Below are 103,117 nucleotides of genomic sequence, written 5' to 3'. Positions count from 1 at the left end.
GACCGGTTGGGTCTACCTCGACTCTGCTGACCTCAACTTCTCGAACCGCCCGGTGCGGACCCGCATGCCGGGTGGTGTGGCAGGGGCACGGCCAGATGGCCGTCCCCTATGCCGATGGAAAAGCCCCAAGTAACCAAAGGCTCTTGCCCCTTTCGTTCGGCCCTTCGCCTAGGCTCAGGGTGCCCTCGTTCCGGTCCTGCTCCGTGGGCCCGCCGCCATCGGCCATCCATGGCCGGGGGCGGCTAACCCGGTATCCATGCCGGGTTGCCCACTGCGCAGAACCTCCACTCGGCCTCTCGAGGGGGCGTGCACCGCAAAAGCCAAAGCGAGGCGGCCTACCGGCCGGCCTGTTTTCTCAACGCCTGCGCGTATTGATCGTTCCCTCGCTCTGCGTGGGAATGCCGCCGGGGACGCTCCGCGTTCCGTTGTCGACACACGACTCGAGCCCTGCGCAGGGGCGGGGCGTTTTTAAGAGCAGGTGTTCAGCTCATCGAACAGCATCCACCAGCGTGGATTCATCAATCTGACTAATAGAGGTCACCCCGGTCAAGGTCATGGCGACGCGCATTTCCTTGGCGAAGATATCCAGCATATTCTCCACCCCGCGTTGACCATCGGCGGCCAGTGCATAAGCCATGGAACGCCCCAGCAATACGCCTTTTGCGCCCAGCGCCAACATCCGTACGACATCAAGCCCCGAGCGGATTCCCGAGTCGACCAGCACCGTCAAATCATTACCGATGGCTTGCATGATGGGCGGCAATGCCTTGGTGGTGGAGAGCACGCCGTCCAGCTGTCTCCCGCCGTGGTTCGACACGACAATGCCATCCGCGCCAAAGCTGACCGCGTCTCTGGCATCCTGAGGATCGAGAATGCCTTTGATGATCATCGGGCCTTTCCAGAACTCACGAATCCACTCCAGATCGCTCCAGCTGATCGAAGGGTCGAAGTTGTTGGCCAACCAGCCCATGTAGTCTTCGAGGGTTACGGCTTTGCCAAGGTACTTCGAGATATTGCCCAGATCGTGTGGACGCCCCATGACGCCGACGTTGAATGCCCAGTCGGGTTTGGTCATGGCCTGAAGCATTCGCCGCGATGATGCAAAAGGGCCTGACATGCCCGAGTGTGCGTCCCTGTATCGGGCGCCGGGCGTGGGCATGTCCACGGTAAACACCAGGTTTTTCACACCGGCGGCCTTCGCCCGCTCCAGTGCATTTTTCATGAAGCCTCTGTCCTTCAACACATACAGCTGAAACCAGATGGACTGTTGGCTTTGTGCCGAGACCTCTTCGATCGAGCATACCGAAACCGTTGATAGGCACAGTGGAATGCCTTTGTTTTCCGCCGCTTTAACCGCCTGCACTTCACCACGGCGGGCGAACATGCCCGTCAGGCCGACCGGGGCCAATATGATCGGCATTGAAAGCGGTTGGTCGAAGAGGGTGGTTTCAAGGCTCAGGGTTTCGACGTTTTTCAGAATGCGCTGACGCAGGCTGATGCCCGTCAGATCAGCGCTATTGGCCCTCAGCGTGTGCTCTGCATAAGCCCCGCCATCAATGTAATCAAACAAAAAACGCGGGAGTTTGCGACGTGCTGCCTCGCGATAGTCAGATGCGGATGAAATGATCATGGTGCCTCGGTCTGGTGAGTGGCGGGGCGATGGTTGCGTCGAGCGTCGGGTCAGATTAACGAAAACGCCCCGCATTGCGGGGCGTTTTTTTGCCCGTGCTGTCAGTTGGTATCCAGATCCACGTTCTTGGTCTCACGCAAACAGATCATCCCGACGACCAGGCTCACCCCGGTAATCAGCACCGGGTACCACAGCCCGTAGAAGATGTCCCCGGTGTACACCACCAAGGCAAACGACACTGTCGGCAGGAAACCACCGAACCAACCGTTACCAATGTGGTAAGGCAGGGACATCGAGGTGTAGCGGATGCGGGTCGGGAACAGTTCGACCATCAATGCTGCCAGCGGGCCGTAGCACATGGCGGAAATGATGATCAGCGCGACGATCAGCGCCACGATCATCGGTTTGTTGATCAACTGAGTGTCGGCTTTTGACGGATACCCAGCCAGGGTCACGGCGCCACGCAAGGCCGCCTCATCGAAACCATCGAGTTTCACTTCCCCGACGCTCACCTGCACGGCACTGCCGGCCGGTGCAGCTTCGCTGATGTAAGGCAGGCCCTGTTTCACCAGGAAGGTTTTGACCTTGTCGCAAGGGCTGTCAAATTTCGCCTTGCCCACTGGGTCGAACTGGAAGGTGCAGGTGGCCGGGTCAGCCAGCACGGTGATCGGTGCCTGACGGCTGGCCAGGTCGATGGCCGGGTTGGCGTAGTGGGCGATGGACTTGAAGATCGGGAAGTACAGTGCAGTCGCCAGCAGCAGGCCGATCATCAGTACCGGTTTGCGCCCGACTTTATCCGACAGCCAGCCGAAGAAAATAAAGAACGGTGCACCGATGATCACGCTGACGATCAACAGACTGTTGGCGAGCGCCGGGTCCATTTTCAGGAACTGAGTGAGGAAGAACAGCACGTAGAACTGCGCGGCGTAGAAGGTCACGGCTTGCCCGGCGTTGATGCTGAACAGGGCAATCAGGACGACTTTAAGGTTTTCCCATTTGCCGAAGGAATCGCGCAGTGGCGACTTGCAGAGCTTGCCTTCTTCTTTCATTTTCACGAACGCTGGCGACTCGTGCAGGCTCATGCGAATCCAGGTCGAGATGCCCAGCAAAATGATCGAAAACAGGAACGGAATCCGCCAGCCCCAGACTTCGAACTGGTCACCGGTGAAGTAACGGCAACCGAGCACCACCAGCAGCGACAGCAGCAAGCCGAGGGTCGCGGTGGACTGAATCCAGCTGGTGTGGAAGCCGCGTTTACCCATCGGCGCGTGTTCCGCGACATAGGTCGCAGCGCCGCCGTATTCACCGCCCAGGGCCAGGCCCTGAAGCATGCGCAGCAGCACGAGGATGATCGGCGCGGCAATGCCGATGCTCGAGTAGGTCGGCAGCAGCCCGACGCAGAAGGTCGCCAGGCCCATGAGGATGATGGTCGCAAGGAACGTGTATTTACGCCCGATCATGTCCCCCAACCGGCCGAACACCAAGGCGCCGAACGGCCGCACGATGAAGCCGGCAGCGAAGGCCATCAGCGCAAAGATGAACGCCGTGGTGTCGTTGACCCCGGCGAAAAACTGTTTGCTGATCACCGCCGCGAGGGCGCCATAGAGGAAAAAGTCGTACCACTCGAAGACCGTCCCGAGCGACGAGGCGAAGATGACTTTTTGGGTTTCCTTGCTGGTGCCCGCGCTGCGCACGGCTTCCAGAGGCTGAACATGTTCTGACATATCGGTATCCCTCACAGTGATTGTTTTTTTTGTTCCACTGTCGGCGCCGGCCTTATGGGCTGGCGTCGCTACTGTCGATGTATCGGGTGTACTGGCTCCCTGTAGGAGCTGGCGCAGCCTGCGATCTTTTGATCTTGATCTTCCAGCGCCTTCAAAGACGCCAAAAGATCGCAGGCTGCGCCAGCTCCTACCGGTGTGATTCAGGCGTTGGTGGTCAGTTCCTTCTGCGCGGCGATGCTCCTTGTGTTGGGGTTAAGGATCAACTGTGCTGCCTTTTCGGCAATCATCAGCGTAGGCGAACAGGTGTTGCCCGAGGTGATGCGCGGCATGATCGAGGCGTCGGCGATGCGCAGGCCTGGGATGCCGTGAACGCGCAGCTCGGCATCGACCACCGCGTCCGCGTCGTTGCCCATGCGGCAGGTGCCGACCGGATGGAAGATGGTGGTGCCGATGCGGGCGGCGGCTTCGTGCAGTTGTTCTTCACTCTGCAAGCTGTCGCCGGGCAAGTACTCCACCGGTTTGAATGCTTGCAGGGCCGGTGCCGCGACGATGCGCCGGGTGAGGCGAATGGCATCCGCTGCCACCCGCAAGTCCTCCGGATGGCTCAAGTAATTGGGCTGAATCAGTGGTGCTTCCTGCGGATCGGTGGAGCGAATCTCGACGCGGCCACGGCTTTGCGGGCGCAGATCGCACACCGACGCCGTGAAGGCCGGGAAGGCATGCAATGGCTCACCAAAACGCTCCAGCGACAGCGGCTGAACGTGATACTCGAGATTCGCCGATGTCTGCTCCGGTCCCGAACGGGCGAAGGCTCCGAGTTGGCTCGGCGCCATGGACAACGGACCGCTGCGGTCATACAGGTAACGCAGGCCCATGCCCATCTTGCCCCACAGGCTGCCGGCAATCTGGTTAAGGGTGCGGGCGTTTTCCAGTTTATAGATCAGGCGCAGTTGCAGGTGATCCTGCAGATTGGCGCCCACGCCGGGCAGTTCATGGGCAACGCCGATCCCCAATCGTTGCAGCAGCGGGCGAGGGCCGATCCCGGAACGTTGCAGGATGCTTGGTGAGCCGACGGATCCGGCGCACAGCACGATTTCCTTGCGCGCCTTGAAGGTTTTCGCCTGCCCCTGCCAACGCGCGTTGACCGCTGACGCACGGCCGTTTTCCAGCAGCACGCGGTCGACTTCGACGTTGGTCAGCACGGTGAGATTGGGGCGGTTGCGGATCGGTTTGAGAAACGCTTTGGCAGCGTTCCAGCGAATACCGGCCTTCTGGTTGACCTGGAAGTAGCCGCAGCCTTCGTTGTCGCCCTGGTTGAAGTCATCAATGCTGGCGATGCCGCTTTGCTCGGCGGCGCTGCGGAAGGCATCGAGAATCGGCCACGACAGCCGCTGACGTTCGATCCGCCATTCCCCGGCGGCACCGTGAAATTCGGAGTCGCCGGCAAAATGGTTTTCGCTCTTTTTGAACAACGGCAGCACGTCGTTCCAGCTCCAGCCGGGATTGCCCTGGGCCGCCCAGCCGTCGTAGTCGCCGGCTTGGCCGCGCATGTAGATCATGCCGTTGATCGAGGAACAGCCACCGAGCACCTTGCCACGCGGGTAACTCAAGGCGCGACCTTGCAGGCCGGGTTGCGCTTCGGTCTTGAAGCACCAGTCGGTGCGCGGGTTGCCGATGCAGAACAGGTAACCCACGGGGATGTGAATCCACGCATAGTTATCGCGGCCGCCGGCTTCGAGCAGCAACACCCGATTCTGTGGGTCGGCCGACAACCGATTGGCCAACAAACAACCGGCTGGGCCGGCCCCGACCACGATGTAGTCGTATTCATCCAGGGAAGTCTGCATCCGTGACCTCATGTTGTTGTTCTTGTTGTCGGTCATCCTAGTTGTTAGCTTTCGTCAAAAGAATGTTAGTTTTTGCGCAGCCGCTGTGCGTTTTTAAACAGCCCTACCTCAAGGATGGTTCATGTTCGACTGGAATGACCTGCGGTTTTTTCTCGAGTTGCAGCGCAGCGGGCGTTTGCTCACCGCTGCCCGCCGTTTGAACACTACCCACGCCACCGTGGCCCGGCACATCGAGGCCATCGAAAAGAGCCTCGGCACCGCGTTGTTTGTTCAGCATGCGCAGGGTTATGAGCTGACCCCGGCCGGCGAAGCGTTGCTCAAACATGCCGAAGCCATGGAAAACGTCGCGTTGCTGGCGCAGGAAGAAATCACTCAGTCCACGGCGCCGCTGGGCAAGATCCGAGTCGGCGTGACTGAAGGGTTGGGCATCATGTTCCTCGCCAGCCGCATGAACGGGCTGTTCGAACGTTATCCGGGGCTGGAAGTGGAACTGGTGGCGGTGCCGCGCTTTGTCAGCATTCTCAATCGCGAGGCCGAGATCAGCATCCACCTGGAACGCCCGGCCGCCGACATGCTGGTCACCCGCAAACTGACTGACTATCGATTGGCGCTGTACGCCAGCCAGGAGTATCTGGATCGTTCGCCACCGCTGCGCAGCCGCGAAGACCTCGGTCGCCACGCTTGGATTGGCTATGTCGATGACTTGCTGTTCAGCCAGGAGTTGATGTTCCTCAATAGCTTCTGTCGCAATCCGCAGGTGGTGTTTCACAGCACCAGCGTCATCGCCCAGCAACAGGCCGCGCGTTCCGGGTTGGGGATCGCCGTGCTGCCTTGTTACATGGCCAGCGCCGATCCCGGCCTGGTCCCGTTGCTGCCGGATGAGAGCATTCAGCGCAGCTATTGGATCAGCACGCGGCGCGAGCTGCACAAATCCGTGCGGTTGCGGGTGTTGTGGGATTACGTGGTGCAGCTTTGTGAGAGCGAGCAGGATTTATTGCTGGGCCCCAATCCCCTGTAGGAGCAGAGCTTGCTCGCGATGGCGTCAGGTCTGACACACCGCGTTTTCGTTCATCACGAGCAAGCTTTGCTCCTACAGGGGGGCGTGTTTCAAGGGAGGATTTCGAATGCGGTACTGGCCAGGCGCTCCCCATTCACCAGTACGTGTACGGCGTGTTTGCCCACGTAGTGTTTGCGGGTGGTGAGTTCCTTGATCTGCTGGCTACGGGCAATGGTCTCGGTCGCCTTGCCGGGAAGCGTCAGCACCTTGAGCTTGAACACCTTCGCCGACGTGCTGCCGTTGGCTTTTACGTAATCGATGGCGTAGTCGATCACCAGTCGCTGACTGTCCTGGACCGTGGATTTCACGGCGAAGGACAGGGTGATTTTTTCACCCAGGCGAATCACCGCCGGTTCCACCTTCACATCAATGATCTCGACCTCAGGCTTGCGGCCCGCGCCAATGATCGCCAGCGCGCGTTGATTGCCCTGTTTGATCAGGCTGCGCAGGGCGTGTTTGGCGATCCATGCGGTGTGTTTGTTGTCCAGCGACCAGCCTTCGATCAGGCCCAGCACCCACTCGGGATGATCCTTGGTGATGTCGTTGAGGTGGTTGGCCACGGACTTGCGCACGTAGAGGCTGTTATCGGCCTTGAGGTTATCGAGGATCGCCGCCGCGAATGTTGGGTCAGCCTGAATCTGTTCCAGTCGAAACGACCACGGCAGGCGCGGTCGGCTGCCTTCGCTTGCCAGGCGGCGGACGTGTTCGTTTTCGTCCAGGGACCACTCGTGCATGACCGCCAGTGAGCGTTCGATGTCGCTGCGCAGGAAATGGCGGATTGCGAACTCCGAGGAGCCGAAGGTGGTGAAGTACTTGAGGGCGTCCATGGACTGTTCGAAGGCATGCGCGCCGTACGTCGCGACGTAATGAGGTAATGAAATGCTGACGAAGCCGCTGTTCAAGCGCGGAGCGAGGGCGCGCAGCACCTCCAGCGTTTCTTCATAGCTCAACGGCAGGACCGCGTGCAGGCACTCGCTGACCCGGGCCATGCGCTGCATGATCGATAACTCGGCAAGCCCGTCGTTGGTCAGCTTCAGGAAGGCCTTGGCGTTGAACGCGGGGTAGACCGCGGTCATCTCGGTGGCGATGTGTTTGAGGCGTTCGGCGTTGAAGATTTCTTTTAGGGCGGGGGGTTGGTCAGCCATAGTGAGTTCCTTGGAAATTCTGGTTTGCCTGAAATACCGCGTTATCGTTCTTCGCGAGCAAGCCCGCTCCCACACTTGATCTCAGTCGTACACACATTCTGTGTTCACTAAAGAACTAATGTGGGAGCGGGCTTGCCCGCGATGAGGCCCTAACAGTCGCCTCAACGCTTACCTGATTCTTCTTCCAACTGATCCGCCTCAAACAACCTCGCCAGTTCTGCCCGGGCTTCCTGCGCCGTCTGCAATACCTTCGTCGCATCGTCATAAATCGCATGCTGGGCTTCCAGCACCTGCTCGTCGTGATGCTTGAAGCGTTTGATCCGCGCATCGGCCTGGGCCTGGGTCAGCCCCAGGCCGACCAGGGTGCGCCGGCTCATTTCCAGACTCGAATAATAGGTTTCGCGAATGGCCTCGGCGCCAAGGTCCACCAAGCGATGCACATGCTGACGGTTACGCGCCCGGGCAATGATTTTGATGTGCGGGTAGAGTTTGTGCACCAACTCGGCGGTCTTGATGTTGGTGTCCGGGTCGTCGGTGGCGATGACAAAGTATTCCGCTTGCTCGACCTTGGCCGCGCTGAGGATCTCCGGGCGCATCGGGTCGCCGTAGAACACCGGCACACCGCCGAAGCTGCGCGACAGTTCGATGGTTTCCACCGAGGTGTCGAGGGCGACGAACTTGATGTTTTGCGCGCGCAAAATCCGCGCAACGATCTGCCCCATACGGCCCATGCCGGCGATCACCACGCGCGGCGTGTCGGTATGGATCTCGCGGAATTTCTCCGGCACAACCACCGGTTGAACCTTGGGGCTGACCAGTCGTGCGCACACCAGCAACAGCAGCGGCGTCACCGCCATGGACAAGGTGATGGTCAGCACCAGCAAGTCGTACAGGCGCGGCTCGAACAGTCCCTGGTCGCGGCCGATCTTGAACACTACAAACGCAAATTCACCACCGGCCGCCAGCACGATGCCGAGGCGAATGGCACTGACCTTGCCCAAGCCACCGGCCAGCCGACCGACAGCAAACAGCAGCGGCAATTTGATTGCGATCAGCAATAAGGTCAGACCCAGCACCGTGATCGGCGCACTCAGTAGCAGACTCAAATTGGCGCCCATGCCGACACTGATGAAAAACAGCCCCAGCAGCAATCCCTTGAACGGTTCGATTTGCGCTTCCAGTTCGTGGCGGTATTCGGAGTCCGCCAGCAGCAACCCGGCAAGAAACGCCCCCAGCGCCATGGACACGCCGACCAGGTCCATCAGCCACGCCGTACCGATCACCACCAGCAACGCGGTGGCGGTGGAGACTTCCGGCAAACCGGTCTTGGCCACCACCCGGAACACTGGGCGCAGCAGATACCGTCCACCAATCACCACCACCGCGATGCTGCCCAGCACGCGCAAGCCGTGATTGAGGCCTTCGCCAGCGCTGCTGGTGTGATCGCCGCCCGCCAGCAACGGCACCATGGCGATCAACGGGATAGCGGCGATGTCCTGGAACAGCAGAATCGCGAACGCCAACCGTCCGTGGGGGCTGGTCAGTTCCTTGCGCTCGGCCAGGCTTTGCAAACCGAACGCCGTGGACGACAGCGCCAGGCCCAAGCCCAGCACGATCGCGCTGTTCAACGGTTGGCCGAACACGAACAACGCCAGTACACCAATCACCGACCCGGTCAGCAGCACCTGCGCCAGGCCGACGCCGAACACCGATTTGCGCATCACCCACAAACGTCGCGGCGACAGCTCAAGACCAATGATGAACAGCAGCAACACCACCCCGAGTTCGGAAATGTGGCTGACGCTTTGCGGATTGCCGATCAAGCCCAGCACCGACGGGCCGATGATCACGCCGGCAAACAGATAACCCAGCACCGCCCCCAGTTGCAGACGCTTGGCCAAGGGAACGGTGAGCACCGCTGCGAACAGAAACACGACAGCGGCTTGCAACAGGTTGCCTTCATGGGGCATGGCTTACTCCAGAACTCGGTACGGCGGGGGCGACAAGAATAAAGGGTGATGCTTCATGCGTCAGCCATGACATACAACGATGTTGCCTGACCCACCGCTATCGCGAGCAAGCTCGCGATAGCTGCCTTGCAGTCGACATAGATTTAGTTACATGTCGCATCAATTGGTTACATTCATAGGATAAGCTGATCAATCTGTCCCGTTCCCGAGTGCGCGCCATGGCCATCCACTTCGACCTTAACGACTTGCAAGCCTTTCGCGCCGTGGTGGAGCAGGGCAGCTTTCGCAAGGCGGCTGACACGGTGCGTATTTCCCAACCGGCGCTGAGCCGGCGCATTGAAAAGCTCGAAGACGCCCTCGGTGTGAGGTTGTTCGAGCGCACCACTCGCAAGGTCAGCCTGACCCAGGCCGGACGCGGTTTTATGCCGAGCGTCGAGCGTCTGTTGGACGACCTGGACGTGGCGCTATTGGGCATCAGCGAAGTCGCCTCGACTCGCCTCGGCCACGTCACCGTCGCCTGCGTACCTTCAGCGGCTTATTACTTCATGCCGCGAGTGATCGCCCACTACCACCGGCAGTTTCCACGGATCAAGGTCAAGGTCCTCGACTCCAGCGCCCACGAAGTGCTGAGTGCGGTGGTCAACGGCGAGGCGGATTTCGGCCTGAGTTTCATGGGCACCCTGGAGGCGGAAGTAGAGTTCGAGCCGCTGGTACAGGAAGGTTATGTGGTGGCGTGCCGGCGCGATCATCCGTTGGCCGGGCGCAGTAGCGTGACGTGGGATGAGTTTTATCAGCAGGACTACATCTCGCTGGATAAGACGTCGGGCAATCGCTTTCTGCTGGATCAGGCGCTCACGGGCATCGTGCCGCAGCGGTCGAGCATCTGCGAAACCCGGCATGTGACGACGATGATCGGTTTGGTCGAAGCGGGGTTGGGCGTGGCAGCGGTGCCCTTGATGGCGATGCCGGCGGCGGATCACCCGATCCTGACACGGGTGCCGCTGACCGATCCGCAGGTAATGCGCAGTGTCGGTTTGATCAAGCGCCGGGGTCGCACATTGACCCCGGCGGCGTTGGAACTGGAACGGCTGGTGGTGGAAATGAAAGTCCAGGTCAGCGACTGACCGAGTCCAGCCCGGTGGCTTTGACATCCGGCTGAGCGGCGGTGGAGGCCAGGTAATCCAGCAATGCCTTGGCTTGCGCCGGGTGTTGCGCACCGACCGGGATGCCGGCGGCGAAACGCGTGACCGACTGCACCGACTCTGGAATCTTCGCCACGAAACTCACGCCCGGCACCGGCAGCAACTCGCTGACCTGCTGAAAACCCAGTTGATAGTCTCCGGTGGCAACCACCGAGCCCACCGGGATTTTCGGGACCATCGTCGACTTGGGCTTGAGCTGGTCTTCGATGCCCAGCCGTTTGAACAATTGTTCCTCGATGTACACCCCACTGGCGCTGTCGGAATAGGCCACGGACTTTGCGTCGAGCAAGGTCTTTTTCAGGCCGTCGACAGAGCTGATGTCCGGTTTCGGCGCGCCTTCACGTACCACCAGACCGATCCGCGAGTCAGCCAGCTCTACCCGTGAGGCGGGATCGACTTTGCCTTGCTTGATCAGGTCATCGAGGGCGTAGCCGACCATGATCACCACGTCGGCTTTTTCACCGCGAGCCAGGCGATTGGGGATCGCTTCCGGCGCCTTGCCCATCGAAGGGCCGAGGGCTGTGTCCAGTGTGTTGCCCGTGGAGGCGGCGAATTTCGGGCCGAGGATTTTATAGGCGGCGGTGAAACCGCCGGAGGTCATCACGCGGATCTCTTCGGCCTGGGCGACGGTGCTCAGACCCAGGCTGACCAGCAAAGTCAGGGCCGCAAAATTGAATAGCTTTTTCATGGTCATGTGCTCTCAAAGGGTTCGGGACATCGCCGGTTGCAAGCGACCGGTCGAACGGCGATAGAGATACAGCGTCGCGCACAACGCACAGAACGCGGCAAAACTCATCCAGTAGCCGGGCGCAGCCTTGTCGCCGGTGTACTGGATTAGGAAGGTCGATATCGCCGGCGTAAAACCACCGAACACCGCCGTGGCCAGGCTGTAAGCCAGGGAGAACCCGGCGACCCGCACTTCGATCGGCATGATTTCCGTCAGCGCTGCAATCATCGCGCCGTTGTACAACCCGTAAATGAATGACAACCACAGCAGCACCAACAGCATGTTGATGAAGCTCGGCGCCTGCACCAGATACGTCAGCGCCGGATACGCCGTGGCCAAGGTCAGCAGGGCCATGGCAATCAGCACCGGGCGACGGCCGATGCGATCCGACAGTGCACCGCCAATCGGCAGCCAGAAGAAGTTCGAAACGCCCACCAGCAAAGTCACCAGCAGCGCATCAGATGTACTCAGGTGCAGCACGGTTTTGCCAAAGGTCGGTGCGTAAACGGTGATCAGGTAAAACGCGGTGGTGGTCAGGGCGACCATCATCATCCCGGCGAACACGATCACCCAGTTCTGCGCCAACGTGCGGAACACATCGCCCATGCTCGGACGGTGTTTGCGGGCGGCGAATTCTTCGGTTTCCTCAAGGTTGCGACGCAGGAAAAAAATGAACGGCACGATCATGCAGCCAACGAAAAACGGAATCCGCCAGCCCCAGTCGGCAATCATCGCCGGCGCCATCCATTGGTTCAGGCCATAGCCCAACGCTGCCGCGACAATGATCGCCACTTGCTGGCTGGCCGACTGCCAACTGGTGAAGAAGCCTTTGTTGCCGGGCGTGGCGATTTCCGAGAGATACACCGAGACGCCACCCATTTCTGCGCCGGCCGAGAAGCCTTGCAACAAGCGGCCGATCAAGACGATGGCCGGGGCGAACAGCCCGATGGTTTCGTAACCGGGCACCAGCACAATCAAAATCGTGCCGCTGGCCATGATCGACAGGGTGACGATCAACCCTTTGCGCCGGCCCACATCATCGATGTAGGCACCCAGCACCACGGCGCCCAACGGTCGCATCAGGAAGCCTGCGCCGAACACCGCGAAGGTCATCATCAGCGAGGCGAACTCGCTGCTGGCCGGGAAGAACACGGCAGCAATCTGCGTGGCGTAAAAGCCGAAAAGGAAGAAGTCGAATTGTTCGAGGAAGTTGCCCGAGGTGACCCGGAAAATCGCACTGGCCCGGGAGCGACCGGAAGTCGCGGGCCGTTGGGTTGATGCTGTCATAGACGTGTACTCCACCGCTTTTATGACGTGCACCGCCTGGACGCGGCGCACGGTTCTTATTGGGGCGGATAGTGGAGCAGGGTGATCGATAAGTTAATTGCATTGTTGGCATGCATTGATGTTTGAAACGGATCAATGTAGCCCGTAAGGAATGATTCGCTGCATGTGCAGTCGGAGTCTGGTACCGCGACATCACAGGAGGATCACCCCATGAACAGCAAATCCCTCATCGCCGCCTTGGCCATTGCCGCCGGCGTTGCCGGTATCAGTCCCATTGTTCAAGCCGATGACCCACCGCAAAAAACCGTCCAGCCGGGGGTTAACAATTCCCGCCAACTGGTGATGGGTGATCGTGCCCCCGACGTTTACCAGCGCAGTGAAAAAGCCCTGACCAACTGGAAGCAGAAAGGCCTGAAAGCCCCGAAAAGCCAGGCGCAGTGGGTGCAGATCAATGACAAGTACATGATGGTGATGATTACCAACGGGACGATTGTGGATATCACGCCAGTGGAGCGTTAAACCGTCGAAGGGCTATTCGCTGTGAGCGCGTACGGGGCTTTCAGTGCCCAACCGATACTGATTATTCCCACTGCGCTTCGCCTCATACATCGCCAGATCCGCAATATGGATCAACCGGTCCATGCTCGGCGCATGGTCCGGGAACACCGCGACCCCCAGGCTGGTGCCGATGTGTCGTTGATCATTACCGATGGTCACCGGTGGCGACAGTTCGACGAAGATTTTCTGGCAGATGCTGCGGGCTTCGTCTTGCAGGCTGTTGCCCTGGGGCAGGCCTTGAAGGATGACCACGAATTCGTCGCCACCGATCCGGGCGACGGTATCGGTTGAACGCAGGATTTTCTTCAGGCGGGTGGCGGTGGTGATCAGTACCCGGTCGCCGGCGGCATGGCCGTAATGGTCGTTGATTGCCTTGAAGCCGTTGAGGTCGACAAACACCAGCGCAACCCTCGTGGCGCTGATGCGCGCCTGTTCCAGCGCCTCGGACAGACGCTCCTCGAGCACCAGACGATTGGGCAGACCGGTCAGCGGGTCGAAGTGGGCCAAGTGTTGCAGGTAGCTGGCGGAGGCTTTTTCCTCGGTGATATCGCGTACCACGCCCATCATCTTGATCGTTGCATCGTGGTCGTTCTTGACCACATTGCCGGTTTCCCGAAGCCAGCGGATCGTGCCGTCGGGCCAGACCACCCGATATTCCTCGTCATGGTTGTCGCCGGTTTCCAGGCAACGCAATTCCCCGGCCCGGACCTTGGCCCGGTCGTCCGGGTGAACACATGAGCAAAACAGTGCGTAGGAGGGCGTTACTTCGTCGATCTTGAAGCCAAACATGCCGTAGATCGCGTCCGACCAGTAGAGCTTGTCGGTGTCGACATCCCAGTCCCACGTGCCGATACGGGCGAAGTACTGGCTGCGCTTGAAGCGTTCGGCGTCACCGTCCTGACGGATGTTTTGTCCGTCAGTCAGGCTGGTGATCAGCACGCGATACTCGGCCAGCTGCTTTTGCAGCGAGCGTTCGCGGCAGATCAACGCGACGATCAGAGCAAGCATCAGTGAACCGATGGTTGCGCTGGTCCAGACGAAATTCATTCAGGGGTTGCCATCATGGCGTATTGATCCGTGGGGTTAGGTGTTGCATATCTTAGTTCACGGTCAATGCCAGAAACAGATCGAATCGGTTGCCAATTGGGCGCATTTCTGGGAAAACGGCGCCCATTACGCCTATTTGATAATTGCATTGACTTGACCACCCGATTGCATTCGCACTGACCACAAATAGCTGAGGAGTTATCTCATCGCACTGAGCCTTTTAGAGAGTGCTTTTCTACTCTGCCTATTTTCCCGATATAGACGGAAAAATGATCTGTACCCGCAGTCCCAAGCCATTTGCTCCGATATCGAGTAACACTTGAGCTCCGTGTTGCTCTGCAATCGCTTTAACAATTGAAAGCCCCAGACCGCTACCAGAGCCGCTTTGATTGTTGCCTCGATAGAATCGCTCAAGCACCCGCTCACGCTCCGACGCATTTATTCCTGGGCCGTTGTCGCACACCTCAAGCACGACCCCTTGGTCGGTATCGCGCACTGCCAAGTCAATCTTTGCGTGGGCCCCCGCGTAACGAATGGCGTTGTCGATCAGGTTATTGAGCAGGATACGCAGCGTTTCAGGATCCCCCGAAATGCTGGATGCGGCATGCTCGCTCAGCCCCAGATCGATGCCTGAGGCTTCAGCCCTGCGAACCTGATCAGTGATCACCGACTTGCATAGAGTGGACAGTTCGATGTTCTGCATGACTGGCGACTGCACATCAGGCTCCAGGCGCGCCAAGGTCAATAGCTGTTGTGTCAAGTGAGTAAGGCGCGTGACACCCGCCTGTACCTCAGACAGCGATACCTGTCGGTCTTCTTCCTGAGTGGCCCGCTGTGCCAACTCCACTTGAATGCTGAGTGCTGCCACTGGGGTGCGTAGCTCGTGCGCTGCATCAGCGATGAAGTATTTTTGCATGGTGAAAGCGTTTGCCAGCCGTTCCAGCAAATCGTTGAGGGCATCGACCAGAGGTTTGACTTCTCCAGGCAACTCTTTCGAAGCGATAGGCTGCAGGCTATTCACGTTGCGCTCCGACAGTTCTGTCGCCACTGTTCGCAGTGGTTTTAGCCCGTAGCTGATACCAAACCACAAGAACAGAGCTAACAAGGGAATCATTGATACCACTGGCCACAATAGGTGCACGGCTAAACCCGCGAGCTTTTCCCAACGCCTATTTTGAGCTTGAGCCACCCGGAAAACCTTATCACCGCGCTGGCTCACGAACGTGTGCCAAGTTTGATCCCCGACCTGAACATCACTCAGTCCAGTTTGCTGCGGTGGAGGGAGTAAGAGCGCGGAGTCGGTCGTAAAGTTCAAAACCCCTGCGCTCCAAACCTGAAGCAGCACTTCGTCAGCATTATCATCACGCAATGCACTGGGTTTATTGCCTGTATCCGTCAGTACAACACGCTCACCAGGATCCACATTGATGTGTTCTGCGAGGTAACGCATTTGGTCGTTGAGCAGATCATCCAGTTCAAGGACAGCCCCCCAATAGGTGCCGATACTTGCCAGCAGTCCAGCCAGAAAAGTGGCTGGTAGCAGCCATAACAGTAGACGCCGACGGAGCGAACTCATGCGTCCTCTCCAATGTGATATCCGACACCTCGAACAGTACGGATGACCTCGGCCCCGAGTTTTTTGCGAAGATTATGGATGTGAACTTCCACGGCATTGCTGCCCACTTCATCTCCCCAACCGTACAGGCGATCCTCTAACTGCTCGCGGGATATCACCGCATCCGGCTCCTTCATCAGCTCGTGCAGCAACGCATATTCTTTGGCCGACAGGCTGACAGGCTCGTTGCGTAACCACAGCAGGTGTCGTACCGGATCAAGTCGCAACGGGCCACCCCGAAGCTCCGTCTGCACACGCCCGGATTGACGGCGGCTGACGGCGCGAATGCGTGCAACCAATTCCTCGATGGCAAACGGTTTAACCAGGTAATCGTCAGCACCATGATCAAGGCCAGCAATCCGATCTGGTAGCGAGTCGCGGGCGGTGATTATGATTACCGGTAAGCTCTCATCGTGTTGACGCAGAACCGTGAGCACCTCCATGCCATCCTGGCGCGGAAGTCCCAGGTCGAGTAGAAGCAACGCATATGGGTTGGTTTCCAAAGCGAGGACGGCAGCCTTGCCGTCCGTGACCCAATCCACTGTGTACCCTCCCTGGCGCAGCCCTTTTTGCAAGCCGCTGCCGATCATCGGGTCATCTTCTGCAAGTAATATTCGCATAGCCTGATCCCTCTTCTCACATCAGTCAGCGCTTCACTGGAGTACCACACAGTGTGCCGAAGTCTTGACTCCGCGCATATCGCGCCCATGTCATAGATGATTCTGACCCCACTCGGCCTATCAGCATTCTTAACTCAACCCCGCGACCCCTTGGGCCTACAAGGACGATAAGACTGCCAGCGTCAACCTTAAGGTGGACTTAAGGAAGCAACCACTATGGTGCGTATCACTCGCACCGTGATCACAACGTGGTGCTTCCTAGTCTCCTGAACGGGTCTCCCCATGGAAGAGCTCAATCGCACTCTGTTCTTGGCTATCAACGCCAGCGTGCACTCCTCGGCGGAAATGCGCCTATTTGCGACTTTTCTGGCGCAGTGGCTCATCACCGGGGTACCGCTATTGCTGATCGGATTGTGGCTGCGAGGTACACGCCAATACCGAGCTGCTGCGGTAACTGCCACGCTGAGCATCGTGTTCGCGCTTGGGTGCAATCTGCTGATCAGTAGCCTTTGGTTCCATCCGCGTCCCTTCATGCTGGGGTTGGGACAAAACTTCCTGGAGCACGCCCCGGAGTCCTCTTTCCCCAGCGATCACGCCACTGTGATGTTCACGTTAGCCATGGCTCTGATGCTGGTATCGCTGCGCAAACTTGGCGTGCTGATTTTGCTACTGGGTACATTAGTCGGCTGGGCACGTATCTATTTAGGCGTGCATTTTCCATTCGATATTGCCGGGTCATTGCTGGTCTCTTTGATAAGCGCGTGGTTGGTACCACAGGTGCTGAGTTGGAGACATCTTGGCGAGCATTTGCTCGACGTTCTTGAGGGCCTATACCAACGAGTTTTTCCACCAGCCGCTCGCCGCAACACTCATCAATAGGGGGAGAGGCAATGCTTGATTCGCGAGTTTCTGTGTACTCCGCCACTTTGGTCTCAAAGAAAATGCGAATGCATAAACTTTGTTTTATCACGGTGGTAATGCTGCTCACCGGCTGTGCGAGTTATCAACCACAACCACTGGCGCCCCTGAAAATGATGGCTGCCTATGAAGAGCGGACACTGACTAACCCAGAGCTTCAGCGCTTTATCACTGCACACCGCCCCAACACTACCCCTCTCTGGAGTCTGAACACCTTAACTCTGGCCGCTTACTACTACAGTCCTGAGCTGGACGCGGTGCGCGCCATGTTTGCCAGCGGTGAGGCGGCGACAGAAACGGCTAATCAACGACCCAATCCGTCCTTGTCGGTGCCACTGCAGTACGCAGATCAGCCGATAAAGCCGTGGACGTATGGATTGGCCCTCGACATTCCGATTGAGACTGCCGGTAAGCGTGGGTATCGAGTGGCGCAAGCGCAACAGCTCTCAGACGCTGCCCGTTTGAATATCGGTCAAATCGCCTGGCAGATCAGAAGTCGTCTTCGCAGCGCGTTGCTCGACTTTTACGCCGCCAGCCAGCACCACGCGATTATCGAGCGCCAGGTCGACATCCAGCAGAACATAGTGACCATGCTGGAGAAGCAACTTTCGTTGGGGTCGGCCTCGACGTTCGAATTGAGCCAGGAGCAGATCATCCTGGAGCGTGATCGTAGCAACTTGGCGAATAGCGAAAAACTGATGCTGGACGCCAAAGCATTGATTGCTCAGACCATTGGGATTCCTCTCAGGTCTCTTGAGCCCATCAAGATAGATCTGAGCGATTTCGAGAGCCTGACTCCGCAGATCCCTGATAACACCGCCCGCCGTCAAACCATTCTGAATCGCACTGACATCCTGGGCGCCCTGGCCGAGTACGAAGCGAGCCAAGCCGCTCTCCAACTGGAAGTTGCACGGCAATATCCGAACCTGTCACTCGGGCTCGGGTACTCGTTCGACCAAGGGGTGAACAAGTACAGCGTTACACCGGCAGGCATCACGCTCCCCCTATTCAACCGTAATGAAGGGCCTATCGCGGAAGCCGAAGCGCACCGCAAGGAAGCTGCCATCCACGTCGAAGCACTTCAAGACCAAGCGATCAATCAGACAGACAGCGCTCTACAGCACTATCGCCTGGCTACGCAAAACCTGGCGCTCATCGACACCCAGGGGGCGACTCGAACAGCCGCCTTTCAATCTGACCAACGCTCCTTTGATTTAGGCGCGATAGACCGACTGGGGCTATCGCGGTCACGCCGTGCCGTGAATGTCGATGCAATGACCCACGTTGATGCAGTGGTTCAAGTTCAGCAAGCCATCAGTCAACTTGAAAATGCCATTCAGCAACCGCTCGATGGAATCTCACTGCAAGCCCAGTCAACAGAGGCTGTCATTCGAAAATGAACACACCCTTTCGTAGCAAAACCTCGCGGATCGCCCTGGCGGTGATAGCCGCTGCCGGGTTAGGCGCTTTAGGTTTCTTCTCTTATCAAGCCATGCAGGTTGCACCTGTAACTGCGGTAGCGCCCCCTACACGGGTCACAACCGAAGGAGGTTTAACCATCGTCACGCTGGATGAAACGACCCAGACAATCAGTGGTATCCAGAGTGAGCCGATAACTGCATCCAAGAATCAAGTGGAACATCTTGCTTACGGCAGTGTGCTTGATGTGCAGGGGCTTAATGATCTGAGCACTCGTTACTCTATGGCTCAAGCAGACTCAGAGGCGGCACAGTCTGCCGCTTCGGCCTCGGGTCAAGAATATGAGCGCAACCTCGCGCTGTACAAAGCTAACCAGAGCGTGTCCTTGAAGGTGCTGCAAGCCTCGCAAGTCACATGGAATACAGACAAGACCAAGCTACAAGCAACGAGTGCCAACATTCAGTCGGTACGCAATAGTGCGCTCCAACAGTTTGGTGCGCCATTGGCCGGCGTGATCGGAGCGCAAGACGCTCCGCTATTGCGCAGACTGTTGAACCGCGAGGACATGCTTTTGCGCGTTGTCCTCCCCCTCGGTGTTGATTTGGCCGCTCCAGAACTGATTGCGGTAGAGTCCAGCGAACATCGTCGGGAAACGGCTCACCTCATTTCAGTCTCGCCCCAAGTCGACCCTTCGACTGAAGGCCGTGCATACCTTTACCGAGCGGCGGCGACCCTTCCAGTCGGTAGCAAAGTGGTTGCCTATTTGCCATTACCCACGCCAACCAGCACCAGTCTCGTCATACCTGAGGCCGCCATCCTATGGTTTGGTGGGCAGCCGTGGGCGTATGTGCAAATTGCAAACGACCGGTTTACCCGCCGTCCTGTCGCAGACCAAACCCCCTACAACAATGGGTACCTGGTCAGCACCGGGTTTGAGTCCGGTGATCGTGTCGTGGTGCATGGTGCGCAACTGCTGTTATCCGAAGAGCAGCGTCCGCCAATCACCGCATCGGCTTGCAAAGACCCCGAATGTGACGACTAACCAGACGGCAGCGAATACATCATGTTGAATTCAATTATCCGATTCGCTGTGCGCTTCCGAGGGGTCGTTATCGCCCTCGCTTGTCTGCTGGCAGGTTATGGCATCTACACTCTGACTCAGGCCCGGCAAGATGTTTTCCCCGAGTTCGCTCCACCGTTAGCGGTGATTCAAACCGAAGCTCCCGGGTTATCGTCCGAGCAGGTTGAAATGTTGGTCACCCAGCCGGTCGAAAACGCAATGGGTGGCACCCTGGGGCTGGCGAGCATGCGATCCAAATCGTTACCAGGGCTGTCCATGGTGACGCTGACCTTCAAGGATGGAGCTGACATATACCGAGCCAGACAACTGGCTGCGGAGCGACTCAGTACGCTCACCGGTATTCTCCCGCACGGCGTCAAAACGCCCGCGCTATTGCCATTAACGTCATCGACCAGCATCACTCTTGTCGCGGGTATTACCTCCGACACCCGCTCGCTGATGGAGATGCGCACACTCGCGGAGTGGACGATAAAACCGCAATTGTTGCGCGTGCCCGGCGTGGCGGACGTGATCGTATTCGGTGGCGATCTAAAACAGTTTCAGATTCAGGCGGATCCCAAAAAGCTGGTGCAATACGGATTCTCTCTTCAAGACGTGTTGAGCGCTGCCCAGCGCGCACGGGGGTTAGAGGCGCGGGCTTTCTGGAAACCGCTAACCAGCGCATCGTCTTGAATACCGAGGGTCAGACCGTAACACCCGAGCAGTTGGCTCAAACGGTGCTCAACTACCAGAGTGGTGTCGCCGTACGCTTGGGCGATGTCGCCACGGTGGCCTATGGGCCTGCTCCCGCAGTCGGCGCTGCGGCAATCGAGGGTAAGCCGGCGGTGTCGCTGATGGTGGAAAGCCAATACGGCGCCGACATGATGAGCGTTTCCAGTCATGTGGAAAGCGCCCTGGACAGTTTGAAACCTGCGCTCGAAGCAGAACAGGTGAGCCTGCATCCAGACATCTTCCGCCCAGCCAGGTTTATCGAAACCGCGATTGGTCACTTGCAAACGGCACTGTTATTGGGAGGCGTGTTAGTTGTCCTGGTGCTGTTTCTGTTCTTGCTCAATATTCGCACTGCGATCATCTCCGCTACGGCGATTCCGCTTTCCTTGTTAACGGCGGTGATCGTGCTCCATCACTTCGGTGTGAGCCTCAACACCATGACCTTGGGCGGCCTGGCCATTGCCTTGGGAGAGGTCGTGGACGATGCGGTGGTCGATGTGGAGAACATCTTCCGTCGGCTGCGCCAAAATCAAGCGCTGAAGAACCCCATATCACCGGCCCTGGTTGTATTGCGCGCCTCATTCGAAGTCCGTAGTGCGGTGGTATATGCCACCTTGGTTGTTGCATTGATTTTCCTGCCCGTTCTGGCACTGTCAGGGATAGCAGGGAAACTCTTCGCGCCCTTGGGGCTCGCCTATATCCTAGCGATTCTGGCATCCCTGGTGGTGGCTCTGACGGTTACTCCCGCGCTGGCATTTATGTTGTTGACCGCCAAGCCGCTTGAAGCGGAAGAACCCAAGTTGGTGCAGCGCCTGAAGGCTCGTTATCTGAAGTTACTCGCCAGTATCGAGTCGCACTCTCGATCAATAGTCTGGATGATCGTCATTCTCTGCACGGTGGCGATCACCGCGCTGCCGTTTTTTGGCGGTAACTTCATACCAGAATTGAAGGAGGGGCATTACCTCATCCATATGGCGTTGGCCCCAGGCTCCTCTTTGACCGAATCCATGCGTGTGGGCGACCGTGTAGCGCAGGAGCTGAGTACAGTCCCCGGCGTGCGACTGGTATCGCAGCGCGCAGGGCGAGCCAGTGAAGTGGTCGACCCGACCGGCGTCCACGTCAGTGAGTTCGAAGTGGATTTGAATACATTATCTGCCACTGAGGAAACCCTGGCCGTGGCGCGTATTCAACAAGTGCTGGCCAGCTTCCCGGGCCTGACGACGTCGGTGAACACCTTCCTGACTGAGCGGGTGGACGAAAGCATCTCCGGCGTCACCGCGCCGGTCGTTATCAATATCTTTGGCCCTGACCTGGATGTGCTGGACAGCAAAGCCCAGGAAATCGCCCAGGTGATAGGTCGAATCCCTGGCACCATCGGCCTGAGAGTCGAGTCCGCCCAGCATGTGCCGCAATTGACCATCAGGCTGCGGCCTGAGCAATTGACACATTGGGGGTTCGAGCCGGTTGATGTGATGGACGCGATTCAAGTGGCTTACGACGGAGTGACCGCCAGCCAAATCTATCAGGGGAATCAGACTTATGACGTCACCGTCTCGTTGACTCCCACGGCCCATCACAGCATCGCGACTGTCGGTTCACTGCTGCTACGTAACAGAGCCGGAACAACGGTGCCTCTCGATCAACTAGCCCTGATCACTCAAACCACCAGCCGTTACCAAATCATGCACAGCGGTGGTCAACGTCTACAAACAGTCTCGACCGCAGTACATGGCCGGGCGGTGAGTGACTTCGTTCAGGAGGCTCAACGGTTAATTAACAAGGAGGTCACCCTACCCAAGGGAACCTACGTCTTGTTTGCTGGAGAAGAACAAGCACGTGTGCAATCACAACAAGACTTACTGGTTTACACAGCGGTTGCCATCATTGGGATCATGCTGCTTTTGTTCCTCGCCCTCAAAAGCATGCGTGCGTTGGTCTTAGTCCTCGTGAACCTGCCTTTCGCCCTGGTAGGTGGCGTATTGACGGTGTTGGTGTGCGGTGGAAATTTGTCATTGGGATCGCTTGTCGGGTTTGTCACCCTGTTTGGTATCACGCTGCGAAACTCCATCATGCTCATCTCGCACTACTCACATCTGGTGAATGAAGAAGGTATGACATGGGGGTCGGATGCGGCTCGAAGGGGTGCCGCCGAGCGACTGGTACCGATCCTGATGACGGCCGTGGTGACCGCTTTGGGACTGCTACCTCTGGCGCTCGCCAGTGGCGCTGCTGGCAATGAAATCGAAGGGCCTATGGCTATAGTTATCCTGGGTGGCTTAGTGACCTCGACAGCACTCAATCTATTGGTGCTACCAACCTTGGCTTTGCACTTTGGACGCTTTGAAAAGCGCACCGAGGAGTTTCCCACTGCCGTGGCACCTGCTTCATAACGGTTGTGCGACCTCTCGGGAAGGGCCGCACTTTGATCGCTTCATCACCGGTACTCTATAGGCAGCCCACGAATGATGACGTCCCTGGTCTCATCGGTCATCGAGTTCCTGACGGCGCATCCGCATGTCGCCTATCTGGCGGTGTTTCTTCTGGCGCTTTCCGAGTCAGTCCCGATTATCGGCGCCGTTGTTCCAGGCACAGCCGTGATCCTCGCGCTCAGTGCCCTGGTGCCAAGCGGCGTATTATTGCTCTGGCCGTTGCTGGTCGCCGCCACGTTAGGTGCCATCGCGGGTGATGGTCTTTCGTTCTGGCTCGGGCATCGATACCACCGCGAGATTCTTGGTTTCTGGCCATTGAACCGCCACCCTGAACTGATTCAGCACAGCGAGGCCTTTTTCGAGCGTCACGGCGCCAAGAGTGTGTTTCTCGCGCGCTTCGTACCGGGCGTCCGCGCCTTCATCCCGCTCCTCGCCGGCATGATGGGAATGGCGGTCAGTCGGTTCTATGCCGTCAATGTTGTCTCGGCGCTCGCTTGGGCTCCGTCGCATATCCTGCCCGGTGTGCTCGTCGGCGCAACGTTCAGCTTTCTCGGTGCGGCTGCAAAGCCGCTCGCGATCCTGCTGGTCGTACTAGTCGCGACGGGCTGGGCGGGCCTGCATCTCGTGCGCTGGACGTTGCGTCGAGGCATCCCCTACCTCATCGTCGCAGTGGAGCGGCTGCGGAGCTGGGCCGGCACCCACGACACTTGGCTGAGCCGCAGTCTCACCCGCTTGCTCGATCCTTCACGGCCCGAAGCGTGGCCTCTCACACTGTCGGCCGTGCTTCTCGTCGGTGCCGCCTGGCTTTTCTTCGGTGTTCTTGAAGACGTCGTCAGCGGTGACCCGTTGCTGCTCGCAGACAGCGCGATATACCGCGCCCTCCAGGATCTTCGCACAACGCCAGGCAATGCGGTGATGATCGCCATCACAGAGCTTGGCGACACCAAGGTCGTGGTGGCGGTAACGATTGTTGTCTTGCTGTGGCTCATGTGGAAGCGCGCCTGGCGTACAGCTGTCTATTGGCTGGTGGCGATCGCCGGCGCTTCGGCGCTCAACACGGTCATAAAAGTTGCGCTGCATCGAGCTCGACCCGGCGAGCTTCTCTACTCCGGGTGGAGCGCGTTTTCCTTCCCCAGCGGCCATAGCACGGTCAATGTGGTGCTATACGGTTTCCTCGCCTTCCTCATCGCGCGTGAGATCCGCCCGGCATGGCGTCTCGCGGTCGCTCTTGGCGCAGCAAGCCTGATATTTCTGATTGCATTCTCGCGCCTCTACCTCGGTGCGCATTGGCTTTCCGATGTGCTCGGGGGACTGGCATTCGGGTCGGCGTGGCTAGCGCTGCTCGGACTGGCCTACCTGGGGCGCCAAGCCGGACGCATTGAACCAAAGGGCCTACTCGCCGCCGGATGTTCAGCGCTGATTCTCGCCGGAGGACTCAATATCTATCGTAGCCATGCGACCGACAGCGACCGCTACGCCGTCAAGGTGGGGACGCCGACCATGGCCGCCACCGATTGGTGGGCGTCGGGTTGGCAGCAACTGCCGGCGCGGCGTATTGATCTGACTGGCGAGACGAATGAACCACTGACGTTCCAGTGGGCCGGTGATCTGAAGGACTTGCAAGATGTCCTGCAGAACAACGGGTGGCGCGACTCGGCGGACTGGACACCGTTGAATGCCCTGAACTGGCTTACCGTCCAAACCGATCCTGCAGGCCTTCCGGTTATTCCACTTTTCGCCAGTGGTCGCCTCCCCAGTATGACGCTCGTTCGACCGAATAGTGATGGCGCACTTACCAGCTCGCGCCTCGTGCTTCGAGTGTGGGTCGTCGATTTCGAGCTCACGAACGGGCGTACTTCACCGCTGTGGATGGGTTCAGTTGTGGAGGAGCGTTTCTATCATCCCCTATCCCTCGTCACGTTAACGTCGACACAGCCCGATGTGAATGCACCACGAAGCACGCTAGCTACTGCTTTTGACGATGGGCGGCAGCTATCTCGAACCGAAGGAACGGCAGATGGGGATTGGGATGGAAAAGTCCTGTTAGCTCGCCAGGGTAAGACACAGAAATACTCAGAACTTCAGATCAGCCACTTGCGAGGCCAGAATCATGCTCTCCGCAGCCATTTTTTACACATTTTTGTTTTTGGCACTGGTTGTTGTCCCTGCAGGTTTGATTCTTATTGTGCTGCTCTTTCTGGATCGCCGGCGTCAACTCTGGCAACCCATGGCAGCAATTATTAGCTCTATTGGCGCAAAGTTGGCACAAAGGCCTGTTATTGCTGGTCTTCGGCAGCGCTTCCCTGGCACTGCCGTGTTCCTGGAGCACCGCCTCAATCCGCAGAGTCCTTGGGGCCTGCGGGCAACAACTGCCGGCCTTGGCATGCTTCTAGGTTTGTGGGTCTTCCTTAGCGTGTTGCAGGAAATCGTGGCAAATGACCCCCTTGTGATTCTCGACATCCACGGTCCCGCTCTTCCGCTCAACAGGAATGACTTGGCTCATGCTCGCTCTCACAGAGCTGGGAAGCACTACGGTGTTATCCCTGCTGTGTTCCGGCCTTGCCTTGCTTGCTCTTGCGCGAGATCAGCCGCGACTCGCAGCCACCTTCATGCTCGCTCTCGCCGGCTCGGGCCTCATCTCGACCATTCTGAAAGCGCTCTTCAGCTACGCGCGGCCAATGGATGCCATTGTCCGAGTGCATGAGCCGGGCTTCCCCTCAGGGCATATGCTCTCGGGCACTGTCGTGTATGGGTTGCTCGCCGCGCTGCTGTTGAGCAGCCAAGTACGTCGCGGTGCACGAGCGCTTGGTATCACGCTGCTGCTCCTGGTCATCGTAGGTATTGGTCTTTCTCGCCTCTATCTTGGCGTGCACTGGCCTTCCGATCTCCTTGGCAGCCTCGGTTTGGCGCTCATCCTTCTCGCATCACTACTGTTTTTCCTCCATTACAACCATTCTATTCGGTGGGTCGACACACTTCACGTGCCCCTCAGCGCCAACGCCCTTTCTATGGGTGGCAAAAGTGTCCTAATTCTTGCAGTGGGGGCCACAGTCCTACTCATGAGTCAGACCGAAACCATCCCGAATAAGCCTCATTCAGCCACGCATTTGCTTGACATCCACGCGCTGCGAACCTTTTTTCCACCCGAACTTCCTCGTTGGTCGGAGGACTTGGTCGGAGGAAAAATGGAGCCTATTTCTCTTGTCTTTGTCGGGGATGAGGAAGAGCTCTTGAATGCCTTTACGCGCGCCGGATGGGCGCGTGCCGATTCACCAACCCCACTGCGGGTGGTCAAGGAAGGCCTCGCTGCGCTTCGAAACCTTCCCGATCCAACCGGTCCAGCTACGCCGGCCTTTTTTTCGGACCGCCCACAAGACCTCACATTTGAGAAACCGGATACAGGTTCCCCAAGCATACAACGGCGGCATCACACCCGCCTGTGGCAGACGTCATATTGCCTTGCGCCTAGTTGTCGTCCTGTGTGGGTAGCAACCGCCAGCTTTGACATGGGTATAGAAATCTCGCCGAGCCTCCATCTCCCGACGCACCACATTGACCCCGCTATCGATCATGAGCGCGCGCTCATCGTGACCGATCTCACGCGTGTTGGGGCAAAGCAGGAAGGAAGCGTTCACGTGGCACAGCCGCTACGAGGAATGAATGCTGCGGGAGACCCATTCTGGACGGATGGTCGTGCGATTGTGCTGTCCATGGCCTGTCGTCAATTCCGATGATCGTCTTACCTACCTCCTACCTCGACCAGTGCTTTAGCTTGTTGTACGTAAATGCAATGAAAAGTACCGCTTTATACTCAACGAAAGTAAACCCACCACACACCTGCAACAACAGCGAGCCAGATCAAAACGATGAGCACCGCCGCCACTTTACTCACTGGGCGCTTCACATGGCTTTCCTCCCACTCGCTAGCCTTTAGCTGGCACTCCTCAAGCACAAGCGGTGGCATCAATCGGATAGCGAGCAGAATGCCGAGCGGCAGAATGATTACGTCGTCCAAATAGCCCAATACCGGGATGAAATCTGGAATGAGGTCGATTGGACTCAGTGCGTAAGCCACCACAAAAACTGAGATCCACTTGGGCAGCCATGGGGTTTGTGGATGCTGATAACAAAACCACAGAACCATGGTTTGTCGCTTGAGATTTTTAGCCCAGCGACGTAGGTGTTCAAGGATGCCTTTCATTCGGTGCTCTTGCTTATGGTAGGGAGTGCGGGTCGATTTCTGACGGATCAATCTGTATGCGTGCGGTGTGTCAATTTTGCGGCCGCTGGAAAACTACACAACATCGGGAAGCTGCAAGGTGAAACGGCTGCCGCCATTCGGGTTGGGCTCATGTCGAATTCCCCATCCAAGGTGATCTACAACACGTTTGACGATTGATAAGCCCAAACCCGAACCACCCGTGAAATCATCATCGCCTCGAACAAACCGATCAAAGAGGCGGGCTTGTACCGCATCGGGTAAACCCGTACCGCTGTCCTCCACAACAATTTGAGATGAGTTCAAGTAAATGGTGATGATGCCTTGCTCCGTGTGCTGACAAGCATTACGTAGCAGATTGCTGACCGCGATAGTGACCAGCTCAGGAATGGCTCGTACCGAAACCTCCTCAGTGCAGAAGAGGTTGAGTGTCAGGGCCTTTCCACGGAGCAGTGGCTGGCAACGCTCCAGCTCACGTTCAATCAGGGGACGCAGGTTGATCAAGACGAGGTCGGTAATTTCCGGCACTCGGGCCAGTTGCAGCAGGGCCCCGACCTGCTGCGCGGTTTCTGCGGCATTACGTCGAATACGTTCGGTCATGACCAGAAGGTCCGGGCGATCCTGCAAACGGCTGGTGAGCACTTCCGCTGCGCCGAGCATGATCGTCAGAGGGGTACGAAGCTCGTGGCTGACGTCGGCAGTGAACCAGCGTTCGCGCTGCAAGGCATAGCTCAACTGGTTGGTTCGATCATCGATAGCCCTCGCCAGTACACCAAGCTCGTCAGTGGCATCGAGGCCGGGAAGCCTGCCTGTCGTATGCTTGTCCTGAACCGAAGAAGCCAGCTTGGTCAGCGGCAGGATCACCCGGTTTGCGCTGACTCTACCAATCAAGATGGCTAATCCAATGCCCCCCAGGAACGCAATGCCCAAGGTAATGTAGGAGGAGGATTCGATTGACTCAAAGTCACTTTGGTCATCCACCACGGCATAGCGCTCACCATTGGCCTCACCGATCAGAACGTGCAGTCCCCGTCCGTTCAACTTCATTTCGTGAGTGCCAAGCCCTAACGTTTGCAGAGGTTGCGGAATCAGCGGACCTTTGAAAAAGCTGAGATCGAGGGTTTGTGACTGCACCACATGAAAAGAATCTGCGGCCCAAAGATCGGCTGCGCGCACGAGTCGGTTATCGATAAGCTCCTTCTCGATCTTCGCGACGACAAAGAAAGCGGAGCCCGTGAAAAAGCCAACGATGATGACTGCCAGCAACACATAGGCAGCGACCATGCGACCGCGTAACGAGTCACTTTGAAACATTGTGGTCGACCAGTCGATAACCTACCCCTGACACGGTGAAAAGCATTGGCGGGGATTGAGGGAAGGATTTGTCTATTGCCTGCCGTAGGGCGTGGATATGGCTTCGTAAGGCATCGCTGAGTGGCGGATCGTCTTTCCAGAGTTCTTGTTCAAGCTCCTCACGGGTTACCAGACTTGGGGCTGCACGCAACAGTGCCACCAACATCTTGTAACCGAACGGCGTCAGCTCGACCCGCTGTCCTGCTCGGCGCGCTTCAAAGGTTCCGGGGTCAAATTCCAGATCACCAAAACGCAGCACCTGATCGGTTCTTAGTGTACTTGCTCGCCTCACCAACGCATGAAGCCGCGCTTCCAGTTCAATCAGCGAATAGGGCTTGACCAGGTAGTCATCGGCTCCCGCCTGTAATCCTTTCACCTTGTCATGAACCGTGTCTCGTGCCGTGAGCATCAGCACTGGCGTATTGCATTGCTGCTCTTCACGTAACCGTCGGCACACTTCCAACCCATCCAGACCTGGCAGCATGCCATCCAGCACGATCACGTCGAAACGCTGCTCAGCCACCCGAGCCAGTCCACCCTGTCCCGTGCGGGCATTGTCGAGTTCGTGTCCGAGGGGCTCGAAATACTCGTAGAGGTTGGCCACGATGTCCGAGTTGTCTTCAATAATCAAAATTCGCATGGTTTGGCTCAAATAACCTCATTCATACATGGAAATCGGTGAGCCGATGCGGCCGCCACTTGAGCGAAAGCAGCGCCCGTAGCGACAACCTTTTTGCATGACCCGCTCGGGTCGCCATCGAGGACTACTTGGCAGAAGCTTCTTTGCTGCACTTAGGTTCCATGGTGAAGGTATGGGAAACATCCACCAACCCCAGATTTTCTAAGGTACGCCGCCCAATAAGCACGGGATAATTCATCTTGCCTCGATCCTTCAAGGAAAACTGCTCGTTATAAATCTGGTCGCCAATGCATATTGTCATTTGCACCACAGGTCGGTGCTCGGCACCACCGGCCCCCCGGACTTTCACATTACGCTCAACCTTACGCTCGAACGGAGCAGTGACCAGCTTTCCCGTGTTGCTGTCTTTCACTTCAACATTGAAGCGAACCCACTTTTCACCGTCTTTCCGGAAAGGCTCGATGTCCTTGGCATCCAGTGAGGAAGTCAATGCCCCTGTGTCGAGCTTGACCTTCACCGAAATGTTTTCGGGCATCAACACACCTTCCTCAACCCAGCCAAAGACCTTCGATGGGCTTTTATTCGCGGAGAATGCGGGCTGTATCAGTAATAGTCCAAGAACGGATGCTGCGAGCCATTTTGCTATTGAACGTGCCATATGAAGCTCCTCCAGGATTCGAAGCATCAGTCTGCATAAAGTACCGTCAAGAACCCGTTAACACGCACTTCTTGATTGCCAGTGACCAAACCAACGACTTCTTCACGGTCCGTCGGGCAAGCTTTCGAGTTAATCAGCCACGCTTTGGATGGGGTCTAGCATTATGTCGTTGTCTTTCACTGGGTTGAATTGGCGCAGCAAAAAAGTGCTTTTGGCCGCGCTCGCCATCGTGCTTTGTATAACAGGAGCCTACTTTCTATTCAGAACGCCTCGACTGCCCAATCTTGCTCACAGTACGTCCTTGGAAATTACCAATCTAAAATCGGCATGGGCCAGTGGAGAAGTTATTGTCCTGATTCGCCACGCGGAGCGCTGCGATCAATCGAGTGCTCCCTGCCTGAATGCCCCAGATGGCATTACCACAAGGGGTAAGGACGTTGCAGTGGAGTTGGGCGAGCAATATCAAAAGCTCGGTCTTGATAAGACAGATATTTTTACCAGCCCCCTGACGAGGACCAAGCAGACAGCCACCTTTATGTTTAACCATGAAATTGAAGATCAGGAGTGGCTTGCGTCCTGCAGAGGTATCATGCTGCAAAAGTCGGTTGAAACTAAGCGTAAAGGACACAACCTGATCCTGGTTACGCACAGCAGTTGCATTCGGCAAATCGAAAAAAATTTGAATGTGCATGCACCTGAAAAACCACCCTATACCTCTTCGCTATTCATGTTATTTGGCGAGAATGATAAAAAACCACATGCGCTTGGTTTTGTGAATACACAAGACTTTAGCGCTGACTTTATGAGTCGGAAATAGTCATGGCAGTCCTGGACCTCAAGATACCGTTGGCTGGCTCAACGTCAGAGTCCTGAACTCCTCAAGTCGATGCAATTAACCAGCCTATCGGGCAAACGAACACACGAGTGCAAGCAATGAATGACGAGCTTCAGGTAATCGATATCCAGGTGGGCGACGGCAAAGCCGCCGTCAAAGGCGCGCTGATCACCACGCAGTACCGTGGCTGGCTGGAAGACGGCACTGAATTCGATTCTTCCTACAGCCGTGGTAAACCTTTTCAGTGCGTAATCGGCACTGGTCGGGTGATCAAAGGTTGGGATCAGGGGATTACGGGGATGCAGGTCGGCGGCAAGCGCAAGCTGGTGGTACCAGCGCATTTGGCCTATGGCGAGCGGACTATGGGTGCGATTAGGCCGAATTCGAACCTGATCTTTGAGATTGAATTGCTGGAAGTGCTGACCCGCGACGATTAACCGCTATGACTGAAAGGTCTCCCGGTAGGCATAGAGGCCCGGTGTTCCACCGGTCATCACGAACAGCACGTTGTCCCCGGAACGGTAGCGTCCTTGCCTGAGATCGGCCAACAGCCCGGCAAACGCTTTGCCGGAGTACACAGGGTCGATCAACAGGCCTTCGGCGCGAGCCATCAGGCGCACTGCTTCCTGCATGGCTGGCGTCGGCAGACCGTAACCGTCGCCCAACTGACTGCCGTCGATGGCGATCTCTTCAGCCTGCACAATGGCGCTACTGCCCAACAGCGCCAACGCGTCCTGGGTCAATTGCCGGGTTCTGGCCGCTGAAGTGTCTCGATCGGATAAAACCGAATAGGACTTGAGGATCGAGGTGCCTCGGCCCAGCAACTGGAAACCCGCCGCGAGCCCGGCGTGGGTGCCGGCGCTGCCGTTGGGCACCACGACTTGATTGAAGGTGAGGCCGAGTTCCGCCTCCTGCTGCGCGATCTCCGCCGCGCAGCGCGCATAACCGAGACTGCCCAGAGGCGTTGAGCCTCCGGTGGGAATCACCAGCACATTGCGCCCCGAATCCCGAAGTTGCGCGGCCCGTTTCTCGGCTTCGGAGAGTGAATCGCTGCCCCCTGCAAGCACCTGTAGCTGTGCTCCGAACAGCTGGTCGAGCAGAACGTTACCGTTGAGTTCGTAATCCACATCGTTTTTGGGGACCGCGCGGGTCAGGATCAGTTCGCAGGCAAGGCCCAGGCGAGCACACACCGCGGCGGTCAGGCGCGCATGGTTGGACTGAATGCCGCCCACGGTGATCACCGTGTCGACTCCGCCCGCCAGCGCTGCGCCGAAATGGAATTCGAGTTTGCGCAGTTTGTTACCGCCACCGCCAATCAGCATATGATCGTCGCGCTTGAGAAACAGGCCGATTCCCTGCGACTTCAAGCCCAGCAGTTGTTCGAGGCGTTCGGCGCGCTGAATGGGCGTGGGGCCTTGCAGAAGGTCTGCCCGCGCAAAAGAACTCAGTGACGTGTCCAGTAGGGTTTGCATCGATGGAGCCTCGTTGTTCACGTTTATTAAAGTGACTCTATGGAGAAAAACCCTCGTGATAAACGCATTGCCGGTTATTACTCCTTTAACCTGATGTACTTAATCAAGCGTTCCGTTTCCTCCCTTCACAAGGCATGGTCATGAGCAAACTCAGGCAAATGGAAGTTTTCGTCGCCGTGGTCGAGGCGGGCAGCTTCGCCGATGCGGCCAGTGACGTCGGGATGTCGGCGGTCATGGTTGGACGGCATATCCAGAGCCTGGAGAAAACCCTCAACACCCAGCTCATTCAACGCACCACCCGACGGCAATCCATCACTGGGGAAGGGCGGTTGTTTTATGAAGAAGCCAAGCGGGCACTGGAGCAGGTGAAGTACGCGTTCAGCCGGGTGGAGGCGTCGAACCCGGAGCCCAGTGGCCTGTTGCGAATCACCGCACCGATGACCCTCGGCGTGGCATTGGTCGGTCCTCTGGTGTCGGAGTTCATGCAGTGTTATCCGCAGATCCAGGTCGAGCTGATTCTGAGCAACGAAGTGGTGGACCTGTACGAGACGTCATTCGATCTGGCGTTCAGGATTTCCGAACTGATCGGCGTGAACCTGCTGGCCAAGCCATTGCCGCCTTATCGAATGGTGATCTGCGCATCGCCCCGGTATCTGGAAAAATGGCAGGAACCTCAGTCCCCCGAAGACCTGCACCGACACAGAATCCTCTCCCACACGTCCTGGAACAACCGTTTTGCCTGGCCGTTGAAAAGCGGCGCCAGCGAGGTTCCTTGGCCCGAAGGGGCGGTGCTGAAAAGCAATGACGGCCAAGTGCTGCTGCAGGCGGCCGTGGCCGGAGAGGGTATTTTGATGCAGCCTGATTTTCTGGTGTCGGCCGCGTTGGCCAAAGGTGAACTCGTGCGGATCCTGGACGCCTACGCGCCGCCGCCCAAGCCGGTACAGATGGTGTATCCACGCTCGCGAAAATCACTGCCCAAATTGAAAGCCTTTATCAATTTTGTTGCGCAGCGACTGTGTGCGACACCCATCAACTGTGGGAGCGAGCTTGCTCGCGATGAACGATGACGCGGTCGCTGAAAAGCGGTATGCGGCCGTTGAGGGAAGGGCGGTAATGCCAGGTCAGGCGATCCAAAGCAGGCTTTATCGTCAGGATCTCCTTCAACGTAGCGCTGGCAATGCTTAGGGCCAATGTCTGTCCCGGGCATTGATGCCGCCCAGCCCCAAAGGTGAAGCTACGCCGGTCCGGACGATCAAGAAAAAAGACGTCGGGATGGTCATTGACCTGTGGATCGCGATTGGCCGAAGCCAGCAGCACCAGAATCAAGTCGCCCGAATTGAGGCTTACCCCGTCGATTACACACGGCGCAGCGACAAACCGGCGGGTGTTCTGCACCGACGGATCGAAGCGCTGAACTTCAGCGATCAAGTCATCAACGCGTGTCGATTCGCTGTGCAACGAGGGGTTTCGAATCAACGCCAACAGCGCATTGCCGATCAGCCCGGCGGTGGCTTCATAGGTCTGGGAAAACAGCCCGATCAGGTTGGCGATCAACGTTTCAGAGTCGCCAGAGGTTGCCGCGAAGCGCTGGCGGATCCCGGCGAGCAGGGTGCTCTGATTGCCCCGGTCATCCAGTAGCTCAACGAAGTAGCCGCTCAAGTGTTCCGCCGCAACGTGCGCTGCATCCCGTTGCGCCTGATCGCCGAGGGGCGACAGGCACGCGACGAAGTCCCCGGTCAGCTCGCTGATAGTCCGGCCCTGAGCCGGAGAGAACCCCAGCAATGCAGCCACCACGCACACCGGCCCGCGGAACATCGCCTTGTGCAACCCATCGGCGCCCGGAGTGATCAGACGCGCGCCGACCAGCGCATTGACTTCAGCGACATCAATCAACGCCAGCTCCGGTTGAACCGCCGACCTCGGGCAACGCTGCCGTTCGCCCTCATTCATCCGCATCAACTGACCAAAGACCTTGCCGGCCATCCCGCCAACAATCGCCTTGGGCACCGGTTCGTGGGACGGCCGGACATGACAGTCAGGATGCGCCAGCACGGCCGCAACGGCTCGGGCGCTACTCGCCACCCACACTTTCAGTCCTTGGTGAAAAACCAGCCCGCCCTCCAAGCGCAGTTGCGCGTAATAGGGATAAGGATTGGCATGAGTCGCAGCGATAATTGGGTCCATGGGTCGCAGCCTTGTTCGTGGTTGGAAAAGTGTTGCTACTATCTCCAGTCCGAAAGGGCCTTGATTCGTCCGGGAGCGAAATATGAACGTAGAACAGCACGACATCGGCGTTTCTCTGGTGGCTGCGGCGATCGCGGAACCGGCCCGGACGAAAATCCTCTGTTCGCTGATGGACGGCCACGCCCGGACCAGCACCGAGCTGGCAGCGATTGCCGAGGTCAGCGCCTCCACCGCCAGCGCGCACTTGGCCAAACTCAAGGAATTGGCGCTGGTGCGGCTGCACGTGCAGGGCCGGCATCGTTATTACAGCCTGACGGACAAGCGCGTCGCCCAGGCGCTGGAAGCGTTGATGGTGATCGGCCAGAACGCTGCGCCGACCTTCAATTCGCGTACCCCGGATCGCCTGCAATTCGCCCGCACTTGCTACGACCACATGGCCGGCACGTTGGCTGTGCTGCTGCATGACCGGATGATCGAAGCGGGGTGGTTGCTGGAAACCGATGAACAGGTCTATCAGCTGAGCGACAGCGGTGAGGCGTTGTTTGAAGGGTTGGGTATCGAGGTCAAGGACCTGAGTACGTTGCGCCGCCGCTTCGCCTGCCCATGCCTGGACTGGAGCATGCGCCGGCCGCATCTGGGCGGTTCGTTGGGGGCGGCGTTGTTGCAAACGGCGATCAAGCGCAAATGGGTAACTCAGGACCTGGACAGCCGCGCGCTGGCGTTGACGGCGACGGGGCGAAAGGAACTCAGCAGCCGGTTTGCCGTTGAACTGCCGGTTCAGGTATCGACAGCACAACCCGCGTCCACCGAGACCAGACGGCGCGCGATCGCCAGTTCTGCGCCTTAGCGACTGGCCGAGGCCATCAGCACGCCGAAACCGGCGAAGGTCACGCCCGAGACTTTCGCCGCCAGCCAGGAACCCTTCGGGCTGGATAACCAGCCTTTGGCGGCATTGGCGAGCAAGGCATAGCTGCCATGCACCAGAATCACCAGCACGCCGTAGGAGGCGACCAGCTTGAAAAACTGGGTGGAGAAGTGCGCTGAAGTGTCGATGAATTGCGGGAACACCGCCAGAAAGAAAAACACGGCCTTGGGGTTCAAAAACTGGATCGAAGCCGCTTCAAGGAAGCGGTAGCCCGGGCTTGAGGGGCGCGTTTCAAGCAGTGTGTTGAAACCAGCCGAGCGCCAGCTTCTGTAACCCAGGTACAACAAATAGGCGGCCCCTGCGGATTTCAACGCGGTAAAGGCGTTGGCGGAGGTGCTGAGGATCAGGCCGACACTGGTGGCGCTGATGGCGGCGACGATAAACGCACCCGACGCGATCCCCAGAATGCCCGGCACGGCCCCCGTCCAGCCGTGGCGCACCGCGTTGGACAGGGTCAGCACAACGCCAGGCCCTGGACTCAAAATGGTCAGGGTGGCGAAAAGTAGAAAGAGTCCATAGCTGTTCATGTCTTGCTCCGTCAGGTGGCGCTGGCTGCGTGCTGGCAGATTGGCGTGACGACGTGGTCGTGACAAACGCTTTAATTGCGGTGCATATGTGACTAAATTAGACGCATGACAAATCCACTACCGCCGCTTAATGCTGTTCGCGTCTTCGCCGTTGCTGCTCGCCATCAAAGTTTCAGCCTGGCGGCCGAAGAGCTGCATGTCAGTCACAGTGCCGTCAGCCGACATATCAAATTGCTTGAGGAACACCTGGGCGTGCTGCTGTTCGAGCGGCGTGTCCGTCAATCGGTGCTGACGCCGGCCGGTCAGCGTTTTTATGAGCAGGTCAGTGCCGGGCTGGCGCAGATCGCCAACGCCGCCGCTGCGCTTAAGCAACATGCCTCGCTGCCGACCGTGAAGATTAATGTCCGTCCGTCCTTTGCGATGCTTTGGCTGATTCCCAGGCTGGAGGATTTCATTGCGCAGCACCCGGACATCAAGCCGCAAGTGATTACCCAAACCCAGGCACCGGATCATGCACGCGACGGGTTCGACATCGTCATTCGCCGTGGTCGTGACGATTGGGCGCCGGCGATTGAGGCGCGAGCGCTTTTCGAAGACGAACTGTTGCTGGTCGCGGCACCCTCGCTGATCCACCGCCTGGCCCTTGAAGACCTCGCCTCCCTGAGCCTGCACACGTTACTGACTGCCAAGGCGCGTCGCGAAGATTGGCACAACTGGGCCCTGCATTTTGGTCAAGGCCAGTCAGCCACTCAGGTCACCCGGCAGTTTGATCACATGCACCTGGTGCTTGAGGCCGCCGTGGATGGACAGGGCATTGCCTTGTGCCCGACCTCTTTGCTGGGAACCCACCTCTCGAGCGGTCGCCTGATTTGCCCGTTGCCCGAATTGCGGATGCCGTTGCCGCGTTATTACTACGGTGTTGCGCCGGACGTGACGGTGCAGACACGGGTGTTTGTGGAGTGGTTGTTTGCCCGGATCGAAGAGGATGGCGGTCAGGTGGGGCGGTTGATTGCTGGGTGATTTGAAGATCAAAGGATCGCAGCCTTCGGCAGCTCCTACATGGGATTGCATTTCAATGTAGGAGCTGCCGAAGGCTGCGATCTTTTGATTTTTCCCATAAAAAAAACCCACCCTGCGCGCTAACGAGGGGTGGGCTTTTTTAGTGCCTGAAGCGCTGGATCAAACCTTGACGATCCAGCCCGCTGGCGCTTCGATGTCGCCGGTCTGTACGCCCGTCAGCTCTTTGTAGAGCTTCTGGGTGACCGGGCCGACTTCGGTTTCGCTGTGGAACACGTGCAGTTTGTCGTTGTAGCTGATGCCGCCGATCGGTGTGATCACCGCAGCAGTACCGCAAGCGCCGGCTTCCTTGAAGTCGGACAGCTTGTCGATGAACACGTCGCCTTCGACCACTTCCAGGCCCAGACGCGATTTTGCCAGCTCGATCAACGACAGACGGGTGATGCCCGGCAGGACCGACGGCGAGTTCGGGGTCACGAACTTGTTGTCGTGGGTGATCCCGAAGAAGTTGGCCGAACCGACTTCTTCGATTTTCGTGTGGGTCATCGGGTCCAGGTAGATGCAGTCGGCGAAGTGGGCTTTCTTGGCCTGGGAACCTGGCATCAGGCTGGCCGCGTAGTTACCACCGACCTTGGCTGCACCGGTGCCTTGTGGGGCGGCGCGGTCGTAGCTGGAGATCAGGAAGTTGTGCGGGGTCAGGCCGCCCTTGAAGTAAGCACCGACCGGAATGGCGAATATCGAGAAGATGAACTCGGGGGCGGTACGCACGCCGATGTTGTCACCCACGCCGATCACGAACGGACGCAGGTACAGCGCGCCGCCGGTGCCGTAAGGCGGGATGAAACGCTCGTTGGCGCGGACCACTTCCTTGCAGGCTTCGACGAACTGCTCGGTGGATACCTGTGGCATCAGCAGGCGCGCGCAGCTGCGTTGCATGCGTGCGGCGTTCTGGTCCGGGCGGAACAGGTTGATCGAACCGTCCTTGCAACGATAGGCCTTCAGCCCTTCGAAGCATTGCTGGCCATAGTGAAGGGCAGTGGAACCTTCGCTGATGTGCAGCACATTGTCTTCGGTCAGGGTGCCTTTGTCCCACTCGCCATTTCGCCAGTGCGACAGATAGCGCTTGTCTGTCTTGATGTAGTCAAAACCCAACTTGTCCCAATTGATGCTTTCGTTACCCATGACACCCTCTATCACTTAACAACCGCCGAAACGGTTCAAGGCTTCTGACGTTTTTCTGGATGGGGACAACAATACTTCATTCCGGGCCCATTTCGCAGCCCGGACTATCGGCTGATTGGCAGATAAATCGTGTCGTCTTCGAAAATCGCGAGCAAGCTCGCTCCCACATTTGATTCCGGGCTGCCTTGAAATCTACAAACGCCACAAATCCCCTGTGGGAGCGAGCTTGCTCGCGATGAGGCCATCACTGACCCCATCAATCCCCTGAGTTACAGATGCAACGCGTGACCAAGCGCACGCAACGCCGCTTCCTGCACCGCCTCACCCAACGTCGGATGCGCGTGGATGGTGCCGGCAATGTCTTCCAGCCGGGCGCCCATTTCCAGGCTCTGACCGAACGCCGTCGACAATTCCGACACCCCCACACCAACCGCCTGCCAGCCAACAATCACATGATTGTCACGCCGCGCCACGACCCGCACGAAGCCGCTTTTCGATTCCAAAGTCATCGCCCGGCCATTGGCCGCAAACGGGAAGCTGGAAACGATGCAGTCCAGACCAGCCGCCTTGACGTCGTCTGGGGTCTTGCCGACCACCACCAGTTCCGGGTCGGTAAAGCACACGGCGGCGATGGCGGTCGGGTTGAATTCGCGGGATTTACCGCTGATCAGCTCGGCAACCATCTCGCCCTGAGCCATGGCCCGGTGCGCGAGCATCGGTTCGCCGCTCACGTCGCCGATGGCGTACACGTTGCGCATGCTGGTCTGGCAGCGGTTGTCGATCTTGATCGCCGAGCCGTTCATGTCCAGGTTCAAACCTTCGAGGTTCCAGCCTTGAGTGTTCGGTTTACGGCCAACGGCCACCAGTACTTGGTCGGTTTCCAGGTTCAGGGTGTCGCCATTCGGGTCAAGCACTTGCAGTGTATTACTTGCAGAATCAAAGCCTTGAACGCTGTGCTTCAAGTAAAGCTTTATGCCGAGTTTTTTCAGTTCGTCATGCACAGGCTGCGTCAGTTCGGCGTCGTAGGCCGGCAGGATGCGATCCTGGGCCTCGACCACGCTGACGTCGGCGCCGAGCTTGCGATAGGCAATCCCCAGCTCCAGACCGATGTAACCGCCACCGACCACAATCAGCCGTTTCGGCACGGAGGTCGGCGCCAGGGCTTCGGTGGAGGAGATGATCGGCCCGCCAATCGGCAGCATTGGCAGGTTCACGCTTTTCGAACCGGTGGCCAGCACCAGGTGCTCGCACTGAATACGCGTGTCGCCGACTTCTACGGTTTTACCATCAATGACTTTCGCAAAACCTTGAATAACCTGGATTTTGTTCTTCTTCAGCAGCGCCGAAACGCCCGTGGTCAGGCGATCAACGATGCCGTCCTTCCACTCGACACTCTTGCTGATATCGAGCGTCGGCGCCGACACGCTGATGCCCAGCGCCGAATGCTGGCTGTGGTGTTGCGTCTGGTGAAACTGTTCGGCGACGTGGATCAACGCCTTGGACGGAATGCAGCCGATGTTCAGGCAAGTACCGCCCAGTGATTCGCCTTCCACCAGAATGGTCGAGATGCCCAGCTGGCCGGCACGGATCGCCGTCACATAGCCGCCAGGGCCGCCGCCGATGATCAGCAGCGTGGTGTTCAAAGTCTGTTGCATGCCTGCTCCACTAATAATTAGTCCACAAACAGGGTGGCGGGTTGTTCGAGCAAGCCACGAATGGCCTGGATGAATTGCGCCGCGTCCATGCCATCGACCACGCGGTGATCGAAGGAGCTGGAGAGGTTCATCATCTTGCGAATCACGATCTGGCCTTTGACGACCATCGGGCGTTCGACGATTTTGTTGACGCCCACGATCGCTACTTCCGGCAGGTTCAGCACCGGGGTGCTGACGATACCGCCCAAGGCGCCGAGGCTGGTCAGGGTGATGGTCGAACCGGACAATTCATCGCGGCTGGCCTTGCCATTACGGGCAGCGGTAGCGAGGCGGGAAATTTCCTGAGCGCTGTCCCACAAGCTGCGGGTTTCAGCGTGACGGACCACCGGCACCATCAAACCGATATCGGCTTGTGTGGCGACGCCGACATGCACCGCGCCAAGACGCGTGATGACCTGGGCTTCGTCGTCGTAACGGGCGTTGATCTGCGGGAAGTCGCGCAGGGCAACAACCAGAGCGCGGACCAGAAACGGCAGCAAGGTCAGCTTGCCGCGGGTCGCGCCGTGTTTTTCGTTCAGATGAGCGCGCAGTTCTTCCACGGCGGTGACGTCGATTTCTTCGACGTAACTGAAGTGAGCGGCGCGCTGAGTGGCATCCTGCATGCGCTGGGCAATCTTGCGGCGCATGCCGATGACCGGGATTTGTTCTTCGTCGTTACGCTGGGCGTAAGCGGCGGCAGCGGTGGATTGCGGCTGCTGACCCTGGGCCAGATAGGCGTCGAGGTCTTCGTGCAATACGCGACCGGCAGGGCCGGTGCCACGCACCAGACGCAACTGGATGCCGAGGTCCAGCGCATGTTTGCGCACGGCCGGGGAGGCCAACGGACGCTCATCAGCTTCGCGAGCGACCATCGGACCTTGGCATACGGCAGCTCGCGGCGCTGCAGCGGGAACCGGTTTGCTTTCAACAGCGGCTGCAACTTTCGGTGCCGCAACCGGCGCTTCTTTAACAGGTGCAGGCTGAGCCGACTCTTTAACGTTGCCCGCGCCTTCGACTTCAATGCTGATCAGGATGCTGCCAACCGCCATGACTTCGCCGGGCACACCGCCCAGCGCAATCACCTTGCCGTTCACCGGCGAAGGGATGTCGACCATCGCCTTGTCGGTCATGACATCGGCCAGTACCTGATCTTCGACGACCATGTCGCCGACTTTGACGTGCCATACCGACAATTCAACTTCTGCAATGCCTTCACCAATGTCCGGCATTTTAATAACGTGCGTGCCCATTCAGACCTCCATAACCCGATGCAAAGCCGCGCCCACTCGGGACGGACCAGGGAAATACGCCCACTCTTGTGCGTGCGGGTAGGGAGTGTCCCAACCGGTGACGCGCTCGATAGGCGCTTCCAGGTAGTGGAAGCAGTGCTCTTGCACCAGGGCGACCAGTTCGGCGCCGAAACCGCAGGTGCGGGTTGCTTCATGAACGATCACGCAACGGCCGGTTTTCTTCACCGACTTGACGATGGTCTCCAGGTCCAGCGGCCACAGGCTGCGCAGGTCGATGACTTCAGCGTCGATGCCGGTTTCTTCAGCCGCCACTTGCGATACATAAACGGTGGTGCCGTAGGTCAGGATGGTTACGTCCTTGCCGGGACGCGCGATGGCGGCCACGTCCAGCGGCACGGTGTAGTAACCGTCCGGCACTTGCGCGGCCGGGTGTTTCGACCACGGGGTAACCGGGCGTTCGTGGTGACCGTCGAACGGGCCGTTGTACAGGCGTTTTGGCTCGAGGAAGATCACCGGGTCATCGTTTTCGATGGAGGCGATCAGCAAGCCTTTGGCGTCGTAAGGGTTGGACGGCATCACCGTGCGCAAACCGCAGACCTGGGTGAACATCGCTTCGATGCTCTGGCTGTGCGTCTGGCCGCCGTAGATGCCGCCGCCGCAAGGCATGCGCAGGGTCATCGGCGCGGTGAACTCGCCGGCCGAGCGATAACGCAGGCGGGCGGCTTCGGAAATGATCTGGTCCGACGCCGGGTAAACGTAATCGGCGAACTGGATCTCGGCCACTGGCCGCAGACCGTAAGCGCCCATGCCCACGGCGACGCCGACGATCCCACTTTCGGAGATCGGCGCGTCGAACACCCGGGAGGTGCCGTACTTGTTCTGCAGGCCTTCGGTGCAACGGAACACGCCGCCGAAGTAGCCCACGTCCTGGCCGAACACCACGACGTTGTCGTCACGCTCAAGCATCACATCCATGGCCGAGCGCAGGGCCTGGATCATGGTCATGGTGGTCGTGGTCATGGCGGTTTCCAACTCGATATTGTTGTTGTGATCGTTCATGTCAGATCCCCAACTCTTGACGCTGGCGCTTCAAGTGCTCCGGCATCTCTTTATAGACGTCTTCGAACATGGTCGCGGCGCTCGGAATCTGGCCACCGGCGAGGGTGCCGTACTGTTCGGCTTCTTTTTGCGCGGCGATCACTTCGGCTTCGAGTTCGGCGCTGACGGCGACGTGTTCCTCTTCGGACCACTGACCGATTTTCACCAGGTGCTGCTTCAGGCGCGCAATCGGGTCGCCCAACGGGAAGTAGCTCCAGTCGTCGGCAGGACGGTATTTGGACGGATCATCAGAAGTCGAGTGCGGACCGGCGCGGTAGGTGACCCATTCGATCATGGTCGGGCCGAGGTTGCGGCGCGCACGTTCGGCGGCCCAGGCAGAGGCGGCGTAGACCGCGACGAAATCGTTGCCATCGACCCGCAGGGAGGCAATGCCGCAACCGACGCCACGACCGGCAAACGTGGTGGCTTCACCACCGGCAATCGCCTGGAACGTGGAGATTGCCCACTGGTTGTTGACCACGTTGAGGATCACTGGCGCACGGTAAACGTGGGCGAAGGTGAGGGCGGTGTGGAAGTCGGATTCAGCGGTAGCGCCGTCGCCGATCCAGGCCGAGGCGATTTTGGTGTCGCCCTTGATCGCCGAGGCCATGCCCCAGCCCACGCCTTGTACGAATTGGGTGGCGAGGTTGCCGGAAATAGTGAAGAAGCCGAAGTCTTTGACCGAATACATGATCGGCAGCTGGCGGCCCTTGAGCGGATCGCGCTCGTTGGACAGCAATTGGCAAATCAGGTCCACCAGCGGTACTTCACGCGCCATCAAAATGCTTTGCTGACGGTAGGTGGGGAAGCACATGTCGTCGATGTTCAAGGCCAGGGCCTGGGCGCTGCCGATGGCTTCTTCGCCAAGGCTCTGCATGTAGAACGACATTTTTTTCTGGCGCTGGGCGACCACCATGCGGTTGTCGAAGATCCGCGTCTTGAGCATGGCGCGCATGCCTTTACGCAGGATCTCGGCCGGCACGCCTTCGCCCCAAGGACCGAGGGCATTGCCCTCGTCATCGAGCACGCGAATCAGGCCCTTGGCCAGATCAGCGGTGTCGGCCGGTTCAACGTCGATTGGGGGTTTGCGCACCGTGCCGGCGTCGGTCAGACGCAGGTAGGAGAAGTCGGTTTTGCAGCCAGGACGGCCCGATGGTTCGGGAACGTGCAGTTGCAGCGGTTCGTACGCTTGGTTCATGGCTTCTACGCTCGATCTTGTGAATTTCTTGTAGTGAGCTGACCGTCATTCTTCGATAAAAGAAATCTTGTCCTACAACAATCATAGGCCGGGCCAAGAAGAATATTTCTCTCTGTTTCGTTGCGTTGGCGATCATTTGAGGATAAAAAATCTGCATAAACATAAAAAACAGGTGGTTTTGTCTCATGCGCAAACTGGACCGTACCGATATCGGCATTTTGAACAGCCTTCAGGAGAACGCGCGCATCACCAACGCCGACCTCGCGCGCTCGGTCAATCTGTCGCCAACTCCGTGCTTCAACCGGGTCAAGGCGATGGAAGAATTGGGCCTGATTCGTGAGCAAGTGACGCTGCTGGATGCCGAGCTGCTGGGGCTGCATGTGAACGTGTTCATTCACGTCAGCCTGGAAAAACAGGTGGAGGAGGCGTTGCAGCACTTCGAGGAAGCGATCTCGGATCGCCCGGAAGTGATGGAATGCTATTTGATGGCCGGCGACCCGGACTATTTGATTCGGGTGCTGGTGCCGACCATTCAGTCGCTGGAGCGCTTCATGATGGACTTTTTGACCAAGGTGCCCGGCGTGGCGAACATTCGGTCGAGCTTTGCGCTCAAACAAGTGCGCTATAAAACTGCGCTGCCGTTGCCGGCCAACGGCTTGACCCTCGCCTAAAGGCAAGATCAAAGATCGCAGCCTCGTTCCACTCGACAGCTCCTACAGGGGTTCAGCGTACGCACGCGATCAATGTAGGAGCTGTCGAGTGAAACGAGGCTGCGATCTTTTGATCTCAAAGCTTATTGATCGGGATTTTGAGGTAGGTCACGCCATTGCCCTCGGCCGGCGGCAAATTCCCCGCCCGCACATTCACCTGGATCGCCGGCAGCAACAGCGTCGGCATGCCCAACCCCGCATCGCGCTGGGTGCGCATGGTGACGAACGCGGCTTCATCGATACCGTCATGGATATGAATGTTGTTTTTGCACTGCTCGCCCACCGTGCTCATGCACTGAGGTTCGCGGTCTGCGGGCGGGTAATCGTGGCAGACATAAAGTCTCACGCCGGTAGGGAAGGCCAGCAGTTTTCGAATCGAGGCAAACATCTGGTTGGCATTGCCGCCGGGAAAGTCGCAGCGCGCGGTGCCCACATCCGGCATGAACAGCGTATCGCCCACCAGAATCACATCGCTGTCGATCAGATAGGCCATGTCCGCTGGCGTGTGGCCGGGAACATGCAGGGCCGTGGCCTTGAGGTTGCCGATCCTGAATGATTCGTCCGGCGCGAACAGATGGTCGAACTGTGAACCGTCACTGCGAAATTCCGGCTCAAGGTTGAACAATGTCTTGAACACGCCCTGAACCTTGCTGATCGACTGACCAATCGCAATCTTCCCGCCCAGTTCCCGACGCAAATACGGTGCGGCGGACAGGTGATCGGCATGGGCGTGGGTTTCCAGCAGCCATTGCACGTGCAGCTGATGTTGGCGAACGAAGGCGATGATCTTGTCGGCCTGGGTGGTGGCGGTTCGCCCGGCGGCGGGGTCGTAGTCGAGCACCGGGTCGACGATGGCGCAGTGCCCGCCATCGTGCTCGTAGATGACGTAGCTGAAGGTCGACGAGGCAGGGTCTAAAAAAGCTTCAATCAAGGCGGGCATGATGGCCGTTTTCTTTTAGGACAAGCCATGAGGGTAGTTTCATTTTCCCTGCGCTGACCAGCCCGCATCAATTCAATTAATGAAAAAAGTTGTGCGGGCTCTATCCTGTCAGTCATCGATACCGGGCGCTCCCGGCTTTTTTTGCAGATCACGAGTGTTTTATGTTCCTGGCGAGTTTTTTTGGCGTGGTGATGGGGTTGGTACTCGGTTTGACCGGCGCAGGTGGCGGGATTCTTGCGGTGCCGGCCTTGGTGCTGGGGCTGGGTTTGACCATGACCCAGGCTGCACCGGTCGCACTGTTCGCGGTGGGCAGTGCTGCGGCTGTCGGCGCCATTGACGGGTTGCGTCATGGTCTGGTGCGCTACCGCGCAGCGTTGCTGATCGCCCTGCTGGGGGCGATTTTTTCGCCGATCGGCATCTACTTCGCCCATCAGTTGCCGGAAAAAATCCTGATGATTCTGTTCAGTCTGCTGATGGTCATGGTGGCCTGGCGGATGCTGCGTCGTGAGCGCCAGGACGAAGGTCCAAGCGACCACGGGCACGCCAACTGGGGCCAGAAGAACTGCATGCTCGATCAGCAGACCGGGCGCTTTTCCTGGACCGCCAAGTGCACCGCGACCCTCGCTGCATTGGGCGCGGTGACCGGTGTGGTCTCCGGGCTGCTCGGGGTGGGCGGCGGCTTCCTGATCGTCCCGGCGTTCAAGCAGCTGACCGATGTGCAGATGCGCGGGATTGTTGCCACGTCCTTGATGGTGATCAGCCTGATTTCCGCCATCGGCGTGATCGGCGCGTTTCAGGCCGGGGTGCGAATCGACGGTTTGGGCGTGGCGTTTATCGTCGCGAGCATCGTCGGCATGATCATTGGCCGAGGACTTTGCGCGCGAGTACCGGCCCGGGGATTGCAGATCGGCTTCGCCAGCATCTGTGTCGTGGTCGCCGCTTACATGCTGTTTAGAGCGGGCGTCTAGCAAGTACCGGTTCCTGTGGACGCCAGTCCGTTCCACAGGCGTACACCTTAAGTTTCGGGCCTCGTCGACGGAGGGTCTTACACCGAACTTGTCGCGCATTACCTGCCACTCCAAAGCAGTTCAAAACCGCCTCCAAGGCAGCGTATGACGCCGCCGGTCAGCTTTCGATAATCGCCTCCGACATCCAGTCCCCAGCTGCGGAGCGCGTCATGCACAACAATAAGAACATCAAGCATCGTTTCTTGCCTGCCTTCATCGCCAGCCTGTCGACCCTCGGTTTGAGCTCAATGGCCGAAGCCGAGATCGTGCTGTACGACAAGGACCAGACCACGTTTTCCACCGACGGCTACATCAACGCCTTCTATGTGAACAGCAAAGTGGACCGTGCCGGCGACCAGTTCGACCGGCGACAGGCGCGTGTGAAGATGGGGTTTCTGCCCAACTATCTGGGCTTCAACATGAGCAAGCAGATCGACGACCTCAAGCTCGGCGCCCGGTCCTCCTTCTGGGTGACCATCAACGACAGTGAAACCAACGGCACCGACACCGCCATCGACGTGCGGCAGTTCTACGGCACCGTGGCCAACCCGGAGTGGGGCGAAGTGCTGATCGGCAAGGACTTCGGTCTGTTCGCCCGTTCCAACATCCTGCTGGATGAAATGCTCGCCGGTTACGGCCAAGTCAGCGATTCCCTGGGGCTGGTGGATGGTGGGGGGGTGTCGTTCGGCAACATCGGCACGGGCTATCCGTACCCGTTCCCGACGTCGCAGATCACCTACCGCACGCCGGTGATGGAGGGTTTGCGGGTGGCCGTGGGGATCATGGACCCGGTGGACACCAACGACAGCAGCCCGACAGGCAAGGCTTACCAAGAGAACCCGCGTACCGAGAGCGAGATCACCTATCAGTTCGACGTTGCCGGGGCGAAGATCTACAGCTGGGTCAACGGCAGCTACCAGACGTCGGACAATACCGATTCCACCGTCCAGTCCGTCACCTCCAAAGGCGTCGGCTATGGCGTGCAGGCGAAAATGGGCGGCTTGTCCCTCACCGGCTCCGGCTTCCAGGCCAAGGGCATCAACCCGTTCTTCACCAACAACGCCGGCGAACCGACCCTGCGCAACGTCGACAGCGACGGTTACCTGCTGCAGGGCTCCTACAAACTGGGCAAGAACCGGTTGGCCTTGTCTTACGGCAAGACCAACGACGATGGCAACGGCGTGGTCGGCAGCGGCGCGAACTACGAAACACGCGGCATTGCGCTGTTCCATGACGTCAATGACAACCTCAAGCTGGTGGCCGAGTACAACCAGTTCGCAATCAACGGCCACGACACCAATGCCCAGGACGAAGACACCGACACCTTTGCGGTGGGAGCTGTGCTGACCTGGTAACCCTGTCATTGGCATCATGCAGATCCCTGTGGGAGCGGGCTTGCTCGCGAAAGCGCAGTGTCAGGCGACATCAAAGTTGACTGAAAGGCCGCCTTCGCGAGCAAGCCCGCTCCCACAGGGGATGTGTGGTGTTGTAGATCCTGAGCACCGCTCTAATCCCATCGAAGCGGCTACCCGCTACCCAAGTAGCATACGTAGCAGCTCACAGGCTTCGTACACTCGAACCTCATACATTCGCACCTGCGGGAGGCGACGATGCAGCAGGTCCAGAGTGATGAAGGTGTGGTCAGCGCAATGTCCCAGGCCACCGATGCCCAACAGGTGGCCCAGGAGCTGGCGCGACAACTGTTGCACCCGCACTTGGGCTTCGTGCTGTTCTTCTGTTCCGCCGAGTACGACTTGCAGGCGCTGGGCCAGGCCTTGCAACAAAGCTTCGGCGGCATTCGCCTGGTGGGTTGCACCAGCGCCGGGGAAATCACGCCCTTGGGCTACGGCCGCAATTGCGTGACCGCGGTGGGCTTCGACCATCGGCATTTCTCCATCGACGCCGAACTGATCTCCGAAATGGAGCGTTTCAGCCTGATCGACGCCCAGCAAATGGTCGAGCGACTGGTCAGTGGCTGTCGCAGCAACACCCAGGCGCCGATCAAGGGCAACAGCTTTGCGTTGACCCTGCTCGATGGTTTGTCCAGTCGTGAAGAAATGGTCCTCGCGGCCCTCAGTGCAGCGTTGGGCGACATTCCGCATTTCGGCGGTTCGGCCGGCGATGACAATTACCTGACCCACACTCACGTCTATTTCAATGGCGAGTTCCACAGCGGCGCGGCGGTGGTGGTGCTGGTCAATACCTGGCTGGATTTCGAAGTTTTCACCACCCACCACATTCTGCCCCGAGCAGAAAAACTGGTGGTCACCGGGGCCGACAGCGCCTCACGCCGGGTCTTTGAACTCAATGCCGAGCCGGCCGCCGAGGAGTACGCCCGGCACATTGGCGTGCCAGTGGCGGAGCTCGATCATCGGATCTTCGCCGCGCATCCTTTGGCCGTGCGGATCAATGATCAGTATTACGTGCGCGCCATCCAGCAGGTTCATCCGGACCTGAGCCTGAGTTTCTACTGCGCGGTGGAAAACGGCATCGTCCTCACGGTCATGACGCCAGGCCCGATGCTGCCGAACCTGCAAACCCTGTTCGAAGGCTTGCAGGAGCGCCTCGGCGATCTGTTGCTGACCATCGGCTGCGACTGCTTTCTCAGGCGTCTGGAACTGGAAGACGGCGGCAGTCTGGAACAGATCGGAACGTTTTTGCGTGACCAACGGGTGATGGGTTTCAACACCTACGGAGAACAGTTCAATGGCATGCACATCAACCAGACCTTCACCGGGGTTGCCATTGCCCGAGGCCGGTCCCCTGGACACCGTTGAGCTTCAGGCACAGATCGCCAGCCTGCAGCGCGACAACCACAAACTGCAGCGTATCAATGGCGCGCTGATCGAGCGGATCGAGTCCGGCATCACCCGCGGCAATGACCCTTACGCGGCGTTCCAGCACTCGGTGGTGCTGGCCGAGCAGGTGCGTGAGCGCACCGACGCCTTGAACCAGGCCATGGCTGAACTCAAGTCGGGCAATCACTTGCTCAGCGAGGCGCGCCTGCGGGCGGAAACCGCGCATCAGCATTTGATCGATGCCATCGAGAGCATTTCCGATGCGTTTGTGCTCTTCGATGCGGACCAGCGGATCGTGCTGTTCAACAGCCGTTTCAAGGCGTTCTGGGGCAACAGCCGGGTGCGGATCAACGCCGGCATGCGCCTGGCCGAGGTCAAGCGGCTGATGTCCGCCACCGGGCTGTTCACTGAAGAGCCGCGTGGGCATGCCGACGAAAACCTGCTCTATCGCTTGCAGGACGGTCGCTGGTTGCAAGTCAGCGAACGACCGACTCAGGAAGGCGGGCGGGTGATCCTGTTCACCGACATTACCGACGTCAAACTCAGCGAAACCGTGCGCCGCGAGCAGGCGGTCGCGCAGAAATCCCATTTGTTGCAACGGGCGGTCGACAACCTGTCCCAAGGCGTGGCCATGGTCAACGCCGAGGGCATCCTGGAGTTGTGGAACCGGCGTTTCCTCGAACTCAGCGGCCTGGCCCCGGTGGCGGCCCATCGTCCGTTTGCCGAAGTGATCGGCGACAGCGAATTGAACCTGCTGACCCCGGCCAGTCGGGATCTAAACGGGCGGCACGTGCAGGAATGCGAGCAGCGCCTCTACGATGGCCGGGTGCTGGAAATCCGCACCCATCCATTGCCCACCGGCGGTTTCGTCAACACCTTCACCGACATCACCGAACGCTACCAACACGCCGAAGCGCTGAGCGAAAGCGAGCGCTGGATTCGCCTGATCACCGACCATGTGCCGGCGCTGATTGCCTACCTGAATGCCGATCTGGTCTACGAGTTCACCAACAAGGTGTATGAAGAATGGTACTGCTGGCCTCGGGGCGTGATGCTTGGTCAGAGCCTGCGCGAAGTCCACAGCGAACAGCATTACCAGCGCCTGGAAGCCTACGTGGCCCGGGCCTTGGCCGGTGAGAGCGTGACGTTCGAGTTCGCCGAAACCAACATCAACAATCAGGAGCGCTACATGCTGCGCTCCTACGTACCCAATCGCCTGGCCACCGGGGAAGTGGTGGGGATTTTCGTGTTGATCCGCGACATCACCGAACGCCGCCGCACCGCTGAAGCGCTGCATCAGGCCTATCAGAATCTAGAGTTGCGGGTGCGTGAACGGACGGCAGAACTGACCACGCTCAATGACCAGTTGCTACGCGAGATCGACGAGCGTCGGCGGGCGGAATCTCGCCTGCGTGAAGCCAAGCTCGAAGCCGAACAGGCCAACCTGTCGAAGACCAAGTTTCTTGCTGCCGTCAGTCATGACCTGCTGCAACCGCTCAACGCCGCGCGGCTGTTTACCAGCGCGTTGCTCGAACGGCGGGAGCCGGTGGCCAATGCGATTTTGGTGCGTAATGTCAGCAACTCCTTGGAAGACGTGGAGAACCTGCTGGGTACGCTGGTGGACATCTCCAAGCTGGATGCCGGGGTGATCAAGGCCGACATTGCGCCGTTTGCCCTGAGCGAATTGCTGGAAAACCTCTCGGCCGAGTACACCCAGGTGGCCCGCAGCGAAGGCCTGGAGCTGCATTTCATCCCTTGTTCCGCGCTGGTGCGCAGCGACATTCAGTTGCTGGCGCGGATTCTTCGAAATCTGCTGAGCAACGCCATTCGCTACACCTACAGCGGTCGTGTGGTGCTCGGTTGTCGGCGTCATCACCAGCGCCTGTCGATCGAGGTCTGGGACAGCGGCATGGGTATCGCCGAAAACCGCCGCGAGGAGATTTTTCAGGAGTTCAAACGCGGTGATGTACAGCGTCCAGATCAGGATCGCGGGTTAGGCCTGGGTCTGGCGATTGTGGAAAAGATTGCCGGGATTCTCGGTCACCGCATTCATGTGCGTTCGTGGCCGGGCAAGGGCTCGATGTTCTCGGTCGAAGTGCCGCTCAGCGCCACGGCACCCAAGACGCTGCCGAGTCTGCTGATGAGTGAACCGATGCTTGAACGTCTGCGTGGGGCGAGGGTGTGGGTGCTGGACAACGACGCGGCCATTTGCGCCGGCATGCGCACGTTGCTCGAAGGGTGGGGGTGTCTGGTGGTCACAGCGCTGTCCGAGGAGGACCTGGCGCGGCAAGTGGACAACTATCACGAAGAAGCAGACTTGCTGATTGCCGACTATCACCTGAATGACGATCAGAACGGCGTCGATGCCGTGGCCAGGATCAACGCCCGTCGCGGTTCGGCGATTCCGGCGATGATGATCACCGCTAATTACAGCAATGAACTCAAGCAGCAGATTCGTGAGCTGGGCCACACCCTGATGCACAAACCGGTGCGGCCGATGAAGCTCAAGACGGCGATGAGCCATTTGCTCGGCAGGCCTTGATTCTATTGGTGTCAGTGCTGGCCCCTTCGCGAGCAAGCCCGCTCCCACATTTGACCGAGTTCACTCAGATCCAATGTGGGAGCGGGCTTGCTCGCGAAGGGGGCGACTCGGTCTCAACGCCGTAAGTAAGACCCGAAATCAATATCCCCGGCACTCAAAATCGCCTGCACCCGATTGTGCACATTGAGTTTGCGCAGGATTGCCGAGACGTGGGCCTTGACCGTGGTTTCGGCGATTTCCAGGGTGTAGGCGATCTGTTTGTTCGACTCGCCCTTGGTCATGCGTTCGAGCACCAGCAACTGCTTGCGGGTCAAGGCCTGGAGCAATTCAGGGGGGAAGCTCGGGGCATCGTTCATGCGCCTTGTACCGCATTTTTGTGTGCGGATGATGTCCGGCGGCAAGTAGACATTGCCGTTGAGGATCTGCTGGATGGCCTCGGTCATCTGCACCCGTGGCGAGGATTTGGTGATGAAACCCACCGCGCCGTAAGTGATGGCTTGCAGCACGACTTGTTTGTCCTGTTCGGCCGAGACGATCACCACCGGAATGGTCGGCGCCTCGTTGCGCAGGTTGATCAGGCCATTGAGGCCGTGCATGCCGGGCATGTTCAGGTCGAGCAGGATCAGGTCCAGGTCGTCGTGTTCCTGCGTCAGCACCAGAGCGCTGTCGAGGTCGGCGGTTTCCATCACCTCGCTGCCCGGAAAGCCATCGCTGATGACGTTATGTATGGCTTCGCGAAACAGCGGGTGATCGTCGGCAATCAGAATTTTGTACATAGCCTTTCATCTCATTATTTTGATTAGGGTGTGGCAACAACTCGCACGCATAAGGTCAGGGGAAGGGCTCGGGCTGGGCGGGCGTTACGGGCAGGTTGGCGGCCTGCCAGGCGTCCAGGCCGTCGCGATACCAATACAGAGTCTTATAGCCCATGGCGGCGGCGCGCTTCACGGCGTTCCAGCTCGGCCAACAATCGGAGCGGCAGTAGAAGACCAGCGGTTGCGCGAGATCACCTGCGGTCAATGTGTTCAGCTTACGCGCAAAATAGTCCTGCCAGTCGGGCGTCAGGTCACCGTCGCCGGTATTGGCCAGCCAATGGCTGCCGGGGAGGTTTTCGTGGGGCTGGTCCTCGATGAAACGTCCTTGCAACCACTGGCGGCGGTAGACGTCGATCAGCACCGGACGCGGTGTCTGGGTCAGCAGGGTCTGCAGGGCCGCGGTATCGATGATGCCGGCGCCCTGGACTTGATTCGGGGTCGGGCTGCGGTACAGACCGATGCGATAGCCGTCAGCGGAAAACAGCGGTGTTTCGGCCTGCGCGACGCCCAACAACAGGCTCAGCGATAGCGCAGCGAGAGAAGGGCGCAGCAGACGACGTCGGGCACGCGGCATGGGGTTCAATCCTTATAGTTATGAACCTATTACATGCCAGTCTCGGTGCGATTGGAATGCGACGATAGACAGGGAAACCAGTACTAAAGTAGTAATTTCACCTGATCGCTGGTTGCTTTATGTGGGAGCGGGCTTGCTCGCGAAGGCGGTGTGTCAGTCAACGTAAATGTTGAATGTGAAGCCGCATTCGCGAGCAAGCCCGCACACACATTGGATCTGTGTTGTCAGTTGGTTTTGCGCAGGGCGGCGTGTTGCGGGTTAAAGGTGAACACGGCGAGCAGGGCGAATACCAGCGTCAGCCCCACGCACACCGCCAGCGCCAACGGATTGAAGCGTTCATACAGGGCAAACCGCACCAGTTCCACCGCATGGGTGAACGGGTTCAACGCGCACAACCAGTACAACCACTCGCTGGACTCGCGCATTTTCCACAGCGGATACAGCGCCGACGACAGGAAAAACAGCGGGAAGATCACGAAATTCATCACCCCGGCAAAGTTCTCCAGCTGACGGATCGCGTTCGACAGCAACAGGCCCAACGCGCTGAGCATCAAAGCCACCAGCAGCAATGCCGGTAACGCGATCAACAGCCCCATGGCCGGTGGCTGCACGCCGTACACCCAGGCAATCGCCAGAAAGGCGTAGACCTGCAACAGCGAGATCAACGAGGTGGCCAACAGTTTGCTGCACAGCAGGAAAGTACGGGGCAGAGGGCTGGTCAGCAGCACGCGCATGCTGCCCATTTCCCGGTCGTAGACCATCGACAGCGAACCTTGCATGCCGTTGAACAGCAGGATCATGCAGGCAAGGCCAGGGATGATGTAGACCTCGTAGGGAATGTAGGTGTCATAGGGCTCGATGATCGCGATCCCGAGTGCCGCGCGAAAACCGGCGGCGAACACCAGCAGCCACAACAACGGCCGCACCAGCGCACTGAGAAACCGCGTGCGCTGCAACACAAAACGCAGCCATTCGCGTAGCACGATTCCGCTGAAACATTGCCAGTAGGCATTCATTGGGCGGCTCCTGAAGTCGTCAGTCGAGTGAAGGCCGAACCAAGGTCGCCGCCGTGTTCCAGGCTCAGGGCGTCGGCTTGTCCGCTGGCGACCAATCGGCCCTGATGAAGGATCAACAAGTCGTCGCTGGGCTGCACTTCATCCAGCAAATGGGTGGTCCAGAGCACGCTGATGTTCTGCTCGCGGCACAAACTGCGGATGTGCTGATTGAGCGCCAGCCGACTGGCCGGGTCGAGGCCGACGCTGGCCTCGTCGAGCAGCAGCAGGCGCGGTTCATGCAGCAACGCGCGGGCGATTTCCACCCGGCGACGGTGGCCGCCATTGAGTTCGCGAACCCGCTCGCGACGGCGTTCGGTCAAGGCCTGACGTGCCAGTTCGGCGTCGACCCGCAGGCTGGTCTGACGTCGGGACATCCCATGCAGTGCGGCGTGATAGCGCAGGTTCTGCTCGACGCTGAGGTCCAGATCCAATGTGCTTTGCTGAAACACCACACCCAATTGCTTGAGCGCCGGACGCGCCGCGTTGCGCAGTGAACAGCCGCCAACGCGGATGTCACCGCGCTGCACGTCGTAGAGTCGAGTGAGCAGGGCAATCAGCGTCGATTTGCCCGCGCCGTTCGGCCCCAGCAATGCAGCAAAACGGCCGGGTGCCAGGCTGAAACTCACCTGGCGCAACGCCTCTTTCGCACCATAAGCGAAACTCAGCTCGCTGACTTCGAGTGCGTTCATGGGGTCACCACCACGCCCCACGGATAACGCCCGACCTTGATCGATTGGGTGACCTTGAGGCTGTCGACATCGATCACCGACACGTCGCCGCTGACGCCATTGGTGGCCAGCAATTGCTTTTGATCCGGGGTAAACGACATCTGCCAGACCCGTCGCCCGACCAACAGATAATCAAGAATCTCGAATGTCTTGGCGTCGATCACCGCCACATGATTGGCCGGGCCGAGGGCGACGAAACCGTAATTGCCGTCGGCGCTGAGTTTGATGCCCACCGGTTGAACCTTATCCGGGTGCACGCCCTTGATCTGGAAGGTCAGGGTCTTGAGGATCTTGCGGGTGGCGACGTCGAGAATGGTCACCGTGCCGCCGATTTCCGCCGAGGCCCAGAGCTTCGATCCATCCGGCGTGAACTCGACGAAGCGCGGCCGCTGATCCACCAGCGTGCTGTCGGCCAGGGTCTGGGTGCTGGTGTCGATCCAGTGCAGCATGTTGGTGGTTTCGCTGGTGTTCACCGCCCACTTGCCGTCGGGGCTGACGGCCATGCCTTCGGGTTCGACGCCGACGTTGATCTGGCTCAGCACCTTGGAGGTTTCGGTGTCGATCACCGTCACCAGCGCATCGTCTTCGTTGGAAACGTACAGCCAGCGATTGTTGGGGTGCAGGGCGAACTGCTCAGGGTCTTTGCCCGAGGGCAGCTCTTTGATGATTTTGCGCGTGGCAACGTCCATCACCTGGACCCGGTCCGAGTCGCTGGCGCAGATGTACAGCAGCTTATTGTCGTGGGACAGCAGCAGGCCGCGTGGGCGCTGGCCAACAGGCAAGGTGTCGGTGACTTGCAGGGTCTGCAGGTCAATCAGGCTGAGGCTGTTGTCCTTTTCGTTGGAGACCCAGGCAATGCTGGCCGCGGCCTGCCCGGCGGCGAGCAGCAGGGCCCAGAAAAATAGGGAGCGGCAGAGCAGGGTGCGGCGCATGGTGGATTCCTTTTTGTTGTCGTTCTTGTGGAAAATTGGATTAGGGAAAGCGACAGGTCACTTCGGGTTTGTCGTAGCCCAGGCTGTCCATTTCGTTGGACGGGTGCAGGAAACCGTCCTGGGGCGAAGTGCTGACCAACGCCCGGGGTTGCACAATGGGGATCGGCTGACGCAACTGGCCGTTCCACGGTCGATAGCTGAGCTTGCGACCCTTGAAACCGTCCAGCGGCAATTGATCGCTGATTTCAAGCGTACGGATCGCCATCGGATCGACCTGACGCAGTTTGCTCACCGCACTGGCGATGCTGCGCACGGCGATCCACGCGGCGAAATCGCGGTCATTCATCCAGCGCCCGGTCAGGGCTTCGAAGCGTTTCTGCAACTGGGCGGCGCCGTAGGTTTCCACGGTTTTGTGCCAGCCCACCGGGGTCAGCCCCTGCGTGCCGGCGACCGGCCGTGGGTACCAAGTCTGGTAGGGCACGTATTCGCCGAAATCACCGCGTTCATCCGCCACCAGCACCACGTCGTACTCGGCGGTCTGGGTGAACAGCGGCATGTCGGCCTGGGCGCTACGGCGCTGATCGTTGTCGAAACTCCAGGCTTTTTCCGCGACCAGTTTCAGGCCGAAGCGTTTGGCGGCTCGGCGTACGGCGGCCGCATAAGCTTGATCGTCCGGGGTCGGGCCAACGATCAGCAGCGCCCGCTGCCATTTGCGCACCACCAGAAATTGCGCCAGCGCATCGGCGAGCATCGCCCGACTTGGCAGGCTGTGCAGCACGTTCGGCAGGCAGTCGGTGGTGCGCAGGCTGTCGTCGGGGCTGCCGGCGTTGAACAGCAAGCTGTCGGGCAGCACGGCGCTGAGTTGGCGCAGGCTGGCGGCCGGTGCGTTGACTACAAACAGACGCAGACCTTGTTCATGCTGAGCCTTGGCCGCTTCGACCAGGGCATCCGGATTGTCGACGTTGGCGCTGACCAGGCTGTAGCTCTGGTTGAGAAAACGCCCGGTGCTGTTGCTGTCAGTGATCGCCAGTTCGGCGCCACGCAGCCCGGCATCGACCGGCTCGGGAATGACGTTCGACAGCAACGGGCCCGGGTCGGGGCGATAGCCCAGGTAGCCGATCTGCACCTGCAACGGCGCGTCGGCAGCCTGGCTCTGGGTCGGCAGCCCGGCGGCACAGGCAATCGCCAACAGGTAGATCAGGGCGTAAGGGGCAAGCTGGCGCATAGGGCACTCCATTACAGGTAGCGCCAGCATAGGAACGCTGTGAGGCAGAAGGAAATATGCAGAAAGTACCAGTGAGTCAGTACCAAGGTAGTAAAGGCGCCGGAAGCGTACCCGGGTGCGCGCCACAGGCCCTACTACCAAGGGACTAGACGGCGACCACCAAAGCAGCATAGGGCTTGCGCGAAGCCCTTCCTAAGATGGGTGCCATAGCCTCTTCAAAGAGGTTTTGCGTGCAATCAAGAGGGCATAACAATGAAAACAAAACGCAACGCCTTACTCGTTGCCGGACTGCTGGCCGGATTTATCAGCGCAGGTTCCGTCTGGGCCCACGGCAATGTGGTGCCGCAAGCGGTGGAAACCCCGGGCCTGACCCCGATCAAGGACGCCGGCGTATCGCTCGATGCCGATGGTTGGGCATCGGTGAACCCATACCGCACTTCGCCGGAACACGATAAGGCCCTGGAAATCGGCTCCTCGGCGTACAACCAGAACTGCGCGGCCTGCCATGGCCTGGAAGCCAAATCCGGCGGCATCGCCCCCGATTTGCGCATGCTCGATGTCGCTGATGCCGGAGATGAGTGGTTCGTCGAACGCGTGCGCCACGGCGCCGTGCGTGACGGCCGGGTCTACATGCCGAAGATGGCCGAATACCTGAGCCAGGAAGCTTTGTGGGCGGTGCGTACTTACCTGGACAGCGTTCACGTCGAGGAGTAACCCATGCGCCTGCTCGCTGTGTTGATCAGCGCTGTGTTGCTGTGCTGCCAGGCAGTGCAGGCGCAGGTCCGTACCTATGACGAAATGATCGCCGCCGGGGAGCTGAAAGTGGCGGTCTACAAGGACTTCGCCCCCTACAGTTTTGAAGACGCCGGCCAGGCCCGTGGCGTTGATGTCGAACTCGCCCAGGCCTTGGCCAATGCTCTCGGCGTGAGGCTGACGTTGATTTGGGCGCCGGCCGGCGAGAAGCTCGACGACGACCTGCGCGATTACATCTGGCGTGCCAGTCAGTTGCACGATCTGCAACTGGCCGACCTGATGATGCGCGTGCCGTACGATCGCGATTACGCGCAGAAGCGCAATGAACTGGGTGAGCTGGAAAACGGCCATGTGGTGATGTTCGGGCCGTACCAGAACGAACAATGGCAGGTCGCCTATGACCGCCGCCGGCTGGAGTCTGTGGGCAGCGTCGCGGTGTTCGAGCACCATCCGATCGGCGTCGAAGTCGACAGCGTGCCGTCGTTCTACCTGACCTCGGTGTTCAGCGGCATGCTCGCCGCCAAAACGCATCACTATTCCGGTGTACCTCAAGCGTTCGCGGCCATGAAGGCCGGTGAAGTCGACGCGGTCATGGCCATGCGCGGCGAGATCGACTGGCAAGTGCATGAAGCGGCGGACCCGCAAGTGGCGCTGGCGGAAAACGCCTACCCGAACATGGGCAAGCAACTTTGGGAGATCGGCATGGCGGTGCACGAAAGCAACCGTCAACTGGCCTATGCCGTGGAAGAGGCGCTGGAAGCCTTGATCCGCGAGGGCTCGGTCAAAACCATTTATGGCCATTACGGCCTGCGCTATGACGTGCCCGAGATGTATCAATAGTGAACTGGCGAGCAGGTTGTCTATTGGCCTGTTGGCTACCCATCGCCGCGCACGCCGTGGACATCGACCCGGGCAAAGACCCGGTGCCGTCGGTGATGTGGGCCTTCTATCACAAGCAGATGCTCGGCGATGCGCCGTTCGTGTTCGACGAGCGGGTCAAGCTGCTCGCGCCACCGTTCGCCGAAGACGCCCGGCAAGTGCCGTTGGAAATCGACGCGCGAGCGTTCAAGGGCGAGGTGGTGAAAATCCTCGCCTGGGCTGAACTCAACCCGTTGCCGAAAATTGTCGATTTCCAGCCGCTGGACCGGGTGCTGCCGTGGCTGTCGATCCGCATCCGTATCGAACAGGCCACGCCGTTGCGCGCGGCGGTACCGACCCGCGATGGGGTCTGGCATGTCGGCTCGACCCTGATCGATGCGGCCGGCGGCGGTTGCACGGCGCCGAGTGTGGTGCGCACTCAGCCGGGCTGGGAAGAGCACATTGGCGAAGTGCTGGGCGGTCGTTATCCCCGTGGCGAATTCAGCCGCGTGCGCTTGCAGGTGGCGCACCCGATGGACAACGGCATGGTCAGCGGCATCCCGGAATTCTTCATCAACCATGCCGAACTGCGGGATCAGAACGATCAGCTGCTGGCCCGTCTGGAGCTGTTTCCCGCCGTCAGCGAAAACCCCAGCCTGGCCTTTGATATCGAAGGAGCAGGGCAGACGCGTCTGTTGCTACGCGACAACAGCGGCAATCAATTCGATGCGGCCATACCCTGAACCAAAGGAGCGCGTGATGCGCTGGATGCTGCTGTTGTTTATGAGCCTGAGCCTGCCGGCCCTGGCCGATCTCGACTACTCACTCAGGCCCCGGCAGATCGCGGAAGACACCTGGCTGCTGGAAGGCAGCACCGACAATTTCGCCAAGGCCAACGGCGGCAACATCGTCAACACGGCGTTCATCGTCACCGAGCAGGGGGTGGTGGTGATCGACACCGGGCCGTCGAAACGCTACGGCGACGCGATGCGCAAGGCGATTGCCGCGACCACCGATAAACCGGTGATCGAGGTGCTGCTGACCCATCATCATCCTGATCATGTACTCGGCAGCCAGGCCTTCACTGACGTGCCGATCGGTGCGCTGGCCGGCACCATCGAGCTGTTGCATCAGCAGGGCGATGCCATGGCCGAGAACATGTATCGACTGGTGGGCGACTGGATGCGCGGCACCGAAGTGGTGTTGCCGACCCGGACGCTGACACCCGGCGTGCGAAGTTTTGGGAATCACGATCTACGTCTGCTGGGCCTGGGTGGGCACACGGGCGCGGATCTGGCTATTCTCGACCAGAAAACCGGCGTGCTGTTTGCCGGGGATCTGGTGTTTTACCAACGGGCGCTGACCACGCCCAACAGTCCGGGGTTGGCGGTGTGGCTGGCGGACATCGCCACGCTTCAAGGCTTGCCGTGGACGCTGATCGTCCCCGGTCATGGACCGGTGGCCAGCGATCGACAGCCGTTCGAGCAAATGCGTGACTACCTGAGCTGGCTCGATCAGTTGATGCGCGATGGCGCCGCCAATGGCAGCGACATGGCCGAGATGATCCGCAGCCCCATTCCCGAACGTTTCGCCGGGATCAGCCTGAGCCGCTACGAGCTGATCCGCAGCGTCAGCCATCTGTACCCGCGTTACGAGCGCGGCCAAATGACCCGAGTCGATTCCGCCGCAGGAAAGTGACACGCAGAGAACCCATGTGGGAGCGGGCTTGCTCGCGAAGGCGGCGTGTCAGGCAACATCAATGTCAACTGACACACCGCCTTCGCGAGCAAGCCCGCTCCCACAGGGGGTGTGTGTCGATCATGAAATTCGGTGTTCATCTCCTCCGACCCGGTACTAAGGAACTAGCAATCTCAGCACTGCGGGCAATTGTTCCAAGGGCGGCGGCGCCCAAGAATCTGCACCAGACCGGGAAAATTTCCCGGGTATAACAAAAACTGCAGAGGTAGCCGTCATGACCCAACCCGCACGTCGCCAACCCTTCGTCTTGAGCGTGCTGCTCAGTGCCATGCTGTTGTCCGGCACCGCGCTGGCCGGCGTCACCGATCAAGACATTCTCCAGGACCCCAAGAACCCGGAGCAGATCGTCACCAACGGTCTGGGCGTCCAGGGTCAGCGCTACAGCCCGCTGGACACGCTCAACGTCAACAACGTGAAGGACTTGCGGCCGGTCTGGGCGTTCTCCTTCGGCGGTGAAAAACAACGCGGTCAGCAAGCACAGCCGATGATCAAGGACGGCGTGATGTACATGACCGGTTCTTACTCGCGGGTGTTTGCGGTGGATGCGCGTACCGGCAAGAAGCTCTGGCAATACGATGCGCGTCTGCCCGATGACATCCGCCCTTGCTGCGACGTGATCAACCGTGGTGTCGCGCTGTACGGCGACCTGGTGATTTTCGGCACCCTCGACGCCAAGCTCGTGGCCCTGAACAAAGACACCGGCAAGGTCGTCTGGAGCAAGAAAGTTGCCGACCACAAGGAAGGCTATTCGATCAGTGCCGCGCCGTTGGTGATCAACGGCAAACTGATCACCGGTGTCGCCGGTGGCGAGTTCGGGGTGGTCGGCAAAATCGAAGCCTACGACCCGAAAAACGGCGACCTGCTGTGGACCCGTCCCACCGTCGAAGGCCACATGGGCTACACCTACAAGGACGGCAAAGCGGTAGAGAACGGCATCTCCGGCGGTGAAGCCGGCAAAACCTGGCCCGGCGACCTCTGGAAAACCGGCGGCGCCGCCCCTTGGCTAGGCGGCTACTACGACCCTGAAACCAATCTGCTGCTGTTCGGCACCGGCAACCCGGCACCGTGGAACTCGCACCTGCGCCCTGGCGACAACCTCTACTCCTCGTCGCGCCTGGCGCTCAATCCGGATGACGGCACCATCAAATGGCACTTCCAGAGCACACCTCACGACGGCTGGGACTATGACGGCGTGAACGAGCTGGTCTCGTTCAACTACACCGAAGGCGGCAAAGAGATCAAAGCCGCCGCGACCGCTGACCGTAACGGTTTCTTCTACGTGCTGGACCGCACCAACGGCAAATTCATTCGCGGCTTCCCATTCGTGGACAAAATCACCTGGGCCACCGGCCTGGATAAAGAGGGCCGACCGATCTACAACGAAGCCAGTCGCCCAGGCGCGCCCGGCACCGAAGCCAAAGGCAGTTCGGTGTTCGTAGCTCCAGCGTTCCTCGGCGCGAAAAACTGGATGCCGATGGCCTACAACAAGGACACCGGGCTGTTCTACGTGCCGTCCAACGAATGGGGCATGGACATCTGGAACGAAGGCATCGCCTACAAAAAAGGCGCGGCGTTCCTCGGTGCCGGTTTCACCATCAAACCGTTGAATGAAGACTACATCGGCGTGCTGCGCGCCATCGACCCGAAAACCGGCAAGGAAGTCTGGCGCCACAAGAACTACGCGCCGCTGTGGGGCGGAGTACTGACCACCAAGGGCAACCTGGTGTTCACCGGTACGCCGGAAGGTTTCCTGCAGGCGTTCAATGCCAAGACCGGCGAGAAAGTCTGGGAATTCCAGACCGGCTCCGGCGTACTCGGCTCGCCTGTGACGTGGGAAATGGACGGCGAACAGTACGTCTCGGTGCTGTCCGGTTGGGGCGGTGCTGTTCCGCTGTGGGGCGGCGAAGTGGCCAAGCGCATCAAGGACTTCAACCAGGGCGGCATGCTCTGGACGTTCAAACTGCCAAAAGACCTTGTAGTGGCCAAGCACTAACTCTGAGTCCACCGCATAACCCCTGTGGGAGCGGGCTTGCTCGCGATAGCGGCGTCACATTCAACACATCGGTTGACTGACACACCGCCTTCGCGAGCAAGCCCGCTCCCACAGGGAGGATTTGCCACATGGAGATGTGGGCAAATCTACTACCAAATAACGAGAGTCCTCCTGCCAACGGCGCATTCGTCTGACGCGCAGGGCTCTCTACTATCGATTCATCGCCTGTTTGCCCGACAGGCATCGACCCAGACAGAGGCCCACCATGATCTACGCACAACCTGGTACACCTGGCGCCGTCGTTACGTTTAAACCGCGCTACGGCAATTTCATCGGCGGCGAGTTCGTCGCCCCGGTCAATGGTGAGTACTTCACCAACTCTTCGCCGGTCACCGGTGAAGTGATCGCCGAATTCCCTCGTTCCAGCGCCGCCGACATCGAAAAAGCCCTCGACGCAGCGCATGCCGCCGCCGATGCCTGGGGCAAGACCTCGGCGCAGGACCGCTCCCTGGTGCTGCTGAAAATCGCTGACCGCATCGAACAGAACCTGGAAATCCTCGCCGTCACCGAAACCTGGGACAACGGCAAAGCCGTGCGCGAGACCCTCAACGCCGACGTGCCACTGGCCGCCGACCATTTCCGTTACTTCGCCGGTTGCATCCGCGCTCAAGAGGGCGGTGCCGCCGAGATCAACGAGCTGACCACCGCCTATCACTTCCACGAGCCATTGGGCGTGGTCGGACAGATCATTCCGTGGAACTTCCCGCTGCTGATGGCCGCCTGGAAACTTGCCCCGGCCCTGGCCGCCGGTAACTGCGTGGTACTCAAACCCGCCGAGCAAACGCCGCTGTCGATCATGGTCTTCGCTGAGCTGATCGCCGATTTGCTGCCGGCCGGCGTGCTGAACATCGTTCAAGGCTTCGGTCGCGAAGCGGGTGAGGCGCTGGCCACCAGCAAGCGCATCGCCAAGATTGCCTTCACCGGTTCCACCCCGATTGGCGCGCACATCATGAAATGCGCGGCCGAGAACATCATTCCGAGCACCGTCGAACTGGGCGGCAAGTCGCCGAACATTTTCTTCGAAGACATCATGCAAGCCGAGCCGCAGTTCATCGAGAAGGCCGCCGAAGGTCTGGTGCTGGCGTTCTTCAACCAGGGCGAAGTCTGCACCTGTCCATCGCGAGCGCTGGTGCAGGAGTCGATCTACGACGACTTCATGAAAGTGGTGATGAAGAAGATCGTCAAGATCAAACGCGGCAACCCGCTGGACACTGAAACCATGGTCGGCGCCCAGGCGTCCGAGCAGCAATACGACAAGATCCTCTCGTACCTGAAAATCGCCCAGGAGGAGGGCGCCGAGCTGCTCACCGGCGGCGCGGCCGAACGTCTTGAGGGCGACTTGTCGACGGGTTATTACATCCAGCCGACCCTGCTCAAGGGCCACAACAAAATGCGCGTGTTCCAGGAAGAAATCTTCGGCCCGGTGGTGGGTATCACCACCTTCAAGGACGAAGCCGAAGCCCTGGCGATTGCCAACGACAGCGAGTTCGGCCTCGGCGCCGGTCTGTGGACCCGCGACATCAACCGTGCCTACCGCATGGGCCGGGCGATCAAGGCCGGGCGTGTCTGGACCAACTGCTACCACCTGTACCCGGCTCATGCCGCGTTCGGTGGCTACAAGAAATCCGGTGTCGGCCGTGAAAACCACAAGATGATGCTCGACCATTATCAGCAGACCAAAAACCTGCTGGTGAGCTACGACATCAATCCGATGGGGTTCTTCTAACCTCCGCAGAACACTGAAGAACCTGTGGGAGCGAGCTTGCTCGCGATGAGGCCATTACCTTCAACATTGATGTTGACTGTCAGGCCGCCATCGCGAGCAAGCTCGCTCCCACATTGGTTTTGGGTGTGCTGAAAATCTGGCGACACCCCCTACCAATGCACGCCGCCACCTCGTTCGAAAGTAGCATTCGGGTGCCTGGCCCCCCGTGCATTAATGGCTTTACCGGAATCGTCCGGCATAAGAAGAGGATTGACCCATGTGGACTAAACCCGCGTTTACCGATCTGCGCATTGGCTTCGAAGTGACGATGTATTTCGCCAACCGCTGATCGTTCACCCGGCCAGCCGTTACGTTGGCCGGGCCTGCCTTCTGGAGCATTGCCCATGCACATTCGCGTTCTCGGATCCGCCGCTGGCGGTGGTTTTCCGCAATGGAATTGCAACTGCCGCCAGTGCGCCGCGATGCGCAATGGCAGCCTGCGGGCCCAACGGCGCACCCAGTCCTCGATTGCCCTGAGCGACAACGGTGTGGATTGGGTGCTGTGCAATGCTTCACCGGACATTCGCGCGCAACTTGAGAGTTTCGCGCCGCTGCAACCGGCGCGCCGGGTGCGGGATACTGCGATTGCCGGCGTCGTCCTGCTGGACAGCCAGATCGACCACTGCACCGGCCTGTTGAGTCTGCGCGAAGGCTGCCCTCATTCGGTCTGGTGCACCGAACGGGTCCATGAAGACCTGAGCAGCGGCTTCCCGTTGTTCACCATGCTCAAACACTGGAACGGCGGGTTGCAGTGGCAACCGGTCGGGCTCGACTGCGAGCCGTTCAGCATCGCCGCTTGCGCACATCTGCGATTTCGCGCGATCCCCTTGTTCAGCAACGCACCGCCGTATTCGCCCAATCGCGGCAATCCGCAGCCGGGCGACACCATCGGCTTGTTTATCGAAGATCGGCGCAGCGGCGCTTCGCTGTTCTACGCGCCGGGCCTGGGACAGGTCGACGACGAGGTTCTGAGCTGGATGCAACGCGCCGATTGCCTGTTGCTGGACGGCACCTTGTGGCGCGACGACGAGATGCGAGTCTGCGAAGTCGGCCAGAACCTGGGCAGTGAAATGGGTCACCTGTCGCAAAGCGGCCCTGGCGGCATGCTCGAAATCCTTGAAGGCTTCACCCGCCAGCGCAAGGTGCTGATCCACATCAACAACACCAACCCGATCCTCGATGAAGACTCGGCCGAGCGGGCGCTGCTGGAGCGGCGCGGGATTGAAGTGGCGTTTGACGGCATGAGTATTGAGTTGTAGCGGAGGGCCCCTTCGCGAGCAAGCCCGCTCCCACAGGGGATCTCCACTGGACACAAAATGTGTGAACAACAGAGAACCAATGTGGGAGCGGGCTTGCTCGCGAAGAGGCCAGAACAGACACCGCAGTGCTTCCAGGAGAACCGCAATGAACGACACACTGATGTCCCCCGCCGAATTCGAAGCGGCCCTGCGCGCCAAAGGCGCCTATTACCACATCCATCATCCGTTCCACCAAGCCATGTACGGCGGGCGCTCCAGTCGTGAGCAGATTCAGGGCTGGGTCGCCAATCGCTTCTACTATCAGGTGAACATCCCCCTGAAGGACGCCGCAATTCTCGCCAACTGCCCGGACCGCGACGTGCGCCGGGAATGGCTGCAACGAATCCTCGATCACGACGGCGTGCCCGGCAGCGAAGGCGGGATCGAAGCCTGGCTGCGGCTGGGCGAAGCGGTGGGGCTGGATCGCGAGCAAATCCTCTCACAGGAATTGGTGCTGCCCGGTGTCCGTTTCGCCGTCGACGCCTACGTCAATTTCGCCCGTCGCGCCTGTTGGCAGGAAGCCGCCAGCAGTTCGCTGACCGAGCTATTTGCGCCACAGATCCACCAATCCCGACTCGATGCCTGGCCAACCCATTACCCTTGGATCGACGTCGGCGGTTACGACTATTTCCGTAATCGCCTGAGTCAGGCTCGACGGGATGTCGAGCATGGTTTGCGCATCACCCTCGCGCATTACGTCACGGTCGAAGGCCAGCAACGCATGCTGGAAATCCTGCAATTCAAGCTCGACGTGCTGTGGAGCATGCTCGACGCCATGAGCATGGCCTACGAGCTGGAGCGCCCGCCGTATCACACCGTCACCACCGAGAACGTCTGGCACCGGGGGATTGCCCTGTGAGCCTGATCAACCGCGAGCAATCACCGTCGCTGCGTCAGGGTTTTCGCCTGCAATGGGAACCTCGTCAGGACTGTCACGTGCTGCTGTACCCCGAAGGCATGATCAAACTTAACGACAGTGCCGGGCAGATCCTCGATCTGGTGGACGGCCAGCGCAGTGTCGCGGCGATCATTGATCGACTGTCTGCGAATTTCCCCGGCGTACCGGGGATCGACGAAGATGTGCTGGCGTTTCTGGAGGTGGCCCATGCTCAATTCTGGATCGAGTGACTCGCCTCCGGGCCCGCCGCTGTGGCTGTTGGCGGAGCTGACCTATCGTTGCCCGCTGCAATGCCCGTATTGCTCCAACCCGCTGGACTTTGCCCAATCAGGCGAAGAGCTGAGCACCGAAGAGTGGATCAGGGTGTTCCGCGAAGCCAGAGAGATGGGTGCCGCGCAGTTGGGCTTTTCCGGCGGTGAACCGTTGGTTCGCCAGGACCTGGCCGAACTCATCAAAGCCGCCCGGGACATGGGTTACTACACCAACCTGATCACCTCGGGCATCGGCCTGACCGAGCAGAAAGTGCACGATTTCAAGGTCGCGGGGCTGGACCATATCCAGATCAGCTTCCAGGCCGCCGACGAAGCGGTGAACAACATGCTCGCCGGCTCGCGCAAGGCCTTCGCCCAGAAACTGGCGATGGCCCGGGCGGTAAAGGCCCAGGGTTATCCGATGGTGCTGAACTTCGTCACCCATCGCCACAACATCGACCAGATCGCGCAGATCATCGACTTGTGCCTGGAGCTGGAGGCGGATTTCGTCGAATTGGCGACGTGCCAGTTCTACGGCTGGGCCGAGCTCAACCGGGTTGGCCTGTTGCCCACGCGCGAACAATTGCAGCGTGCCGAGCGCATCACCCACTCATATCGCGAGCGTCTTGAAGCGCAGGGCCACCCGTGCAAGCTGATCTTCGTCACCCCGGATTACTACGAAGAGCGTCCCAAGACCTGCATGAACGGCTGGGCCAATCTGTTTCTCGACATCACCCCCGACGGCACGGCGTTGCCTTGCCACAGCGCCCGCCAGTTGCCGGTGCAGTTCCCCAATGTGCGCGAGCACAGCATCGAGCATATCTGGACTGATTCTTTCGGTTTCAATCGCTTTCGTGGCGATGACTGGATGAAAGAGCCGTGCCGCTCCTGCGATGAAAAGCACAAGGACCTGGGCGGCTGCCGCTGCCAGGCATTCATGCTGACCGGCGACGCCGCCAACGCGGACCCGGTGTGCAGCAAATCCCCGCACCACGGTGTGATTCTCAAGGCTCGCGAGGAAGCCGAGGCCCCGGGGCTGGGCATGGAACACCTGACGTTGCGTAACGAGAAGGCTTCGCGATTGATCTATCGCGGGTGAATCGAAAAGGTGCGTCCGACACAAATCCCCTGTGGGAGCGGGCTTGCTCGCGAAGGCGGCTTTACATTCAACATTGATGTCGATTGACCCACCGCTTTCGCGAGCAAGCCCGCTCCCACAGTTGATCTGCGGTGGATACAAGATTTGAGTACACCCAGCCTGCTACCCATTGGTCTGATTGCATTCACAGCCGGATGCTTTAGTGTGGACGTTACCTTCCAAAACAATAAAAACAGGCTTTCCAATGAGCCAGAGTCTCAGCCAGCTGCGTAAATTCGTTTCGCCTGAAATCATCTTTGGTGCCGGCTGCCGGCACAACGTCGGCAATTGCGCCAAAACCTTTGGTGCCCGCAAGGTGCTGCTGGTCAGCGATCCCGGTGTGATTGCCGCCGGTTGGGTCGCCGATGTCGAGGCCAGCCTGCAAGCCCAGGGCATCGAGTATTTCCTGTACAGCGCGGTCTCGCCCAACCCGCGGGTCGAAGAAGTGATGCTCGGCGCCGATCTGTACCGGGAAAACCATTGCGATGTGATCGTGGCCGTCGGTGGCGGCAGCCCGATGGATTGCGGCAAAGGCATCGGCATTGTCGTCGCCCATGGACGCAGCATCCTCGAATTCGAAGGCGTGGACACCATCCGTATCCCCAGCCCGCCGCTGATCCTGATTCCAACCACCGCCGGCACCTCGGCCGATGTCTCGCAATTCGTGATCATCTCCAACCAGCAAGAACGCATGAAGTTCTCCATCGTCAGTAAGGCGGTGGTCCCGGATGTGTCGCTGATCGACCCGGAAACCACGTTGAGCATGGACCCGTTCCTGTCGGCCTGTACCGGCATCGATGCGTTGGTGCATGCCATCGAAGCGTTTGTGTCAACCGGTCACGGGCCGTTGACCGATCCCCATGCGCTGGAGGCGATGCGCCTGATCAACGGCAACCTGGTGCAGATGATCGCCAATCCGAACGACATCGCCCTGCGCGAGAAAATCATGCTCGGCAGCATGCAGGCCGGGCTGGCGTTCTCCAACGCGATCCTCGGTGCGGTGCACGCCATGTCCCACAGCCTCGGTGGCTTTCTCGACTTGCCTCATGGACTGTGCAACGCGGTGTTGGTGGAACACGTGGTGGCGTTCAACTACAACTCGGCACCGGAACGCTTTAAGGTGATCGCCGAGACCTTTGGCATCGATTGCCGGGGCTTGAATCACCGGCAGATTTGCGGGCGTCTGGTCGAACATCTGATCGCTCTGAAACATGCGATCGGCTTCCACGAAACCCTGGGATTGCACGGGGTCAGCACTGCGGACATTCCGTTCCTGTCACAACACGCCATGCACGACCCGTGCATCTTGACCAACCCGCGCGAGTCCAGTCAGCGTGATGTCGAGGTCGTCTATGGCGAAGCCCTCTGACGAACAGCAACGGGCGCTGGCGGGGTTACTGGGATTAGGCAGCCACTCGGCGCGCAAGAGCCATTACCCGGAACTGGCCGCGCGCCTCGACGAGCTGGAAACCGAGCGCAATCGCTACAAATGGCTGTTCGAAAATGCGGTCCACGGAATCTTTCAGGCAAGCCTCCTGGAAGGCATGCGTGCCGCCAACCCGGCCCTGGCGCGGATGCTCGGCTATCAGGACCCTCAGGAAGTGCTGTTCTCGCTGGCTGATCTGGCGAGCAACCTGTTTGTCGGCGGCGCTCAAGAACTGGAAAACATCGGTGAACTGCTCAAGCGCGAGCGCAGCCTGCTCGGCTACGAAACCCAATTGCGGCGCAAGGATGGCAGCAGCCTCGACGTGCTGATGAACCTGTTGCTCAAGCCCGATCAGGAAGGGCTGGTGGAGGGTTTTGTCGCCGACATCACCGAACGCAAACTCGCCCAGCAGCGCCTGCAGCAACTCAACGACGAACTGGAGCAGCGCGTCACCGCGCGCACCGACGAGTTGCTGGAAGCCAACCGCAACCTGCAACAGCAGATCACCCAGCGTAAACAGATCGCCCAAGCCTTGCGCGATGCCCGGGACGCCGCCGAGGCCGCCAACCGCAGCAAGGACAAATACCTCGCCGCCGCCAGTCATGACCTGCTGCAACCGCTCAATGCCGCGCGTTTGCTGATCTCCACCTTGCGCGAACGCAAGCTTCCCGACGTCGAACAGGTGCTGGTGGAGCGTACGCATCAGGCGCTGGAAGGGGCGGAGGATTTGCTCACCGATTTGCTGGATATTTCCCGGCTCGATCAGGCGGCGGTCAAACCGGACATTGCGCTGTACCGTCTCGACGAATTGCTCGCGCCGCTGGTGTCGGAGTTCCAGTCAGTGGCCGAAGCCGCAGGGTTGAACTTGCGGGTGCACATGGGCGATTACGCCATCAGCACTGACTTGCGCCTGATGACGCGGATTCTGCGCAACTTCCTCAGCAACGCCTGCCGCTACACCGACGAGGGCAGCATCCTGCTGGGTGCCAGACGCCGGGGTGAAATGCTGCGCCTGGAAGTCTGGGACACCGGGCGCGGGATCGCGGCGGACCGACTGGATTCGATCTTCCTCGAGTTCAACCAACTGGACGTCGGACGCGCCGCCGACCGTAAGGGTGTGGGCCTGGGGTTGGCGATCGTTGAACGGATTGCAAAGATCCTCGGCTATAAAGTCGGGGTTCATTCGTTGCCGGGGCGCGGTTCGATGTTCAGCATCGACGTGCCGATTTCCCATGAAATTCCGCTGCCGATCAGTCTGGCGGCACCACAACCAGGCAACGGCAATCCATTGCCGGGCCGACGTTTGCTGGTACTGGACAATGAAGTGAGCATCCTCGAAAGCATGAGCGCGCTGCTTGGGCAGTGGGGCTGCGAGGTGGTCACGGCCACGGATGAATTTTCCGCACTGGCCGCTTTGCAGGGGCGACCGCCGGAACTGATTCTGGCGGACTACCACCTCGATCACGGGGTGGTGGGTTGTGATGTGGTCAGGCATTTGCGCGAGCATTACCACCAGGTGATTCCGGCGGTCATCATCACCGCAGACCGCACGGACCAGTGTCGGCGCTCATTGCAGAGACTCGATGCACCGCTGCTGAACAAACCGGTGAAACCCGGCAAGTTGCGTGCGGTGCTGAGTCAGTTGCTAGGGTAGCGATAGTGCAGGCTGAAACCGAGCTCGGCTGACTCGCCTTGCGCCAGCAATCGCAACCCCGGTCGACCGGGCAGGTGATGCGCGTTGACCGGGTGGCTCACCGGTTCGATACAGAAAAAATCCAGGCCCACCGGGCAGTAGAGCAGGAAGTAATCGCTGCCGGTGGCGCGGCATTCCAGCTCATAGCCCAGCGCTGGCTGGCGGATCAGGCAGTGGCCGTCCCATTCGCAGAAGCCGTTGTCGACCAATGTGTCGGGCAGCGCCTTGAGCGACTGGAAATCCCATTCGGCCGGCAACGCACTGAGGTGTGTCGGCAGTTTGGTCCCGTCACACAACCAGACGCGCCGGGCCTGCGCCTGCAACTGGGTGCCCGTGGTACGCGGAAAGTAGGGATGCAAGCCGAGCCCATGCCAGGCAGGGCTTTCGTCCAGATGGGTGACCTTAAGATCAATGCTCAGCTTGCCTTCGCGCAGATGGAATCGTTGCCGGGCGCGATAGGCGAAGGGCGTGGTGCTGTCGAGTTGCAGGACGACTTCATCGCGCGCCTGCGAAACTACCTGCCACGGCTGTTGCCAGGCGCTGCCGTGAATCGGCAGGGGATCGGTGAGGCTGTTGGGTGTCAGCGCCAGCCAGCCATCGGGGCATTCAAAGCCGCCTTCGGCAATGCGGTTCGACCACGGTGCCAAGGGAAAACACCCGAGTTTTCCCGGCAGACCGGTGTTCAGCGCGTGAGCATCGCTGTGGCGCAACAGCGGCAAACCCGTGCCGCGCACGCTCCAGTTGACGATGCTGCCACCGAGTTCCGGGGCGAGGGTGAGATGGGTGAATTCGTCTTCGAGGTTCAGCAACGTTGGCGTCATATTACCTTCGGCTCCGGCAAACCTTTCACCCCGGGATTGAGGGCGAACACACCGCCGGCCAGCGACTGTTCGTCATGGTCGTCGCCGGGGCGGATCGAGGTCACGAACAATGTGTCCAGACGACTGCCGCCGAAGGCGCACATGCTCGGTTTTTTCACCGGTACGGCGAGGGAACGGTCCAGTCGGCCATCGGGACTGAAACGGTGAATCAGCCCGGCGTCATTGGCACAAATCCAGTAGCCGCCTTCGGCATCGACCGCCGCCCCGTCGGGACGACCAGGGAGTTGATGCATGTCGACAAACAGCCGCCGGTTGGACGGTGTGCCGCTGTCGGTGTCGTAGTCAAAGGCCCAGATTTGCTGGACCAGGGGATGAGAGTCAGACAGGTACATCGTTCGCCCGTCCGGGCTGAAACCCAGGCCGTTGGGCACGATAAACCCGCTGAGTTGCGCCTCGAGTGGCCCGCGTTGCCCGGCGCTGTAGCGGTAAAGCGAGCCGTCGGCAGCGTTGGCCCCCATGTTCAGCACCATGCTGCCCGCCCAGAAGCGCCCCTGACGATCGCAGCGACCATCGTTCAGGCGCATATCGGTGCGGGCGTGTTCGACCGGAGCCAGGAGGTTGCTGTCGAGGCTGCCATCGTTATGCGGGTGCAGATGAAAGAACCCGCTTTGCATCCCGGCAACCCAGCCGCCGTTGCTGTGACGTGCAATGCAGGCGAGCATTTCCGGTGCTGTCCAGGCGTGAACATGGCCGGTTTCGGCGCTCCAGCGCTGAAGTCCGCCGGCCGGAATATCAACCCAATACAGGGCGTTTTCCTCGGGGACCCAGACCGGGCATTCACCGACTGCGTTGCGAGCATCGACAATCAATTCGGCTTGCATGACAACTCATCCCCTCGGGTTTTTGTTGTTGGGATCAAGTGATTTACGCGGGTTCAGTCGCCGAACGGGCCGGACGCGACAAACGCACCACCCTGGTAGACCCGAGCCGGGTCGTCAGCGGCCGGCATCGGTTGGGCTTCGACTTTTTCGCGGAACACTTCGGAACTGTCCTGAGGTTCATAACCCAGGCAGGTGGCGAAACGGTTGTCCCACCAGACGTTCTTGTTGTCGGACATGCCGTAGACCACGGTGTGGCCGACATTGGGGGCGTACAGCGCGCATTCGAGCAATTGAGTCAGGTCGCCGAAGCTCAACCAGGTGCTCATCATTCGGCGGTTGAGCGGTTCCGCGAACGAGGAGCCGATGCGCACGCTGACGGTCTCGATGCCATAGCGATCGAAGTAGAAACTGGCCATGTCTTCGCCGTAGGACTTGGACAAGCCGTAGTAGCTGTCCGGGCGGCGAGGGGAGTGGGCGTCGATGACTTCATCCTGCTTATAGAAGCCGATCACGTGGTTGGAACTGGCGAAAATCACCCGCTTCACACCATGACGGCGAGCGGCTTCGTAGATGTGAAAGACGCCGCAGATGTTGGCGCCGAGGATCTCTTCGAACGAGTGCTCCGTCGACACGCCACCAAAGTGCAGGATTGCGTCCACGCCTTCAACCAACTGATGGACTGCTTGCTTGTCTGCCAGGTCGCAGGGCACGACTTCTTCACGGTCATCGATGGCCGGGGCGATGTCAGTGATGTCCGACAGGCGAATTACATTGGCGTAGGGCCGCAGGCGTTCGCGCAGGACTTTGCCGAGGCCACCGGCGGCACCGGTCAGGAGGAGACGATTGAAAGGAGCGCGGGCTTGAGTAGTGATGGTCATGGAAGTCCCTGAACAAGCAGTCATTGTTATTGAATTTGTTGTAGGTTGTCGTACGACTAGTTTGAAGTATCGTTAGCCATTCTGGTGGTTGTCAACGACACATCAATTGAAATTGACGAAGGGTCTGCTCGCCCCGCGATCGATGTAGCAGCTGGCGAAGCCTGCGTTCGGCTGCTAAGCAGTCGTAAAATCAGCCGACGCGGTGCATCAGGAAAATCACGTGCGCAGGGTTTACGACTGCTTAGCAGTCGAACGCAGGCTTCGCCAGCTGCTACAAAGAGCGAGTTGTGGCACAAATCGGGGATTTTCAACCTTGTCGTAATACCCGGCTTACAACAACGAGATCGGGTAGTTGATGATAATGCGGTTTTCGTCGAATTCATTGGTGCTGAAGTCCTTGCGGATCGACGCATTACGCCATTTGACGTTGAGATTCTTCAGCGCGCCGCTCTGCACGGTGTAAGCCAGTTCTGACTCGCGGCCCCATTCCTTGCCGTCGGTAATGGTGCCTGTGTGCACGTTATCGCCGCTGATGTAGCGGTTCATCATCGTCAGGCCGGGAATGCCGAGCGCCACAAAATTGTAGTCGTGGCGCAGCTGCCAGGATTTTTCCTTGGCGTTGTCGTAGCTGGAGTTGTAGCTGTCGTTGGCCAGGGTCCCGCCGCTGGTGCCGTTGACCCGCATCCAGACATCGTCGCCGGTGAGTTTTTGCAGGCCGACAAAGAAGGTGCTGCCGCCGTATTTGGCCGAGAGCATGGCGAACGCGGTTTTGTTGTCGAGGTCACCGGCCAGGGCGCTGCCGTCTTCCTTGCCGATGAAGTAGCCAAGGTTGGCGCCGAGGGTCCAGTCGCCGATGGGCTGGCTGTGGCTCAGGTTGAAATACTGCTGCTGATAAATGTCGCTGAGTTGCGCGTACCAGACGCCGACCTGGGTGCGCTTCTCGTTGAACGCATATTCACCGCCGCCAAAGTTGAAACGGTCCGAGGTGAAGGCAGCCGATTTGCCGTTCATGAACATGTCTTGCATGCTCGCATCGTTGCGCGGGCTGTTGGCGCGGAACTGGCCGCCGTAGAGCGTCAGGCCACTGATCTCGGTGGATGTCACCTGACCACCACGGAAGGTTTGCGGCAGGGAGCGGCCGTCGTCGGAGCGCAGGATCGGCAACACCGGCATCCATTCGCCGACCTTCAATTCGGTTTTCGAAACTTTCCCTTTCAGCGCCACACCCAGGCGCCCGAAATTGTCGGCCGGGCGACCGTCGTCATGAATCGGCAGCAACGAGGTACCGCGCGTGCCTTTGCCTCCGTCGAGTTTTTCCGAGTACAGGCCCAGCACATCCATGCCGAACCCGACGGGGCCCTGGGTGAATCCGGATTTGGCATCGAGGATGAAGCTTTGCGTCCACTCTTCAGCCTTGCCCTGCGGGTAGGCCGGGTTCGTGAAGTTGCGGTTGATGTAGAAGTTGCGCAGGTTCAGCGTGGCTTTGGCGTCATCGACGAAACCTTCGGCATGACTGGTCATGGGCAGGGCGAGGGCCAGGCTGCTGCAACCGATCAGGCTCAGGGTATGACGGAGTGCGAAGGCTGGGCGAGGGGTGCAAACGGAGGAATTGCGGACGAGCTTGCTCACAGTGACGCTCCCGTGTTTCTTGTTGTTTTTATTTTTTGTTATACGTCGTCGTACAACATCGGGGCGGATTATTTGCAAGTGTTACAGGGAATGTCAATCAGAAGTTGTACGATGACTCGGCTCAATCAGGGGCATGTCGAAGAACCCCTGTGGGAGCGGCGGTGCGGCGATCCCACAGGGTTTTGTGTTTTAGCTCACGATCATCGGCGGCATCGTGCCGAGTAAAGAAACGGCAGCCACCGCTCCCATCCCCAGAAACCATTCCATGATCACGCTGGTTTTCAGCGTTGGCAGTCGTTGCTCGCAATGCTTGATCCGCAACCGATTGAACAACGCCAACCCCAGCATCGCGGCGACCAGCACAACCTTGATCAACAGAATCAGCGCAAACCCGGACAGCAGCGGCGTCGGCCAGAACTGCCCGGTGAGTACCCGTACGTTGATCAAACCGGTCATCACCAACCCCGCCACCAATACGTAACCAACGCCGCTGAAGCGTTGCAAGGTCGCTTTGATGGAATGCTCTGCCGGCTGCCGCAGGATCATTACCAACAACATCAAGCCGCCGAGCCAGGCGCCGACGCAGGTCAGGTGAATGATTTGATTGAGGATCAGCAATTGGGCGTTGAGGCCGTCGAGCATGGCTCCGTGGCCGACCGGGGCTAGGGTGGCCAGCAGCAGGCTGGCGAGGCCGATTCGCAGGGGTAGGTTTGAGCGCAATGGCGTCATTAGCAGCGCGACCAACAACGCATTGAGCAGCAAGTGCCAGCGCCAGACCTGCCCGAAAAACGTCTTGCCCAGCACCAGTTGCAGGGTTGACGGATCGAATGCCGCGTCCCACGAACCGGCCATGCTGGCGGTGATCAGCAGCAACCAGCTAACGCCAGTGACCAACGCCACCGCCGCCAGCCAGCGGCTAGTTTTCGTCAGTCGCTGATCCAGATTTCCAGCATCGCCATTGACCAGCAGAGGCCTGAACACCCAGGCCCCGAATAGCATCAGCACGACGGTGAAATGCAGAAAGCGGCACAGCACCATCGCGCTCGACATGAATTACTGGCCAACCTTGAAGCTGTAAGCACCTTCGCTTTTGTGGGTATCGACCGACACCGCGTGCCATTCGACTTTGTAGGCACCCGCAGCGAACGGTGCGGCCGGGGTGACGATCAGGGTTTTCTTGTCGCTGCCTTCGGTGGCGAGGCTCTTCACCGGCACGTCGCTGCCGTCCTTGCTGATCGTGACCTTGGAAAAGGTCGCTTCAACGCCTTCGGAAAACACCAGGCGCAATTCCGACGGCGCGGTCACTGTGCTGTCGGCGGCCGGGGTCTGGCTTTTCAGATGGGCGTGGGCAAACACCGATGAAGCGGCGAACAGCGAGCCGAGCAGGGCGACGGTGGTCAGGGTTTTCTTGAGCAGCATCGTGGAATACCTCTGAGGCGGGTTCGAAAGGGCGGTCAGTTTACCTGCGAGAAGCTGGGTGTACGAAGTTTCGTTTTCCCTTGTCGCCGCGAGGTAGAGCGGATGCTAGTCTTGAGCAACGCTGTTGTCAGGGAGCCCTCATGGGCAATCACAAGATCGAGATTCGTCGCAGTAACGTCGAGAAAATTCTGTTGGGGGCCGAAAAGGTTTTCGCCGAAAAAGGTTTCGGCGGCACCGCCATGGCCGACATCGCCGCCGAAGTGCAACTGCCGCGCTCCAACCTGCATTACTACTTCAGCACCAAGAGTGAGCTGTACAGCGCAGTGCTGTTGGGTTTGCTGGAAGTGTGGAAACAGGATGCCCTATGCTTCGAGATGTTCGACGACCCGCGCGTGGTGCTCAGCAGCTACATCCGCGCCAAGATGAACCACTCCCGCAGCCGGCCTTACGGCTCCAAGGTCTGGGCCAACGAAATCATCCATGGTGCGCCGACTCTGGGTGAGAAACTGGACGTCAGTCTGTACGACTGGGCCAAGATGAAAGAAGCGAAAATTCGCCAGTGGGTGGACGACAAACGCATCCTGCCGGTGGAACCTTCGAGCCTGCTGTACATGATCTGGGCGTCGACCCAGCACTACGCCGACTTTGATCATCAGGTGAATATTCTGAATGACCATCAGCCGTTGTCGGACATGCAGTTCGAGCGGGCGGTGCAGACGGTGACGAGTGTGATCTTGCGAGGGATTGGGTTGGAGCCGTGAATCAAAAGATCGCAGTCTCGTTTCACTCGACAGCTCCTACAGGGTTACGCAATCCCTTGTAGGAGTTGTCGAGTGAAACGAGGCTGCGATCCCTTGATCTTCAACGATCAAACAGCGACGTGATACGGATTCCTCGGATCATGATTCCAATCCAGAAACGGCTTCCCGTTCTCCATCGGCACCATCTCGATACAATCCTGCACCGGGCACGTGATCTGACACAGATTGCACCCCACGCACTCATCATCAATCACTTCATATTTATGCGTCCCGTCCGCCTGCTTCAGGCTCGCAACCGCCTGGTGTGAAGTATCTTCGCAAGCAATGTGGCAACGACCGCAACCAATGCACGCCTCCTGGTCAATCTTGGCAATCACCTGATAGTTGATGTCCAGGTACTTCCAGTCCGTGGTATTGCCCACCGCACGCCCGGAAAACTCTGACACGCTGGCGTAGCCTTGACTGTCCATCCAACGCGATAAACCGTCCTTCATCTCCTCGACAATCCGGAAGCCATGCAGCATCGCCGCCGTGCACACCTGCACCGAGCCGCTGCCCAGCGCGATGAATTCCGCCGCGTCGCGCCAGCTGCCAATGCCGCCAATGCCGGAGATCGGCAGGCCTTGCGTCTGTGGATCGCGGGCGATTTCAGCGACCATGTTCAGCGCAATCGGCTTCACCGCCGAACCGCAATAACCGCCGTGGGTGCTTTGGTTGCCCACCGCGGGATTGGCGACCATGCGCTCCAGGTTGACGCTGGTGATCGAGTTGATCGTGTTGATCAGCGACACCGCATCCGCGCCGCCACGATGAGCTGCGCGGGCGGCGACGCGAATGTCGGTGATGTTCGGCGTGAGCTTGACGATCACCGGCAGCGAGCAATACGTCTTGCACCAACGGGTGACCTGCTCGACATACTCCGGTACCTGGCCGACCGCCGCGCCCATGCCGCGCTCCGGCATACCGTGCGGGCAACCGAAGTTCAGCTCGATGCCATCGGCGCCGGTGGCTTCCACCAGCGGCAGAATGAATTTCCAGGATTCTTCGACGCAGGGCACCATCAGCGACACAATCAGTGCACGGTCCGGCCAGTCCTTTTTGACCTGAGTGATTTCCCGCAGGTTGATCTCCAGCGAGCGATCAGTGATCAGCTCGATGTTGTTGAAGCCCACCACTTCGCGGTTGGCACCAAAGTGCGCCGAGTAACGCGACGACACGTTGACCGCCGCCGGGTCTTCACCCAGGGTTTTCCAGACCACGCCACCCCAGCCGGCCTCGAAGGCGCGGACCACGTTGTAGGCCTTGTCGGTCGGTGGCGCGGAGGCCAGCCAGAATGGATTGGGGGCTTTGATGCCGGCGAAGACAATCGAGAGATCGGCCATTTACGCAGCCTCCACGTTGAGCATGAGTTGGGCGTTGATGGCCTCGGCGGCCCGTTTGCCGTGCTGCACCGCCTGCACGGTGAGGTCCTGATCGAGGCTGGTGCAGTCGCCGCCGGCGTACACGCCGGGGATGCTGGTGCGCAGGTTTTCGTCCACTTGAATCCGCTCACCCTGGCGCTTGAGTTCACGGGCCAGCGGATCGGCGAGGGCGCTGGCGTCGAAGGCCTGGCCGATGGCTTTGAAGATGGCGTCAGCGGCCAGTTCGAACGTTTCGCCGGTGGTTTGCAGGCGACCGTCGACTAACCAGGTCCGGGCGAAGCGCATGCCGCGTACTTGGCCTTGAGCATCGAGCAGGACTTCTTCGGGTTGTGCCCAAGTCAGCAAACGCACTTGATTGGCTTTGGCGATGTCCTGTTCGTGGCCGGTGGCGCCCATTTCCTCGACACCGCGGCGGTACACCAGGTTGACGTCGCGTGCCCCGAGGCGAGCCATTTGCACCGCCATGTCGATGGCGGTGTTGCCGGCACCCAAAACGATACAACGGTCAGCGAGGGGGAGTTGGGTCAGGTCATCGGCCTGACGCAGTTCGCGGATGTAATCGGTGGCGGCCAGCAGGCCGGGTGCATCTTCATGAGCAAGCCCCAGCTGTTTGCTGGCGGCCAGACCGAGGCCGAGGAACACCGCGTCGAACTGCTGATGCAGCTCGCTTAAGGTCAGGTTTTCTCCAAGTTTTTGCCCGTGGCGGATTTCGATGCCGCCGATTTCCAATAGGAACTCAAGCTCCTTCTGCGCGTAGTCGTCCACCAGTTTGTACTTGGCGATCCCGTATTCGTTGAGGCCGCCAGCCTTTTCCCTCGCCTCGAAAATCACCACGTCATGACCGTGCATGGCACTGCGGTGAGCGCAGGACAACCCGGCCGGACCGGCGCCAACCACGGCGATGCGCTTGCCGGTTGATGCAGCACGTTGGAAGGGGTGTTCGCTGAAGTGTGCGTTGTCGACGGCGTAACGCTGCAACAGGCCGATCAGCACCGGTGCGCATTCATGGTCGTTGTTGCGCACGCAGGCTTGCTGGCAAAGGACTTCCGTCGGGCACACCCGGGCGCAACTGCCGCCGAGGATGTTCGCCGAGAGGATTTTCTGCGCGGCGCCCTGAACGTTTTCCTGATGGATGTTGCGGATGAACGACGGAATATCGATTTCGCTCGGGCAGGCATTCACGCAGGGCGCGTCGTAGCAGTACAGGCAACGCGAGGCTTCCAGATGGGCCTGGCGATCGTTGAGCGGCGGTGCCAGATCGGTGAAATGGCCGGCGAGGGCGGCCGCATTCTCGTGCGGATGCGGGAGGTGGTTCAGGGTCTTGATCACGGTGTTGGCCTCACGGTTAATTGAGGTGATGCCTCTATCGGGCATTGGATTTTTTTGTTGTCTGGACTGGCCCTATCGCGAGCAAGCTCGCTCCCACAGGGATCTCGGGCGTCCACAAACCTGTGGGAGCGAGCTTGCTCGCGATAGGCCGAAGGCCGCTTTCAGCGTTTCACAGCCGTCGGCTTGTTCAACTCAGCCCGCTTGCTCAGCAAATCAAACACTGCCGGATACGCCGGTCGCTCGACATACCGCCCGGCACCACGCTCGGCGCGCAAATCACCATCGGCCCACACCACCCGGCCCTGACTGACGGTATGACTCGGAACACCGCGTACGGTTTTGCCTTCGAAGATGTTGAAGTCCACTTGCTGGTGGTGAGTCTTCGCCGAAATCGTCCGCGTACCTTCCGGATCCCACAGCACCAGATCCGCGTCCGCACCGATGCGGATCGCGCCTTTGCGCGGGTAGAGGTTGAAGATCTTCGCGGTATTGGTGGATGTGAGCGCCACGAAGTGCTGCATCGACAAACGCCCGGTGTTTACCCCTTCATCCCAGAGCACCGCCATGCGGTCTTCGATACCGGCCGTGCCATTGGGGATCTTGCTGAAATCGTCACGGCCGGCGGCTTTTTGCTCGGCGCAGAAGCAGCAATGGTCGGTGGCGGTGGTGTGCAGGTTGCCCGATTGCAGACCGTGCCAAAGTGCCTCTTGATGGCCGCGCGGACGGAAGGGCGGGCTCATCACGTAACCGGCGGCGGTCTGCCAGTCCGGGTGTTGATAGACGCTGTCGTCCAGCAGCAAATGCCCGGCCAGGACCTCGCCGTAGACTTGTTGGCCCTTGCTGCGGGCGTAGGTGATTTCGTCGAGGGCTTCCTTGGTCGAAACATGCACCAGGTACAGCGGCGTGCCCAGGGTTTCGGCGATGCGGATCGCCCGACTGGCCGCTTCACCTTCCACCTGCGAAGGGCGCGACAACGGATGCGCTTCCGGGCCGGTCATGCCTTGGGCCATCAACTTGCGTTGCAGGTGATAGACCAGCTCACCGTTTTCCGCATGCACGGTCGGCACCGCGCCCAATTCCAGGCAGCGCTCGAAACTCGCCACCAGCGTATCGTCGGCGGCCATGATCGCGTTCTTGTAGGCCATGAAATGCTTGAAGCTGTTGACCCCGTGGTGGCTGACCAGCTCGGCCATTTCCTCGCGGACCTGTTCGCTCCACCAGGTGATCGCGACATGGAAACCGTAATCCGACGCCGACTTCTCGGCCCAGCCGCGCCACTGATGGAAGGCTTCCATCAAGGATTGCTGCGGATTGGGAATCACAAAGTCGATGATCGACGTCGTGCCACCGGCAAGTCCCGCCGCAGTACCGCTGAAGAAGTCTTCACTGGCCACCGTGCCCATGAAGGGCAGTTGCATGTGCGTGTGCGGATCGATGCCGCCGGGCATCAGGTATTGGCCGCTGCCGTCGAGCACTTCGGCACCTGCCGGAACTTCAAGATTTTCGCCGATGGCTTTGATCACGCCGTCGGCGCAATAGACGTCGGCGCGATAACTTTCATCATGGGTAATAACGGTGGCGCCACGGATCAACAGAGACATTCCGAGTTCCTCGCAGGCAATGACCGACTTGTGCCGGTTCTAAATGTTTTATATGAAGCCGACGCAAACAGGTGTATTCCTGTCAGCGCTGTCAAGAATAAACGCTAGCCTGAGTTTGAGGATTGAGCAAGAATATTTTTTATAAGCTTATATCTGTTTTAACTTATTGATAAGTAACGAATAAATTTGTAAATCACCAAAATGGTGAGGCCTCTCACCATTTTGACGCACTTGACAGGTTGTAAAAATAGACGAGATTTCTTATGTGAAATCAGCCGCTTGAGGATGGTCTATGGTTGATGCGCAACGTTGAAAAAAAGTGGTATGCACCAGATTGAGTCCTGACTGTTCGGACAACTTGCCTGGCATTTGGCCTGAGTGAACAAGCAAGTAACCGGTGACTCATCGGCTATATAAATAAAACTGATAAACATCAGTTGGTTACAAAGTTTTTATGGAACTGCCCGATGCGCAAACGGGGTAACCGGCACGTTAATTGATGCCGTCAGCCCCTGATGAGCAACAATAATCAAAAGAACAGTGGAGCGGCCATGCAACAGATCAGATCGCAAGTGACCGAGCGCGACGGCTTGTTCGAGCTCGAAGCCGGCAGTGACGTCCTCGACAGCCCTCGTTACAACCACGACATGGCACCGACCAAGGTGCACGAACGAACCTGGAACAAATGGCACATCACCGCCTTGTGGGTCGGCATGGCGATCTGCGTGCCGACCTACACCCTCGGCGGCGTGCTCACCGCGTATTTCGGCCTGAGCGTCGGCGAAGCGTTGCTGGCGATTCTGTTCGCCAACATCATCGTACTGATCCCGCTGACCCTGAACGCCTTCCCCGGCACCAAGTACGGCATTCCGTTTCCGGTGTTGTTGCGTTCGTCCTTCGGCATCCTCGGCTCCAACATTCCGTGCCTGATCCGGGCGCTGGTGGCGTGCGGCTGGTTCGGCATTCAGACGATGTTCGGCGGACTGGCCATTCACCTGTTTCTCGGCTCCGTGTTCGAGGGTTGGAAAGCCCTTGGCGGTACCGGTGAAGTGATCGGCTTCATGGTGTTCTGGGCCTTGAACCTGTGGGTGGTGATTCGCGGCGCGGACTCGATCAAATGGCTCGAAACCCTCTCGGCACCATTGTTGGTGCTGGTGGGCGTGGGCCTGCTGGTATGGGCGATGCCGAACGTGTCGATGACCGAGTTGCTGGCGATCCCGGCCAAACGTCCGGAAGGCGCGAGCGTGGTCAGTTACTTTGCCGCCGGGCTGACCGCCATGGTCGGGTTCTGGGCCACCTTGTCCCTGAACATTCCGGATTTCAGCCGCTATGCGAAAAGCCAGAAGGATCAGATCGTCGGGCAGATTATCGGCTTGCCCCTGACGATGTTTCTGTTCGCCTCCCTCGGCGTGGTGATGACGGCCGCCTCGGTAAAACTGGTGGGTGTCACCGTCTCCGATCCGGTCACCCTGATCGGCCATATCCAGAGCCCGGTCTGGGTCGCACTGGCCATGGCGCTGATCATCATCGCCACGCTGTCTACCAACACCGCGGCCAACATCGTTTCACCGACCAACGACTTCCAGAACGTCGCACCCAAGTTCATCAACCGCACCAAAGCGGTGATGCTCACTGGCCTGGTCGGCTTGGCGCTGATGGCCCATGAGCTGTTGAAGAAGCTCGGTTTGATCGTCTCGGATTTAAGCCTGGAGACGGTGTATTCCAACTGGTTGCTGGGCTATTCGAGCCTGTTGGGCCCGATCGCCGGGATCATGGTGGTGGACTATTTCCTGATCAAGAAACAGCAACTGGATCTGGCCGGTCTTTACCGCGACGACGTTTATCCAGCGTGGAACTGGTTCGGGTTTATTGCGTTTGGTGTGCCGGTGGCGCTGACGCTGCTGTCGCTCGGTAGCAATGCATTCAGCTGGTTCTACGACTATGGCTGGTTTACCGGCTCAGCGCTTGGCGGGCTGATTTATTACGGGTTGTGCTCGATGCGCCCCAGCCCGTCTGTTGCGAAATCTGCGGTGTGATTGATGGCCTCTTCGCGAGCAAGCCCGCTCCCACACTTGAAATGCATTCCCCTGTGGGAGCGGGCTTGCTCGCGAAGACGGCCTCATAAACGACAACGATCAGCCTGAATAAACCTATATCAACTGCCTGAGGAGATCATCATGAACGCTGCCGTAGACGTTCTGCAGTCCACCCATCAGCACATCAACCGCGACCGCTTGTGGCAGTCGCTCATGGACCTGGCCAAGCTCGGCGCCACGGTCAAGGGCGGCGTCTGTCGCCTGGCCCTGACCGACCTCGACCGCCAGGCCCGGGACATTTTCGTCAACTGGTGCGAGGAGGCCGGTTGCACCGTCAGCATCGACGCCGTCGGCAACATCTTCGCCCGCCGCCCCGGCCGCAACCCGAACCTGCCACCAGTGATGACCGGCAGCCACATCGACACCCAACCCACCGGCGGCAAGTTCGACGGCTGCTTCGGCGTACTGGCCGGCGTCGAAGTCCTGCGAACCCTCAATGACCTGGGCGTGGAAACCGAAGCGCCGCTGGAAGTGGTGGTCTGGACCAACGAAGAAGGCTCACGCTTCGCTCCGTGCATGATGGGCTCCGGTGTATTCGCAGAAAAATTCACCCTCGAAGAAACCCTGGCCAAGGTCGATGCCGAGGGCGTCACGGTCGGTGAAGCCTTGAACGCCATTGGCTATGCTGGCGAGCGCAAGGTCAGCGGCCATGCCGTCGGCGCCTATTTCGAGGCCCATATCGAGCAAGGCCCGATCCTTGAAGACGAACGCAAAACCATCGGTGTGGTGATGGGCGCTCTCGGGCAGAAATGGTTCGACTTGAAACTGCGCGGCGTCGAAGCCCACGCTGGCCCGACGCCGATGCACCTGCGCAAGGACGCCCTGGTCGGCGCATCGGTGATCGTCGGTGCAGTCAACCGCGCCGCCCTCGGTCATCAACCCCACGCCTGCGGCACCGTCGGCTGTCTGCAAGCCTATCCCGGCTCACGCAACGTCATCCCCGGTGAAGTGCGCATGACCCTGGATTTCCGGCATCTGGAACCGGCGCGCCTGGACTCGATGATCGCCGAAGTCCGCGAAGTCATCGAAACCACCTGCGAGGAACACGGCCTGACTTTTGAACTGACACCCACTGCGGATTTCCCGCCGCTGTACTTCGACAAAGGTTGCGTCGAAGCAGTACGCGGCGCCGCCCAAGGCTTGGGCCTGTCGCACATGGACATCGTCAGCGGGGCAGGGCACGACGCAATCTTCCTCGCCGAACTCGGCCCGGCCGGGATGATCTTCGTGCCGTGTGAAGGCGGCATCAGCCACAACGAAATCGAAAATGCCGCGCCGGATGATCTGGCGGCCGGGTGTGCGGTGTTGTTGCGGGCGATGCTGGTGGCTTCGGCGGCGATTGCCAGCGGAGAATTGGCGGCCTGAAACGCAAAAAATCGTAGCCTTCGACAATGACTGCGCCGCCGAAGGCTACGACCTCTAGACATTGACCTGGCGAGGCGACTTAACGACGCGCTTGCAACACGCTGAATATCAACATCCCCGTCAGCATCGCGATTGCAAACACCCACGCCTGCCAATGTCCCGTCGGCAACAGCACCAGCGCCGGCCCGGGGCAGATGCCCGCAATGCCCCAACCGACCCCGAACAGCAGGCTGCCACCGATCAAGCGTCGATCCAGTTCACGACTGACCGGCAACTGCATCGGCGCCCCCAGCAAAGACTTGGATTGTTTCATGGCCCAGTGAAACGGCACCCAGGCCGCGGCAATCGCCCCGATCATGACCAGCGCCAGAGAGGGGTCCCACACACCGGTTATATCGAGAAATCCCAGCACTTTGGCCGGGTTGGCCATGCCGGCCAACAGCAGGCCGATGCCGAACAACAGGCCGGCAAGGAAAGCCGTGAGTTTTTTCATGTTCAAAACCCCAACAGATGGCGTAGGACAAACACAGTCACAAAGCCCGCGCACATGAAGCTCAACGTCGCGACGATGGAACGTGGTGAAAGCCGCGAGATACCGCACACCCCGTGGCCACTGGTGCAGCCAGAGCCATAACGGGTGCCGATCCCGACACACAATCCGGCAATGATCAGCCCCACGGTACCGGTCTTGAATTCAATGGTCGGCCCCACCTGAAACAGCGCCCACAACAGGGGGGCCGCCAGCAGTCCGAGGATGAATAAGGCTTTTTCGCCTCGCCCCGAATCACCTGGCGCTAGCAGGCTGCCGAGTAATCCGCTAATCCCGGCGACCCGTCCATTGGCCACGACCATCACGCTCGCCGCCAAGCCGATCAACGCACCGCCTGCCAACGCGGACCAAGGCGTGAAGTGCAGCGTATCCAGCATCATGGCAACTCTCCAGGCATTAAAGGGACAGCATAAATCACTCTTCGACTTGAGCTTAGGGCAGCCGCCGCGAGAAGGTGCTACGACCAAAAGATCAAAGCCGTTGTCGGCGAGTCACAAACCACCTGCGCGCCTCACAGATCAACCAATGTGGTTTCTGCGTGAAGATGCACACCCGCGAGGCCCGTGAAGCCAATGAAACCAACGAACGGCTGGACCGCTTGATCGTCTGGCGTCACGTCAGTGATTTCAGCGCATCCGAACGCGCCGCTCTGGCCAGGACCGAGGCTCTGACCGTACTCGACAAAAAGACCGATTACGCCAGCTTGCGCGGTGACTTGCGCGAGCACTTCAACGACGCGCAAATCGGTGCCTTGACGGCCGAGATCGGCATGATCAACCTGTGGAACCGTTTGCAGGTGTCGAGGCACTGATTGATGAACTCCGCTGAAAACGCCGCCGCTGTGTTCGAGCAGCGGCGGCCATTTTTGCTCGGTCTGGCGTATCGCATCCGCGGCTCCCGCGCCGAAGCAGAGGATGTCGTGCAAGAGCTGTTCATCAAATGGCTGGAGGCCGACCGTGCCGCCATTGCCATTGCCATTGCCATTGCCATTGCCATTGCCATTGCCATTGCCACGCCGGCCGCCTGGCTGACCACGGGTGAAGACCTGAGCTGAGCTTGCTCGCGAAGGCGGCGGATCAGTCAATAGAGATGTTGAAGATGATGGCCTCTTCGCGAGCAAGCTCAGCTCAAGGGGGGCGTGATGTAGGTGATGTTTGCTGCACTATCCCACCCCCCCGCGGTCGTAATCTTCACAGGGCGGCGCATGAATGCGCCGCCGTACGCGTGGAGATCCAATGAGCCAGGACGTCCTGACCACCGAAACCAATCGCCGTCAGTTGCAGCAGATCATCGCCGGCCTGTCCGATGGGGTAATTCTGCTGGAGCTCGACCAGACCCTTCTCTGGGCCAATGACGCCGCGTTGGCCATGCACGGCGTCGGGCAACTCAGCGAACTGGGGGCGAATGCCAAGGAGTACGCCAAGCGCTTCGCTTTGCGTTATCGCAATAATCACCCGGTTCAGGCCGACAATTATCCGATCAGCCGCGTTGCCCGAGGCGAGTCCTTCAGTGATGTGTTGGTTGAGGTGACTCCGGCGGACGAGGAGCGCACCTGGGTCCACAGTGTGCGCAGCATGGTATTGGCCGACAGCGCTGGCGAGCCGGAGTCGCTGGTGCTGATCATGAACGATGTCACGGAGTGGGCCAGCGCCGAACAGCGTTTTGAAAAAACTTTCAATGCCAACCCAGCCCCGGCGGTGATCTGTCGCCTAAGCGATTTGCGCTACATCAAAGTCAATCCGGGCTTCCTGGAGATGACCGGCCATGCCCGTGATCATGTGATCGGCCGTTCGACCTATGAACTGGACGTGCTGGAGGGGGCCGAAAACAAAGACCTGGCCAAGCAGCGGTTGCGCGAAGGGGCAACCATTCCGCAAATGCAGGCTCAGTTGCAGTTACGCGAAGGTGGCAGCAAACAGGTGATCGTCGCCGGCCAGCCCCTTGAGCTGAACGACGAAGCCTGCATGCTGTTTTCCTTTGTGGACATCGAGCCTCGGCATAAGGCCGAAGTCGCCCTGCGCCAGAGCGAGGAACGTTTCGCCAAGGCTTTTCGACTGACCCCTGTGCCGATCCTGGTGTGCAACGCCGGCGATCAGGTGGTGATGGACGTCAATGAAGCCTTCCTCGATACGCTCGCGTATTCCAGTGAAGAAGTGCTCGGCAAATCGGTGACGCAGATCGATTTTATCGATGACACAGGCGCCTGCGCGCGACTGTTTGCGGCACTGGAAAAAACCGGAAGCGTGGATCGTGTCGATGTTCGGGTACGCAAGAAAGGCGCGGGGCTGATTGATTGCGCGGTCTCGGCCGACACCGTGAACATTCAGGGCAGTCCCTGCTACCTGCTGGTGTTTATGGACATCACCGAGCGTAAACGCACAGAGCTGGAATTGGTGTCGGCGATCGAAGAGGTCATGAAGGACGCCTCCTGGTTCAGCCGCACGCTCATCGAGAAGCTCGCTAACGTGAAAAACGTCAACTCGCCGCAGTTGCCTAGCGTTTCTTTCACCGACCTGACCGCCCGCGAGCGCGATGTGCTCGGCCTGATCTGCGAAGGCCTGGCCGACAAGGAAATCGCCGCGCGGCTCAAACTCGCGCCGAACACGGTGCGCAACCATGTCTCGACGGTGTATTCCAAGCTCGATGTTCACAGTCGTAGCGAGGCGATTGTCTGGGCTCGCGAGCGCGGTTTGTTCTCCAGCGAGTGGCGGCCCAAGGCCCAGCGTTAGGTGCAAATGCACTAATCGAGGGGGTGCAAATTCATGTTCTGGCCGGGCGCGGCAGTTCTTAGGCTGTAAGGGTGCGATACAGGTCTTCGGGTATCGCGTCCCTTTCAAAACAGCGACAGGAACTGCCGGATGATTTATGTGGCGCAATTGCGTATGCAACTGGAGCGGAGCTTTTCGCCGTTAGCCTGCGACTGCAGTGTTACGGGTGATCATTCCCTGACGGTGAAGCTCTATCATCCGGTGTCGGGGCAGGTGGATCTGGTGGTCACCGGTTTGAGTGTGGCCAACCTCAGAACGCCGGAGTCGGTGGCAGCGTTGATCGAAGAGCTGCGTTATGAACTCGAGAGCAACACGTTGCATTGTCGCGAGACATCCTAGGAACTGTCGGGTTTTGCCGGCGGTCGTATAAAGAATACGAGAGTATTTTTTCTGTGACCGGTCCGCGGGTGCGCGGTGAAGCAGTTGGGTCGCGGAAATATGTCGATCACTTACCGCGGGTCAACCTATGAAAAGTCTTGGGAAACGCATTTTTGCAACACTGTCGTTCGCACTCTGGATAGCGATTCTGGGTGGTTGTGCGAGTCCTCCACCGCCACCTCCCGCTGCGCCGCCTCCACCCCCTGTGCGCACCTGCCAGACCACTGAAAACACTGATGTGCAAGGCGATATGAGGGCTGAAGGGCAGGTGACCCGGGAAACGACGCTCACTCGTTGCGTCACTCAGTAAGCGTCCATCTGCTCACGTTGAACCGCCAGCGGCGCTGTGCTGCTGGCGGGTATCTGTGCGTTTCGCTCAGACTTCCTCGATCTTGACCCACCGCGATTCTTGCGCTGCCAGTCGAATGGCCGTCGCCAGGCGTTCGACTTCCCACGCCTGTTCGAAATCTGTTCCACCCTGAGACAAGCCTGCCAGCGCCATCACCAGATCATGGACTTCCAGCGTCTTGAGTTCGTTGTATCCGAGTTGATGCCCTGCCGCCGGACTGAACGCCGCATAGCCCGGCAGATTCGGCCCTGCCAGCAAGCGCTGGAAACCGTCCTGACCGGCACGAAACAGTCGCAGTTCATTCAGGCGTTCCTGATCGAATGCCAAAGTCCCTCGGGTGCCGCTGATTTCAAAACTCAGGTGATTCTTATAGCCGTGCTTGAGCCAGCTGCTGCTGAACGTGCCCCGGGCGCCATTCGCAAACCGCAACAAGGCGTGGACCTGATCGTCGACCGCGACTCTGCGTTGTTCCGGGCTGCCAGCCGTGGCGGGACGTTGCCGGTGCACGGTCTGGGTGTCGGCGCTCACTGCCTCGACATCGCCCACCAGATAGCGGGCCATGGCCAACAAGTGACTGCCCAGATCGGCCAGTGCACCGCCGGCATGATCGGCATCGCAACGCCACGACCAGGGTGACGCGGGATCGGCCATGAAGTCTTCGCTGAATTCACCCTGGAAACTGATGATCTGACCCAAGTCGCCGTTTTCAATCAGCTGCCGGGCGAGCACGATCATCGGGTTGTGCTGATAGTTGTAACCCACCCGCGTCACCACACCCGCAGCTTTCGCCGCCAGACGCATGGCGTCGGCCTGTTCCAGATTCACCGCCAACGGCTTTTCGCAATACACCGGCTTGCCGGCGGCGAGGGCGGCCATGGCCATGGGGTAGTGCAGGTGATTGGGCGTGGTGATGGCGATCAAATTGACCTGGGGGGCATCGATCAGTTGTTGCCAGTCGCTATGAGCGGTGTCGAAACCCCAGGCATCGGCGCAGTGGCGGGCACGCTGCGGATCGGCGTCGGCCAGGGCGGCGAGTTTGAGCTTGAGGGGCAGTTCGAAAACCGCACTGACGTTGCGAAACGCCAAGGCATGGGCGCGGCCCATGAAACCTGTGCCGATGAGTCCGATACCGAGTTCACGCATAGCCGGGGTCCTTTTGGGATTTTGTTTTCAGGAGGGGGTATTAATGGAATAAAAATTCCTTATTTGCAAATGGTGGAATTAATATTCTTTCGCGTGGGCAAAAAAAGAAGGCAGCCCTAAGGCTGCCTTTTGTTCATCCGGTAAATCGGATCAGGACAAGAACCCACCATCCACATTCAACGAAACCCCGGTGGTGTAACTCGACGCATCACTGGCCAGATACAACACCGCTCCCGCCATTTCACTCGGATCCGCCACACGCTTGAGCGGAATCTGTTGCAACGCGGTGTTCAAAATAGCCTCATTTTTCACCAGCGCCGAAGCAAATTTAGTGTCGGTCAAGCCCGGCAGCAGGGCGTTGCAGCGGATGCCGAACTGCGCGCATTCCTTGGCGAACACTTTGGTCATGTTGATGACCGCCGCTTTGGTCACGGAGTAGATGCCCTGGAAGATCCCCGGCGAGATGCCGTTGATCGAGGCGACGTTGATGATGCTGCCGCCGCCGTTTTCGCGCATCAGCTTGCCGGCTTCCACCGACATGAAGAAGTAGCCGCGGATGTTCACGTCGACGGTTTTCTGGAAAGCGCTGAGGTCGGTGTCCAGTACGTTGCAGAACTGTGGGTTGGTCGCCGCGTTATTGACCAGGATGTCCAGGCGCCCGAACTGTTCGCGGATACCGGCGAAGACCTGGCTGATCTGTTCCATTTCACCGATGTGACAAGCAACGGCAGTGGCTTTGCCGCCGGCGGCGATGATCGCGTCAGCCACGTGCTGGCAGCCGTCGAGTTTGCGGCTCGAGACGATGACATGGGCGCCTTGCTGGGCCAGCAGTTTGGCGATAGCTTCACCGATACCACGGCTGGCGCCAGACACGAATGCGATTTTACCGTCGAGGTCGAACAACTGAGTCTTGGACATGGTTTTTCCTTGTTATTGGGGCCAGTGGCGTGATCAGAGGCTGGATTTCGAAATGACTTGCAGGCTCATCTGCTCCAGCAGTTTGTTCATGTGAATGAACTGCGCGAAGCGTTTGTCCTGGGTCTGACCATGGAAGAAGCGGTAGTAGATCTGCTGCACGATGCCGGCCAGGCGGAACAGGCCGTAGGTGTAGTAGAAGTCGAAGTTGTCGATCTGAATGCCTGAGCGCTCGGCGTAGTAGTCGACGAACTCGCGGCGGGTCAGCATGCCCGGCGCGTGGCTCGGTTGGCGGCGCATCAGTTGCACCGGAGCCGGGTCGTCGGCTTCGATCCAGTAGGCGAGGGTGTTGCCCAGGTCCATCAGCGGGTCGCCGAGGGTGGTCAGTTCCCAGTCGAGCACGCCGATGATGTCCATCGGGTTGTTCGGGTCGAGGATCACGTTGTCGAAGCGGTAATCGTTGTGGACGATGCTGGAGGTCGGGTGATCGGCCGGCATCTTGTCGTTGAGCCAGGCTTTGACCGCCTCCCACTTCGGCGCGTCCGGGGTCAGTGCTTTCTCGTAGCGATCGCTCCAGCCTTTGATCTGCCGCGCGACATAGCCTTCGGGTTTGCCGAGGTCGCCCAAACCATAGGCGTTGTAGTCGACCCGGTGCAGCTCAACGAATTTGTCGATGAAGCTCTTGCACAGCGCTTCGGTTTTCGCCGAATCCAGACCCAGTTCCGGCGGCAGTTCGGAGCGCAGGATGATCCCCTTGACCCGCTCCATCACATAGAACTCGGCGCCGATCACTGATTCGTCGGTGCAGATCACGTAGGCTTTGGGGCAGTACGGAAAACCGTCACGGAGCTGATTGAGGATGCGAAATTCGCGGCCCATGTCGTGGGCGGACTTGGCTTTATGGCCAAAGGGCGGGCGACGCAGGACGAACTCCTGTTCGGGGTATTCCAGCAAGTAGGTGAGGTTCGACGCACCGCCCGGAAACTGGCTGATCTGCGGCAAACCACTCAGGCCCGGAATGTGGGCCTTGAGGTACGGATCGATCAGGCTGGCATCGAGTTCTTCGCCGGTGCGGATACGGGTGGACTGGTCAGTAAGCGTCATGCTTATCCCTTCTGCTTATTCTGGAGGCCTGAGACTATTGGCTAATCTAATGCGCACACCCGACACCCACAACCACGAAACGCCCTTATAGGTGAGCGTGTTGCCGGGCAATCATTGTTTTTGATACACCTGTTTGAATGGTGGTCAGATCATGCTCGTCGTCGATGGCAGGGCAATCGGGGTCAATACCGGATTACCGGTGAAGAACGCCACCAGATTGCGACCTACCAGCTCCACGGTGCCTTGAGTGGCTTCCGGGGACAAACCGGCGACATGCGGGGTGAGGACCACATTGGCCAACGCCTTGAAGGCATTGGGTACTTGGGGTTCTGTATCGAAGACGTCCAGCGCAGCGCCGGCAATCCTGCGCTGCTCAAGCGCGCTGATCAGGTCTGCGGTGACAATCACGCTGGCTCGGGCGATGTTGACGATGAACCCCTGGGGGCCCAAGGCGTCGAGTACTTGTCGGTTGATCAGGTGTTTGGTGCCCAGTCCGCCAGGGGTGGCGACGATCAAAAAGTCTGATTTCCGTGCCAGCTCCGTCGGCGTCGAGCAGAAGCTGTACGGCACATCGCTGCGATGCTGGCGGTTGTGGTAACTGACCGTCATGTCGAAGCCGTGGGCGGCGCGTTTGGCGATGGCCATGCCGACCGCACCGAGGCCCAGGATGCCCAGGCGCTTGCCGGCCAGGGACGGGCGCATGATTTTCGGCCACTCACCCCGGCGCACAGCGGCGTCGCAACGGGGAATGTCACGTACCAGAGACAGCAGCATCGCCATGGCATGGTCGGCGACTGAAGAGGCATTGACTCCGGCGCCATTGGTGACCGTTATGCCCCGGTTGGCGGCGGCTTGCAGGTCGACGTGTTCGTAGCCGGCGCCGATCACGCAGATGATCTTGAGATTGTGCAGGGCGGCGATTTCGTCGGCGTACAGGCCCAATGGGCCGCGGGTCAGCACCGCATCGATCTGCGCGCCATGGCGTTTAATGGCATCGGCGCGCTCGGCAGGCGTGGGCGCCAGAATCAGGTGAAAACCCTGATGTTCGAGAATCGGCAGGTAATCATTGATGGTTTCAACCAGTACCAGAACGGTGGCGGGCATGCTGGGCTCCTGTGCGCATCGGAAAGTCGGGGCTCGAAAGTTGCTTCAAAACGTTGCTTCAAATTGCTGATTGCGCAACGGTTTGGCATTTACCAAAGATAGCAGGCTTATGGCCTGCGACCTCAGTGTAGGAGCGTTCCGTAGCGCTTACACATCCACGGTGTTCAACACCTTTGCGAAGGCACCGTTCAACGTCGCGTTATGGTGTTCGATGATCGACCGGGCCGGCAGCGCCGGTGTGTCCATGCAGGTATGCGCATCGGCCACGAGTATGGGTTTGAACCCCAACTCGGCCGCCGCCCGGCAGGTGCTGTCGATGCAATATTGGGTTTTCATGCCGGCGATGAACACCTCATTGATGCCGCTAGCCCGCAGTTGCTCCGCCAGCGCGGTGGCGTAAAAGGCATTGGGTCGGGTTTTGTCGAACAGGGTGTCGGTGCTGGCATCCAGATCCAGTGCGGGCAATAGCTGCCAGAAGGGGCTACCGACTTCGATGGGCGAACCTTGAGGGCCGGTATGGCGCACCGCGAAGATCGGCACGTTACGCTCCCTGGCCTGACGAATGAGTTGCTGGACGTTCGCCAGTATCCGTTCACCGTCGTAGGGTTTTTCCGGGCCGTGGAACAGGCCGACCTGCATATCGATGATCAACAGCGCTGATGACATGGGTGTTTCTCCTTGGGTGTCGTACGAAAAGTGCCGAACGGACGGGAGAAACGACAAGGCCCCGTCCATTGCTGGCGGGGCCTTGGGTTCACTGCGCTGTGTTTATCTCAGCCAGCCACCGCACGACCCGCCGGAAGCGGTCGTGGTGGTGCGGGTGAGGTTCAGCGCAGGAATATTCATGAGGCCGATCATGCTGTCGGCGTCGTGGGTGTGTCAACGGCCGTGTCCGAGGTGAGAAATGTCCGGGCTGCGTCGAGAATTTCATCGGACAAGGCGTCACCCCGGGTTGCACGGGCCAGGGTCAGGGCGCCGACCATCAGCGAATAGTCCACCAACGCTTGTTGCCGATTGGTTTCGGGCCGATCCGCGCCCATCAGCGGTGCCAGCATCTGCAACAATGCCTCCAGCCCTTGGGTGTAGGTCTGGTGCAATCCACTTTCAGCGGTTTCATGGCACATGTCGCCGGCAAACGCGGTCACCGGGCAGCTTTCGCCCGGATTATCGCGATTGGCCGCCGACAGGTAGGGCGCGATGATGCTCTCGCGGGCCGAGAGGCTGTCGTCGTTATCCTCTATTTTCTGCTTCCAGCGTTCCATGGATTGGGTGAACGCCCGGCTGCACGCCTCTTGCGCCAGCGCTTCCTTGGATTCGAAGTGACCATAGAACCCGCCATGGGTGAGGCCGGCCGCGCCCATCACGTCGACGACACTGATCCCGTGCAGGCCGCGTTCGCGAAACAGACGCGTGGCGGCCTCGACGATGATCTCGCGGTTGAGTTCGGCTTGTTTGCGGGAGACTCGAGGCATTGGCGGCTCACAGGTATATAAAAGGTAGAAATCAGCTGGCGTATTGAGCAATGCCGTTGCCAAACGACCAGTTCTCTTTCTTGACCTCCACCAGATTGATGAATACATCTTCCAGGCGCACCGCCAGTTCTGCGTTAAGGCTCTCGGCAATGGTTTTGTAGAGGAGTTTTTTCTGCTCGATGGTGCGGCCTTCGCTCAGGGTGATCTGAATCACCACCAGATTGTCGGTGCGATTGATGCCCAGGTAGCCGGGATCAAAGATGAAATGCTGTTCATCGTGCTCGGCAAGAATCTGGAAGTTATCGTTCTCCGGCACGCCAATGGCGCTGTGCATGGCGGCGTAGATCAATTGCCCGACACGTTTGGCATAAGTCGGGTCTTGATGCTTTTTGATGTCGACGCGAACGAGTGGCATGAGAGGGCTCCTCAAGTAAGGGCTGCCGGTCAGCAGTCACGATCGAAATTACATGACGGTAATCCTTTATTAAATAGATTTTTTAAAACATCTATTTAATAAAGGATGCCAATGGATCTGATCCGCACAACCACTCCTCAGCTAAGTCTTTGCTTCTGCTCATTAATCCCGGACAATCGCGCCCCTGTTTCGGCCAGGGCGCTGCCTGTCGGATTTTTCCGACTCGTCCTGACCGGGTAGCAACTGACCGGAATGCGGAGATCCCACCGGATGAATGATCAGGCCAATAGCGTCGACGAACGCTATGTATCGGCGGCACCAGCGACGCTTGAGAGCTGGAATCGCCATGACACCACCTGGATGCTGGGCCTGTTTGGCACGGCCATTGGGGCTGGCACGCTGTTTTTGCCGATCAACGCGGGTCTGGGCGGCTTCTGGCCGTTGCTGGTCCTGGCGGTGTTGGCGTTCCCCATGACGTTTTACGCACACCGTGGCCTGACACGTTTTGTGTTGTCCGGACGCGAAGGCGCGGACATCACTGAAGTCGTGGAAGAGCACTTCGGGATCAAGGCTGGTGCGCTGATCACCTTGCTGTACTTCTTCGCGATCTTCCCGATCCTGTTGATCTACAGTGTGGCCCTGAGCAACACCGTGGGCAGTTTTCTCGAGCATCAACTGCACATCATGCCGCCACCGCGCGCCGTGCTGTCGTTGGTGCTGATCCTCGGCTTGTTGGCGGTGGTTCGTTGCGGCGAGCAGGCGATCGTCAAGGCCATGAGCCTGATGGTTTATCCGTTCATTGTTGCGTTGCTGTTCCTCGCGGTGTTCCTGATTCCCCACTGGAACGGCGGCATTCTCGCCACCGCGTCGACGCTGCCAGAACCGTCGGCACTGCTGCACACGCTGTGGCTGGCGATTCCGGTGATGGTGTTCTCGTTTAACCATTCGCCGATCATCTCGGCGTTCGCGGTGGACCAGAAGCGTCGTTACGGTGATCACGCCGAAGAGCGCAGCTCGCAGATCCTGTCCCGCGCCCACGCCTTGATGGTAGTGATGGTGCTGTTCTTCGTGTTCAGTTGCGTGCTGACCCTGTCGCCAGCGCAATTGGCTGAAGCCAAGGCGCAGAACCTGTCGATCCTGTCGTACCTGGCCAATCACTTCAGCAACCCGACCATCGCCTTCGCGGCGCCGTTGATTGCGTTCGTGGCCATTTCCAAATCGTTCCTGGGTCATTACATCGGCGCCAGCGAAGGTCTTAAAGGTCTGATCGTGAAGAGTGGCAAGCGCCCGGCACCGAAGACTCTGGATCGCATGACTGCCGCCTTCATGCTGGTGGTCTGCTGGATCGTTGCCACGCTGAACCCGAGCATTCTCGGGATGATCGAAACCCTCGGTGGCCCGATCATCGCCGCGATCCTGTTCCTGATGCCGATGTACGCGATCCGCAAGGTTCCGGCCATGGCGCGTTATCGCGGTCAGGCTTCCAACGTCTTCGTTACGGCGGTGGGCCTGGTGGCAATTTCGGCGTTGATCTACTCGCTGACTGCCTGAGTTTGAATCACCACTGATGTTTCTGTGGGGGCTGTGAGTCCGCTATCGTCGGAACGCCGCCCGGAGCAAGCTCGCTCCCACAATTTCTGCGCGGTCCGTGTGGGAGCGAGCTTGCTCGCGATTGGGGCCGCGCGGTCCTCGGGTAAGCAAAACAGTGAGTCCCACATTTGCTCAGGCATAAAAAAACGCCGCTCATCATCACGATGGGCGGCGTTTTTTATTGCGTTGAAAATGCTCAACACCTGACCCAGAGCCGACATTCCGTGCGCTTAGCGATTAAGCTTGAGGTTGCATAAACTCGTCATAGAGCGTTTGCCGAGGACTTTTCCCGGCCAGTCTATTTTTCTCTGGAGACGCTTCATGGCTCAGGCTCACGGCGCATCGGCGCAACCCCGTGCCGATAGGCCCAACCGTTGGCTGGATGTGTTGGCCGGGTTGTCGATCGCCGGTTTGTTGTTACCCGAGGCGGTCGCCTATTCAAGTATCGCCGCGTTACCGCCCCAGGCCGGCGTGATTGCGTTATTTGCCGGTCTGCTGTGTTACGGGCTGTTCGGCACCAGCCGTTTTGCCATCGTTTCTGCGACGTCGTCTTCGGCGGCGGTACTAGCCGCCGCCACAGCCACTTTGGCCAATGGTGACTCGGGCCTGCGCATGACGCTGGCGATCGGTCTGGTGCTGGTGACGGGTGGGTTTTTCCTGCTGGCCGGGTTGTTCAAACTCGGCAGCGTGACGTCTTTTATTGCCAAACCGGTGCTGCGAGGCTTTGCCTTCGGTCTGGCAGTGACGATCATCCTCAAGCAAGTAGCGAGCATCGTTGACGTGCACTTGAGCAATGGCAACCTGATCCGTTTCCTGGCGCAACTGCTTGAGCAGTTGCCGCAGTGGAACCGGGTCGGCGCGCTCGTGGCGGCCGTGTCCTTGCTGGTGCTGTGGCTGTGCACGCGGGTCAGGCGTTTGCCAGGAGGTTTACTGGTGGTGGCGCTTGGCATCGCGGCCGGTCAATGGCTGAACTTGCCCGCTTATGGGGTGAAACTGATTGGCGTGATCGACTTGAGCCTGGAGGTGCCGCGCCTTCCTGTGCTGCCGTTTACCGACTGGCTGCGCCTGGGCGAATTGGCGTTTGCCATGGTGATGATTCTGTACGCCGAGTCTTACGGATCGATCACCTCGTTTGCGCTCAAGCACGGCGACCGTGTGTCCTCGAACCGCGATCTGCTGGCACTCGGTGCAGCCAATTTGCTGTCGGGCCTGTTCCATGGCATGCCGGCGGGCGCCGGTTACTCTGCGACGTCGGCCAATGAGGCGGCTGGTGCTGGATCGCGTCTGGCGGGCGCGGTAGCAGCGGGGGTGGTGTTGCTCATCGTCTTGACGGTGTTGCCCTGGATTGCCCTGACCCCCGAGCCGGTACTGGCGGCCATCGTCATTCATGCATTGGCACGCGGCTTGAGCCTGCAGCCATTGGGCCGGTATTTCGTCTGGCGTCGCGATCGGCTACTGGTGATTTGCGCGGTGGCGGCGGTGCTGGTGCTGGGTGTGTTGGACGGCTTGTTGGTGGCGGTGGTGATCAGCGTGGTGCTGATGTTGAAACAGATGTCATCGGCGGATATTCAGGTGCTGGGCCAAATGGGCGGTGGCCATGATTTTGTCGACGTGCAACGCCATCCCCAGGCCAGTGAGATCCCCGGAGTGTTGATCGTCAGGCCGAGCGAGGCGCTGTTTTTTGCAAACGTGGAGCGCATTCTGGGCGGTGCATTGCGCCTGGCCCGGCATGCATCGCCACCGATTCATACGATCATTCTCAGTCTGGAGGAGTCTCCAAACCTCGATGGCACCAGCATCGAGGCGCTGGAAGCGTTTTTTATGCAAGTGCGGGCGCTGGATAAGTTGTTGATCCTGGCACGGCTCAAGCACGAGGCCAAAGCGGTTCTTGCGCTGTTACCGACGCAGGAACTGGAGCAGGTGATTCTCAGCGGCTTGAGCGTCGACGGTGCCGTGCAACAAGCACTCAAGTCGTCCGCATAACCTGTGGGAGCGGCGGTGCGGCGATCCGACATTTGATCTTCATACAGGCATAAAAAAACGCCGCTCATCTCACGATGGGCGGCGTTTTTTATTGCGTTGCAGCGTTAGGCTTGAACGACCGGGATGTTGGCGTTCGCAGCAGCTTCACGGAACTCGGCGATCTGGTCGAAGGACAGGTAGCGGTAAACATCGGCCGCCATGCTGTCGATCTTGCCAGCGTATTCCATGTACTCCTCGACGGTCGGCAGGCGACCCAGGATGGAAGCAACAGACGCCAGCTCGGCCGAAGCCAGGTAGACGTTCGCGCCGTCACCCAGACGGTTCGGGAAGTTACGGGTCGACGTCGACACAACAGTCGAGTTCGGCTCTACACGTGCCTGGTTACCCATGCACAGCGAGCAGCCCGGCATTTCCATGCGAGCGCCGGCCTTGCCGTAGATGCCGTAGTAGCCTTCTTCGGTCAGCTGGTGAGCGTCCATTTTGGTCGGCGGCGACAGCCACAGACGGGTTGGAAGCTGACCTTTGACTTGTTCCAGCAACTTGCCGGCAGCGCGGAAGTGACCGATGTTGGTCATGCACGAACCGATGAATACTTCGTCGATCTTCTCGCCAGCAACGCTGGACAGCAGACGGGCGTCGTCCGGATCGTTTGGCGCGCAGAGCACAGGCTCTTTGATGTCGGCCAGGTCGATTTCGATGATTTCAGCGTATTCGGCGTCAGCATCGGCAACCATCAACTCAGGGTTGGCGATCCAGGCTTCCATCGCTTGAGCACGACGTTCCAGGGTACGTGCATCGCCGTAGCCTTCGCCGATCATCCAGCGCAGCAGGGTGACGTTGGAGCTCAGGTACTCGGTGATCGACTCTTTCGACAGCTTGATGGTGCAACCGGCAGCCGAACGTTCAGCCGAGGCGTCGGACAGCTCGAAAGCTTGCTCGATGCTCAGGTTGTCCAGGCCTTCGATTTCCAGGATGCGGCCGGAGAAGGCGTTCTTCTTGCCTTTCTTCTCGACGGTCAGCAGGCCAGCCTGAATCGCGAAGTAAGGAATGGCGTGAACCAGGTCACGCAGGGTGACGCCCGGTTGCATTTTGCCTTTGAAGCGCACAAGGATCGATTCCGGCATGTCCAGCGGCATAACGCCAGTGGCCGCAGCGAACGCTACCAGACCGGAACCGGCCGGGAACGAAATGCCCATCGGGAAACGGGTGTGCGAGTCACCACCGGTACCGACGGTGTCCGGCAGCAGCATACGGTTCAGCCAGCTGTGGATGATGCCGTCGCCCGGACGCAGGGAAACGCCGCCGCGGGTCATGATGAAGTCTGGCAGGGTGTGGTGGGTGGTCACGTCGATCGGCTTAGGGTAAGCCGCGGTGTGGCAGAAGGACTGCATCACCAGATCGGTCGAGAAGCCCAGGCACGCCAGGTCTTTCAGTTCGTCACGGGTCATCGGACCGGTGGTGTCCTGAGAGCCGACGGTGGTCATTTTCGGTTCGCAGTAAGTACCTGGACGAACGCCTTTGCCTTCTGGCAGGCCACAAGCCTTGCCGACCATTTTCTGCGCCAGGGTGAAGCCCTTGCCGGTGTCGACAGGTGCTTCAGGCAGTTTGAACAGATCGGTAGGGCCCAGGCCCAATTCGGCACGGGCCTTATCGGTCAGGCCGCGGCCGATGATCAGCGGGATACGGCCGCCAGCACGAACTTCGTCCAACAGCACCGGGGTCTTCATTTCGAAGGTGGTCAGGACTTCGTCAGTGCCGTGTTTGCAGACTTTGCCAGCATGCGGGTACAGGTCGATCACGTCGCCCATGTGCATGTTGGTGACGTCGAATTCGATTGGCAGTGCGCCAGCATCTTCCATGGTGTTGTAGAAGATTGGAGCGATCTTGTTGCCGAAGCAGAAACCGCCAGCACGCTTGTTCGGGATGAACGGAACGTCGTCGCCGAAGAACCACAGCACCGAGTTGGTGGCGGATTTACGCGAAGAACCGGTACCGACCACGTCGCCGACGTAGGCGATCGGGAAGCCTTGACCGCGCATCTCTTCGATCTGCTTCATCGGACCGGTGACGCCCTGGGCGTCAGGCACGATGCCTTCACGGGCCATTTTCAGCATGGCGAGGGCGTGCAGCGGGATGTCCGGGCGGGACCAGGCGTCCGGAGCAGGGGACAGGTCGTCGGTGTTGGTTTCGCCGGTGACCTTGAACACGCGCAGGCTGATCTTGTCGGCCAGGACAGGGCGGTTTTTGAACCACTCGCCGTCAGCCCAGGATTGCAGCACGCCTTTGGCGTGAACGTTGCCGTTCTTGGCTTTTTCAGCGACGTCGTGGAAAGCGTCGAACATCAGCAGGGTGTGCTTGAGTTCTTCGGCAGCGACTGGCGCCAGTTCGGCGTCGTCCAGCAGATTAACCAGAGTCACGATGTTGTAGCCGCCCTGCATGGTGCCGAGCAGTTCAACAGCGCGTTTCTTGTCGATCAGAGGGGATTTTGCTTCGCCTTTAGCGAGGGCAGAGAGGAAACCGGCCTTTACATAGGCTGCTTCGTCCACACCTGGCGGAATGCGATTGGTGATCAGGTCAACGAGGAAGGCTTCTTCGCCAGCCGGGGGATTTTTCAGCAGCTCGACCAGGCCTGCAGTTTGTTCGGCGTTAAGCGGCTGGGGAACGATACCCAGTGCTGCACGCTCTTCGATATGTTTGCGGTAGGCTTCAAGCACAGTTATTACCCTCATCAGTGGTCCCAAATGGGTGTCCGGGACGCTCATCCCGAAATTGCCGTACTCATGCGCTGCGTGGCGTTGTGGGCCACTTAGCCAGAATTACCGACAATTCCTTACAGAAGCTGCTTTCAAAGTTTTACGCCTGCAGAACGGGGAGCTGATGAGGGTTGGCGTTGGGCTTTTCCCCGCTGGAAAAACCCTTCGCCAACACCGCTCTGAAGGAACGACTGTGCTCGTGACGCTTTGAAAACAGCTTCTAACGGACATTGGCGCCTTAAAAGGCTGGCTGATTCTACGGCAAAAAAAAATTAAAGGTAAGTTAGACCCTCAAGATTGAGGGGTGATCAATGTTAGACAAAGGGCTAACATGCCGACCTTTTCTGCTTTCCCGTGCTCTCCCAACCTATGCCCAATCAGACCATCAAGACCCCCTGCGTCGGCCTCTGCTCCACTGTTTACGGTGATTTGGTGTGCCGTGGCTGCAAGCGTTTCCACCATGAAGTGATCAACTGGAATGGTTACAACGATGAGGAAAAGCGCGCGGTGTGGCTGCGTCTTGAGCTGCTGCTGTCCCAGGTGATGGCCAGCAAGCTTGAAGTTTTCGATCCACAGCGTCTTCGACTGCAGCTGGAGCAGCGCAAGATCCGCTTTGTGCCGCATCAGTCGGAATATTGCTGGGCCTATCAGTTGATCGCCCGGGGCGCGCGGGTCATCAACAACCTTGAAGCGTATGGAATGGTGCTGATGCCAGAGTTTCGCGACTGGAACCTGCCGGAACTGCGAGACGCCATTGATCGGGAGTTCTTTTTACTCTCCGAGGCGCATTACCAGCGCTACATTGCGCCTGGCTTTCTCAGGGATGCCTTCGGCGGCTGATTTTTAAAGTCAAAGATCGCAGCCTTCGGCAGCTCCTTGTATGTTGACCTTGATTCCAACGAGAGAGGTTACGCTCAAGGATTCATACAACAGCAAGTGCGTTTCTGGGGGAGGCCGATCGCTCCTGAAGGCAGGATTTGCTCCTGACCTTGTCTGTAGAGAGGCCCCCCCGCCTCATTGCCCACCACGAAGAGTATCGAGAAGCCGACAAGTCGGACTTCGCATTACAAGGTTGCAGTGGCATGAAGTTCGAGGTCGGGGGAACCAGGAGCAATCTTACCGAAAGTCAGGGAAGTGAAAAGCATGAATACTCATGTCGGCATAGACATTGGTGCGCGCACGTCTGTCATGGGATGGCGGCAGAGCGGTAGAACATCAGGCCAGTGGGATATTCAGCACACGCCCAAAGGACGTAAGGCTGCCGTGACAAAAATGTTGGGTCTCAAACCGCTGAGCGTGGTCATGGAGGCCACCGGCATTTACTACCTGGATCTTGCATTGGAGTTGCACGCCGCCTGCCTGCCGGTCTCGGTGATCAACCCCAAAAGCTTCCACAATTTTGCAAAATTGATGCTGCAAAACAGCAAAACTGACCAGATAGACGCTCAATTGCTGGCTGAATATGGCGAGCGCATGACTCCCAGGCTTTGGGTTCCGCCTACTGCCGATCAAATGACGCTGCGTGCGATTGGCCGTCATATCAATCGGCTGATTGGTCATCGAACACGAGCCAAAAACGAATTACACGCGCTACAAGCGACAGAAACGAGTGTGGAGCTGCTGATCGAGGATGAGAAAGAGGCGATTGCAGGGCTGGACACACGGATTGATCGCTTGAAGAAAGCCGCACGTGATGCCATCGCCAAATGCCCGGATCTGAGTTTGCAGTTTCGCTGCATGATGGCGGCCTCCGGCGTTGGAGAAGCCTCAGCCATCGCCGCACTGGCTGAGCTGACGACCCTTCCGGTAACGCTTAAATCGGCGCAGGTAAGCCGCTATGCAGGCCTGGATGTCAGGTTGACCCAGTCAGGCACCAGCGTGAACCGACCAGGGCGAATGTCCAAATGCGGTAATGCTTACTTGCGCGCAGCGATGT

90 protein-coding genes and 2 pseudogenes are annotated in these 103,117 nt (G+C 59.2%); 44 read left to right on the top strand and 48 right to left on the bottom strand.

The genetic code is table 11. The features are described 5' to 3' along the window. Window positions 1-487 precede the first annotated feature (487 nt). The 3 genes from lldD to E3W21_RS20895 form a co-directional block, all read right to left on the bottom strand. Window positions 488-1,630: an FMN-dependent L-lactate dehydrogenase LldD gene (lldD, locus tag E3W21_RS20905; protein WP_056741692.1), complete on the bottom strand. Its 1,143-nt coding sequence runs from the start codon at window positions 1,628-1,630 to the stop codon at window positions 488-490. 101 nt (window positions 1,631-1,731) lie between these two features. Continuing rightward, a complete protein-coding gene (locus E3W21_RS20900; RefSeq protein WP_134421698.1) occupies window positions 1,732-3,354 on the bottom strand; it encodes an MFS transporter in 1,623 nt (540 codons plus the stop codon). Window positions 3,355-3,554: 200 nt separating this feature from the next. After that, entirely contained in the window at window positions 3,555-5,201 is a 1,647-nt protein-coding gene (locus tag E3W21_RS20895; RefSeq protein ID WP_134421697.1) for a GMC family oxidoreductase, read from the bottom strand. Window positions 5,202-5,322: 121 nt separating this feature from the next. Between E3W21_RS20895 and E3W21_RS20890 the strand changes: the two genes are divergently transcribed. Further along, the gene (locus E3W21_RS20890; protein WP_129444899.1) at window positions 5,323-6,219 is read left to right on the top strand and encodes a LysR family transcriptional regulator; all 897 of its coding nucleotides are present in this window, start codon (window positions 5,323-5,325) and stop codon (window positions 6,217-6,219) included. 89 nt (window positions 6,220-6,308) lie between these two features. On the opposite strand, the gene E3W21_RS20885 is transcribed toward E3W21_RS20890, so the two are convergent. Both E3W21_RS20885 and E3W21_RS20880 read right to left on the bottom strand, forming a co-directional pair. Beyond that, entirely contained in the window at window positions 6,309-7,403 is a 1,095-nt protein-coding gene (locus E3W21_RS20885; RefSeq protein WP_134421696.1) for a DNA alkylation repair protein, read from the bottom strand. 161 nt (window positions 7,404-7,564) lie between these two features. Next, a complete protein-coding gene (locus tag E3W21_RS20880) occupies window positions 7,565-9,373 on the bottom strand; it encodes a monovalent cation:proton antiporter-2 (CPA2) family protein (RefSeq protein ID WP_134421695.1) in 1,809 nt (602 codons plus the stop codon). A 218-nt stretch (window positions 9,374-9,591) separates the two neighbouring features. Between E3W21_RS20880 and E3W21_RS20875 the strand changes: the two genes are divergently transcribed. Continuing rightward, on the top strand, window positions 9,592-10,497 hold the full coding sequence (locus tag E3W21_RS20875) for a LysR family transcriptional regulator (protein WP_134421694.1): 906 nt from the start codon (window positions 9,592-9,594) through the stop codon (window positions 10,495-10,497). Here the strand turns inward: E3W21_RS20875 and E3W21_RS20870 are convergent. Further along, window positions 10,487-11,263: a substrate-binding domain-containing protein gene (locus E3W21_RS20870; RefSeq protein ID WP_134421693.1), complete on the bottom strand. Its 777-nt coding sequence runs from the start codon at window positions 11,261-11,263 to the stop codon at window positions 10,487-10,489. The genes E3W21_RS20875 and E3W21_RS20870 overlap by 11 nt on opposite strands. 12 nt (window positions 11,264-11,275) lie before the next feature. Further along, on the bottom strand, window positions 11,276-12,589 hold the full coding sequence (locus E3W21_RS20865) for an MFS transporter (RefSeq protein WP_134421692.1): 1,314 nt from the start codon (window positions 12,587-12,589) through the stop codon (window positions 11,276-11,278). Between the two features lie 210 nt (window positions 12,590-12,799). Here E3W21_RS20865 and E3W21_RS20860 point away from each other — a divergent pair, with 210 nt between their 5' ends. Further along, entirely contained in the window at window positions 12,800-13,108 is a 309-nt protein-coding gene (locus tag E3W21_RS20860; RefSeq protein WP_134421691.1) for an RcnB family protein, read from the top strand. Window positions 13,109-13,120: 12 nt separating this feature from the next. Here the strand turns inward: E3W21_RS20860 and E3W21_RS20855 are convergent, their stop codons facing one another. From E3W21_RS20855 to E3W21_RS20845, 3 genes are all read right to left on the bottom strand, one after another. Next, window positions 13,121-14,194 carry a sensor domain-containing diguanylate cyclase gene (locus E3W21_RS20855; RefSeq protein ID WP_129444892.1) on the bottom strand — a complete coding sequence of 358 codons (1,074 nt, stop codon included), beginning with the start codon at window positions 14,192-14,194 and terminating at the stop codon, window positions 13,121-13,123. Window positions 14,195-14,438: 244 nt separating this feature from the next. After that, the gene (locus tag E3W21_RS20850) at window positions 14,439-15,770 is read right to left on the bottom strand and encodes an ATP-binding protein (RefSeq protein ID WP_129444891.1); all 1,332 of its coding nucleotides are present in this window, start codon (window positions 15,768-15,770) and stop codon (window positions 14,439-14,441) included. After that, window positions 15,767-16,429, bottom strand: coding sequence for a response regulator (locus E3W21_RS20845; protein WP_129444890.1), 663 nt, complete (start codon window positions 16,427-16,429; stop codon window positions 15,767-15,769). Before E3W21_RS20845 ends, E3W21_RS20850 begins: the two co-directional genes overlap by 4 nt. 282 nt (window positions 16,430-16,711) lie before the next feature. Here E3W21_RS20845 and E3W21_RS20840 point away from each other — a divergent pair, with 282 nt between their 5' ends. The 7 genes from E3W21_RS20840 (at window position 16,712) to E3W21_RS20815 (ending at window position 26,721) form a co-directional block, all read left to right on the top strand. After that, window positions 16,712-17,308, top strand: a complete 597-nt coding sequence (locus E3W21_RS20840; RefSeq protein ID WP_134421690.1) for an undecaprenyl-diphosphatase — start codon at window positions 16,712-16,714, stop codon at window positions 17,306-17,308. Between the two features lie 68 nt (window positions 17,309-17,376). After that, window positions 17,377-18,747: a TolC family protein gene (locus tag E3W21_RS20835; protein ID WP_166793851.1), complete on the top strand. Its 1,371-nt coding sequence runs from the start codon at window positions 17,377-17,379 to the stop codon at window positions 18,745-18,747. After that, on the top strand, window positions 18,744-19,808 hold the full coding sequence (locus E3W21_RS20830; RefSeq protein WP_129444887.1) for an efflux RND transporter periplasmic adaptor subunit: 1,065 nt from the start codon (window positions 18,744-18,746) through the stop codon (window positions 19,806-19,808). Before E3W21_RS20835 ends, E3W21_RS20830 begins: the two co-directional genes overlap by 4 nt. A 21-nt stretch (window positions 19,809-19,829) precedes the next feature. Further along, a complete protein-coding gene (locus E3W21_RS31455; RefSeq protein ID WP_218570174.1) occupies window positions 19,830-20,519 on the top strand; it encodes an efflux RND transporter permease subunit in 690 nt (229 codons plus the stop codon). After that, window positions 20,516-22,948, top strand: a complete 2,433-nt coding sequence (locus E3W21_RS20825; protein ID WP_218570173.1) for an efflux RND transporter permease subunit — start codon at window positions 20,516-20,518, stop codon at window positions 22,946-22,948. Before E3W21_RS31455 ends, E3W21_RS20825 begins: the two co-directional genes overlap by 4 nt. Window positions 22,949-23,020: 72 nt before the next feature. Further along, window positions 23,021-25,231 (top strand): bifunctional DedA family/phosphatase PAP2 family protein, encoded by a 2,211-nt coding sequence (locus E3W21_RS20820; protein ID WP_256661601.1) that lies wholly within the window; start codon window positions 23,021-23,023, stop codon window positions 25,229-25,231. Window positions 25,232-25,488: 257 nt separating this feature from the next. Then, entirely contained in the window at window positions 25,489-26,721 is a 1,233-nt protein-coding gene (locus E3W21_RS20815) for an LssY C-terminal domain-containing protein (protein WP_166793850.1), read from the top strand. 77 nt (window positions 26,722-26,798) lie between these two features. Here E3W21_RS20815 and E3W21_RS20810 read toward each other — a convergent pair whose 3' ends face one another. From E3W21_RS20810 to E3W21_RS20795, 4 genes are all read right to left on the bottom strand, one after another. After that, the gene (locus tag E3W21_RS20810) at window positions 26,799-27,188 is read right to left on the bottom strand and encodes a YkvA family protein (RefSeq protein WP_129444883.1); all 390 of its coding nucleotides are present in this window, start codon (window positions 27,186-27,188) and stop codon (window positions 26,799-26,801) included. Between the two features lie 93 nt (window positions 27,189-27,281). Beyond that, window positions 27,282-28,490, bottom strand: a complete 1,209-nt coding sequence (locus E3W21_RS20805) for a HAMP domain-containing sensor histidine kinase (protein WP_166793849.1) — start codon at window positions 28,488-28,490, stop codon at window positions 27,282-27,284. 16 nt (window positions 28,491-28,506) lie between these two features. Continuing rightward, entirely contained in the window at window positions 28,507-29,199 is a 693-nt protein-coding gene (locus E3W21_RS20800) for a response regulator transcription factor (protein WP_134421686.1), read from the bottom strand. A gap of 124 nt (window positions 29,200-29,323) precedes the next feature. Then, window positions 29,324-29,857, bottom strand: a complete 534-nt coding sequence (locus E3W21_RS20795; protein WP_134421685.1) for an ATP-dependent zinc protease — start codon at window positions 29,855-29,857, stop codon at window positions 29,324-29,326. 163 nt (window positions 29,858-30,020) lie between these two features. Here E3W21_RS20795 and E3W21_RS20790 point away from each other — a divergent pair, with 163 nt between their 5' ends. Then, a complete protein-coding gene (locus tag E3W21_RS20790) occupies window positions 30,021-30,674 on the top strand; it encodes a histidine phosphatase family protein (protein ID WP_165353298.1) in 654 nt (217 codons plus the stop codon). Window positions 30,675-30,790: 116 nt separating this feature from the next. Next, window positions 30,791-31,129: an FKBP-type peptidyl-prolyl cis-trans isomerase gene (locus E3W21_RS20785; protein WP_129444878.1), complete on the top strand. Its 339-nt coding sequence runs from the start codon at window positions 30,791-30,793 to the stop codon at window positions 31,127-31,129. A gap of 3 nt (window positions 31,130-31,132) precedes the next feature. Here E3W21_RS20785 and E3W21_RS20780 read toward each other — a convergent pair whose 3' ends face one another. Beyond that, entirely contained in the window at window positions 31,133-32,164 is a 1,032-nt protein-coding gene (locus tag E3W21_RS20780; RefSeq protein WP_134421684.1) for a D-cysteine desulfhydrase family protein, read from the bottom strand. Window positions 32,165-32,304: 140 nt separating this feature from the next. Here E3W21_RS20780 and E3W21_RS20775 point away from each other — a divergent pair, with 140 nt between their 5' ends. After that, window positions 32,305-33,231 carry a LysR substrate-binding domain-containing protein gene (locus tag E3W21_RS20775; RefSeq protein ID WP_134421683.1) on the top strand — a complete coding sequence of 309 codons (927 nt, stop codon included), beginning with the start codon at window positions 32,305-32,307 and terminating at the stop codon, window positions 33,229-33,231. Here the strand turns inward: E3W21_RS20775 and E3W21_RS20770 are convergent. Then, window positions 33,194-34,348 (bottom strand): cytochrome P450, encoded by a 1,155-nt coding sequence (locus E3W21_RS20770; protein ID WP_134421682.1) that lies wholly within the window; start codon window positions 34,346-34,348, stop codon window positions 33,194-33,196. The two genes, E3W21_RS20775 and E3W21_RS20770, sit on opposite strands and share 38 nt — an antisense overlap. An 82-nt stretch (window positions 34,349-34,430) precedes the next feature. Here E3W21_RS20770 and E3W21_RS20765 point away from each other — a divergent pair, with 82 nt between their 5' ends. Further along, on the top strand, window positions 34,431-35,195 hold the full coding sequence (locus tag E3W21_RS20765) for a helix-turn-helix transcriptional regulator (RefSeq protein WP_134421681.1): 765 nt from the start codon (window positions 34,431-34,433) through the stop codon (window positions 35,193-35,195). Here E3W21_RS20765 and E3W21_RS20760 read toward each other — a convergent pair. Continuing rightward, window positions 35,192-35,800, bottom strand: coding sequence for a LysE family translocator (locus E3W21_RS20760; RefSeq protein ID WP_129444875.1), 609 nt, complete (start codon window positions 35,798-35,800; stop codon window positions 35,192-35,194). The two genes, E3W21_RS20765 and E3W21_RS20760, sit on opposite strands and share 4 nt — an antisense overlap. A gap of 105 nt (window positions 35,801-35,905) precedes the next feature. Between E3W21_RS20760 and E3W21_RS20755 the strand changes: the two genes are divergently transcribed. Continuing rightward, window positions 35,906-36,820: a LysR substrate-binding domain-containing protein gene (locus E3W21_RS20755; protein ID WP_134421680.1), complete on the top strand. Its 915-nt coding sequence runs from the start codon at window positions 35,906-35,908 to the stop codon at window positions 36,818-36,820. A 159-nt stretch (window positions 36,821-36,979) separates the two neighbouring features. Here the strand turns inward: E3W21_RS20755 and E3W21_RS20750 are convergent, their stop codons facing one another. From E3W21_RS20750 to E3W21_RS20730, 5 genes are all read right to left on the bottom strand, one after another. After that, entirely contained in the window at window positions 36,980-37,999 is a 1,020-nt protein-coding gene (locus E3W21_RS20750; protein ID WP_076031364.1) for a branched-chain amino acid aminotransferase, read from the bottom strand. A 269-nt stretch (window positions 38,000-38,268) separates the two neighbouring features. Then, window positions 38,269-39,654, bottom strand: a complete 1,386-nt coding sequence (lpdA, locus tag E3W21_RS20745) for a dihydrolipoyl dehydrogenase (RefSeq protein ID WP_129444873.1) — start codon at window positions 39,652-39,654, stop codon at window positions 38,269-38,271. A 17-nt stretch (window positions 39,655-39,671) separates the two neighbouring features. Next, window positions 39,672-40,943 (bottom strand): dihydrolipoamide acetyltransferase family protein, encoded by a 1,272-nt coding sequence (locus E3W21_RS20740; RefSeq protein ID WP_134421679.1) that lies wholly within the window; start codon window positions 40,941-40,943, stop codon window positions 39,672-39,674. Next, window positions 40,944-42,002 carry an alpha-ketoacid dehydrogenase subunit beta gene (locus E3W21_RS20735; protein ID WP_134421678.1) on the bottom strand — a complete coding sequence of 353 codons (1,059 nt, stop codon included), beginning with the start codon at window positions 42,000-42,002 and terminating at the stop codon, window positions 40,944-40,946. Window position 42,003: 1 nt separating this feature from the next. Beyond that, a complete protein-coding gene (locus E3W21_RS20730) occupies window positions 42,004-43,239 on the bottom strand; it encodes a 3-methyl-2-oxobutanoate dehydrogenase (2-methylpropanoyl-transferring) subunit alpha (RefSeq protein WP_134421677.1) in 1,236 nt (411 codons plus the stop codon). Window positions 43,240-43,424: 185 nt separating this feature from the next. Between E3W21_RS20730 and bkdR the strand changes: the two genes are divergently transcribed. After that, complete coding sequence (bkdR, locus tag E3W21_RS20725; RefSeq protein WP_046048920.1) at window positions 43,425-43,910, top strand: Bkd operon transcriptional regulator BkdR; 486 nt, start codon at window positions 43,425-43,427, stop codon at window positions 43,908-43,910. Window positions 43,911-44,025: 115 nt separating this feature from the next. Here the strand turns inward: bkdR and E3W21_RS20720 are convergent, their stop codons facing one another. Beyond that, window positions 44,026-44,889, bottom strand: coding sequence for an MBL fold metallo-hydrolase (locus E3W21_RS20720; RefSeq protein WP_134421676.1), 864 nt, complete (start codon window positions 44,887-44,889; stop codon window positions 44,026-44,028). A gap of 161 nt (window positions 44,890-45,050) precedes the next feature. On the opposite strand from E3W21_RS20720, the gene E3W21_RS20715 reads away from it, so the two are divergent. From E3W21_RS20715 to nahK, 4 genes are all read left to right on the top strand, one after another. After that, complete coding sequence (locus E3W21_RS20715) at window positions 45,051-45,857, top strand: sulfite exporter TauE/SafE family protein (protein WP_134421675.1); 807 nt, start codon at window positions 45,051-45,053, stop codon at window positions 45,855-45,857. A gap of 209 nt (window positions 45,858-46,066) precedes the next feature. After that, window positions 46,067-47,251, top strand: coding sequence for a porin (locus tag E3W21_RS20710; protein WP_134421674.1), 1,185 nt, complete (start codon window positions 46,067-46,069; stop codon window positions 47,249-47,251). A gap of 255 nt (window positions 47,252-47,506) precedes the next feature. Next, entirely contained in the window at window positions 47,507-48,673 is a 1,167-nt protein-coding gene (gene nosP, locus E3W21_RS20700) for a nitric oxide-sensing protein NosP (RefSeq protein ID WP_129444865.1), read from the top strand. Beyond that, a complete protein-coding gene (gene nahK, locus E3W21_RS20695; protein ID WP_134421710.1) occupies window positions 48,642-51,236 on the top strand; it encodes a hybrid sensor histidine kinase/response regulator NahK/ErcS' in 2,595 nt (864 codons plus the stop codon). Before nosP ends, nahK begins: the two co-directional genes overlap by 32 nt. Window positions 51,237-51,349: 113 nt before the next feature. Here the strand turns inward: nahK and E3W21_RS20690 are convergent, their stop codons facing one another. The 6 genes from E3W21_RS20690 to E3W21_RS20665 all read right to left on the bottom strand — a co-directional run bounded on the left by E3W21_RS20690 (window position 51,350) and on the right by E3W21_RS20665 (window position 56,565). After that, window positions 51,350-52,012, bottom strand: a complete 663-nt coding sequence (locus tag E3W21_RS20690) for a response regulator transcription factor (protein WP_008149733.1) — start codon at window positions 52,010-52,012, stop codon at window positions 51,350-51,352. A 55-nt stretch (window positions 52,013-52,067) separates the two neighbouring features. Beyond that, window positions 52,068-52,625 (bottom strand): PQQ-dependent catabolism-associated CXXCW motif protein, encoded by a 558-nt coding sequence (locus E3W21_RS20685; RefSeq protein WP_134421673.1) that lies wholly within the window; start codon window positions 52,623-52,625, stop codon window positions 52,068-52,070. A 224-nt stretch (window positions 52,626-52,849) separates the two neighbouring features. After that, window positions 52,850-53,641 (bottom strand): ABC transporter permease, encoded by a 792-nt coding sequence (locus tag E3W21_RS20680; protein ID WP_134421672.1) that lies wholly within the window; start codon window positions 53,639-53,641, stop codon window positions 52,850-52,852. Further along, window positions 53,638-54,369 (bottom strand): ABC transporter ATP-binding protein, encoded by a 732-nt coding sequence (locus tag E3W21_RS20675; protein ID WP_134421671.1) that lies wholly within the window; start codon window positions 54,367-54,369, stop codon window positions 53,638-53,640. The genes E3W21_RS20680 and E3W21_RS20675 overlap by 4 nt, the downstream gene beginning before the upstream one ends. After that, entirely contained in the window at window positions 54,366-55,340 is a 975-nt protein-coding gene (locus E3W21_RS20670) for a YVTN family beta-propeller repeat protein (protein WP_134421670.1), read from the bottom strand. The genes E3W21_RS20675 and E3W21_RS20670 overlap by 4 nt, the downstream gene beginning before the upstream one ends. A 40-nt stretch (window positions 55,341-55,380) precedes the next feature. Beyond that, on the bottom strand, window positions 55,381-56,565 hold the full coding sequence (locus E3W21_RS20665; RefSeq protein ID WP_134421669.1) for an ABC transporter substrate-binding protein: 1,185 nt from the start codon (window positions 56,563-56,565) through the stop codon (window positions 55,381-55,383). 252 nt (window positions 56,566-56,817) lie between these two features. Between E3W21_RS20665 and pedF the strand changes: the two genes are divergently transcribed. From pedF to E3W21_RS20590, 13 genes are all read left to right on the top strand, one after another. After that, window positions 56,818-57,279: a cytochrome c-550 PedF gene (gene pedF, locus E3W21_RS20660; protein ID WP_134421668.1), complete on the top strand. Its 462-nt coding sequence runs from the start codon at window positions 56,818-56,820 to the stop codon at window positions 57,277-57,279. 3 nt (window positions 57,280-57,282) lie between these two features. Then, complete coding sequence (locus E3W21_RS20655) at window positions 57,283-58,158, top strand: ABC transporter substrate-binding protein (RefSeq protein WP_129444858.1); 876 nt, start codon at window positions 57,283-57,285, stop codon at window positions 58,156-58,158. Beyond that, window positions 58,158-58,919, top strand: a complete 762-nt coding sequence (locus E3W21_RS20650) for a quinoprotein dehydrogenase-associated SoxYZ-like carrier (protein WP_134421667.1) — start codon at window positions 58,158-58,160, stop codon at window positions 58,917-58,919. The genes E3W21_RS20655 and E3W21_RS20650 overlap by 1 nt, the downstream gene beginning before the upstream one ends. A gap of 16 nt (window positions 58,920-58,935) precedes the next feature. Next, window positions 58,936-59,874: a quinoprotein relay system zinc metallohydrolase 1 gene (locus E3W21_RS20645; protein WP_134421666.1), complete on the top strand. Its 939-nt coding sequence runs from the start codon at window positions 58,936-58,938 to the stop codon at window positions 59,872-59,874. A 274-nt stretch (window positions 59,875-60,148) separates the two neighbouring features. Next, window positions 60,149-61,927 carry a PQQ-dependent methanol/ethanol family dehydrogenase gene (locus E3W21_RS20640; protein WP_129444855.1) on the top strand — a complete coding sequence of 593 codons (1,779 nt, stop codon included), beginning with the start codon at window positions 60,149-60,151 and terminating at the stop codon, window positions 61,925-61,927. Window positions 61,928-62,192: 265 nt separating this feature from the next. Beyond that, complete coding sequence (locus E3W21_RS20630; protein ID WP_129444854.1) at window positions 62,193-63,713, top strand: aldehyde dehydrogenase family protein; 1,521 nt, start codon at window positions 62,193-62,195, stop codon at window positions 63,711-63,713. Window positions 63,714-63,969: 256 nt separating this feature from the next. Next, on the top strand, window positions 63,970-64,041 hold the full coding sequence (pqqA, locus tag E3W21_RS20625; RefSeq protein WP_003253598.1) for a pyrroloquinoline quinone precursor peptide PqqA: 72 nt from the start codon (window positions 63,970-63,972) through the stop codon (window positions 64,039-64,041). 55 nt (window positions 64,042-64,096) lie between these two features. Continuing rightward, window positions 64,097-65,011, top strand: coding sequence for a pyrroloquinoline quinone biosynthesis protein PqqB (gene pqqB, locus E3W21_RS20620; RefSeq protein ID WP_134421665.1), 915 nt, complete (start codon window positions 64,097-64,099; stop codon window positions 65,009-65,011). Between the two features lie 145 nt (window positions 65,012-65,156). Next, on the top strand, window positions 65,157-65,909 hold the full coding sequence (gene pqqC / locus E3W21_RS20615) for a pyrroloquinoline-quinone synthase PqqC (protein ID WP_134421664.1): 753 nt from the start codon (window positions 65,157-65,159) through the stop codon (window positions 65,907-65,909). Next, entirely contained in the window at window positions 65,906-66,178 is a 273-nt protein-coding gene (gene pqqD, locus E3W21_RS20610) for a pyrroloquinoline quinone biosynthesis peptide chaperone PqqD (protein ID WP_129444851.1), read from the top strand. The genes pqqC and pqqD overlap by 4 nt, the downstream gene beginning before the upstream one ends. Next, window positions 66,156-67,298 (top strand): pyrroloquinoline quinone biosynthesis protein PqqE, encoded by a 1,143-nt coding sequence (gene pqqE, locus E3W21_RS20605; protein WP_134421663.1) that lies wholly within the window; start codon window positions 66,156-66,158, stop codon window positions 67,296-67,298. Before pqqD ends, pqqE begins: the two co-directional genes overlap by 23 nt. A 244-nt stretch (window positions 67,299-67,542) precedes the next feature. Beyond that, a complete protein-coding gene (ercA, locus tag E3W21_RS20595) occupies window positions 67,543-68,706 on the top strand; it encodes an alcohol dehydrogenase-like regulatory protein ErcA (RefSeq protein ID WP_129444849.1) in 1,164 nt (387 codons plus the stop codon). Continuing rightward, complete coding sequence (locus E3W21_RS20590; RefSeq protein ID WP_134421661.1) at window positions 68,690-70,417, top strand: NahK/ErcS family hybrid sensor histidine kinase/response regulator; 1,728 nt, start codon at window positions 68,690-68,692, stop codon at window positions 70,415-70,417. The genes ercA and E3W21_RS20590 overlap by 17 nt, the downstream gene beginning before the upstream one ends. On the opposite strand, the gene E3W21_RS20585 is transcribed toward E3W21_RS20590, so the two are convergent. The 6 genes from E3W21_RS20585 to copC form a co-directional block, all read right to left on the bottom strand. Next, complete coding sequence (locus E3W21_RS20585; RefSeq protein ID WP_134421660.1) at window positions 70,402-71,277, bottom strand: aldose 1-epimerase; 876 nt, start codon at window positions 71,275-71,277, stop codon at window positions 70,402-70,404. The two genes, E3W21_RS20590 and E3W21_RS20585, sit on opposite strands and share 16 nt — an antisense overlap. After that, window positions 71,274-72,158, bottom strand: coding sequence for an SMP-30/gluconolactonase/LRE family protein (locus tag E3W21_RS20580; protein ID WP_134421659.1), 885 nt, complete (start codon window positions 72,156-72,158; stop codon window positions 71,274-71,276). The genes E3W21_RS20585 and E3W21_RS20580 overlap by 4 nt, the downstream gene beginning before the upstream one ends. A gap of 53 nt (window positions 72,159-72,211) precedes the next feature. Beyond that, a complete protein-coding gene (locus E3W21_RS20575) occupies window positions 72,212-73,036 on the bottom strand; it encodes an NAD(P)-dependent oxidoreductase (RefSeq protein WP_134421658.1) in 825 nt (274 codons plus the stop codon). A gap of 330 nt (window positions 73,037-73,366) precedes the next feature. Then, entirely contained in the window at window positions 73,367-74,665 is a 1,299-nt protein-coding gene (locus E3W21_RS20570; protein WP_129444844.1) for an OprD family porin, read from the bottom strand. 189 nt (window positions 74,666-74,854) lie between these two features. Then, window positions 74,855-75,715, bottom strand: a complete 861-nt coding sequence (copD, locus tag E3W21_RS20565; protein ID WP_134421657.1) for a copper homeostasis membrane protein CopD — start codon at window positions 75,713-75,715, stop codon at window positions 74,855-74,857. A 3-nt stretch (window positions 75,716-75,718) separates the two neighbouring features. Next, on the bottom strand, window positions 75,719-76,084 hold the full coding sequence (gene copC, locus E3W21_RS20560) for a copper homeostasis periplasmic binding protein CopC (RefSeq protein WP_134421656.1): 366 nt from the start codon (window positions 76,082-76,084) through the stop codon (window positions 75,719-75,721). 140 nt (window positions 76,085-76,224) lie between these two features. Here copC and E3W21_RS20555 point away from each other — a divergent pair, with 140 nt between their 5' ends. Continuing rightward, a complete protein-coding gene (locus tag E3W21_RS20555) occupies window positions 76,225-76,845 on the top strand; it encodes a TetR/AcrR family transcriptional regulator (protein ID WP_008149783.1) in 621 nt (206 codons plus the stop codon). Window positions 76,846-76,952: 107 nt separating this feature from the next. Here E3W21_RS20555 and preA read toward each other — a convergent pair whose 3' ends face one another. From preA to hydA, 3 genes are all read right to left on the bottom strand, one after another. Then, the gene (gene preA, locus E3W21_RS20550; protein WP_134421655.1) at window positions 76,953-78,227 is read right to left on the bottom strand and encodes an NAD-dependent dihydropyrimidine dehydrogenase subunit PreA; all 1,275 of its coding nucleotides are present in this window, start codon (window positions 78,225-78,227) and stop codon (window positions 76,953-76,955) included. Then, window positions 78,228-79,595 carry an NAD(P)-dependent oxidoreductase gene (locus E3W21_RS20545; protein ID WP_134421709.1) on the bottom strand — a complete coding sequence of 456 codons (1,368 nt, stop codon included), beginning with the start codon at window positions 79,593-79,595 and terminating at the stop codon, window positions 78,228-78,230. A 161-nt stretch (window positions 79,596-79,756) separates the two neighbouring features. Then, entirely contained in the window at window positions 79,757-81,196 is a 1,440-nt protein-coding gene (gene hydA / locus E3W21_RS20540) for a dihydropyrimidinase (RefSeq protein ID WP_134421654.1), read from the bottom strand. Window positions 81,197-81,747: 551 nt separating this feature from the next. Between hydA and E3W21_RS20535 the strand changes: the two genes are divergently transcribed. Then, window positions 81,748-83,232, top strand: coding sequence for an NCS1 family nucleobase:cation symporter-1 (locus E3W21_RS20535; protein ID WP_134421653.1), 1,485 nt, complete (start codon window positions 81,748-81,750; stop codon window positions 83,230-83,232). Between the two features lie 141 nt (window positions 83,233-83,373). Continuing rightward, window positions 83,374-84,657, top strand: a complete 1,284-nt coding sequence (locus tag E3W21_RS20530) for a Zn-dependent hydrolase (RefSeq protein ID WP_134421652.1) — start codon at window positions 83,374-83,376, stop codon at window positions 84,655-84,657. A 79-nt stretch (window positions 84,658-84,736) separates the two neighbouring features. On the opposite strand, the gene E3W21_RS20525 is transcribed toward E3W21_RS20530, so the two are convergent. Beyond that, window positions 84,737-85,150, bottom strand: coding sequence for a DUF6691 family protein (locus E3W21_RS20525; RefSeq protein WP_134421651.1), 414 nt, complete (start codon window positions 85,148-85,150; stop codon window positions 84,737-84,739). A 2-nt stretch (window positions 85,151-85,152) separates the two neighbouring features. Then, window positions 85,153-85,587, bottom strand: coding sequence for a YeeE/YedE family protein (locus E3W21_RS20520; RefSeq protein ID WP_134421650.1), 435 nt, complete (start codon window positions 85,585-85,587; stop codon window positions 85,153-85,155). Window positions 85,588-85,706: 119 nt separating this feature from the next. On the opposite strand from E3W21_RS20520, the pseudogene E3W21_RS20515 reads away from it, so the two are divergent. The 4 genes and pseudogenes from E3W21_RS20515 to E3W21_RS20500 form a co-directional block, all read left to right on the top strand. Continuing rightward, a pseudogene (locus E3W21_RS20515) lies at window positions 85,707-86,018 on the top strand (carboxymuconolactone decarboxylase family protein); the annotation flags it as partial. A gap of 3 nt (window positions 86,019-86,021) precedes the next feature. After that, a pseudogene (locus E3W21_RS20510) lies at window positions 86,022-86,243 on the top strand (sigma factor); the annotation flags it as partial. A gap of 199 nt (window positions 86,244-86,442) precedes the next feature. Beyond that, window positions 86,443-87,936, top strand: coding sequence for a PAS domain S-box protein (locus E3W21_RS20505; protein ID WP_134421648.1), 1,494 nt, complete (start codon window positions 86,443-86,445; stop codon window positions 87,934-87,936). 129 nt (window positions 87,937-88,065) lie between these two features. Next, complete coding sequence (locus tag E3W21_RS20500) at window positions 88,066-88,314, top strand: DUF1652 domain-containing protein (RefSeq protein ID WP_134421647.1); 249 nt, start codon at window positions 88,066-88,068, stop codon at window positions 88,312-88,314. Window positions 88,315-88,729: 415 nt separating this feature from the next. On the opposite strand, the gene E3W21_RS20495 is transcribed toward E3W21_RS20500, so the two are convergent. The 7 genes from E3W21_RS20495 to E3W21_RS20465 form a co-directional block, all read right to left on the bottom strand. Further along, complete coding sequence (locus E3W21_RS20495) at window positions 88,730-89,845, bottom strand: Gfo/Idh/MocA family protein (protein WP_134421646.1); 1,116 nt, start codon at window positions 89,843-89,845, stop codon at window positions 88,730-88,732. 150 nt (window positions 89,846-89,995) lie between these two features. Further along, entirely contained in the window at window positions 89,996-90,763 is a 768-nt protein-coding gene (locus E3W21_RS20490; protein WP_008149805.1) for an SDR family oxidoreductase, read from the bottom strand. A gap of 33 nt (window positions 90,764-90,796) precedes the next feature. Continuing rightward, complete coding sequence (locus tag E3W21_RS20485; RefSeq protein ID WP_129444829.1) at window positions 90,797-91,864, bottom strand: phosphotransferase family protein; 1,068 nt, start codon at window positions 91,862-91,864, stop codon at window positions 90,797-90,799. 144 nt (window positions 91,865-92,008) lie between these two features. Beyond that, the gene (locus E3W21_RS20480; protein ID WP_129444828.1) at window positions 92,009-92,968 is read right to left on the bottom strand and encodes a 2-hydroxyacid dehydrogenase; all 960 of its coding nucleotides are present in this window, start codon (window positions 92,966-92,968) and stop codon (window positions 92,009-92,011) included. A 147-nt stretch (window positions 92,969-93,115) separates the two neighbouring features. Next, window positions 93,116-93,634 (bottom strand): cysteine hydrolase family protein, encoded by a 519-nt coding sequence (locus E3W21_RS20475; RefSeq protein WP_134421645.1) that lies wholly within the window; start codon window positions 93,632-93,634, stop codon window positions 93,116-93,118. A 188-nt stretch (window positions 93,635-93,822) separates the two neighbouring features. Then, window positions 93,823-94,440, bottom strand: coding sequence for a TetR/AcrR family transcriptional regulator (locus E3W21_RS20470; protein ID WP_134421644.1), 618 nt, complete (start codon window positions 94,438-94,440; stop codon window positions 93,823-93,825). A 31-nt stretch (window positions 94,441-94,471) separates the two neighbouring features. After that, the gene (locus E3W21_RS20465) at window positions 94,472-94,855 is read right to left on the bottom strand and encodes a tautomerase family protein (RefSeq protein ID WP_008149859.1); all 384 of its coding nucleotides are present in this window, start codon (window positions 94,853-94,855) and stop codon (window positions 94,472-94,474) included. 270 nt (window positions 94,856-95,125) lie between these two features. Between E3W21_RS20465 and E3W21_RS20460 the strand changes: the two genes are divergently transcribed. Further along, complete coding sequence (locus tag E3W21_RS20460; RefSeq protein WP_134421643.1) at window positions 95,126-96,406, top strand: serine/threonine transporter; 1,281 nt, start codon at window positions 95,126-95,128, stop codon at window positions 96,404-96,406. 360 nt (window positions 96,407-96,766) lie between these two features. Further along, complete coding sequence (locus E3W21_RS20455) at window positions 96,767-98,428, top strand: SulP family inorganic anion transporter (protein ID WP_134421642.1); 1,662 nt, start codon at window positions 96,767-96,769, stop codon at window positions 98,426-98,428. A gap of 104 nt (window positions 98,429-98,532) precedes the next feature. Here the strand turns inward: E3W21_RS20455 and acnB are convergent, their stop codons facing one another. Continuing rightward, on the bottom strand, window positions 98,533-101,142 hold the full coding sequence (acnB, locus tag E3W21_RS20450) for a bifunctional aconitate hydratase 2/2-methylisocitrate dehydratase (protein ID WP_129445190.1): 2,610 nt from the start codon (window positions 101,140-101,142) through the stop codon (window positions 98,533-98,535). A 408-nt stretch (window positions 101,143-101,550) separates the two neighbouring features. Between acnB and E3W21_RS20445 the strand changes: the two genes are divergently transcribed. Continuing rightward, a complete protein-coding gene (locus E3W21_RS20445; protein ID WP_134421641.1) occupies window positions 101,551-102,021 on the top strand; it encodes a DUF1289 domain-containing protein in 471 nt (156 codons plus the stop codon). A gap of 303 nt (window positions 102,022-102,324) precedes the next feature. After that, window positions 102,325-103,117 (top strand): transposase (locus E3W21_RS20435; protein WP_256661600.1); only part of this gene is annotated, 793 nt, incomplete at its 3' end.

The organism is Pseudomonas sp. F01002 (assembly GCF_004402115.1).
Lineage (GTDB): Bacteria > Pseudomonadota > Gammaproteobacteria > Pseudomonadales > Pseudomonadaceae > Aquipseudomonas > Aquipseudomonas frigoris.
This window is presented reverse-complemented; position numbering and strand designations above follow the sequence as displayed.

What these genes read in the sequence shown, in the direction of transcription:
- lldD (WP_056741692.1), bottom strand. Translation starts at nt 1,630, where the DNA reads ATGATCATTTCATCCGCATCTGACTATCGCGAGGCAGCACGTCGCAAA.
- E3W21_RS20900 (WP_134421698.1), bottom strand. Translation starts at nt 3,354, where the DNA reads ATGTCAGAACATGTTCAGCCTCTGGAAGCCGTGCGCAGCGCGGGCACC.
- E3W21_RS20895 (WP_134421697.1), bottom strand. Translation starts at nt 5,201, where the DNA reads ATGCAGACTTCCCTGGATGAATACGACTACATCGTGGTCGGGGCCGGC.
- E3W21_RS20890 (WP_129444899.1), top strand. Translation starts at nt 5,323, where the DNA reads ATGTTCGACTGGAATGACCTGCGGTTTTTTCTCGAGTTGCAGCGCAGC.
- E3W21_RS20885 (WP_134421696.1), bottom strand. Translation starts at nt 7,403, where the DNA reads ATGGCTGACCAACCCCCCGCCCTAAAAGAAATCTTCAACGCCGAACGC.
- E3W21_RS20880 (WP_134421695.1), bottom strand. Translation starts at nt 9,373, where the DNA reads ATGCCCCATGAAGGCAACCTGTTGCAAGCCGCTGTCGTGTTTCTGTTC.
- E3W21_RS20875 (WP_134421694.1), top strand. Translation starts at nt 9,592, where the DNA reads ATGGCCATCCACTTCGACCTTAACGACTTGCAAGCCTTTCGCGCCGTG.
- E3W21_RS20870 (WP_134421693.1), bottom strand. Translation starts at nt 11,263, where the DNA reads ATGAAAAAGCTATTCAATTTTGCGGCCCTGACTTTGCTGGTCAGCCTG.
- E3W21_RS20865 (WP_134421692.1), bottom strand. Translation starts at nt 12,589, where the DNA reads ATGACAGCATCAACCCAACGGCCCGCGACTTCCGGTCGCTCCCGGGCC.
- E3W21_RS20860 (WP_134421691.1), top strand. Translation starts at nt 12,800, where the DNA reads ATGAACAGCAAATCCCTCATCGCCGCCTTGGCCATTGCCGCCGGCGTT.
- E3W21_RS20855 (WP_129444892.1), bottom strand. Translation starts at nt 14,194, where the DNA reads ATGAATTTCGTCTGGACCAGCGCAACCATCGGTTCACTGATGCTTGCT.
- E3W21_RS20850 (WP_129444891.1), bottom strand. Translation starts at nt 15,770, where the DNA reads ATGAGTTCGCTCCGTCGGCGTCTACTGTTATGGCTGCTACCAGCCACT.
- E3W21_RS20845 (WP_129444890.1), bottom strand. Translation starts at nt 16,429, where the DNA reads ATGCGAATATTACTTGCAGAAGATGACCCGATGATCGGCAGCGGCTTG.
- E3W21_RS20840 (WP_134421690.1), top strand. Translation starts at nt 16,712, where the DNA reads ATGGAAGAGCTCAATCGCACTCTGTTCTTGGCTATCAACGCCAGCGTG.
- E3W21_RS20835 (WP_166793851.1), top strand. Translation starts at nt 17,377, where the DNA reads ATGCATAAACTTTGTTTTATCACGGTGGTAATGCTGCTCACCGGCTGT.
- E3W21_RS20830 (WP_129444887.1), top strand. Translation starts at nt 18,744, where the DNA reads ATGAACACACCCTTTCGTAGCAAAACCTCGCGGATCGCCCTGGCGGTG.
- E3W21_RS31455 (WP_218570174.1), top strand. Translation starts at nt 19,830, where the DNA reads ATGTTGAATTCAATTATCCGATTCGCTGTGCGCTTCCGAGGGGTCGTT.
- E3W21_RS20820 (WP_256661601.1), top strand. Translation starts at nt 23,021, where the DNA reads ATGATGACGTCCCTGGTCTCATCGGTCATCGAGTTCCTGACGGCGCAT.
- E3W21_RS20815 (WP_166793850.1), top strand. Translation starts at nt 25,489, where the DNA reads ATGCTCGCTCTCACAGAGCTGGGAAGCACTACGGTGTTATCCCTGCTG.
- E3W21_RS20810 (WP_129444883.1), bottom strand. Translation starts at nt 27,188, where the DNA reads ATGAAAGGCATCCTTGAACACCTACGTCGCTGGGCTAAAAATCTCAAG.
- E3W21_RS20805 (WP_166793849.1), bottom strand. Translation starts at nt 28,490, where the DNA reads ATGGTCGCTGCCTATGTGTTGCTGGCAGTCATCATCGTTGGCTTTTTC.
- E3W21_RS20800 (WP_134421686.1), bottom strand. Translation starts at nt 29,199, where the DNA reads ATGCGAATTTTGATTATTGAAGACAACTCGGACATCGTGGCCAACCTC.
- E3W21_RS20795 (WP_134421685.1), bottom strand. Translation starts at nt 29,857, where the DNA reads ATGGCACGTTCAATAGCAAAATGGCTCGCAGCATCCGTTCTTGGACTA.
- E3W21_RS20790 (WP_165353298.1), top strand. Translation starts at nt 30,021, where the DNA reads ATGTCGTTGTCTTTCACTGGGTTGAATTGGCGCAGCAAAAAAGTGCTT.
- E3W21_RS20785 (WP_129444878.1), top strand. Translation starts at nt 30,791, where the DNA reads ATGAATGACGAGCTTCAGGTAATCGATATCCAGGTGGGCGACGGCAAA.
- E3W21_RS20780 (WP_134421684.1), bottom strand. Translation starts at nt 32,164, where the DNA reads ATGCAAACCCTACTGGACACGTCACTGAGTTCTTTTGCGCGGGCAGAC.
- E3W21_RS20775 (WP_134421683.1), top strand. Translation starts at nt 32,305, where the DNA reads ATGAGCAAACTCAGGCAAATGGAAGTTTTCGTCGCCGTGGTCGAGGCG.
- E3W21_RS20770 (WP_134421682.1), bottom strand. Translation starts at nt 34,348, where the DNA reads ATGGACCCAATTATCGCTGCGACTCATGCCAATCCTTATCCCTATTAC.
- E3W21_RS20765 (WP_134421681.1), top strand. Translation starts at nt 34,431, where the DNA reads ATGAACGTAGAACAGCACGACATCGGCGTTTCTCTGGTGGCTGCGGCG.
- E3W21_RS20760 (WP_129444875.1), bottom strand. Translation starts at nt 35,800, where the DNA reads ATGAACAGCTATGGACTCTTTCTACTTTTCGCCACCCTGACCATTTTG.
- E3W21_RS20755 (WP_134421680.1), top strand. Translation starts at nt 35,906, where the DNA reads ATGACAAATCCACTACCGCCGCTTAATGCTGTTCGCGTCTTCGCCGTT.
- E3W21_RS20750 (WP_076031364.1), bottom strand. Translation starts at nt 37,999, where the DNA reads ATGGGTAACGAAAGCATCAATTGGGACAAGTTGGGTTTTGACTACATC.
- lpdA (WP_129444873.1), bottom strand. Translation starts at nt 39,654, where the DNA reads ATGCAACAGACTTTGAACACCACGCTGCTGATCATCGGCGGCGGCCCT.
- E3W21_RS20740 (WP_134421679.1), bottom strand. Translation starts at nt 40,943, where the DNA reads ATGGGCACGCACGTTATTAAAATGCCGGACATTGGTGAAGGCATTGCA.
- E3W21_RS20735 (WP_134421678.1), bottom strand. Translation starts at nt 42,002, where the DNA reads ATGAACGATCACAACAACAATATCGAGTTGGAAACCGCCATGACCACG.
- E3W21_RS20730 (WP_134421677.1), bottom strand. Translation starts at nt 43,239, where the DNA reads ATGAACCAAGCGTACGAACCGCTGCAACTGCACGTTCCCGAACCATCG.
- bkdR (WP_046048920.1), top strand. Translation starts at nt 43,425, where the DNA reads ATGCGCAAACTGGACCGTACCGATATCGGCATTTTGAACAGCCTTCAG.
- E3W21_RS20720 (WP_134421676.1), bottom strand. Translation starts at nt 44,889, where the DNA reads ATGCCCGCCTTGATTGAAGCTTTTTTAGACCCTGCCTCGTCGACCTTC.
- E3W21_RS20715 (WP_134421675.1), top strand. Translation starts at nt 45,051, where the DNA reads ATGTTCCTGGCGAGTTTTTTTGGCGTGGTGATGGGGTTGGTACTCGGT.
- E3W21_RS20710 (WP_134421674.1), top strand. Translation starts at nt 46,067, where the DNA reads ATGCACAACAATAAGAACATCAAGCATCGTTTCTTGCCTGCCTTCATC.
- nosP (WP_129444865.1), top strand. Translation starts at nt 47,507, where the DNA reads ATGCAGCAGGTCCAGAGTGATGAAGGTGTGGTCAGCGCAATGTCCCAG.
- E3W21_RS20690 (WP_008149733.1), bottom strand. Translation starts at nt 52,012, where the DNA reads ATGTACAAAATTCTGATTGCCGACGATCACCCGCTGTTTCGCGAAGCC.
- E3W21_RS20685 (WP_134421673.1), bottom strand. Translation starts at nt 52,625, where the DNA reads ATGCCGCGTGCCCGACGTCGTCTGCTGCGCCCTTCTCTCGCTGCGCTA.
- E3W21_RS20680 (WP_134421672.1), bottom strand. Translation starts at nt 53,641, where the DNA reads ATGAATGCCTACTGGCAATGTTTCAGCGGAATCGTGCTACGCGAATGG.
- E3W21_RS20675 (WP_134421671.1), bottom strand. Translation starts at nt 54,369, where the DNA reads ATGAACGCACTCGAAGTCAGCGAGCTGAGTTTCGCTTATGGTGCGAAA.
- E3W21_RS20670 (WP_134421670.1), bottom strand. Translation starts at nt 55,340, where the DNA reads ATGCGCCGCACCCTGCTCTGCCGCTCCCTATTTTTCTGGGCCCTGCTG.
- E3W21_RS20665 (WP_134421669.1), bottom strand. Translation starts at nt 56,565, where the DNA reads ATGCGCCAGCTTGCCCCTTACGCCCTGATCTACCTGTTGGCGATTGCC.
- pedF (WP_134421668.1), top strand. Translation starts at nt 56,818, where the DNA reads ATGAAAACAAAACGCAACGCCTTACTCGTTGCCGGACTGCTGGCCGGA.
- E3W21_RS20655 (WP_129444858.1), top strand. Translation starts at nt 57,283, where the DNA reads ATGCGCCTGCTCGCTGTGTTGATCAGCGCTGTGTTGCTGTGCTGCCAG.
- E3W21_RS20645 (WP_134421666.1), top strand. Translation starts at nt 58,936, where the DNA reads ATGCGCTGGATGCTGCTGTTGTTTATGAGCCTGAGCCTGCCGGCCCTG.
- E3W21_RS20640 (WP_129444855.1), top strand. Translation starts at nt 60,149, where the DNA reads ATGACCCAACCCGCACGTCGCCAACCCTTCGTCTTGAGCGTGCTGCTC.
- E3W21_RS20630 (WP_129444854.1), top strand. Translation starts at nt 62,193, where the DNA reads ATGATCTACGCACAACCTGGTACACCTGGCGCCGTCGTTACGTTTAAA.
- pqqB (WP_134421665.1), top strand. Translation starts at nt 64,097, where the DNA reads ATGCACATTCGCGTTCTCGGATCCGCCGCTGGCGGTGGTTTTCCGCAA.
- pqqC (WP_134421664.1), top strand. Translation starts at nt 65,157, where the DNA reads ATGAACGACACACTGATGTCCCCCGCCGAATTCGAAGCGGCCCTGCGC.
- pqqE (WP_134421663.1), top strand. Translation starts at nt 66,156, where the DNA reads ATGCTCAATTCTGGATCGAGTGACTCGCCTCCGGGCCCGCCGCTGTGG.
- ercA (WP_129444849.1), top strand. Translation starts at nt 67,543, where the DNA reads ATGAGCCAGAGTCTCAGCCAGCTGCGTAAATTCGTTTCGCCTGAAATC.
- E3W21_RS20590 (WP_134421661.1), top strand. Translation starts at nt 68,690, where the DNA reads ATGGCGAAGCCCTCTGACGAACAGCAACGGGCGCTGGCGGGGTTACTG.
- E3W21_RS20585 (WP_134421660.1), bottom strand. Translation starts at nt 71,277, where the DNA reads ATGACGCCAACGTTGCTGAACCTCGAAGACGAATTCACCCATCTCACC.
- E3W21_RS20580 (WP_134421659.1), bottom strand. Translation starts at nt 72,158, where the DNA reads ATGCAAGCCGAATTGATTGTCGATGCTCGCAACGCAGTCGGTGAATGC.
- E3W21_RS20575 (WP_134421658.1), bottom strand. Translation starts at nt 73,036, where the DNA reads ATGACCATCACTACTCAAGCCCGCGCTCCTTTCAATCGTCTCCTCCTG.
- copD (WP_134421657.1), bottom strand. Translation starts at nt 75,715, where the DNA reads ATGTCGAGCGCGATGGTGCTGTGCCGCTTTCTGCATTTCACCGTCGTG.
- copC (WP_134421656.1), bottom strand. Translation starts at nt 76,084, where the DNA reads ATGCTGCTCAAGAAAACCCTGACCACCGTCGCCCTGCTCGGCTCGCTG.
- E3W21_RS20555 (WP_008149783.1), top strand. Translation starts at nt 76,225, where the DNA reads ATGGGCAATCACAAGATCGAGATTCGTCGCAGTAACGTCGAGAAAATT.
- preA (WP_134421655.1), bottom strand. Translation starts at nt 78,227, where the DNA reads ATGGCCGATCTCTCGATTGTCTTCGCCGGCATCAAAGCCCCCAATCCA.
- hydA (WP_134421654.1), bottom strand. Translation starts at nt 81,196, where the DNA reads ATGTCTCTGTTGATCCGTGGCGCCACCGTTATTACCCATGATGAAAGT.
- E3W21_RS20535 (WP_134421653.1), top strand. Translation starts at nt 81,748, where the DNA reads ATGCAACAGATCAGATCGCAAGTGACCGAGCGCGACGGCTTGTTCGAG.
- E3W21_RS20530 (WP_134421652.1), top strand. Translation starts at nt 83,374, where the DNA reads ATGAACGCTGCCGTAGACGTTCTGCAGTCCACCCATCAGCACATCAAC.
- E3W21_RS20525 (WP_134421651.1), bottom strand. Translation starts at nt 85,150, where the DNA reads ATGAAAAAACTCACGGCTTTCCTTGCCGGCCTGTTGTTCGGCATCGGC.
- E3W21_RS20520 (WP_134421650.1), bottom strand. Translation starts at nt 85,587, where the DNA reads ATGATGCTGGATACGCTGCACTTCACGCCTTGGTCCGCGTTGGCAGGC.
- E3W21_RS20505 (WP_134421648.1), top strand. Translation starts at nt 86,443, where the DNA reads ATGAGCCAGGACGTCCTGACCACCGAAACCAATCGCCGTCAGTTGCAG.
- E3W21_RS20500 (WP_134421647.1), top strand. Translation starts at nt 88,066, where the DNA reads ATGATTTATGTGGCGCAATTGCGTATGCAACTGGAGCGGAGCTTTTCG.
- E3W21_RS20495 (WP_134421646.1), bottom strand. Translation starts at nt 89,845, where the DNA reads ATGCGTGAACTCGGTATCGGACTCATCGGCACAGGTTTCATGGGCCGC.
- E3W21_RS20490 (WP_008149805.1), bottom strand. Translation starts at nt 90,763, where the DNA reads ATGTCCAAGACTCAGTTGTTCGACCTCGACGGTAAAATCGCATTCGTG.
- E3W21_RS20485 (WP_129444829.1), bottom strand. Translation starts at nt 91,864, where the DNA reads ATGACGCTTACTGACCAGTCCACCCGTATCCGCACCGGCGAAGAACTC.
- E3W21_RS20480 (WP_129444828.1), bottom strand. Translation starts at nt 92,968, where the DNA reads ATGCCCGCCACCGTTCTGGTACTGGTTGAAACCATCAATGATTACCTG.
- E3W21_RS20475 (WP_134421645.1), bottom strand. Translation starts at nt 93,634, where the DNA reads ATGTCATCAGCGCTGTTGATCATCGATATGCAGGTCGGCCTGTTCCAC.
- E3W21_RS20470 (WP_134421644.1), bottom strand. Translation starts at nt 94,440, where the DNA reads ATGCCTCGAGTCTCCCGCAAACAAGCCGAACTCAACCGCGAGATCATC.
- E3W21_RS20465 (WP_008149859.1), bottom strand. Translation starts at nt 94,855, where the DNA reads ATGCCACTCGTTCGCGTCGACATCAAAAAGCATCAAGACCCGACTTAT.
- E3W21_RS20460 (WP_134421643.1), top strand. Translation starts at nt 95,126, where the DNA reads ATGAATGATCAGGCCAATAGCGTCGACGAACGCTATGTATCGGCGGCA.
- E3W21_RS20455 (WP_134421642.1), top strand. Translation starts at nt 96,767, where the DNA reads ATGGCTCAGGCTCACGGCGCATCGGCGCAACCCCGTGCCGATAGGCCC.
- E3W21_RS20445 (WP_134421641.1), top strand. Translation starts at nt 101,551, where the DNA reads ATGCCCAATCAGACCATCAAGACCCCCTGCGTCGGCCTCTGCTCCACT.